Origin of the sequence: Brachyspira hampsonii 30446 (genome assembly GCF_000316195.1) — a bacterium.
GTDB lineage: Bacteria > Spirochaetota > Brachyspiria > Brachyspirales > Brachyspiraceae > Brachyspira > Brachyspira hampsonii_C.
Window position 1 is genome coordinate 1,247,470 of record NZ_JH994111.1, and the last position, 85,062, is coordinate 1,332,531.

General features: G+C 27.1%; 66 protein-coding genes. 38 read left to right on the top strand and 28 right to left on the bottom strand.

Annotated features, from left to right (window positions below; all coding sequences use genetic code 11):
- Positions 1–528 precede the first annotated feature (528 nt).
- The 8 genes from A966_RS13460 to A966_RS10195 all read right to left on the bottom strand — a co-directional run bounded on the left by A966_RS13460 (position 529) and on the right by A966_RS10195 (position 11,170).
- Entirely contained in the window at positions 529–696 is a 168-nt protein-coding gene (locus A966_RS13460) for a hypothetical protein (protein WP_155800030.1), read from the bottom strand.
- A gap of 215 nt (positions 697–911) precedes the next feature.
- Positions 912–2,012, bottom strand: coding sequence for a class I SAM-dependent methyltransferase (locus A966_RS13610; protein WP_008725221.1), 1,101 nt, complete (start codon positions 2,010–2,012; stop codon positions 912–914).
- A 414-nt stretch (positions 2,013–2,426) separates the two neighbouring features.
- Entirely contained in the window at positions 2,427–3,437 is a 1,011-nt protein-coding gene (locus A966_RS10170; protein ID WP_008725223.1) for a polysaccharide biosynthesis protein, read from the bottom strand.
- Positions 3,438–3,442: 5 nt separating this feature from the next.
- Positions 3,443–4,273 carry a sugar nucleotide-binding protein gene (locus A966_RS10175; protein ID WP_008725226.1) on the bottom strand — a complete coding sequence of 277 codons (831 nt, stop codon included), beginning with the start codon at positions 4,271–4,273 and terminating at the stop codon, positions 3,443–3,445.
- On the bottom strand, positions 4,270–7,704 hold the full coding sequence (locus tag A966_RS10180; protein ID WP_008725228.1) for a glycosyltransferase: 3,435 nt from the start codon (positions 7,702–7,704) through the stop codon (positions 4,270–4,272). Before A966_RS10180 ends, A966_RS10175 begins: the two co-directional genes overlap by 4 nt.
- Positions 7,701–8,822, bottom strand: a complete 1,122-nt coding sequence (gene wecB / locus A966_RS10185; RefSeq protein WP_008725237.1) for a non-hydrolyzing UDP-N-acetylglucosamine 2-epimerase — start codon at positions 8,820–8,822, stop codon at positions 7,701–7,703. Before wecB ends, A966_RS10180 begins: the two co-directional genes overlap by 4 nt.
- A gap of 28 nt (positions 8,823–8,850) precedes the next feature.
- Positions 8,851–10,524: a glycosyltransferase gene (locus tag A966_RS13160; RefSeq protein ID WP_008725239.1), complete on the bottom strand. Its 1,674-nt coding sequence runs from the start codon at positions 10,522–10,524 to the stop codon at positions 8,851–8,853.
- 4 nt (positions 10,525–10,528) lie between these two features.
- A complete protein-coding gene (locus A966_RS10195) occupies positions 10,529–11,170 on the bottom strand; it encodes a glycosyl transferase (protein WP_008725241.1) in 642 nt (213 codons plus the stop codon).
- A gap of 623 nt (positions 11,171–11,793) precedes the next feature.
- On the opposite strand from A966_RS10195, the gene A966_RS10200 reads away from it, so the two are divergent.
- Both A966_RS10200 and A966_RS10205 read left to right on the top strand, forming a co-directional pair.
- The gene (locus A966_RS10200; RefSeq protein ID WP_008725244.1) at positions 11,794–14,409 is read left to right on the top strand and encodes a homocysteine S-methyltransferase family protein; all 2,616 of its coding nucleotides are present in this window, start codon (positions 11,794–11,796) and stop codon (positions 14,407–14,409) included.
- A gap of 829 nt (positions 14,410–15,238) precedes the next feature.
- A complete protein-coding gene (locus A966_RS10205) occupies positions 15,239–16,051 on the top strand; it encodes a vitamin B12 dependent-methionine synthase activation domain-containing protein (protein ID WP_008725246.1) in 813 nt (270 codons plus the stop codon).
- Positions 16,052–16,065: 14 nt separating this feature from the next.
- On the opposite strand, the gene A966_RS10210 is transcribed toward A966_RS10205, so the two are convergent.
- Positions 16,066–16,989: a methylenetetrahydrofolate reductase gene (locus A966_RS10210; protein WP_008725247.1), complete on the bottom strand. Its 924-nt coding sequence runs from the start codon at positions 16,987–16,989 to the stop codon at positions 16,066–16,068.
- Between the two features lie 126 nt (positions 16,990–17,115).
- On the opposite strand from A966_RS10210, the gene A966_RS10215 reads away from it, so the two are divergent.
- The 6 genes from A966_RS10215 (at position 17,116) to A966_RS10240 (ending at position 24,608) form a co-directional block, all read left to right on the top strand.
- Positions 17,116–18,513 (top strand): MATE family efflux transporter, encoded by a 1,398-nt coding sequence (locus A966_RS10215; RefSeq protein ID WP_008725249.1) that lies wholly within the window; start codon positions 17,116–17,118, stop codon positions 18,511–18,513.
- Between the two features lie 859 nt (positions 18,514–19,372).
- A complete protein-coding gene (locus tag A966_RS10220; RefSeq protein ID WP_008725250.1) occupies positions 19,373–19,918 on the top strand; it encodes a hypothetical protein in 546 nt (181 codons plus the stop codon).
- A gap of 22 nt (positions 19,919–19,940) precedes the next feature.
- Positions 19,941–21,476 (top strand): NTP transferase domain-containing protein, encoded by a 1,536-nt coding sequence (locus tag A966_RS10225; protein ID WP_008725252.1) that lies wholly within the window; start codon positions 19,941–19,943, stop codon positions 21,474–21,476.
- On the top strand, positions 21,451–22,584 hold the full coding sequence (locus tag A966_RS10230) for a hypothetical protein (RefSeq protein WP_008725254.1): 1,134 nt from the start codon (positions 21,451–21,453) through the stop codon (positions 22,582–22,584). The genes A966_RS10225 and A966_RS10230 overlap by 26 nt, the downstream gene beginning before the upstream one ends.
- Before the next feature lie 67 nt (positions 22,585–22,651).
- Positions 22,652–23,533: a DUF2225 domain-containing protein gene (locus A966_RS10235; protein ID WP_008725256.1), complete on the top strand. Its 882-nt coding sequence runs from the start codon at positions 22,652–22,654 to the stop codon at positions 23,531–23,533.
- Positions 23,534–23,537: 4 nt separating this feature from the next.
- A complete protein-coding gene (locus A966_RS10240; protein ID WP_008725257.1) occupies positions 23,538–24,608 on the top strand; it encodes an LptF/LptG family permease in 1,071 nt (356 codons plus the stop codon).
- Positions 24,609–24,628: 20 nt separating this feature from the next.
- Here the strand turns inward: A966_RS10240 and A966_RS10245 are convergent, their stop codons facing one another.
- From A966_RS10245 to dxr, 3 genes are all read right to left on the bottom strand, one after another.
- Positions 24,629–25,069, bottom strand: a complete 441-nt coding sequence (locus tag A966_RS10245) for a GNAT family N-acetyltransferase (RefSeq protein ID WP_008725259.1) — start codon at positions 25,067–25,069, stop codon at positions 24,629–24,631.
- Between the two features lie 72 nt (positions 25,070–25,141).
- Positions 25,142–26,878 carry a proline--tRNA ligase gene (locus A966_RS10250; protein ID WP_008725262.1) on the bottom strand — a complete coding sequence of 579 codons (1,737 nt, stop codon included), beginning with the start codon at positions 26,876–26,878 and terminating at the stop codon, positions 25,142–25,144.
- Positions 26,879–26,991: 113 nt separating this feature from the next.
- Positions 26,992–28,146 carry a 1-deoxy-D-xylulose-5-phosphate reductoisomerase gene (gene dxr / locus A966_RS10255; RefSeq protein ID WP_008725265.1) on the bottom strand — a complete coding sequence of 385 codons (1,155 nt, stop codon included), beginning with the start codon at positions 28,144–28,146 and terminating at the stop codon, positions 26,992–26,994.
- Between the two features lie 228 nt (positions 28,147–28,374).
- Here dxr and A966_RS10260 point away from each other — a divergent pair, with 228 nt between their 5' ends.
- Positions 28,375–30,003, top strand: a complete 1,629-nt coding sequence (locus A966_RS10260; RefSeq protein ID WP_008725266.1) for a GldG family protein — start codon at positions 28,375–28,377, stop codon at positions 30,001–30,003.
- Between the two features lie 31 nt (positions 30,004–30,034).
- Positions 30,035–31,309 (top strand): lipopolysaccharide biosynthesis protein, encoded by a 1,275-nt coding sequence (locus A966_RS10265; protein ID WP_008725267.1) that lies wholly within the window; start codon positions 30,035–30,037, stop codon positions 31,307–31,309.
- A gap of 434 nt (positions 31,310–31,743) precedes the next feature.
- Here A966_RS10265 and A966_RS14025 read toward each other — a convergent pair whose 3' ends face one another.
- The 5 genes from A966_RS14025 to A966_RS10285 form a co-directional block, all read right to left on the bottom strand.
- On the bottom strand, positions 31,744–31,908 hold the full coding sequence (locus A966_RS14025) for an ankyrin repeat domain-containing protein (protein WP_232817768.1): 165 nt from the start codon (positions 31,906–31,908) through the stop codon (positions 31,744–31,746).
- A 60-nt stretch (positions 31,909–31,968) separates the two neighbouring features.
- Positions 31,969–32,100: a hypothetical protein gene (locus tag A966_RS14030; protein ID WP_256093396.1), complete on the bottom strand. Its 132-nt coding sequence runs from the start codon at positions 32,098–32,100 to the stop codon at positions 31,969–31,971.
- Between the two features lie 248 nt (positions 32,101–32,348).
- A complete protein-coding gene (locus A966_RS10275) occupies positions 32,349–32,984 on the bottom strand; it encodes a Crp/Fnr family transcriptional regulator (protein WP_008725269.1) in 636 nt (211 codons plus the stop codon).
- A 30-nt stretch (positions 32,985–33,014) separates the two neighbouring features.
- Complete coding sequence (locus tag A966_RS10280) at positions 33,015–34,001, bottom strand: cyclic nucleotide-binding domain-containing protein (protein WP_008725270.1); 987 nt, start codon at positions 33,999–34,001, stop codon at positions 33,015–33,017.
- Between the two features lie 113 nt (positions 34,002–34,114).
- The gene (locus A966_RS10285) at positions 34,115–34,702 is read right to left on the bottom strand and encodes a pyridoxamine 5'-phosphate oxidase family protein (RefSeq protein WP_008725271.1); all 588 of its coding nucleotides are present in this window, start codon (positions 34,700–34,702) and stop codon (positions 34,115–34,117) included.
- A 132-nt stretch (positions 34,703–34,834) separates the two neighbouring features.
- Here A966_RS10285 and nadE point away from each other — a divergent pair, with 132 nt between their 5' ends.
- The 11 genes from nadE to A966_RS10340 all read left to right on the top strand — a co-directional run bounded on the left by nadE (position 34,835) and on the right by A966_RS10340 (position 47,870).
- A complete protein-coding gene (gene nadE, locus A966_RS10290) occupies positions 34,835–36,727 on the top strand; it encodes an NAD(+) synthase (RefSeq protein WP_008725272.1) in 1,893 nt (630 codons plus the stop codon).
- Positions 36,728–36,858: 131 nt separating this feature from the next.
- Positions 36,859–38,790: a methyl-accepting chemotaxis protein gene (locus tag A966_RS10295; RefSeq protein WP_008725273.1), complete on the top strand. Its 1,932-nt coding sequence runs from the start codon at positions 36,859–36,861 to the stop codon at positions 38,788–38,790.
- A 24-nt stretch (positions 38,791–38,814) separates the two neighbouring features.
- On the top strand, positions 38,815–39,078 hold the full coding sequence (locus A966_RS10300) for a hypothetical protein (RefSeq protein WP_008725274.1): 264 nt from the start codon (positions 38,815–38,817) through the stop codon (positions 39,076–39,078).
- 19 nt (positions 39,079–39,097) lie between these two features.
- Positions 39,098–39,466 carry a response regulator gene (locus A966_RS10305; RefSeq protein WP_008725288.1) on the top strand — a complete coding sequence of 123 codons (369 nt, stop codon included), beginning with the start codon at positions 39,098–39,100 and terminating at the stop codon, positions 39,464–39,466.
- 62 nt (positions 39,467–39,528) lie between these two features.
- On the top strand, positions 39,529–41,673 hold the full coding sequence (locus A966_RS10310; protein ID WP_008725290.1) for a chemotaxis protein CheA: 2,145 nt from the start codon (positions 39,529–39,531) through the stop codon (positions 41,671–41,673).
- An 11-nt stretch (positions 41,674–41,684) separates the two neighbouring features.
- The gene (locus A966_RS10315; RefSeq protein ID WP_008725292.1) at positions 41,685–42,215 is read left to right on the top strand and encodes a chemotaxis protein CheW; all 531 of its coding nucleotides are present in this window, start codon (positions 41,685–41,687) and stop codon (positions 42,213–42,215) included.
- A gap of 18 nt (positions 42,216–42,233) precedes the next feature.
- On the top strand, positions 42,234–43,085 hold the full coding sequence (locus A966_RS10320) for a CheR family methyltransferase (RefSeq protein WP_008725294.1): 852 nt from the start codon (positions 42,234–42,236) through the stop codon (positions 43,083–43,085).
- Between the two features lie 15 nt (positions 43,086–43,100).
- Positions 43,101–43,694, top strand: a complete 594-nt coding sequence (locus tag A966_RS10325; protein ID WP_008725296.1) for a chemotaxis protein CheD — start codon at positions 43,101–43,103, stop codon at positions 43,692–43,694.
- A 24-nt stretch (positions 43,695–43,718) separates the two neighbouring features.
- Positions 43,719–44,852 (top strand): protein-glutamate methylesterase/protein-glutamine glutaminase, encoded by a 1,134-nt coding sequence (locus A966_RS10330; RefSeq protein WP_008725297.1) that lies wholly within the window; start codon positions 43,719–43,721, stop codon positions 44,850–44,852.
- A gap of 8 nt (positions 44,853–44,860) precedes the next feature.
- A complete protein-coding gene (locus A966_RS10335; protein WP_008725299.1) occupies positions 44,861–45,670 on the top strand; it encodes a hypothetical protein in 810 nt (269 codons plus the stop codon).
- 112 nt (positions 45,671–45,782) lie between these two features.
- The gene (locus A966_RS10340) at positions 45,783–47,870 is read left to right on the top strand and encodes a glutamine synthetase III family protein (RefSeq protein ID WP_008725301.1); all 2,088 of its coding nucleotides are present in this window, start codon (positions 45,783–45,785) and stop codon (positions 47,868–47,870) included.
- Between the two features lie 75 nt (positions 47,871–47,945).
- Here the strand turns inward: A966_RS10340 and A966_RS10345 are convergent, their stop codons facing one another.
- Genes A966_RS10345 through A966_RS10355 form a run of 3 tightly spaced genes read right to left on the bottom strand, consistent with a single transcriptional unit; the run spans position 47,946 to position 51,147 of the window.
- Positions 47,946–48,965, bottom strand: coding sequence for a WYL domain-containing protein (locus tag A966_RS10345; RefSeq protein WP_008725302.1), 1,020 nt, complete (start codon positions 48,963–48,965; stop codon positions 47,946–47,948).
- Between the two features lie 14 nt (positions 48,966–48,979).
- Positions 48,980–50,107 carry a hypothetical protein gene (locus A966_RS10350; RefSeq protein WP_008725304.1) on the bottom strand — a complete coding sequence of 376 codons (1,128 nt, stop codon included), beginning with the start codon at positions 50,105–50,107 and terminating at the stop codon, positions 48,980–48,982.
- Positions 50,098–51,147 (bottom strand): DUF1385 domain-containing protein, encoded by a 1,050-nt coding sequence (locus A966_RS10355; protein ID WP_008725306.1) that lies wholly within the window; start codon positions 51,145–51,147, stop codon positions 50,098–50,100. Before A966_RS10355 ends, A966_RS10350 begins: the two co-directional genes overlap by 10 nt.
- A gap of 118 nt (positions 51,148–51,265) precedes the next feature.
- Between A966_RS10355 and A966_RS10360 the strand changes: the two genes are divergently transcribed.
- The 3 genes from A966_RS10360 (at position 51,266) to A966_RS10370 (ending at position 54,185) form a co-directional block, all read left to right on the top strand.
- Complete coding sequence (locus A966_RS10360; RefSeq protein WP_008725308.1) at positions 51,266–51,673, top strand: hypothetical protein; 408 nt, start codon at positions 51,266–51,268, stop codon at positions 51,671–51,673.
- 191 nt (positions 51,674–51,864) lie between these two features.
- Entirely contained in the window at positions 51,865–53,154 is a 1,290-nt protein-coding gene (locus A966_RS10365) for an MFS transporter (RefSeq protein WP_008725309.1), read from the top strand.
- Positions 53,151–54,185: a sugar phosphate isomerase/epimerase family protein gene (locus A966_RS10370; RefSeq protein ID WP_008725311.1), complete on the top strand. Its 1,035-nt coding sequence runs from the start codon at positions 53,151–53,153 to the stop codon at positions 54,183–54,185. Before A966_RS10365 ends, A966_RS10370 begins: the two co-directional genes overlap by 4 nt.
- Positions 54,186–54,254: 69 nt before the next feature.
- Here A966_RS10370 and A966_RS10375 read toward each other — a convergent pair whose 3' ends face one another.
- Positions 54,255–55,256 carry an NAD(P)H-dependent glycerol-3-phosphate dehydrogenase gene (locus A966_RS10375; RefSeq protein WP_008725313.1) on the bottom strand — a complete coding sequence of 334 codons (1,002 nt, stop codon included), beginning with the start codon at positions 55,254–55,256 and terminating at the stop codon, positions 54,255–54,257.
- A 105-nt stretch (positions 55,257–55,361) separates the two neighbouring features.
- Positions 55,362–55,931 carry a TetR/AcrR family transcriptional regulator gene (locus A966_RS10380; RefSeq protein WP_008725315.1) on the bottom strand — a complete coding sequence of 190 codons (570 nt, stop codon included), beginning with the start codon at positions 55,929–55,931 and terminating at the stop codon, positions 55,362–55,364.
- Between the two features lie 362 nt (positions 55,932–56,293).
- On the opposite strand from A966_RS10380, the gene nikA reads away from it, so the two are divergent.
- From nikA to tsaD, 10 genes are all read left to right on the top strand, one after another.
- Entirely contained in the window at positions 56,294–57,886 is a 1,593-nt protein-coding gene (nikA, locus tag A966_RS10385) for a nickel ABC transporter substrate-binding protein (RefSeq protein ID WP_039955751.1), read from the top strand.
- 23 nt (positions 57,887–57,909) lie between these two features.
- Entirely contained in the window at positions 57,910–58,848 is a 939-nt protein-coding gene (gene opp1B, locus A966_RS10390; RefSeq protein ID WP_008725319.1) for a nickel/cobalt ABC transporter permease, read from the top strand.
- 5 nt (positions 58,849–58,853) lie between these two features.
- Positions 58,854–59,678: a nickel/cobalt ABC transporter permease gene (opp1C, locus tag A966_RS10395; RefSeq protein WP_008725320.1), complete on the top strand. Its 825-nt coding sequence runs from the start codon at positions 58,854–58,856 to the stop codon at positions 59,676–59,678.
- Between the two features lie 21 nt (positions 59,679–59,699).
- Complete coding sequence (locus A966_RS10400; RefSeq protein WP_008725321.1) at positions 59,700–60,527, top strand: ABC transporter ATP-binding protein; 828 nt, start codon at positions 59,700–59,702, stop codon at positions 60,525–60,527.
- Entirely contained in the window at positions 60,524–61,393 is an 870-nt protein-coding gene (locus tag A966_RS10405; RefSeq protein WP_008725322.1) for an ABC transporter ATP-binding protein, read from the top strand. The genes A966_RS10400 and A966_RS10405 overlap by 4 nt, the downstream gene beginning before the upstream one ends.
- A gap of 15 nt (positions 61,394–61,408) precedes the next feature.
- On the top strand, positions 61,409–62,731 hold the full coding sequence (locus A966_RS10410) for an MATE family efflux transporter (protein ID WP_008725323.1): 1,323 nt from the start codon (positions 61,409–61,411) through the stop codon (positions 62,729–62,731).
- A 15-nt stretch (positions 62,732–62,746) separates the two neighbouring features.
- The gene (locus A966_RS10415) at positions 62,747–63,706 is read left to right on the top strand and encodes a M14 family metallopeptidase (protein ID WP_008725324.1); all 960 of its coding nucleotides are present in this window, start codon (positions 62,747–62,749) and stop codon (positions 63,704–63,706) included.
- Positions 63,707–64,953: 1,247 nt separating this feature from the next.
- Positions 64,954–66,465, top strand: a complete 1,512-nt coding sequence (locus tag A966_RS10420; RefSeq protein ID WP_008725325.1) for a TolC family protein — start codon at positions 64,954–64,956, stop codon at positions 66,463–66,465.
- 61 nt (positions 66,466–66,526) lie between these two features.
- Complete coding sequence (locus A966_RS10425; protein WP_008725327.1) at positions 66,527–69,700, top strand: efflux RND transporter permease subunit; 3,174 nt, start codon at positions 66,527–66,529, stop codon at positions 69,698–69,700.
- A gap of 78 nt (positions 69,701–69,778) precedes the next feature.
- Positions 69,779–70,801 (top strand): tRNA (adenosine(37)-N6)-threonylcarbamoyltransferase complex transferase subunit TsaD, encoded by a 1,023-nt coding sequence (tsaD, locus tag A966_RS10430; RefSeq protein WP_008725329.1) that lies wholly within the window; start codon positions 69,779–69,781, stop codon positions 70,799–70,801.
- A gap of 420 nt (positions 70,802–71,221) precedes the next feature.
- On the opposite strand, the gene purB is transcribed toward tsaD, so the two are convergent.
- Positions 71,222–72,514 carry an adenylosuccinate lyase gene (gene purB / locus A966_RS10435; protein WP_008725332.1) on the bottom strand — a complete coding sequence of 431 codons (1,293 nt, stop codon included), beginning with the start codon at positions 72,512–72,514 and terminating at the stop codon, positions 71,222–71,224.
- A 152-nt stretch (positions 72,515–72,666) separates the two neighbouring features.
- On the opposite strand from purB, the gene A966_RS10440 reads away from it, so the two are divergent.
- Complete coding sequence (locus A966_RS10440; RefSeq protein ID WP_008725334.1) at positions 72,667–73,689, top strand: threonine aldolase family protein; 1,023 nt, start codon at positions 72,667–72,669, stop codon at positions 73,687–73,689.
- A 62-nt stretch (positions 73,690–73,751) separates the two neighbouring features.
- Here the strand turns inward: A966_RS10440 and A966_RS10445 are convergent, their stop codons facing one another.
- The 4 genes from A966_RS10445 to A966_RS10460 form a co-directional block, all read right to left on the bottom strand.
- A complete protein-coding gene (locus A966_RS10445) occupies positions 73,752–75,569 on the bottom strand; it encodes a methyl-accepting chemotaxis protein (protein WP_008725351.1) in 1,818 nt (605 codons plus the stop codon).
- 189 nt (positions 75,570–75,758) lie between these two features.
- A complete protein-coding gene (locus A966_RS10450) occupies positions 75,759–76,694 on the bottom strand; it encodes a class I SAM-dependent methyltransferase (RefSeq protein ID WP_008725353.1) in 936 nt (311 codons plus the stop codon).
- Between the two features lie 13 nt (positions 76,695–76,707).
- Positions 76,708–78,198: a transcription termination factor NusA gene (gene nusA / locus A966_RS10455; RefSeq protein WP_008725354.1), complete on the bottom strand. Its 1,491-nt coding sequence runs from the start codon at positions 78,196–78,198 to the stop codon at positions 76,708–76,710.
- Positions 78,199–78,253: 55 nt separating this feature from the next.
- Positions 78,254–78,817, bottom strand: coding sequence for a ribosome assembly cofactor RimP (locus A966_RS10460; RefSeq protein ID WP_008725356.1), 564 nt, complete (start codon positions 78,815–78,817; stop codon positions 78,254–78,256).
- Between the two features lie 235 nt (positions 78,818–79,052).
- Here A966_RS10460 and A966_RS10465 point away from each other — a divergent pair, with 235 nt between their 5' ends.
- Positions 79,053–80,579, top strand: a complete 1,527-nt coding sequence (locus A966_RS10465; protein ID WP_008725358.1) for a phospholipase D-like domain-containing protein — start codon at positions 79,053–79,055, stop codon at positions 80,577–80,579.
- A gap of 31 nt (positions 80,580–80,610) precedes the next feature.
- Positions 80,611–81,564, top strand: a complete 954-nt coding sequence (locus tag A966_RS10470; RefSeq protein WP_008725360.1) for a leucine-rich repeat domain-containing protein — start codon at positions 80,611–80,613, stop codon at positions 81,562–81,564.
- An 88-nt stretch (positions 81,565–81,652) separates the two neighbouring features.
- Here A966_RS10470 and A966_RS10475 read toward each other — a convergent pair whose 3' ends face one another.
- Positions 81,653–83,506, bottom strand: coding sequence for a methyl-accepting chemotaxis protein (locus tag A966_RS10475; RefSeq protein ID WP_008725361.1), 1,854 nt, complete (start codon positions 83,504–83,506; stop codon positions 81,653–81,655).
- A 250-nt stretch (positions 83,507–83,756) separates the two neighbouring features.
- Between A966_RS10475 and A966_RS10480 the strand changes: the two genes are divergently transcribed.
- Positions 83,757–85,040 carry a galactokinase gene (locus tag A966_RS10480; RefSeq protein WP_008725362.1) on the top strand — a complete coding sequence of 428 codons (1,284 nt, stop codon included), beginning with the start codon at positions 83,757–83,759 and terminating at the stop codon, positions 85,038–85,040.
- Positions 85,041–85,062 lie beyond the last annotated feature (22 nt).

Sequence of the window (85,062 nt, forward strand, 5' to 3'; positions counted from 1 at the left end):
TTGTGTTGTGTTGTGTTGTGTTGTGTTGTGTTGTGTTGTGTTGTGTTGTGTTGTGTTGTGTTGTGTTGTTAACATTTGAACCTCGTTAATTATAACATATATATAAATTTAAATCAAAAAAATTTATGTTACTATTTATAAAATAAATTTATAATATAATTCAAATTTTATATTATATATTATCTTTGTAGCATAGTTCTTGAAAAGCTTCATATTAATTATTTTGCCAATTATGATAAAGATATTCATCAAAAAATATAACTATAACAACTATAATTATATTCCACACATTATCAAAAATAGTTTTTGTATATGAATATAGATTACAATTTTATGTTTTTGTAAAAAACTATTGTATCATTATAATATCGCTTATTAATTTTGATAATTCTATTTCATATTCATTAATATATTTTAAACTGTCATATTTGTATTTATACAACTTTATTATTCTATTTATAAAATCAAATACAGTTATTTTATTATGTTTATCTAAATTATTAATTAATCATTGGCATATCCTAATAATTATTTTACATTAAACATATTTTCATTATAATATTTAATTTTATCATTTATATATTTTCTGTTATTAATATTCATATCAATAAAATATAAAATTAATTCTCTTACAGAATGTCTTAATTTTTTAAAAGGTATCCACCATACTATATCATCGATTATTTTTGTATTCATCTTTTAATCCTTTAAATTAAAATCATTTTAAACATTAAATATTTAATAGAAAGAATGTATTATTCATTTGATTTATAAATGTAGTGTATATTTTATTACATATAGTCATACTAAATATTTAAAATAAAAAAAACTATGCAACAATATAAAATTGGTGCATAGGTTGTAATTTCTTAATTATTATTATATTATTACAATAGTTATATATGTTTCTTTTACATATTATTTCTGGTCTGGTCTGTAATAAATTTATTCCTAAAGTTATCCCTCCATTTTTTTACAGGTATCCACCAAGCTATTTTAGTGATTTTAAGTGTTATTCTTATACCTAATATATAAACATATATATAATATTTATTATTATAAATTCCAAATAATCTTATCCAGTTTTTATTTTCTTTTATTTTGTTATTTATTTCTTCTATCTTATTATTTAATTGGGTATAATTTTTTTCTATATCCTTATTTAATTTATTTATTTTATTTTCTTTATCTTTCATTTTGAAAAATGATATAATACTGTTAAATAGTTCATTAACATTATAGTTATAATATTTACTAAAAATTTTTTTTATGTAAAAGAAATCTTCTTCTGTTGGCATATAACTCCAAGGATTTGTAAGTAGATAAAAATAATCAGTAACTCTATCAAGTATATCATCATCAAGTCTTACGGCCCCTATATTAGTTATGCCAGAAAATAAATTTCTAGCATTATCATATTCTATAGTATATTTTTCACCTTTTAATGAAGAAAATAGCATATTACAAGATGACATAGGATAATAAAAGGGATCAAAATGAGATAATATTACATCATGTATTATAACTGTAGCATTCTTTTTTAAAAACGGTAACACCATTAAAAAATCTAAAATCTCTCCTGGTAATAAATGCATTGTGTCCAATATGCATAAGTCTATATTTCCTCCTATCTTTTCTATAAATTTAGCTGCAACTCCACCTGTATATAATTTCCATTTATTTGTTAAGTTATTAAAATGCTCATAAACGAAATGTCCGCATTCTTTTGTACTATCAGCAAAATAATATTTTGAATAATCTATAGAATATAGTTTAGAATTATCAAAATCTTTAATAGAATTTAATATTAAAGCACTTCCTCCTCCAGCAGCAACTCCAATTTCTAAAATTTTTTTTGGTTTAATAGTTCTAATTATTCCATTTACAAATTTCCTTTCTGCATTAGTCATTAAATTAGCAGGTAATTTTCCAGTTGTTTCATAAGAAAGTTCTTTATTAATTTTTTCTACTATTTCACTTTCAAAATATTCAAATTTTTGTGTTTGATACATAGTTAATTTTCCTCCAATTTATGATTTCATATTATTAAACTGATTTTCATAACTTATGAACATTTATAATTACAATATTCAATTAAATATAAATTAATGTAAAATACTTTATTGTTTCACCAAAAAAATTGTATATTTTCAGAATAAAAATCTATCATCTAATTTCATTATTAAATCTTGTTATTTAATTTAGTATAGTTTTTATATCTCCTTAAATTAATTTAAAATAAAAAAGCCAGAGCATAAATTTATGCTCTGGCTATAAATATATTTATAAAGAAATATTTTATTTTGTGTTGTGTTGTGTTGTGTTGTGTTGTGTTGTGTTGTGTTGTGTTGTGTTGTGTTGTGTTGTGTTGTTAACATTTGAACCTCGTTAATTATAACATATATATAAATTTAAATCAAAAAATATTAAAGTTCATTTTTTACATAATCCAAAGATAAAAGCTTTTCTTTTACTTGTTCTTTATTTAAACGAGTGGTATTATCTGAATTATATTCTTCTCTAGATGCCACTTCTATATTACCATCTATAAAATATTTATCATAATTTAAATCCCTATTATCTGCTGGTATTTTATAAAAATTTACCATGTCAACAGATTTAATCATATCTTCTTTATTTATTAAAGTCTCATAAGTCTTTTCACCATGTCTAGTACCTATTATTTTTATTTCTACATTTGGATTAAATATTTCCTTAATAGCTAAGGCCAAATCCATGATAGTGCATGCTGGTGCTTTTTGAACGAAAATATCTCCATTTACAGCATTATTGAAAGCAAATAATACTAAGTCTACCGATTCATCTAATGACATTAAAAACCTTGTCATATTAGGGTCTGTTACAGTTATTGGTTTATTTTCTTTGCATTGTTTTATAAATAATGGAATAACTGAACCTCTAGAAGCCATAACATTACCATATCTAGTTGCACATAATGTTATATTATCATTATTTTGCAAAGTTCTTGATTTTGAAATCATTAATTTTTCCATAATTGCTTTGGTCATGCCCATTGCATTGATGGGATAAACCGCTTTATCTGTTGATAACATAACAAGTTTTTTTACTTTATTTTCAATACAAGCATCTATTACATTCCCTGAACCTATTATATTAGTTTGTACAGCCTGCATAGGATAAAACTCACAAGAAGGTACTTGTTTTAAAGCAGCAGCATGAAATACAAAATCAACATTTCTTAAAGCTTCATTTATACTTTTATAATCTCTAACATCACCTATATAATATTTTATTCTATCATCTTTTAATTCTGTACGCATTCTATCTTGTTTTTCTTCATCTCTGGAAAATACTCTTACTTCTTTTATGTTGGTATTATTTATAAAATATCTAAGCATTTTATTACCAAAAGATCCGGTACCTCCGGTTATTAATAAAATTTTATCCTTAAACATAACAATCACTCCAAATTATTTATTTGTTCTTTTATTGTAGGTATATCTAATTTAAAGCATAATTCCTTAATAGATGATAAACTTCTATCACATATAGGATTAGTTATATACGGTTTTATTTTTAAATTCAAATCATATTTTTCATTAAAATACTCTAACATTTGATATTTGCTTACTATATCTTTAGAATGTATATGAAATAAATCTTCTTGATAAAGATTATTTTCTATTATATTTTCACAAATTATTGCATATTGCTTTGTTGTAATACCATTCCAAAAATGATTTAAAAATCCATTTACAATTTTTCCTCTCTGAGATTTAGCCCAAGAAATTAAACTAGCATTTTTATGTATTTCTTCACCTATTATACTTGTACGCAATATCATACATTTTCCTCTAGGTTCACCCAAAGATTTTGATTTTCCATATTCATCTAATGCATTATGTTCATCAAGTTCATTGTATTTACCTTTAAGTCCATCAAATACACAGTCTGTAGTTATATGAATAAATTTAATATTATTGGTTTTACACCAATCAGCTGCATTCCAAGGAAAAATTGAATTTATTAAAATAGAATCTCTCATATTATTAAACATAAAAGGCTTTATAATACCAATACAATTTATAACATAATCAAAATCCGTATTTAAATTATTTATATCATCAGTAAGAGAATCAAATTTAATTGCTTTATTTTTATCAAAATTATCAAAAGCTACTTTTTCATTTCTATATGAAAAATAAACATCATAATTTTTATTTTTCATAAAATGCTTAACAACTGTATTGCCAAGCATTCCTGTTCCGCCTAATATTAGAATTTTTTTCATTTTTCTACCTTCTTCTTTTTAATAGTGATTTTTATACCCAAAATACCAATAATAAAATATTTCTCATCATTGCTAATATATATTCCAAATGTAAAATCTTTCTTAACCTTTTTGTCATCATCAGATTCATCATTAACATTTATAGTATTATAATATTTATTCAATTGTTCTAAAATTGGCTGATATTCAATATCAACTTTATGTTCCTTAATAACATTATTATATACATCTATAATTCTATTTACATATAGATTTTTATTGTAATTTTCTTCAGCAAATTTTAGAGAAAGTTCTCCTCTTCTTTTTGCTTCATCTAAATTATTTATAAAATACTGTAATTTATCAGCATATTCATTTTCTTTGCATACTATACCGCATTCAGGAGCATTGATAACATCAGTTAAAGCAGTTCCTTCTAAAGCTAGAACCATTTTTCCGCAGCTCATAGCTTCTATAGCCATCATTCCAAAAGCTTCCTGTTTTGACGGCATTAAAAATATATCGCAAGCTTGGTATAATTTAGCAAGCATTGAATCATCTTCTATCCAACCATATTCTAATATATTAAAATTATTTTTAAATTCTTCCAATAAACCTTTTTTAACAACTGTTATTAAAGTTATTTTATTTTTAGATTTTATTTTATTTAATGCTTCTTTTATAAGAGGTAAACATTTAAATATATTATTTTCAGCTCTAAACATTAAAACAATAGAATTTTCATCTATTTTAAGTTCTTTTTTTGCTTCTATAATATTTCTAGGTTTAAATATATTTTGATCTATTCCAAATGGAACTCTATATATTTTTTTCCCTTTCCAAATAGGTGATTCCTTTACTTTATCTTCCATCCATTTTGATGCCACGATAACTGATAAATTAGAATCCTGTATAAATTTCTTTCTTATTTCAAATTGAAATGCTGTATCATCTTTTTTTATAGCAAAAGGTTTATCCAAATATTCACAATCATGACAATGCTCATGCCATTTATTACAATCAAAATGATGTACACAATGACCTCCTAAGTAATAAGCATCATGCAAAGTAATGACAGCTGGTTTTAATCTAGTTATAATTGGTAAATATTTTATATCAAAGTTTGTATTATGTATTAAATGTAAGTGTAATATATCAGAATCTAAAAGCAATGAATTTTTAATTAAGTTTTCTGTAATATTATTATAATCATGGTTATATACATAATTAGAAGCATGATTATATACATAAGTATGTTCATCATCAGATTTTTTATCATTAACTATATGATTTGATTCTATTTTGTTTTCACGCAGATATATTCCTAAATTATGACCATTAAATTTATTTCCTATTAAATCATTATCACCTATTTGTAAACATGTAAATTTAATTAATCCTAACTCTTTTTTTAAATATCTTTTAATTTTATCTTTTATAGTTTTTGGAAAATTATAAAGTGTTAATAAAGATTCTGCATAGATTACTACTCTATTTGCAACTGTGTCTTTAAGATTAAAAACTTCATTAGGTATATTAGATTTATAAAAGTATTCTTTAAACCAATCTGTTATTTCATAAATGGAGTCTGGCCTATTTACTGAAATTTGTCCTTTGTGTTTTCTCCAGCTAACTAAATTTTTAGGAATATGTATAAAGTTTCCATATAAAGCCATATTCCAATACATTTCTATATCATTAATATATGAATATTTATCTGTTCTTATATTAGTCCAATTTACAAATTTCCTTCTTTTTATAAAAGTTCCGACCATAGCAGCATAACATGAAAAATTAGATAAAGCTTCTAAAAAATTCCAATCAGGGCTTTTTATAGATTCTATTATTTTATTCTTATCATTTATAATATTATAATCACAATAAGCAACAACAGCATTATCATCATTATCTAATACCTTAATCATTTCTTCAAATAAAGTTTTATCTACTATATCATCAGAATTTATTTGTGTAAAATATTCTCCTTTAGCTAAAGACCAACCCCAATTTACTGTTTCTGGTTCTCCAGAATTTTCATGGTATAAATATTTTACCCTATTATCTTTTAGATAAGGTTTTACCACTTCTTTAGTATTATCAGTAGAACCATCATCTAATATATAATATTCAAAATTAGTATAAGTTTGATTTAATATGCTTTCTATTGTTTTAGGTAAAAAATCAGCTCTATTATAAGTTGGAGTTATAACAGTAATTTTCACACTAAAATCAGGTATTTTTAATATATCAACAGGTATATAATCTTTTTCTATGAAATTACCATCCCAAGATAAAATACCTTTAGTCTGTTCAGCAGGTTTTACTACTTTTCTATTTAAGGGATTAAGACCATTACATATTTTACAAAATTCTGTATATCCTTTTTTGCAATATTTTAATCTAAATTCTATTAATTCTTTTTTATTTACATTTCCTTTTAAATCAAAAAGAGAATCTTCATCATAATCTACTATACCTGCCGTTTCAGCAAAACTATGATAGCAGCATCCTGATATAGTTCCATTTCTTATTTCAGAAAACATAGATCCACAATAATCATATCTTTTTATCATTTCATCATTATCTAATTTAGAATAGTCATATCTTGGAGGGTATGCCTGTGCCCAATTCCAAAATTCTCCTGCTGGTATAATATCTGCTTTTATATCATATTTTTCTATTTTTTCTAAGTTTTTTATATATATTTTTTCAAATTCAGGAACAGCTTCTAAATAATTATCTACTTGAATTGTCATATTTGCACTATTTATAGATTCTAGTAATTCATCAGATATTTCTCTTATTCCATTAGTAGGCATAACCAAATCTATAATTTTATGCCTATAATTTTTATTAATATACATTAATAATTTTATTATATCTGGGTATAGAGAAGGTTCTCCGCCCGTAATATGCATAAGACCAACCATATCTACATTTTTAAAATATAGATCTATATCATTTTTTAATCTTTCGAACTCATTATGTCTTTTATTTTTTATAAACGGATTAAAATTAAGACAAGATTTACAGTTTAAATTACAAACTGTTGTAGTAATTATATTATTGCTTGAAATATATACTTTATCATATGCATACAATGCAAATATTGATAAATATTTCATTATAAAATTACTTTCATAATTATAGAAATATTTAGAATAAAAATTATATATCACAAAATAATTAATATCTCTTATTAAATTTTTAGAAATAAGAAACTCCTCTATATTAGGATAATCACCAAATATTAGAATAGTTTTTCCTAAAACATCTATTTCTAGAGAATCCATAGCATCTTTTGTTGGAATTGAAATATCAGCATTTAAAAAACTTAAGCATTCTTTCATTTTTAATGCTTTATCTATATCTCCTAATAATAATAAATCTTTATTTTGTTTGAAAATGTTTCCTATTTCATCAAATTCATGCCCTTTATTTTGCCATTTCATATTTTCCTCCAAATGTTTTCATTAACATATTCTGTATATCCAAGTATTATTCTAACAACTTTCATAGATAAGTTATCAACATTATAATCTTCTACAGTTTTTGGTATCATATTATTTTTATATTGTTCTGTAACAACTTCAACAGCTTTTAATACTTTATCTTTTTTGTATCCGCACATTATTAATGTACCCTCGTCATTGCCTTCAGGTCTTTCATGAGCATTTCTTATAGTTACAGCAGGAAATTTTAATAATGAACTTTCTTCTGTTATTGTACCGCTGTCTGAAAGAGTACAGAAAGAATTTTTTTGTAATGCTATATAATCAAAAAATCCGAATGGTTTAGAAAAAATAATATTACTGTGAACCTTAATGTTTTCCAATTTATCTAGAAGCCTTCTAGTTCTAGGATGAGTTGAAAATATTATTTTATAATCATATTTTTCAGATAATGCATTTAATGATTCTATTAAAGATATTAAATTAGATTCTATATCAACAACTTCTTCTCTATGCGAACTAACTACAAAATATTTATTTTTCTCTAATGATAATTTATCCAATATATTTGAATTATTAATTTTATCTTTATATATTTCAAATATTTCTTTCATAGAAGAACCAATCTTTATAATTCTTTCAGAGGCTATACCTTCTCTTTGTAAATAGTGTCTGGCCTGTTCAGTAATTACTAAATTAATATCTGCTAAATGATCTACTATTTTTCTATTTATTTCCTCAGGAACTCTTTCATCAAAACATCTGTTTCCAGCTTCCATATGAAACACTGGTATTTTTCTTCTTTTTGCTGGTATTATAGAAAGACATGAGTTAGTATCACCATATAAAAGTAATGCATCAGGTTTTTCTTTATCCATAACTTCATCAGCATTTGCTATAATATTTCCTATAGTTTTTGATAATGTTGAATCAGCTACATTTAGGAAATAATCAGGTTTTCTTAATTCCAAATCATTGAAAAATACTTCATTAAGCTCATAATCAAAATTTTGTCCGGTATGAACTAATATATGCTCGGTATATTTATCTAATTCTTTTATAACCTGGGTAAGTTTTATTATTTCAGGTCTTGTACCAAGTATAGTCATTACTTTCATTTTTTACTTAATCCTTTTAGTATTTTTATTAATTATTGATACAGTTAGAAAAATGTAACAGTAATTTATAAAATATACTATTGCTCCTTTTTATAGTTATTTTTATTCCTAAAAATTTTATAATTAAATAGCTATAATTATTATATATATAAAATATTTTATTTGAAAGTTTATTATATTTTAAAGCTTCAAAATTTATATCTATTAATTTATTTTTAATATCAATTGATTCTAATTCCTTTTTATAAACTTTATCGTCTAAACTACAAGCTAAATATTCATCTATAAAGTTAAAATAATTATTATAAGCTAAATCAACAATAATTAAATAATCATTATTATAAATCATTTTTATATTTTTTAAAGCTTCTTTTTTTATTAATAAAGTATATAGCGGTATATAAATTTTCTCGTTCCATAAAAATACAATATTTTCAAATTGTTTCAAATTATCAAGTTTATATGTATTGTTATTTAAGTATTTCTTTTTATTATCCATTACTATATAATATTTACTATATGAAACATTAATATGAGGATTATTTTTAAAATCTTCTATTTGCATATTAAATTTATTTTCTAATAAAATATCTTTTGATCTTAGAAATTGTATAAAATCACCTTCAATAAAATTAAAAATATTTTCTTTTTCATTTGTAGGAATTATTTTGTATTTTATATTTTTTAATAGAGTATCAATTTGGTTTATTATACAATTATCATCTGTAATAAATAAAATTTCTATATTAATATAGTTCTGTTTTAAAACAGAATCAACGACATTTTCTAAATTACTTAAATCATTATCTATATAAATTACTATAGATATTTTATTATTATCATTGATATATTTTTTATTTTCTTCTAATAATATATTCTGTTCTTTATTTATGTAGTCTATTAAATTTGGAAAGTCTTTATGTATATTTTTCATAATTCTTAATACATTATATTTATTATAAAAAATATCTTTATAATCATTTTTATCAAAACTAGAAAGTGCATTTATAAATATTTTTTCAGCTTCTGATACCATATATGCTTTTCTTGTTGCACTGTCTTGTTGCTGATGTAATCTATACTGGGCTAAAACTTTTGGAATATATCTTATTTTATATTTATTCTTAAAAATTTTTAACCATAATTCATAATCTTGACAATATTTAAGTTCTTCATTAAAGAATGATACTTTATAAAAAATATCTTTTGGTATTAATAATGTACATCCATACAAATAGTACATTATAGCAGCATAAAGACCGTTATTTAGATATCTATATTCATTTTTTGAAGATATTTCAATTGCACTTATTAAATTATTATTTTCATCTATAAGCTCATATCCTGAATATATTATAGTATTCTTATCTTCAAGTTTATTTAATTCATTAATTTGTTCTTCTATCTTAGTATTAATATATAAATCATCATGAGAAAGCCAAGAAATGTATTTTCCATTTGATTTCTTTATACCAAGATTTAAAGCACTGGATACTCCTCCATTATCCTTATATATGTAAACAACTTTATTTGAAAAAGTTTTCACAATATTGGCAGTATTATCTGTGGAGCCATCATCAACTACTATTATTTCTATATTTTTATAAGTTTGATTAAGAGCACTATTTATAGAATCTTTTATAAAGTTTTCACCATTGTAAACAGGTATTATTATTGATATCAAGGGATTAAATTTTGTCATAATATTATACTCTTTTTTTTATCACAAAATTAAATTCTGAAGTATTCTTAGCATTTATATTAATAGAGAATATTATAATGTTTGTGTAAAATATATACAATATTATAGAGAAGAGATAAGTTAGTAGTTTATTATTTATATCTTTTAGTTTTTTTTCTGTTTTTAAATAATAATTATATAATTCATCATAAATATCTTTATATGTTTTAAGAAAATATAAAGATATTAGATATTTAATAATATTATTAGATAATATTATGTGTGTATAATATATATATATACTAGCTTTTTTTACTATATCTGATTTGAAAAAATTATCATATAAATTATGTTTAATTTTTTCATTTAATAGAGAATTATTATATATATTATTAGCTGCAATATAGAAAGAAACTTTTTTTTCTTCTAATCTTTCTGTTTTCCCTGTCAATAATGTACCTTTGTTTTGTTCATATCTATATATTATTTTATTATCATTATATAAATTTATGGTTTCTTTACAATTACTATTAGAATAATAATCGATTACTATAGTTTTAAATTTAGTAAATGTATGATTTATAATACTATTTATATACATTTTTAAATATTTTTCTACATTATTGACATGTATAGTTATTAAAAATAAACAATTAATTTTGCCCATATAAACCTTGAGTTAAATAATTATAATTAGTAGAACTATAATATTAAAAATTCAGCTAATTAAGTTAGTATAACTTATAAAAGATAAAAGTCAATAAGTAAACAATATATTTTATTTAATTATAAATATTTATAAAAATAAAATGATTCATGAGAAATTATTTTATTTTACTAATAATACTTCACATGAATACAGATTCTAATACTGCCACTCTATAGTAAAATTGAAATAATAGTCAATACAATATAGAGCATATTAAAACTGATTATTTATTATTAATATATTATAATAATATAGAAAATTAGATGAATAAGTAATATTATTATAAAAATAGCGGATTTTATTGCTTGATGCATACCAATAAAGAAATATAGTGATAATTTTATGTATAAATTTGCAAGACCAGACATAATTAATATATGTATATATTACATATATTTTTATGATAATCCAAAACATAAAAAATACAACCTATGTGTAAATATAAATAGCATAGGCTGTATTTTTTATATAATACTATTTTATTATCAATCAAAACTATAATATGGAAACTTGTTATATTTGACTTTTTATATTAAAATATACGAAATGTATTTTTTATATAAGATATTGGAGCATAAGTAATGAATAATATAAAAGAAAAATTAAGTGAGCTTATAAAAGAACGGTATTTGATAATAGACGGAGCTACAGGTACAGAACTTCAAAAAAAAGACATAAAAAAAGAAGATTGGATTATAAACGGCAATAATGTAGAAGGCTGTAATGAAATATTAAATATAACTGCTCCATATATAATGAAAGAAATACATACGGATTATTTAAATGCCAATGCCAATATAATAAAAACTAATAGTTTTGGGGCTATACCTTGGGTTTTAAGTGAATATGACATTGCAGATAAAACTTATGAATTAGCTAAAAAAGCTGCATTAATAGCTAATGAAGCTAGAGAAGAATATTTAAAAAATCCTAATTCTAAAGGGGATTTAAATAGAGATATTTTTATTGCTGGAAGTTTAGGACCTGGTGTAAAACTTCCTAGTTTAGGACAAATTACTTTTGATGAAATGTATAATGGATACATTGAAGCTGCAAGAGGATTAATAGAAGGAGGAGCAGACATAATACTTCTTGAAACTGCTCAAGATGTTTTGCAGTTAAAGTCAGCTATAATTGCAGTTAATGATACAGCAGAAAAATTGAATAAAGAAATACCAATAATGGTTTCTGTAACAATAGAAAAAGAAGGCACAATGCTTTTAGGTACTGATATAGAAACAGCATATACTATACTTTCTAATTTGGATATATTTTCTATAGGTATGAACTGCGGTACAGGTCCGGATATGGCATCAAGACATATAAAAAAACTTTCAGAAATATCATGTCTTCCTATATCAATACATACAAATGCAGGACTTCCAGAAAACAGAGATGGAAAAGCATATTATAGCATGACACCGGAAGAATTTGCAGATATTAATAGTAAGTTTTTTGAATTAGACGGACTTTCATTTATAGGAGGTTGCTGCGGTACTACTCCGCTCCATATAGAAGAGTTAGCAAAAAAAGTAAAAGGAGTAAAACCTAAAAAAACAGCATTGGAAAAACCAATACCTTATATCGCAAGTTTATTTAATACTGTAAGCATAAAACAAAATCCTGCACCTTTAATGATTGGTGAGAGAAGCAATGCTACAGGAAGTAAAATATTCAGAGAACTTATGATTGCAGGTGATATGGACGGTATGCTTGATGTTGGTATAAAACAGGTAAAAGCTGGAAGCCATGCTATAGATGTCAATGCTGCTTGGGCTGGCAGAGATGAAGTAGAAGATATTACAAAAATTATTTCATCTTATGTTAAGCAAATTTCTCTGCCATTAGTTATTGATGCTATTAAACCTAATGTAATAGAGGCAGCTTTAAAAGTATACGGAGGAAAACCAATAATAAACTCTGCCAATATGGAACAGGGTGAGGAAAAATTTGATGCGATATGTTCTCTTGCCAAAAAATACGGTGCTTCTATTATGCTTCTTACAATAGATGAAAAATCAATGGCTTTCACATGCGAAGATAAATTGAAAATGGCTGAGAGAATGTATGAACGTGCTGTTAATGTTCATAAAATACTTCCTCATGATATAATATTTGACCCTCTTACATTTACACTTGCAAGCGGTGATGAAAAAAGTTTTTTGGCTGGAGTTGAAACTCTTAATGCTATAAAAGAGTTATCAAAAAAATATCCTGAATGTTCTATAAGTTTGGGAGTATCTAATATATCTTTCGGGCTTAAAGAAGATGCTAGAAAAATAATGAACTCTGTATTTTTATATGAAGCTATTAATCATGGACTCACTACTGCAATAGTTAATGTAGCTCAAATACTTCCATTGTCGAAAATAGATGAAAAAGAAATAGAATTAGCAAGAGAATTAATATATAACAAAAGCAACAGTAAAGAGCCTCTTATAAATTATATAAATCATTTCTCTGACAAAAAGGAAAAGAAAGAATTAAATACTGAAGAAAATATAAAAAAACCTATAAGAGAAGCCATAAGAGATGCTATGCTTGACGGTGAGTGGAAAGATATGCAGGTTCTGCTTAATGAAGTAAAAGAAAACAGTGAAGAGTTCGGAGGAGAAAAGTTATTTGCTCAGGCTATAATAGATGAAATACTTCTTCCTACTATGGCGGATATTGGCGTAAAATTCGGAGAAGGTACTATACAGCTTCCTTTTGTTTTGGGTTCTGCTGAAGTTATGAAAAAGAGTGTTGACTTTTTATCAGAATTTTTGGAGAAAAAGAAACAGGAGAAAACAGCTAAAATAATACTTGGTACTGTTGCAGGAGATGTACATGATGTAGGTAAAAACTTAGTTGAAATCATTATAAAAAATAATGGATTTGAAACTGTTAATATTGGTACTAAAGTATCTATAGAAAAATTTTTAGAAGCCTATCATGAACATAATGCAGATTGTATAGGTATGTCTGGGCTTTTGGTAAAATCTACTGAAGTTATGAAAGATAATCTTGCATACATTAGAGATAAAGGATTAAAGATACCAATTCTGCTTGGAGGAGCTGCTTTAACTAAGGACTTTGTCGAAAATATTTGCAAAAAAGTTTATGGAGATACTGCTAAAATATTTTATTGTAAAGACGGATTTGATGATATATTAGCAATAAAAGAAATAATAGCTGACAGAGATAAGGAAAAATAATTTATTACTAGTTTACAGTTTTAAAAGTTAATTATATAATTAATATTTTATTAGTAATAATAAAAAAGAAAGTGAATATAGTTATTAATTTTATTTTTATTATACAAGCGGCAAACAATAAATAAAAGTGAGCCGAAGTCAGCTAGTGAGTTACTCGCTAGCTTATTATAGGCTGAGGAGACAAATTAGTAATAAGAATAAAAAAGTAAGAACGAGCCTTCAAGCAAATTTATTTACTTGAAACTTTCGGTGAGTTATACCAATTAGGTAATGACAATAGACTTGTTTCAAAACTAAATTTATAAATTTTTAATTTAATATTTTTAAATTATAGTTGGGGCTTTGCCCAAAACCCCACTTCTTTTGTGACGCTGTCCGCCTTCGGTGTGGCACAAAGAAGCAAAAAGACTGCATGTTTCCATACTAAAATACTAAATTATGCAACATGTAAAATATCATATTTATAATTTGAAAATTAAATAATTTTTATAATTAATATTGTCAAGTAGTTTTGAAACAAGTATAATAAATAAAAGTGAGCTGAAGCCAGCTAGTGAGTTTACTCGCTAGCCCTTTATAGTCTGAGGAGACAAATTAGTAATAAGAATAAAAAAGCGAGAACGAGCCTTGAAACTTTCGGCGAGTTTGAACAAGTATGCAAAATAACAAAAGTGAGCCGAAGCCAGCTAGTGAGTTTACTCGCTAGCTCTTTATAGGCTGAGGCGACAAATTAGCAATAATAATAAACAAAAGCGAGAACGAGCCTTCAAGCAAATTTATTTGCTTGAAACTTTCGGCAAGTTCGAGCATAGCAACAAAGGAAAGAATTATGCCAGAAATAAATCACAAAAATCATCAACATTATATAAATAAACCTCCTTTCTATGGAAGAAAAGTTTTTGAGTTTAATAAGGATATAGAAAAAGAAGCCTTTGATATGATTAATAAAATAAGGCTTTTTAGAGTTGGTTTCGGATATTCTGCTAGAAATCAGGATATGGAAAAATATAATGAGATGATTAAAACAAAAGTAGAACCTAAATACGAAGAGATGAAAAATAATATCATAGAAAATAATTTAATCGAACCTGTAATGATTTACGGATTTTATAAGACGATTACGGAAAATGATAAACTTTATATATATGATGTTGATGATGAAACTAATCAATTAAAAGATGAAAAAATAGAAATACCTTTAGAGCGTATGGAAAAAGAGCCGTATAACTCTATAGTTGATTTCTTTGACAAAGAAGAAGATACTATAGGCTTTACTCTTGTAAGTCTTGGTACTAAATATCATGAATTTTTAAAAGGACTTTATGATAATGATGATTATAAAGACTATTATTTTTATAATGCAATAGGAACAAATATTATAGAGAATTATGTTGATATACTTCAAACTAACATGGATAATTTACTTAATTTAAAAAATAATGGTAAAAGAAAACATGTAGGCTGCAGGTACTCTTTCGGATATAAAGCATTAACTAATATGTACGGCAACAGGATAATATTTAATCAGTTAAAACCTGAAGAGTTTAATGTTACTCTAACAGATAGCTATATGATGGATCCTGAAATAAGCACCGCTGCTATAGTTTCATTTTGTGAGGATTCTTATTATTTTGCTAATTAATAGTTATTTAATTTTTAAATATTTTTAAGAAGCTCAACAACAAAATCATAATTATTCATACTCATTATATGCATTTTTTTATGTTTTTTAATCATGCTGTTAAATAGGTTAGCTGATAATTCTACTGCAACTTTTTTCTCTTCTTCAGGAGATTTATCACTAGCCTCTTTTAATTTATTAAGCCAGATTTCTGGTATATAAGCACCAGCAAGTTTATAATATATAAAATATGCAGTTTTGTAGCTAAGTACAGGAAAAAATCCTGGCACTAGTATAGGCTTTTCTTTTAGAGGAAGTTCATCTATCCATTTTAAGAAAAGTTCTAATCTTTCAGCTTCATATATAGGCTGAGTAAATATAGCTTTAACTCCTGAATTTGCTTTTTTAGCAAGTCTTAATTTCAATGTATCATTATTTTTAGCATAACTATTTATTACACAAAACGGATATATATGTTTCAATGGCTCTTTAAAAGCAAACTCTCCAAGACTTTTTCCTTTATTTAAATCTTTTATTATATTTATTAATAATTGAGAATTACCTTCAAATACCGCTTTTGCCTGTTTTTGATTGCCGTTAGCTATAGCATCTCCCGTAACTGCAAGTACCATTCTTATATCAAAATAATTTGCACCTATTAAATCATTTTGTATAGCTATAGAGTTTCTGTCTCTCATAGTTTGAGTTGTTATGAATGGTTTATTATTATTTAATCTTTGCTGTAATTGCAATGCTGCTAGTATTGAAGATATTTTTAAATTAGCAAATGGTGAATCTGTTACAACAAATGCATCTATATAATTTGATATGTCTGCCTTATTTATTTTTTCTTCTATGTACCCTAAATCATATTTTGCCTGAGGTGATATTTCTAATGTGAATGTGTATTCATCTTTGTTTTCTAGCTTTTTTATAAAGTTTTCTACATTATTACTCATCATATATATCCTAAATATTATGTTAATATCCTACTAGAAAAACAAAAAAAGTCAAATAAAAAAATCATATTGAAATAATATAAAAAAGTTATATATTATTAAAAATTATAATTTTTAGGACATATTATGAATGCATGTGATGATGAGGCATCAAAAGAATCTGAAAGACAAAACAAAAAATTTAAAGAATTAACAGAATCAAAAATTGAATTTTTAGTTATAAAAATGGGTATACCTACAATTATGAGTATGCTTACAACATCATTTTATAATATGGCAGATACTTTTTTCGTGAGTAAGGTTAACACTCAGTCAACTGCAGCTGTCGGAATAGTATTTTCAATGATGGCAATAATACAGGCTATAGGATTTTTTTTCGGACATGGTTCAGGCAATTATATATCTATAAAATTAGGTGCTAAAGAAACAGATGAGGCTTCAAAGATGGCGGCAACAGGCTTTTTATCTGCTATGATAGTAGGGTTTATGATACTAATATTTGGCATAATATTTATTAAGCCTTTAGCATATTTATTAGGATCTACAGAAACTATACTTCCATATTCTATAAGCTATATGAAATATATTCTTATAGGTGCTCCTTATATGACAGCCTCTTTAGTTCTTAATAATCAATTAAGACTTCAGGGTAATGCTTTGTTTGCTATGATAGGTTTGATAACAGGTGCGATTTTAAATATAATATTAGATCCTATTTTAATATTTCATTTTTCTATGGGGGTAAAAGGTGCAGCTATTGGTACTATAATAAGTCAGTTTGTGGGTTTCTGTATACTTTTAATAGGTACTAATGTATGGGGTACTTTGCCTATAAAATTAAAAGATTTCTCCCCTAGCCTTCAAAAATATAAGGCGATTATAGTAGGCGGACTTCCAAGCCTTTGCAGACAGAGTATATCAAGTTTTTCAACTGCATTTTTAAATACATCAGCTTCAGCCTTTGGAGATGCTGCCATTGCTGCTATGTCTATAGTTAATAGGATTGCTATGTTTGCTAATTCTGCTATTATAGGTTTTGGTCAGGGGTTTCAGCCTGTATGCGGATTTAATTATGGAGCTAAAAAATATGACAGAGTTATAAAGGCTTTTTATTTCTGTGTAAAAATATCAACTCTTGTTCTTTTTGTACTTGCATTTATAATATTTATTAATTCAGCACAAATTGTACATTTATTTAATGATAAAGATGATGTATTACTTGAAACAGCATACAGAGCACTTCGTTATCAGGCGTTTAGTCTTCCTTTATGGGGATTTATAACATTATCTAGTATGATGCTTCAAACAACTAGAAAAACTATAAGAGCTTCTATATTGGCTGTAGCTAAGCAGGGAATATTTTTTATACCTATTATCTATATATTTCCTAAATTTTTTGGCTTAATCGGAATAGAAATAGCTCAGCCATTTTCCGATTTACTTACATTCATATTGGCAATACCTCTTGGATACAGTATAATAAGAGAAATGAAATATGAATTACAAAGTGAAAAAAGTTTATAGTTTATAATAAAAAAAATAAAAAAAAGGTAAAAATCAAAGTATTTGATATGTAAAAATGAAAAATTTTAAAAAAAATATGATTTTAAAGTGTGATAATTTTATACAAAAAAGAGGAATTACATAATAATAAATTATTATGTATAGAAATATTATTTAATTATTAATAAAAAAATATATTTTATGTATTGCAAAAAAATATAAAATATATTATATTAGTTATTGTTCTTTGACAGTTTTATGTAACTTACATATTAATGTGAAAAGAATATAAAGGCTCAAAAAAGCCAGTCTCGATACCCTACTCGCGCTGTGCGTACCTTCGGTAATATAGGAAAGCGGGATTTATATCGCTATACAAGAATAAATTTAAAGGTCTCGATACCCTACTACGCTCTGCGTACCTTCGGTAATGTAGGAAAGCGGGATTTCTTTCATTATGGTATATACTAGATAAAGTCTCGATACCCTACTCAATGTAGGAAAGCGGGATTCATCAAAAGAACAACCTATTGTTTTTCTGTCTCGATACCCTACTCAAGACTTTGTCTTGGCTGTAAAAAAATCGAGCCGCTGATAACTTCAGTTGTCAGCACCTTAAAGCGAGATTTTTTTATTAGCGATATAGGAAAGCGGGATTTCTTTTGTTATTTTTGATATATGGCTGTATAATGCTTACTTTATATTCAATAAAAAATTATATTCAAAAAATATTTATGTATGTAACATAAAACTTCAATGAAAAATAATTTCAATAATATTCATCATACTTTGTATAAATATAAAATATAACTTCATTTAACATAATATATTTATTAAATTAATACTTGCAGTTTTCTATTATAGGTATATAATGGAGAACATGGAAATAAAAGATTCTACAAGAAGTGCTTTAGTTAGAAAAGGTAATGAGCTTTTTAATCAGAAAGATATAGAAGGTGCTTACAGATGTTATCTTACAGCTTCTTATTATGGAGGCATAGAAAAAGTCGCTGATTATTATAATTTTGAGAAAAAAAATATAATAAAGGCTATGCAGCTTTATAAATTCATCATGAAAGAAGACTCTAATCTTGGAGGAAATGTAAGAGCTAAACAGAAGTTAGATAAATTGGCAGAATCTGTGGCTAAAGTGCTTAGAAAATGGCTGAAAGAAGATGAAACTTTCAATTCTTCTAATAAAAAAAATGATAAATTAGAATTAGATAGTAAAAATGCAGCTCTTGCAAATAATTATAAAAAAAATACTTTAGAAGATATTTTAAAAGCAAAAGAAAATATAGATTCTAAAAGTAATAATCCGCAAGTTAATAATAAAACTGTAAATTCCGATTTCTACTCTAAAAGTGCCAATATAAAAAAACCTGTATTTGAACAAATATATACAAATAAACAAAATAAAAAATAAATATTATAATTAGGAGTTACCTATGGAAAAAAATGTGGTTGAAATTGAGAATGCTCTTGCTTCATTATCATCTAAGTTTTCAAAAAATGACACATTGGTGATAATCTTAGCTGCTGGTCATGGTAAAAGAATAAGAAGCTCTACCTCTAAGATGCTTCATACTATATGGGGAATTCCTAGTATAGAAAGAGTTAGACTTGCTGTAAAAAATGGTATGCCTAAGAGTAATATCACAATAGTTGTTGGAATAAAAGCTCTTGATGTTGCTAATGCTGTTGGAAAGCAGGCTAATACAAATTTTGCTTATCAGGAAGAGCAAAGAGGTACAGGACATGCTGTAAAAGTTGGACTTGATAAGAGTGATTTAAAAAATATAAAATACTGTTATGTTATATATGCTGATATGGGACTTATTGACTCTGAAACTATGAAGGAATTCCATGAAGAATTTTTGAAATCTAAAACTGATATGATAGTTATGACTGCCAAGTATGACGGACCTAAGGGAAGCAACTATTATGGAAGAATACTTAGAAGCAGAGGTCTTACATACGATGGTAAAAAAAGTAAATACAGACAAGGTTCTCAAGGCAATGTTATAGGAGTTATTGAATATAAAGATATACTTGCGATGAGTGATGATGAAAAGCTTTATAAAGTTTATAAAGATGAAAAATTCTCTTATGAGAAAGATGAACTATTAGATAATTTTAATGAATATGTTGCCGGCATTTACGGATTTAAAATGAAGCCTTTAGAAGAGCTTATACAAAAATTAGAATCTAATAATGCACAAAATGAATTATATCTTACCGATTTAATAGAGATTTTTGTAAATAATAATTTGTCTATATCTACCTATATGCCTAAAGACAGCAGAGTCGTTTTAGGATTTAATGATAAAACTGTTCTTAAAGAGATGGAATCAATAGCCAGATCTAATGTTTATAATAAACTTAAAAATATAATCACTATATATGACGGAGAGGACTTTTTTATAGATGATACGGTAGTAGAACAGATACTTGAGAGAGATAAAGATGAAAAACCTTTAGATATATATATAGGAAAAGGTGCTTATATAGGAAAGAATGTTACACTTAATTATGGGGTTACTATATCACATGGTGCTAAAATAGAGGGAAATGTTCATTTAGGTGAAAATGCATACATTGGAGATAATGTTCTTTTATCATGTTTGGAAAATCAGAGACTTATATTAGATGATAATGTTAAAATATATTCAGGCAATCAGATTAAGGGTAATGTATATATTGGAAAGAATACCACATTGGAGAGAGGGGTTAATGTTACAGGAAGCGATAATCACCCTGTGAATATAGGCTCTAATGTTCTTATTAAAGGTGTTAGTTATCTTTACGGTTCTATTGTTGATGATAATGCATATATAGAACATTGTATATTCTATTATTCTCATATAAAAGCATTACTTGACGATAAAGGAAATGTTATAAAATGCAGATTTATAAGACCTAAAGAAGAAGGAATTGAAGCTGTAAGTAAAATAGAAGATGTTAAAAAATCTAAAAAGAAATAGTGCATTTATTGTATTAATTATTTTTATAATATTATTTACAAGTTTAAATGCACAATATCAAAAAGAAATAAAAAAAGATGCTCCTCCTCTTACAGAGCATTATGTAAGAATGAGCGGTTTTGAATCTTTATATACTTGGTCTGTAGCATCTTTAAGGGAAGAACCTTATATCAGCGAATTATTTATAGATGGACATAACAATGTGCATTTTGCATATTATGATAATATTCTAAATACAGCGGTATATGTTACAGGAAAAGACGGTAATTTTACAAGAACTATATTAGATAATAATAGAGAACTTGGTAATTTTATAAGTATAGCATTAAACAATAGAAATGTACATGTATCATATAATAAAGCAAATAAAATATTATATGCTAATAATAATTCCGGCACTTTCAATAATTATACTATGGATATAAGACAAAATAGAAAGATCAATGATTTAAAACTAGTCATGTCGGCATTCAATTATCCTACATTATTTTTTGTAGATAATAGAGGTATATTATCTGTATCTAGGTTTTATAGAGATAATTTCTTTTCGGATTTTATTTATACTAACAAAATAGTAGATAGTGTTTATCCTGTTGCTGAAAAAGACGGATATGCTCTTTATATGCATGAATATGAGACAGGTAATATATTATATGGTTCTAGGAAAACTAATACAGCTTTTCAATTTTTTGATGATATGGCAATAGTAACTAATTCTAGTATTTATTCTGTTTCTCATGAAGAGCATAATAGATTTAATATAGTTTATCTTACAAAAGATAATCCTAATACTATTAATTATACCAGATTTTATGACGGAGTATTTACTAATGGAATAATAGTTTCTGAAGATGAAAATATAATTTCATTAGATTCCACATTGGATTATGCTTCACAAATAATGGTTTTATACACAAAAGAGAATAGAAATAAATACTTATTTATAGATAATAGAGTGATAGATTTATCAGTTTTAGGAACAAGTATAGGTAATATAAGATTGAAGTCAGCACAATATCCATATTTTTATATATTATATTATAATGATATATTTAATGAACTTAGAATTACAAAGATTAATATAAGTGATATTGAAAAATTAAAATAAACCGATAATTGATTTAACATTTTTATATTATAAATGTTATAAAAATAAGTATATATTAGGATTTTTTATGAGTGATGAACAACCAAAAGTATCGTTTATAGAGAAAAACCCAAGAACATGTCCTGTATGTAATGGAGAATTTTATCATGAAATGCTTCTTACAGGCGGAGGAAGACTTATTGCCGGCAAATTAAGGAATGACTTAAGAAGAACTTATGAAAAAAGTAAAAAATATGGTACAGTTTATCCTTTAATATATGTTGTAGTAGTATGTCCGCATTGTTTATATGCTGCTTTTCAGGAAGATTTTAATTTAATAGATCATAAAAAAATAGATGAAGCTGCAGACACTTCAAGGCAAAGAGCTTCATATATGAAAGAATTTTTTGGAAATAGTATAGATTTTACAAAAAATAGAACACTTTTAGAAGGTGCCGCTAGTTATTTTTTAGCTTTAGACGGATATCGTTATATTGGAAAAGACAGTGCTCCTACTTTAAAAAAGGCTTTATGTTCTTTGAGATTAAGCTGGACTTTGGAAGATTTGGCAAACATATATCCTGATGAAAATTATGACAGACTTATTCCTTTCTTTCAATATAAAGCAAGCGAATTATATTCATCTGCAATAGAATGTATGCAAAATGGTAAGGAAAATTTTGAGAAAATAAAATCATTTGGTCCTGATATAGATAATAATTTCGGATATGAAGGTATGCTTTATATGGGAGCATTGCTTGGAATGGATGCTTCTAAATTTATACCAGATCCTAAAGTTAAAGCTGAAACTCTTGTACAGGCTAAGAGAAAAATAAGTAAGATATTCGGATCTGGAAAAAGCAGTAAGTCAAAACCTTCTGCTTTGCTTGAAAAAATAAAAGAGCTTCATGTCGCTATAACTGAAGAATTAAATCAAATTCATGAAGAATATGGCATAGATGTAAGTTAACATAATGAAGAAATTAAATGCTTATTTATTAAAAGAATTTCTATCTTTCTTTTTTGGTTCTTTGCTGCTGTTTGTCGTATTAGTTACAATAGCTGAATTAAGCGGTAAATTATCACATTATGTTCAGCACCCAGAGTTATTAAGATATATTATTATGTATCATGTACTAAGGATTCCTCATAATATATATTATATATTTCCAGTGGCATTAATGTTTTCATCTACTTATGTACTTGGTACTTTTGTAAAAAATAAAGAAATGCTTGCTATTGAAAATTCTGGAATAAGTTTATTTAAATTTTCTATGCCTGTATTTGTTATTGTAATAGGTCTATGTCTATTTTTAGTATTTTTTTGGCAGTTTGTAGCAGCTCCATCAAACAAAAAAGCTTTTATAGCAAATGATACTATAAATGGTTATGGACAAGCAACTAAAAGCGGTCCTTGGGAACTTTTCGGCGGAAATAATTATTTATATTTTATAGAAACTTATTTTTATAATGAACAATATATGAAAAATACTATTGTAATAAAATTGAATGATGACGGAGGCATTAGATTTAGAATATCAAGTCCTCATATACAATGGAATAATGGAGATAGAAAATGGTATGTTTTGGATGGTATATTAACCACATTCAGTGAAAATAAAGAAATAAAAGTAGAAAAAATAAATAATTATCCTTTAGAAGTTTTAGAAAGACCGGAACATTTTTATGGAAGACCTCTTTTAGATTCTATGAGTTTAACTGAAGAAGCTCGTATTATAAAATTACAAAAAGAAATTAATATGAATACTTCCAGATTAGAAACAGATTTGCATTATAGAATATCATATTGTTTTTCAGGCTTTATTATTGTTTTACTTGCTTCATTATTTTCTAAGTTTTCTACTCAAAGTGTACTAGTTATAAGTTTGGTAATGGTTATAATTGTTGCTTTAATGTATTATTCAATACTTATGGTATTTAGATCTATGGGGGAAGCTGGAAATATGAATCCTTTTATTGCAGCTTGGATGCCTAATATCATATTTGCTGTACTTTGTATATTGGCATTTAAGAAATTCCACTAATTCTATATTTCATTAAAAAATTAATTTAATTCTTTTTCCATAATTAAAGCATTAAATTTATTATCATAATATTTTTTTCTCAAAGCTATTTTTTTAAAACCATTTTTTATATAGAAGTTTTTAGCTATTATATTATTTTCATGTAAATCTAGTTTGATACTATTTACATTATTCGTCTTTGCATCATCAAATAGATATGATAATAATTTGCTGCCATATCCTTTATTATTTGGATAAACTGCTATAAATATTATATCTATTTCTGGTGCAAGCAAAAAATAAATTAAAAAACCTTTTATTTCATTATTATTTTTTATAATTATAACATTATGATATTTATCTTCTATATACTGTTTTAAATTATTTTCTGATAAGTTTATATATTCACTTTTTGAAGATATAAGGAGAATTGAATTAATTATATTATTATCAATATCATTTACAATTTCTATATTTTCCATATTAATAAAAAAAATAATGAATAAGAAAGTTTATAATAACTTCCCTATTCATTTATTCATAATTGAATTTCATTATAATTTACTGTTTATCTCATTGAATAATTCTTGTTTTTTTGTTTTTACATATTCAATTATTTCATCAACTTTAACTTCAATACTTTCTTGTGATTTTCTAAGTTTGAATTCAACTACACCTCTTTGAAGTGATTTTTTACCAACTATTATTCTCATAGGAATACCTATTAAATCGCAGTCATTAAGTTTAACTCCTAGTCTTTCTTTTCTGTCATCAAACATAGTTTCTATTTTAATATCATTAAGAGCATTATAAATTTCTTCTGCTTTTTTGAATGATTCTTCTCCCTCTTTATCTATAGCAACAACTATAGCCTCATAAGGAGCAACACTTATAGGAAATATTATCCCCTTATCATCATAATTTTGTTCAATAACAGAAGCCAAAGCCCTATTGACACCTATTCCGTAACATCCCATTATAGGAGTAATTTCTTTATTGTTTTCATCTAATACCTTAAAATTAAAGGCTTCAGTATATTTATCGCCTAGTTTAAAAATATGTCCTAATTCTAATCCTTTTTTCTGATATAAAGTCTCTCCGCACTCAGGACATTTATCACCCTCTTTTGCAGTTCTAAAATCACCCCATACATCAATATTAAAATCTCTTTGTATATTAACATTTTTTATATGAGTATCATCTTTATTACCTCCGACTATTGCATCAGATACTGATTTTATAGAATAGTCGGCAAATATTCTTATTTTCTTTTTTAATCCTATAGGAGAAGCAAAACCAACTCTAGCTCCTGTAACTTCTTTTACAGTATCTTCATCAGCAAGTTCTATATCAAGTCCCCCTAATGCATTAGAAAGTTTAGTTTCATTTATTTCTAAATCTCCTCTAATGGCAACTAGTATAATTTCTCCTTCTTCTGTTTTATAAATTATACTTTTTATAAAATTTTTTGAAGAAGTATTAAAAAACTTTTCCAAGTCATTTATAGTTTTTATATCTGGAGTATTTACTTCCTCTAATGGTTTATCAGTATAAAATTTAACTTTTTCATCTTCTTTTACATTAGCTTTTTCAACATTAGCCCTGTATCCGCATTTAGAACAGAAAATTATAGTTTCCTCACCTACTTCACTTAATACCATAAACTCTTCGCTTCCTTCTCCTCCCATAGCTCCGCTGTCTGCTTTTACACTTACTGTATCAAGTCCCATTCTTTTAAAAATTTTTGTGTATGCTTTGCTCATATCATTATAGGTTTTATCCAGACTTTCTTTAGTTATATGAAATGAATAAGCATCTTTCATTATAAACTCTTTAGATCTTATAACTCCGAATCTTGGTCTTATCTCATCTCTGAATTTTGTATGTATTTGATATAAAGTTAAAGGTAAATCCTTGTATGATTGTATTTCATTCTGTGCTGTTATAGTGAAAGCCTCTTCATGTGTAGGTCCCATAGCCATGTCAGCATTATTTCTATCTTTTAATCTGAATAATTCTTTTTTAAATCTTTCCCATCTTCCAGAAGGTGTTAATAATTCTTTAGAAACTAGTATCGGCATTATGCATTCATTAGAGCCTATAGCATCCATTTCTTCCCGTATTATATTAGATATCTTATTTAATACTCTCACTCCCAAAGGAAGATATGAATAAAGACCATTTGATATTTTTCTTGCAAGTGCTGCCCTTAACATTAATTTGTTTGAAGCTATTATTGCATCACTTGGTGCTTCTTTTAATGTAGGCATAAATAGTTTCGATAAACGCATAATATTTCCTTAAATAATTTTTTGATAATCATATATTATAAGATTAAAATTATCAACTATATAATAACTTAATAATATCATATAGTTATAAATATTGTACTTTCTAATAATTCTTATTTTGAAATAGAGTTAATCATCCAAGCCGTTTCTTTTCTTATTTCACTGTCCATATTTATAATATTATCTATTGTTGCTGGAACATTTATTTTTATTTCGCATACCTTTGATACTATATTAAATATATCAGTAAAACGAATTTTCTTTTGCAAAAATGAATATACACATACTTCATTAGCAGCATTTAAAACGCAAGGATAAAGTCCTCCTTTCTTTCCGCATTCATAAGCTAGTCTAAGCATTACAAATTTATCAAAGTCCATTTTATAAAAATTTATTTCTGAATGTTCATATAATCTTAATTTTTCAAAAGGAGTATTTCTAATTTCAGGATAAGTTAATGCATGCTGTATCGGAAGACGCATATCATTTTTACCAATTTGAGCATAAATTTCCCCGTCATTCATTTCTATCATAGAATGTATTAAACTTTGCGGGTGAATAATGGTTTCTATTTTATCATAATCCAAATTAAATAAATGATGTGCCTCTATCACTTCAAAGCCCTTATTTATCATAGTGGCACTGTCTATAGTTATTTTACTTCCCATAGCCCAAGTGGGGTGTTTTAAAGCCATTTCAACTGTTACATTTTTTAACTCTTCTTTTGGAGTTCTAAAGAAAGGACCGCCTGATGCTGTTATTATAACTTTTGAAAGAGATTCCTTAGGAAAATGCCTTAACATTTGAAATATTGCAGAATGCTCGCTGTCTATTGGTATTAATTTTGCATTATGCTCTTTCAATAATTGGTTTATTATATCTCCGCCTACAACTAATGTTTCTTTATTGGCTAATGCGATTGTTTTACCTTTTTTTATAGCCTCCACTGTAGGTAGAAATCCTGCATATCCGGTTAGAGCATTAACTAATATATCAAAATCAGTATGCTTTACAAAATCAGCAATAGTTCCTTCATGAATATTTATATTTTTTGCTAAGTCATAATCTTTAAAAATATTTTCTGCATTCTTATCAGCTATATTTACAGTTTTAGGCTTAAACTCTTCGCATAATGTTCTCAATATATCTATTTTACTGTTTGCAGACATTCCTACTATTTCAAAGTCATTATTAAACTCCCTCACAACTGAGCAAGTATTAGTACCAATAGAACCTGTGGCTCCTAACAAAAGAATTCTTTTTTTCATATTACTTCTAAATGCTCCCAAATATTTTTTTAATTAAAATATAATATATCAAAATCATAAATTAATAAATAGATATAAATTAAAAATATTGTTTTATGTATTTTTTTTAATAGCCGATAATATTTCGGAATAAGCATAACTAAACATAACTATTGAAATTTATCGTTATTTATATATAATACTTATTCAAATTAATTTAAAATTTTAAAAATAACGGATTTTTACTAAATGTCAAATAAGAAATTTAATTTAAAAATAGCTACATTAGCTTCATGGGTATTATTATTTTTTGCTTGGATTTTCTTTTATGCAGTAACTCAAAGACCTACTACAGTTTTTTGGATTGTACTTGCAATATCTGCTGTTATAACAATTATTACATTAATAGTAGATAGAAAACAAATAGTATCTTTTTTGAAGATGCGGTTTGTACATAAAGCTTTTTTCGGTATATTATCATTAATAATAATTCTTGCTATACTTGTAGGTCTATACATCATAAGTATAAATTTCCCTATAAGATTTGACTTGACACAAAATAAATCATATACAGTATCTCAGCAGACTACTGATGTATTATCTAGAATAGACAGTCCTCTTTCTATAGTTGTACTTAGAGCACCTAGTACTGATCCTACATCAGCAGATTGGAGAGCTGATTTATTATTAGAGCAATATAAAAGAATAAATAAACATATATCCGTAGAATATATTAACCCTATAGAAAAACCTTCTGCTAAAAGTAAATATCAAATGACTCAGGTTGGAGAAATAGTATTTACTTACGGACAAGGTAAACAAGTTAGGGTATATAGAAAAGATTTAACAACTCAGTCTAAAGTAACTTCAGATCCTCTATTTGTAGGAGAAGAAAAATTTACTCAGGCAATATATACTTTACTTGATACAGAATCTTATACAGTATACTTCACAGTAGGGCATGGAGAAAGACAAATACAAGACAGAGGCGGAGAAGGTTTGTCTTATGTAAAAACTTATTTAGAAAATGAAAATTATAAAGTAAAAGAATTGAATATTATACTTGAAAATATTCCTACAGATGCATCATTAATAGTAATAGCGGCACCGGTTGAAACATTCAGTGATTTTGAAATAGATAAATTAAATAATTATGTAAAAACAGGAGGAAAACTTCTTGTTTTATATGACAGCTTTATGGATAGAAGTAAATTTAATTGCAATTTGGGTACTTTCTTATCTGATTGGGGATTTAAAACTAAAAATGATTATATAATAGATACTGCTTCAAGTGTTGTTATACCTGTTAATATAGTACCTCAATATACTTCACACCCTATTACTCAAACATTAAAAGAAGGAAATGTATTTGCATGCTTAGTTGTTGCAAGAAGCATATTAAGCGGAGAAAATAAATATAACGGCAGCTTTGAAGATATAATTACAACTACACCTCAGGGATATGGAAAAGAAGAAGCTACTTTTGATTTATCAAGAGCAAGATTCAATCCTAGAACGGATATACAAGGTCCTGTGCCTTTGGCTATAAGCGGTACTTATGAAATAGAGGGCAGAAAAGAACCGGCAAGAATAGTTGTTTTCGGTGATGCTACATTTGCTTTGAATGCATATATTAATCCGGAACAAGGTCAGTCTGTGGACATAGCATTTGCTGGAAATAAAGATTTATTTATGAATACTGTTGCATATCTTTTGGAAGCCAGACAGAAAATTACTATAAGACCAAAAGAAGCAAGCATAAAAAATCTTACTCTTACTACTACTCAAACTAATTTTATAAGATATGTTGCTCAAATAGGTTTGCCTTGCTTATTTGGTATATTAGGCATATTAATATGGTTCCTAAGAAGAAGATAAAAAAATTATATACAATGAAAGTTAATATAATATGAACAAAATAAAAATATTATACAAAAAATATTCATATTATATTAACTATGCTTTATTAGTATTAATAAACGGTATTGCAAGTGTATTAAATTATGTATCTTCAATATATGTCAATAGAAGTTTATCAATATCGGATTTTGCTCATTATAATGGTATTACAAATATATATTCTATAATAGTTTTAACAGTTTCAAGCTTTAGTTATTATATAATGCATAATTATAAAGATGATGAAGATGCATATACTTATTGGGCTTACGGATACACTATTGCAATTATAATATCTGTTCTTTATATATTATCTATACCATTAATTAATATACTTTTTAATATAAATAGTTATAGCTCTCTTTTAATTATGTCTATTGCAATATTTGCTACTATACTATTTATAGTTTCTCAATCTATATTAAGAATTAATAATTATATAGGCTATGATTATACTGCAAATCTAATAGCAGCATTCATATCAAAAATAGTTTTACTAGTTTATTTCATCATAACAGGTCTTACTTTAGAAAAAGCAGTTATCACTGTAACAGCATTTGCTTTACTATATTTTATTATAAATATAATAGAATTAAAAAAACTTAATCTCCCCTACTTTACAATATTAAATAAAATAAAAACATATTTCTCAAAGCAAAAAATTTATATATTCTTTAGTTATATAATTCATATAGCTATAATAAATTTTATATTTAATTGGATATCATTAAGCGATGTGTTAATGGCTAATAGATATTTAGATAAAACAAGTGCAGGATACTACTCTACTATATCATTAATAATAAAAATGTTTTTTTATATAGGAACTCCAATAGCTTCAGTTATGTTTTCTTATATTTTAATAGCCAAAAAAGATAATAATAAAAACAAAGAAACAAAAATACTCTATTATTCTATTGCACTTTTTATATTTGCTTCTATTTGTCTGTCAGCGTTTTTAATTGTATTTGCAAAACAAATAGTATTAATACAATTTACAAACAGATATGAAGCTATTATTCCATTGATTCCTCAGGCAGTAATTTTTGGATTTTCTTTAGGCTTTACAGTCATTGCATTTAACTATGGGCTTGCTTATAAATTATTTACCCCATTTTACGGATACTTAATTATATTTGCTTATGTATATTTTTCATTAAGAAATGGGCTTAGAACTTTTGAAAATTTCATGTTAATAATGAAAATATTTTTTATAGCTTTGCTTATATACAATATTCTAATCATATTAATACATAGAATAATATTAGGAACTAATGAAAAATAAAAATAGTAATTAAAAAATATTATAAAGTTAGTTATAAAAATTATTTTTAGAATCTACCGCCTTTTTCATAAATCAACTTAGTTATTTTACTGTTATTTTTAGTTATTGCATAATAGACTTGTTTCAAAACTACTTGACAAGATTGTATATTAAATTTTTATAATTTATCAATTATAAAAATAATGTTTTACATGTTGTATAAAATATAGTCTTAGTATATAAATATGCAGTCTTTTTGCTTCTCGCCGCAGGCGGGCTGTGCCTGGGTCACCAAAAGAAGTGGGGGTGTGGGGGCTAGTCCCCACAAAATTATAAAAAATTAGTTTTGAAACAAGTCTAATATAATGCTGTGTTTCCATCTTTATCTTTAGCATTAAGATCGGTTCCAGCTTCTATCAATTATACTCCATTTTCATTTAATGATATTTTGGTATTTACATCAGCTTTTTTTCTATAAAGATTTTGGATATTTCTGCTCTATTATACATTATAGAATGTATTAGAGCGGTAAATCCAGACTTGTCTTTTACATTGATATTAGCACATTTTTCTATGAGTATTTTAGATATTTCATCTTGTTTATAAATGATATAAAACATTAATGGGGTTAGACCATCTTCTATTCTGGCACTTATATCAACTTTTTTATCATTTATAAGCTATAAAACCACTTCAGTATCACCAGCTACTATATACGATAATAATTGTGCTGCATTTTCAGCTTTTCCAGAATATAAAGCATTAAAACTAAATAAAGTATACAGTACTACCATTAATACAATTTTTTTCATATAAACCTCTTTAATAAAAATATTTTATATATGATACATTAATTATATTATTTTGTAAATATAAATATTTTATTATAGATGATAAAAAGAATTATTATATATTTTAATATAATTATATTGTAAATTATTATATTATTAATATATGTTTTTAGTGAATATATTTAAATAATTAATAAAAATAAATATAAAATAAAAGCTGATAACTGCAATAATCAGTCATCAGCTAACTTATTTAAAATTATTTACTATTATGATTTCTTTCTCTTTAAATCGATTTGTCTTTGAATCTCTTTTAAGTTTTTAACATAAATTGTATTAGTTCTAATATCTATTTTACCTGTTTTTACCAATGTATTTAAAACTTTCTGTACTTCAACCACCTTTACACCGCACCAATTAGCTATATCATTTATAGTGGCATTCAATTCCTGAGGCTCATAATAATGATCTCTAGGTATATTCTGAAGTTCTGCTAGAAGTAAAAGACAGTCATATACTCTCAAATCAGTTTCATTTAACTGAAGTATTAAAAGTCTTCTTTTGGCATCAAATATTCTTTTAGCAAAAGTCTTTGACAGCTTCAAAGCCATAACTGTATTGTTAGCCAATATATTTTGGAAATTTTCTTTTCTTAATTCCAAAAGCACTGTAGGCTCATTTGCTATAGCTGATGCACTTCTTGTGGTATCTTCTAATATAGCCATTTCTCCGAAAAATTCACCGGGATAAACTATGTCTAATAATTTTTCAACATCTTTTATAACTTTGGTAATTTTTACAGATCCGCTTTGAACTAAATAGAATTTATCTCCTCTTTCATATTCCAGAAATATAACATCGTCAGTATTGTATTTTTTTGTATGAGAACTTAAATTATTATCCATATTTGTTCCTTACTTTCTTTTTATATAAAATTACAGTCTTGAAATACTTGCATTTGCTTCTTTTGAGAAATTATCCATAGGAGGCATTGAAATAACTTTTTGATAATATGCTTTTGCTTTAGTTTTATTTCCGCTGCCCTCACAGCTCTTAGCTAAAAATAGTATAGCCTCTTTAACATTTGAAGATTTAGGATATTTTTTTATCGCTGATAATAATACAGTTGAAGCATTATCATACTTATTTATATTATAATAGCATTTACCCATATAAAATATAGAATTCTCAGCAACAGCAGTATCAGGGCTTTTAATTAAATTATTAAATGCTTTTAATGAATTAATATAATCATTATTGTTATATAATTCAACAGCCTTATTATATGCAGGATCATTAATTGCTGCTTTAGCCTGAGTTTTAGGAGCTGAAACAGGAGCATTTGAAACAGGCGGTGCTATATCGCTATCATCTGTAATATCTAATTCTTCTTTACATTCTTCAATTTTTTCTTTTACAGTATTATAAAAAGCAGAATCTTCATCAGCATATTGTATATATCTTTTATAAGCATAAAGGGCATTTCTATACTTTTTATTTTTAAAGTAAAACTCCCCTATTCCGTATAATCCCTCTAAAGGATCCTGACCTTCCTCACTTATATCATTTTCTACAAGTTCTCTTACTCTTTTATTAATTCTTCTAAGCTGATTTGAAAATACCTTTAACATTTTTATTATTATAGGTTTATTCTTTTCAATCAAACTTTCAAATTCTTCATAAGTAATGATAATAACAACACAATCGGTTAAGCACTGAACAGTATCTTCCTGCGGATAAGTACCTAGTATACTTTTTACCCCAAAAAACTCTCCTATATTAATAAGCTCCCTAGTTTCATATCCTGTTTCTTCCGATAAAAATATACTTTGAGCCTGACCTTGTTTTAATATATAAACTCTATCTGAGGTATCGCCTGTGAAATATACTATGGAACCTGCTTTATATACTCTTGTTTGCATTAAATTTTTTCCTTAACTAATAATTTAATTATATCTAAAGTTTTTTAGAATAAAAAAAGATTATTTTATTATATTATTCTATCACTTATAATACTTTTTTCAAGTTATTTTTTTCATTTTCTTAGTTTATTTATCATATCTATAGTTTCAATATCAATGTCTTTAGATCTTGTATTTAGTTCATCTATTATAATTTTTATCTCCTCATCTGATATATTTTGCCCAAATTTAGCTTTTGCAGTAATATTTTTAATTTTTATAACGCCTACAAGCATATTTTTTTGTGCATAATCAAATATTTTATTGTCTATAGATAAATTATTATTATTGGGTTCATATTTTCTTACTATTTTGTATAAAATTTCTTTTCTTCTTGATATATCATCTATAGTTTGAAATTCACCTTCTATAAAAACTGAAAAGAAAAACTGTGTCGGTATCATTTTACCATTTAAAAATTCAGATGGTATATATGAATATGGTTTTGAAGCACTAAAAGATACTTTAGGATTATTTTTCAAAATTTCATATTTCCTTCCAGCCATAGCTCCATGAAAATATATTTCATAATTTTCATAGCAAAAACTTATAGGTACAGCATAAGGTATATTATCAGGTAAAGCCATAACTCCGAATTCTATACTATTAAGCATATTATATATTTCTTCTCTGTCTTCAAATATAAAATCTTTTCTTCTCATACACCAAATATAACTATTTAAATTGTATTATAGTTGTAGACTAAATTAATAATTTTTATTATAATATATATAACGGTTTATTATATTTTTTCTTTATAAATTAATTATTTAAATTATTTGGAGTTACTTGATATGAAAATAGCTGTTTCTCAATTAGAAATAATACCATCTATGCCTTGTGATAATGCAGCAAGAATAATAAGTTTTATAAGTAAAGCAAAAAAAGAAAATGCAGATATGGTAATATTTCCAGAATTATGTGTTTCAGGATATATGATTGGGGATATGTGGGAAAGTGAGTCATTTATAAGAGAATGTGAGGAACTTGGAAAAGAAATAATAAAATCTTCAAATGGAATATATGTAATTTTTGGAAATGTTGCATCTGATAAAAATAAAAAGAATTTTGACGGAAGACTTAGAAAATATAATGCCATGTTTGTATCTAAAGACGGCAAATTAATACATAATAATACTACTGAATATCCTTTTATAATAAAATCTTTGCTTCCTAATTATAAAGAATTTGAAGATCCTAGACATTTTTTTAGTTTAAAGGATTTAGCTTTTGAAAACAATAAAGATATAAAAGAATATTTAAAGCCATTAGATATAGAATGTAATGGAGAAAAAATAAAATTAGGTTTGACTATATGTGAAGATGCATGGAGTAAGAATTATTTATTTTCACCTATGGACATTATAAATTCCAATAATGATGTAGATTTATTTATTAATATATCAAGTTCTCCATATACTTTGGTAAAAGACATTAAAAGACATAGCATGTACGGAGAAATAGCAAGTAAACATAATACTCCTCTTATATATGTTAATAATGTAGGAATACAAAATAATGGTAAAACAGTATATACATTTGATGGCAGAAGTTCTATTTACGATAATAAAGGCAATTTATTATTAACAGGAAAAAGATACGAAGAAGATTTATACTTCATTGATATTGATGTAAAAAATAAATCATTTGGTAAATCCATAGAAATAAAGGAAGAAAATGAATACAAATTAATATATGATACTGTTATTTACGGAATTAGAAAATTTATGAAATCTATTGGAATTAACAAAGTAGTTATAGGTGTATCAGGAGGTATTGATTCTGCCTTATCATCTGCAATGTATGTAAATGCAATAGGAAAAGATAATGTTCTTTTAGTGAATATGCCTAGTAAATTTAATTCTGATACAACTAAAAATCTTGCTAAAAGCTTATCTGATAATTTAGGCTGTGCTTATATGGTGGTTCCTATACAGGAGTCTGTAGATTATACTGTCAAACAATTAGAAAGCTCCCCTATTATAAAAGACGGAAAAGAAGATCATTTAAAAGTATCATCATTTGTTATAGAAAATATACAGGCAAGAGACAGATCCTCAAGAGTATTATCTGCTATAGCTGCTAGTTTTGACGGTGTATTTACATGCAATGCCAATAAAACTGAAACTATGGTAGGATATTCAACTATGTATGGAGACGGAGCAGGATTTTTTGCATGTTTAGCAGATTTATGGAAGTATCAGATATACGGTCTGGCTAATTATGTTAACAAAGAAGTATTTAAAAAGGAAATTATACCTGAAGGCACTATAAATATTGTACCTAGTGCGGAACTTTCAACTGCTCAGGCTGTTGATGAAGGCAAGGGCGATCCAATAAAATATGATTATCATGATTATTTGTTTAAATTTTTAATGGAATCTTGGAACAGGGCAATATTGGAAGATATACTAGAATTTTATATATCAGGAAAGCTGGAGGAAAAAATAGGATGCCAAAAAGGAATATTAAAAAAATATTTTAATAGCGGAGCAGACTTTGTAGATGATTTAGAAAGATGGTGGAAGCAATATATGGGTATGGCTATCTCTAAGAGAATACAGGCTCCTCCAATACTTGCAGTAAGCAGAAGAACTTTTGGATTTGGTAACAGAGAATCACAAAATAGGATTTATTACACTTCCAAATATCTATACCTGAAAAATAAAATTTTTGAACAATATTAAAAAGCTTTAATTAAATATAATTTTACTGTAAAATTATTGTGTAATTAAAATTTTACTTGCAAAAAGCAATAATAAATGTTATATTTATATTGTAATATATAATTTTTTAGAATGTTAGGAAATAATGTAAAGTGGCAGCAACTAGTATTATAGACAATAATATAAAGCAGGATATCCTTGACTATTCTGCAATATTAGAAACAACCGTAAAAGATATTAACTCTTTTCTTGAAGAAGTAGGAAGAGTATATAGTTTTATAGGTGAAAAGTTTCCTATGATAGAACAGGAAATGAAAAATGAAAATGAAAAAGCTAATAATTTGCTTTCATATTTTACTAACAAAGAAAAAGGTGAAAAAAACTTTTCAAATGATTTGGACGAAAATCAGGAAGACTTCTTTAGATCATTCGATAGAATGCAGAATTTTATATCACAGGATAATGAGCTTTCAGATTCCTTAGTTGAAGATGTAGGCAAAACAAGCAATATTATGGATTCTATAGAACAAATTAGAATGCTTGCTGATCAAATTAAAGTTTATTCATTGAATGCAATTATTATATCATCTAAATATGGTGCCGGCGGTAAGGCTTTCGGAGAAATATCTAAAAACATAATAAAAATGTCTGAAACATCAAATGAACAGGCAGATCAAATGAATAGAATCGGTAAGGAATTATTTGTAAGGTTTGAATCATTTAAAACTGAAATACTAAAAACTAATGAGCTGCAAAGACAAAATTTCACAATCATGAGAGAACAGCTTGATAAAGAACATAATAACATGGTTAATTCTTTTGCAGTATTTTCTAATGTAATATCAGATATAATATCAAGAGTCGATAACACTTATGACTTTATATTTGAAGTAATGATGGTTCTTCCTCGTGAGGATATAGTTAGGCAGCAGACTGAACACATAGTTGAATCAATAAATTCTATAGTTTATGAAAATAGAAATTTTATAGATTATTATGGTTCTCAAGTTGAAACTATGGGTGCTGAAGATTTAGAGAAAACAGAAAATCAGACTTTAGAGCATAGATTATTAGATTTGCTTACATTTGATGATGTTGTTTTAACTTTAATAATAGAAAATTTCAAATCAATACATGAAGAAATAGATCTTACTAACTCAGATATTTATAAAAGTTTAAAAGGATTAAAAGATGCTTTAACTGATATTACATCAGATAGAACCACTATAGTGGAATATATGATAGGCGGAGAAACAGGTAAATCGGAATTTCCTTTTACAGTTTCTGAATCCCTATTTAATGAATATATGGGCTTTATTAAACTTTATTTAGAAAATTTTAAATTATTTTTAACTAATAAATACAGAATATCTGACAGTAATATAGCTATAATAGATTCAATAGAAGAATTAGAAAGTATGTTCTTAGAAACAAAAAATATTGCTAAAACTTTTAACTCAATTAACTTTTTAGCTAAAATAGAACTTGAAAAAAATAGTAATATATTTAATAATTCTAAGACTTTTTCTATAGAAAGCGTTGAATCAATAGCTACTAACATTACAGAAACAGTAGACGGATGTTTGGAGCAGTTCCATAATATTAAATCTGCTATTTTCAGTTCAATCAATAAATTTAAATCAAATATTAATCAGCAGTCAAGCGAGCATTCTTTTATAGAATCTATGACAGAAAGTGTAAGCAAACGTTTAGATGAGTCAAAATATATCATTAATAATAATATAAAAAGATTAGATAGCTATGCTGATGAATTATTTGGACTTATAGATAAAACTTTAGTAGATTTAAGTTCTTTAAGTACATTACTAACTAAAATTAATGAAATAATAGAAATTTTTAATAGCATGAGAAATGTTATAAGAAATAAAAAAACTGAATATTATCAATCATTAGGTATAGATAATTGGAAAATAGAAAGCGATAAATATTTGGATATAGTTAATTCTTATACAATAAAAAAAGAAAGAGCTATTGCTAATAGTATTTTATCTGGAGAAGATGCACCAAATGTCGATATAAGTATAGATGTGGGTGCCGATAGCGGCGATTTTACTATGTTTTAATAAAAGTAATGGAGGTATTTATTTATGTCAGTTATAGAAATAAGTGATAATCTTAATATACGAACTATGGGTAAATATTTTAAGAATGTCATAAAAAGTGCTAATTATAACGAAGATATAACTGTAAAATTTAATTGTGAAGGTCCTGCCCATGTGGATTTAGCAGGTTTGCAAATATTGTATGCTATGAAAAAAGAGCTTGCGAAAAATCAAAAAAACCTTATAGTAGAAGGCATGGATAATTTATTTGTAGAATATTTAAATATAATTAACGATAAAAATAATTAATGATATAAGAGGTTAAAGTATGGCTAAAACAATACTAATTGTAGACGATTCAAATACAGCTAGAGCATCTGTTGAATATACCTTGAAAAAGGGCAGTTATACTGTAGTGTCTGCAGATGATGGTACTACAGGTTTAGAGGTTCTAGGTAAAACTCCAAATGTTGATATGATAATAACAGACCTTAATATGCCAAAAATGGATGGTATAGAATTTATTAAGCATGTAAGAAAGGTAGATCAGCATAAATATACCCCTATTCTAATGCTTACAACAGAATCTCAAGATGAGAAAAAAATGGAGGGTAAAGCCGCAGGTGCAAGTGGTTGGCTAGTAAAGCCATTTAACCCGACTCAACTTTTGGACGTTGTTAAACGTTTTTTAAATTAATGTCCAACCATCTTATTATTATTTTTTTAATAAGAATTTTATCAAAGGTAGAGGTGTAATACATGTTTGATAGTGATGAATTTATTTCGATATTCTTAAGCGAAGCTAAAGAGATTGTAGAAGGTTTAGAAAATGATTTAGTTTTGTTAGAGGATAATAAAAGTGACGAAGACCTTTTAAATAAAATCTTCAGAAGTGCTCATACTCTTAAATCTTCAGCGGGTACTGTTGGTTTCACTACTATGAGTGAGTTAAACCATGTTGCAGAAAATTTATTAGAAAAGGTAAGAAGCGGTAAATTGGATGTAACTCCGCAAATGATAACAGTACTTCTTGAGTTTTTAGATACTGTTAAACTTATGCTGCAAAATATTGTAGACGGTAAGGGTGAAACAGATGGTGTTACTAATATAGATTCATTAAAGGCTAAGATTAAAGCCATAGCCGATGGGAATGATCCTGCTGCAGTAGCTCCTGCTCCAAAACCGGCAGAAGCTCCTAAAGTTGAAGAAGCTAAACCAGCAGAAACTCCTAAAGCTGAAGAAGCCAAACCATCAGAAGCAGCAGCATCTAGCGGAGGCTCTAATTCTTTCCATATTGATATGGGATTTAAAGCTACTATTTTTGATAATGGTATAGACCCTCTTATGTTCTTGAATGACCTTAGAGCTATTGGTACTATTAATAATTTAAAAATAGAATGTAATAATTTACCAACTATTTTAAATCTTGAAGATCCTTATGTTTGCTACACTCAGTTTTCTTTGGATTTTGATACTAATGCTCCAGATGAACAGGTGCAAAATATTTTCTTGTTTGTAATAGATGACAATGATATTAATATTGTAAATACAAAAGCGGATATTAAAGATGATGATGAAGTAAAACCTGCTGCAGAAGCTCCTAAAGCTGAAGAAGCTAAACCGGCAGAGGCTCCTAAGGCTGAAGAAAAGCCTGCCGAAAATGCTCCTGCTAATAATGCTCAGGCTCAGCCGGCAGTACATAAAGCTAAAGTTCAGGCTCCTTCAACAGTTAGGGTTGATACAAGAAAATTAGACAGTTTAATGAACTTAATTGGAGAACTTGTTATAGCTCAGTCAAGAATAATGCAGCTTACTCAAAGTTTAGATATTGATAATGGACTTAAAGAAGCTGTAAGTTCAATGGATAGAACTTCAAGACAAATACAAGAAGAAGTTATGAATATTAGGATGATGCCTATAGGTCCTATATTCAACCAGTTCCATAGATATGTTAGAGACTTAAACTTAGAATTACATAAAGAGGTTAAACTAGTTCTTAAGGGTGAAACTACTGAGATAGATAAGAACATGCTTGAACAGTTATCTGATCCTCTCAAACACATGATAAGAAATTCCATGGACCATGGTATAGAAAAAACTAAAGAAGAGAGAATAGCTAGAGGAAAACCAGAGTATGGTACTATAACAATGTCAGCAGCACACCAAGAAGGACATGTTGTTATAGAGGTAGCTGATGATGGAAATGGATTAAATAAAGAAAAAATATTAAGTAAAGCCATTGAAAAAGGACTGCTTTCAAAAGACGGTAAATATTCTGATGTAGAAATATACAGAACTATATTCTACCCTGGAGTTTCAACTGCTGATAAAATAACTGACATATCCGGAAGAGGTGTTGGTATGGATGTTGTTAGAGCAAATGTTGAAAAAATGAAAGGTAAAATAGAAATTAAATCTGTAGAAGGTAAAGGCAGTACCTTTATAGTTAAACTTCCTTTGACTTTGGCTATTATTGAAGGTATTACTTTTGCTTTAGGTAAGCAAATATATATTATGCCTCTAATTTCTATCATAGAACAAATAAAAGTAAAAAATGAGCAGGTAAAACCTTTTGAAGGCAAAGGTGAAATGATAAAAATTAGAGATGAATATCTGCCTTTAATAAGACTCCATAAAGTATTTGAAATAGAAACACAAGTAGATAACATAGATGATGGTATAGTAGTAGTTGTTGAAGCTGGATATAGAAAATGTGCTATTTTTGTTGATGAACTTTTAGATCAGCAGCAGGTAGTTATTAAATCTTTAGACTCAGCATTCAGTAAACATGCAGGAATAGCCGGAGGTACTATACTTGGAGACGGAAGAATAGCTCTCATTATAGATATACAAGGACTAGTAAATATGTCTCTACAAGGAAAAATAAATAACGGCGTAAAATAAAGGATTGTAATATGTTAGATAATCAAAAAATAAATGCAGCTAATATACCTCAGGTTGGAGGTACATCTTTAGAACATGATGAAAATATTTCTATTGAACCTAGCCAGCAATTTTTAGTATTTAAAATAGACAATGAAGAATATGCTCTTGATGTATTGAGTATTGAAGGTATTGTAGGTGTAACTAATATAACTCCTGTTCCAGGCAGTCCTAAATTTATGAGAGGACTTATGAATTTGAGAGGTAATATTCTTCATATAGTTGATATAAGAATAAGATTCGGATTAGATAGAAGAGATGATCATTCTATTGAAGATGATGTTATTATAGTAATATCAACTACTAATAGAAAATTTGGTATATTGGCTGATATGGTAAGCGATGTTATTACAGTTTATGAAAGTCAGATGACAGAAACCCCTATTGATAATATGAGAGGACTTCAAATTTCTAATGTTATTAGATTAGAAAATAAGATTATTATGGTTCTTCCTATAGAAGAAATTATAAAATCTAATGATGCCAATAATCAAACAGTATAATATCATTGAGGTATAAAAATGGAAGATATAAATGAGCATATGCCTGCTTTAAGCGATGCTGAGTTTAATGAATTAGTTAAAATTATTTATGATAAAACTAGAATACAAATGACTAGTCATAAAAGAGCTTTAGTAACTTCGAGATTAAGTAAGAGACTAAGAGCTTTAAAAATGAACTCTTTCAGAGAATATATAGATTTTGTTAAAAATGCTAAAGATGAGGAACTTACAAATTTTGTTAATGCTGTTACTACTAATAAAACTGATTTCTTTAGAGAAAATAAGCATTTTGAATATATGAAAAGTACATTTCTTCCAGAATGGGAAAAAAATTTTAAAGCAGGAAAAGTTAAAAATCTTAGAATATGGTCAGCAGCTTGCTCAACTGGAGAAGAGCCCTACACTATTCAAATGACTTTGCATGAGTATTTTGGTTCCAACTATGATAAATATGATATAAAAGTCTTGGCTAGTGATATAGATACTAATGTATTAGCTCATGGAAGGGCTGGTATTTATAAAGATGAATCTGTTGATCCAATACAGGATAACATATTAAGAAAATACTTTTTAAGAGGTACAGGCGATAAAGAAGGATTATATAAAGTAAAGGATATTCTAAAAAAGAATTTATTTTTTAGACAATTAAATTTTAAAGATGAAGATTTTGATATTCATACTCAATTTGATTTAATATTTTGTAGGAATGTTATTATTTATTTTGATAAAGAGTTCCAAAAGGAATTATTTAATAAATTTCATAGATATTTGAAAGATGACGGTTTAGTATTTATAGGACACTCGGAAACTTTATTCGGTGTATCTGATAAATTTAAATATGTAGCAAGCAATATCTACAAAAAGATTTAATTATGGGAGATAATAATGATTGATTTTCCGGCAGCAGCCAATAGCAATTTTAAAAGAATCACAATATATATAGGTGGTTACTATGCTTCGAAAGAACCTGCTGTAATAAAAACAGTTCTGGGCAGTTGTATATCTGTATGCCTGTTTGAGAATAAATTAAAATTCGGAGGTATGAATCACTTTATGCTTCCTGAAATGAGAGAATGGGAAAATCCGGCTGACGATTATAATAATACTAGATATGGTGTTTTTGCTATGGAGGTTCTTATAAACGAAATTATCAAATTAGGAGGAAAAAAGGAAAATCTTACAGCTAAAATATTCGGAGGCGGACATGTACTTTCAGGTATGACTAGTAATATACTTCAAGTACCTGATAAGAATATACAATTTGCTAAAAAATTCTTGGCAGATGAAAAAATACCTATAGTAAGTGAAGATATAGGCGGTAATTGGCCTAGAAAAGTATTCTTCTTCAATACAGAAAATAGAGTGCTTATGAAAAAATTAGAAGGTAAGACAAAAGAATTTTCAGCTGAACAAGAAATTAAATACTCTAAAAATTTACAGCATAAACTTGAAGAAAAATCAGATATTACATTGTTTTAATATATTAATAATTAAGGATTTTATATGGCTACAAAAATTAAAGTATTAGCTATTGATGATAGCGCACTAATTAGACAGTTACTTACTAAAATTGTAAACTCAGATCCTGCTTTAGAAATGGTGGGAACTGCTGCAAATCCAATTCTAGCTGAAAATAAGGTAAAAAATCTTAAACCGGACATTATTACTTTGGATATAGAAATGCCTGAAATGGACGGTATTACTTATCTTAAAAAACTTATGCTTAATAACCCTATCCCTGTAATAATGTTTAGTTCGCTTTTGGATAAACATAGAGAATTGGCTTTAGATGCATTAAATATAGGTGCTTTTGATTATGTTATAAAACCATCTGCTAATGTTAGAGATGGTGTTGAAGAACTAGCTACAGATTTAGTTGAAAAAATTAAAAATGCTTATGCAAACAGAGCTAAATTCTATAGAAAACATGGTGTTACTATGCCTACTGATACGACTCCTACAGTAGAAAGAACACCTATCAGCTTGGAAGCTCCTAAAACCGCTGGATTTAAAGTTTATCAAAAAAATACTGCTGATATTATTCTTCCTCTTACACCTTCAAGAGAAACTCCTATGGATAAAATTATTCTTATAGGTTCTTCTACAGGGGGTACAGAAGCTTTAATAGAATGCTTAAAAAATGTTACTCCATCTGCTCCGCCTATAGTTATTGCTCAGCATATGCCTGAACATTTTACTACTTCTTTTGCTAAGAGATTAAATAGTATTCTAAAAATTGATGTTGCTGAATCTGAAGACGGTATGAGTATAGGAAGAGGTCAGGCTGTACTTGCAAGAGGTGCTAAACATACTATGATTAAGGTTAAAGGCGGTAAATATTATATAGAAGTTAGAGACGGAGAGCCTGTTACGAGACATAAACCTTCTGTAGATGTACTTTTCAGAAGCGGTGCTGTTTATGCTAAAAACAAAGCTATAGGAATTATACTTACTGGTATGGGTGATGACGGTGCTAATGGTATGAAAGAAATGAAAGATGCCGGTGCTTATAATATAGCTCAAAATGAAGAAACTTGTACTGTATTTGGTATGCCTAGAGAAGCAATAGCTAGAGGCGGTGTTGATGAAGTGCTTCCTTTAGATAAAATATTGGCTGCGGCTTTGAAAAGAGTATAAATTAAAAAATGAAAGAATATATAGATTTATATGATTATATAAATAAATGGGTAAGCAGTTCTACAGCTTACCCATACTATAAAATAGAAAAAAAGTTGGATTTTATATCTAAATTAATATCATCTCATAAGCAGTTTAACAATATTTCTATTATTCCAACTGGTTCAAAACGAAATAGAACAGATGTAACTTACATGGAATATCTTAATGTTTTTTTAATATTAGATGATAATGCATCTGATACTAGAAAATTCAAATCTTCTATTTTGGAATTAATTAAAAATGATGACTTATATTCAAATAAAGTTAATGACACATCATCATCTTTGATTCTAGAATATGAAAATGAAAAAATTGTATTAATACCATCATTTAAAAATTTGGATAATAATGTTGAAGGTGCTTTGGTTACAGATAGTAATGAAAAAAATGAAATTTTCTATCCAAAATTAGATAATAAAAATTTTGATAAAAAAGAACATAACTGCGGATCCAATTTTATTAATTTAATAAAAATATTTAAACATATATTCCTTACTTTCTCTTCTGAAATTAAACATATTAATGAACTTACTCCGCCTATAATAGAAGCACTTATATGGAATTTGCCTGATGAATACTTTAACTTCAATAATTATGATGATGCTATATTAAAGACTATTGAATATATTTATGAAAGAATTGCAAGCAGTGATTATATGTCGCTTTCTGAAATTAATGATATAAAAGTTTTGTTTTCAGCTAGAAATAATATAGATAGAAAAGAATTATTAAAAGCATTATACAAATTAAAACAATTAATACATGAAAACTTGTAAAATTCTTATTTTTTTCTTATAACTCTTAATAGTAATATTGAATTAATTTAAAGTAATGATATAATATTGTATTATAATTTTTATAATAAATTTCTTAGGAGAAATATATAAAATGAAAAAAATACCAGAAATTTTTGGTAGTATGGTTTTTAATGATAATGTTATGAAGGATAAACTCCCTAAAGACATTTACAAAAAACTTATAAAAACCATAAAAAATGGAGAGCGTTTAAATTTAGAAGTTGCTAATGTAGTAGCTCATGCTATGAAAGAATGGGCTATAGAAAAAGGGGCTACTCATTTTACTCATTGGTTTCAGCCTATGACCGGTGTAACTGCAGAAAAACATACCAGCTTTATAGCTCAAACAGATGACGGTGCAACTCGTATGGAGTTTACCGGTAAAGAATTAGTTCAAAGCGAGCCAGATGCTTCTAGTTTTCCTTCAGGAGGATTAAGAGCTACATTTGAGGCTAGAGGATATACAGCATGGGATCCTACTTCTTATGCTTTCATTAAAGATGATACTTTATGCATACCTAGTGCTTTTTGTTCTTACAGCGGAGAATCATTAGATAAAAAGACTCCCCTACTTCGTTCAATGCAGGTTATAGAAAAGGAAGCAAAAAGAATATTAAAATTATTCGGTCATAATAATGTTAATAGAGTATTTACTACTGTTGGTGCTGAACAGGAATATTTTTTAATAGACAGAGAACTATATTTACAAAGACCTGATTTAAGATACTGTAAAAGAACATTGTTTGGTGCCTGTCCTCCTAAAGGTCAGGAATTAGAAGATCATTATTTCGGTGCTATTAAACCTAGAGTGCTTGCCTTTATGAAGGAACTTGATATTGAGCTTTGGAAACTAGGTATAGTTGCTAAAACAGAGCATAATGAGGTAGCTCCTGGCCAATATGAATTAGCTCCGGAGTTTACTATTACAAATATGGCAACAGATCAAAACCAAATTACAATGGAGCTTATGAAAGTAATAGCTGAAAAACATAATTTAGCTTGTATACTTCATGAAAAACCTTTTTCAGGTGTAAATGGAAGTGGTAAACATAATAATTGGTCTATAGCAACAGATACAGGAATGAATCTATTAGATCCTACAGACAATCCTGCTAAAAATAAACAGTTTTTGCTATTTTTAGTAGCAATAATTAAAGCCATTGATGAATATCAGGACTTGCTTAGAGTTACAACTGCAAGTGCAAGCAATGATCATAGACTTGGTGCTTCTGAGGCTCCGCCTGCTATCATATCAATGTTCCTTGGCGATGAATTAACTGAAGTGCTTGAATCTATGGAACATTCTAAAGATTATGAGGGAAAGGGAAAGGTTGAAATGGAAATGGGAGTTAATTCTTTAGCAAGACTCACTAAAGATTCTACTGACAGAAACAGAACTTCTCCTTTAGCATTTACAGGAAACAAATTTGAATTTAGAATGGTAGGCTCAAGTCTCTCAGTATCAGGACCTAATATAATATTAAATACTATAGTTGCCGAAGCTTTATCACAGTTTGCTGATATATTAGAAAAGTCTTCAAATTTTGAAAAAGATTTAGATGAACTTATAAGAGATACTATTAAAAAACATAAAAGAATAATTTATAATGGAAATAATTATTCTGATGAATGGGTAAAAGAAGCTGAAAAAAGAGGATTATTTAATCTAAAAACAACTCCAGAAGCATTACCTCATTTTATATCTCAAAAAAATATAGATGTATTAACAAAACATAAAGTACTAACAGAAGCTGAAATACATTCAAGATATGAAATAGGAATGGAAGAGTATGTTAAAGAAATTAATATAGAAGCTCTTACATTAATAGATATGGTCTATAAGCATATACTCCCTTCTTCTATAGAATACAGCGGAGAACTTGCGAATATTGCTGATAAGAAAAATAATTTAAAAGTAAATTTTGATGTTGAAAGCGATTTAATTAATAAACTTAATAAACTTATTTCAGATTTATACGGTAAATTGGCAAAATTAGAAGAATACATTGCAGAAGGTAAAAAAATTACAGATGTTTCAAAATATGCTAATTTTTCAAGAGATAAAATATTTGCATGTTTAGAAGATATGAGAGTTACAATAGATGAATTAGAAAGAACGGTTTCTAAAAAATATTGGAAACTTCCAACTTACGGAGATATGCTTTATAGTTTATCATAAATAGTAAGTTAAATAATAAAAGCAGGTATAAATTATTTACCTGCTTTTATTATATTTTTGTAATATAAATTCTTTTTATTCACTTTGCATTACAGATAAAGCATTATTCAAATGTTCTATAAACTCTTTATTAAATTTTTCTGGTGATATTATTTTAAAAGAACCTAACCAAGGACTTAAAAATATTCTTAGTTCTGTAAAAGATGAAAAATCAAAATTAACTATTATAGAACCATCTTCTAATGTCTTTTTTATTTTTTGATTGAATCCGTAATCTCTATTTTTAAAATAATGAGCAACATCCGAATTAAAACAAATAGTAGTTTTTGTTAATTCATTATCACTCCAATATATACTTCTTTTTTTCTCTATTAATTTTATCAATTTTTCTCTATTATTAATTCTGTTTTTATATTCTTTATAATATTCTTCTTTTTCTTTATTGCTATTAAATTTTAATTTCTGCATTACTTCTATATTAGATATGCTAGTTATAGAATAAGTTTTTATCTTTTTATATTTCTTATCATAAGCAACTAAATACCATATACCCTGAAAATAATAAATAAGATATGCTATAGCCTTAACTTTATAATTAATATTACTGCTTTGAATATAATAATCAAAACTTATATCATTTAAATCTTTAACACATGAAAGTAATTTTTCTATACTTTCACTATCCCCTGATATATTATTTATCTCATTATTTGAAATTACAATAACATCATAATAATCATCATCTATATTTTGAGGTAATAATTTAGATATTGTTGAATGAGGTATAAAAGATAAATTTGAACTTACCTTTTTTATAAATACAGAAAATAGTATATCTACATTTTTTTTAAGATTATCATTATCAAAATTAAAGCCTCTTTTTAATTTCTTTAAATCTTCCTTTTTTAAAGTATATCTATCATTTTCTAAAATAAGCTCTATTTGTAAATATAGCTGTATTTCTTCTATATCCCTTTGAAATGTTCTTAAAGAAATTTTATTCTGATACATAAATTTATTTTTATCTACTAACCCATCTAACATCAATGAAGTATATAATTCAAATAACCTTTCAAATTTCTTTTTATCTGACATATATAATACCCTTTTTAAAATACACTATGTACAAATTCTTTAACGGCATTACCATTAATATTAAACTGTTCATTATTTATAGTAAAATATCCGTCCAATACTCCTTTAGCAGTTTCCATATCTATCTTATTGAAACCACCAAAAGAATCGTATAAATAATTTCCTGTAACTGTAAATACAAAACTGAATCCTTCTTCTTTAGAATAATAATCTATAACATCTTTATATTCATGCGATTCAAAATTTTTATATACATACCATTTTTTATTAAATAGAAATTTAATAATTTTTGAATTCTGTGATTCAGGTTTAGAATCATAAATAAATACCGGAATAGGCTCTGTGTTATAAGAAGTATAAACTAAAGCAGCTGTAATATTATGAGTGTATCTCGAAGGATTTCTTCCAACTGTATTAATAGCTATAACTGAACTCGTATCGGTTATAGCATTTTCACTTCCCGGAACAACTAAATATCCTCTAGGAATACCATAATAAAATGCTGTATATAATGCTCTATTATATTTCCAATTTACCATAGAGGCTGTAAAATTAGTAAACTTAAATGAATACTCAGAATTAATCAAATTGCTTATAAAGGATTTTACATTTATCTTAGTATTATAAAAACTTGGAATTTCAATATTGAATTCGCCGACATTTTTTCTAAATTGAGCTCTTACAAAATTATCATAAAAATCTAAAAAATCTTTTTCCTTTTCTTTTATAATAAAAGACTGAGAATCTCCATCAAGTATATTAAAAGCATAGTAAGAAAAATATCTCTTTAGTCCATATTTATAAAGTTTCCAAAATATTATATGATTATCATGAAATAAATATAAATATAAATTTTCTACCATATCCTCATTTATATGTATAGATTTTGGAATACTAGTAAAATCTCCTGTATAATATATCCCATTATTATTAGTAATAGAGACTGTATTAGCATCAAGTAAAGGAGTGTCATTTCTCATATATGATTTTGAAGGAACTATCCTATAATTAATATGCACAAAAATAATTACAAATAATAAAATGAATATAAGAGCTGCTATAATAAAAATATATTTTTTTATATAGCTAGAAGAATATTCATAATAATTATCGTTTGCTATAAGCCTCTTTTTTATACGCATAATCTTTCTTCTGCTGTGTTATCATTATTTTCCAAGACTTTTTTCATATCAGCCTGTACTTCTTCTTCAGTTCTTTTTTCGATTGATGTATCTAAAAGTTTAGATAAAGCAAATAATGCTACTTCTATTTCATCATCTTGAGGTCTTCTAGTAGTTATTTTTTGAAGAGCTAAACCCGGAAGTATAGCAAGTCTCATAAGAGGAAAATTATAAAATTTAAATCCTAATTTTAGTATTTCATAAGATATACCAGAAACTATAGGAAGTAAAATTATATTGATAGCAAGCACAGTTAAATTTCCAACTATTTTAAGCGGAGTATATGAAGCATATATATATGTATATACAAAATAGCTTGTAAACATATAAAGCAGAATTGAAACTGTTAATACTAAAAACATAAATGTAGTACCGCATCTAGGGTGTATAGTAGTATAATCTCTTATATTTCCTGAATCAGGATCTAATCCATGTTCATAAGCATTAACAACCATGTGTTCTGCACCATGATATTCAAACACTCTTTTTATATCTTTAAAAAATGATATTACAAGAAGATATAAAACAAATATAGATAATTTTATGCATCCTCTCACTAGATTAAATACAATAAAATTACTTTTTTCATCTATTCCTATAAACGTAGTTATAAAATAAGGCAAAGCGATAAAAAGCCCCACTGCAAATGCCAAAGATACTAACATACTCAAAGTCATAGCTATGCTTTCACTTTTTTCTGATTTAGGCTTATTATCTTTTTTATTGTTTTCTTCTTCAATACCTGCAGTATTTGCAGAAAATACCAAAGTTTTATATCCCAATTTCATCATATCTACAAAATTAACTACTCCTCTTATAAAAGGCATTTTAGTTAATTTATTCTTATTTTCAGGAATAGCAGCTTTAATAAAATCTATTTGTTTATCGGGCTTTCTAACAGCAACCACATAATGGCTTTTATTTCTAAGCATTATACCTTCGATAACCGCCTGCCCGCCTACTCCTTCCTTAATTCTATTTTCATCTAATTTTTTACTCAAAATATGTATCCTCATTTATTTTTAATATTAAAGTAAAGTATATAATATACTAAATGCAATATTCTTTCAAGTATAAAAAAATCTTGAATTTATCAAAATAATTCATATATTGTATAGTATGAAATATATATTAATTGTTTTATCTATATTAATTTTTATATCATGTAAAAGCACAAATACTCAAATGGCAGCTATACCAGAAGAAATACATAATAAGGAAACAACTTCTTTACCTAAAGCCATTACATTGAGAGATAGGGCTGGATATTATAAGAGCAAAAGTCCTTATTTTACATTTAATGTGGATTTAAAAGAAAATGGATATGCTAATGTAGTATTAAAAGGCTGGATGGTTTATAGGGGCATTGTAAAGGTTGGAGACCCTAATTCTGAAGCTAAAAAATTTAGATTAGATATAGACAATATAACTTATGTAATACTAGAGTTTAAAGATTTAGAAAATGCTAAAGCCTCTGTTATATTAAAAAATGTTGTTCAGCAAGTTCTTGATATGGATAAAATTTAATATTTTATATTTTTCTAATAAATAAATTTGACAAACTAATAATTTTAACTATATTAAATAATATAGGATTATTATTTATGTTCAACAGTCAACAGTCAACAGTCAACAGTCAACAGTCAACAGTCAACAGTCATACAAAATCAAATATTATTTCAGATAAATACAATTTATCATAAAAATAAGGAGTACTTATGTCAAAAGAAGAAAAAGCTGTAAAAAATAGTTTTAAGAAATGGTTCACATTTTGTGTTCTAGTTTTTGGAGGCGGAACGGTATTTAAATTGTCATCGTTAAAAGATGCATTTTATGTACCTATGCAGGAATTTATGAATTTAACTCATACACAAATAGGATTTGCTTTATCTGTTTACGGACTCGTACAAACCATAGGTAATTTCTTTTCTATTTACATATCTGATAGATTTTCAAAAAGAATATTAATACCTATTGGACTTATTGGTGTTGGTTTGGTAGGATTATATATGTCCACATTTCCGCCATATTACGGCATATTGATTTCTTGGGGATTATTATCATTATTTGGTGAAGTTATATATTGGCCTGTATTATTAAAATCTGTAAGATTATTGGGTGATAGCAGCGAACAAGGAAGATTATTTAGCTTCTTAGAAGCTGGAAGAGGTATTGTGGATGTAGTTATTGCTTATAGTGCTTTAGGTGTATTTACATTGTTAGGTTCTGGTTCTGCAGGATTAAGAGGCGGTATAATATTCTTCTCTGCTGCTGTTATACTAGCTGGTATATTGTCATATATATTATTAGAAGATGATGTTGTAAAATTAGAAGATGAAAGCGGAAATAAAGTTTCAAGAGATAAAGTAGCTATGCAAGGTGTTATAAAAGCAGTAAAAAGTTTAGAAATTTGGGTAGTTTCATTAACAATATTTAGTGTATATTCTGTATATTGCGGTTTAACTTATTTTATACCTTTCCTTAAAGATATATACAGCATACCTGTGGCTTTAGTTGGTGCTTATGGTGTAATAAATCAATATGGATTAAAAATTGTAGGAGGCCCTATAGGCGGTGTATTATCAGATAAAGTGTTCCACTCACCTACTAAATATTTAAGATTTGCATTTTTATTATCTGCTATTGCAATAATAGGTTTTACATTTATTCCTCATGGACAATTTAATCCTTACATAGGTATGGTTCTTACATTAAGTTATGGTGCTATAATATTTTCTATGAGAGCAGTATTTTTTGCCCCTATTGATGAAGTAAAAGTACCTAAAGAAATATCAGGTGCTGCTATGTCTATAGCTTGTATATTTGGATATTCTCCTCAAATGTTTGCTTTTACATTGTACGGTAATATATTAGATAATAATCCGGGATTTGCTGGATATAGAATAGTATTTTTTATAATGGCAGGTTTTTCAGTACTTGGAATATTAATATCTAGTTTACTTTTGTCAATGATTAAAAGAAAAGAAAAATTAGGAGTTCAAGAATGAAATTAGGTTTAGAAACAGAAAGTTATCATTTATTCTTTCAAAATAAAAGAATGAATATATTTGATTTTATTAATAAGACAAGTGAGCTTGGTCTAGATGGTGTTCAAATTAATATTATAAAAGATTATAATTTAGATCCTAATTGGGGAACTTTAGAGACAGATGAAATTAATCATTTGAAGAAAGTTAGAGCATTATGTGACAAATTAGGGTTATATATAGAAGTAGATACAAAAGGCATAGATTTTGAGCATCTAGAAAAAGTTCTGAAAGTGGCTCATATATTAGATGCAGAAGTTGTAAGAACATATATTCCAACGAAGGATCCTGTAATATCTGAAGAATCTGGTGCAGGCGGTAAATATGATCCTGCCAAGGTTAGACAATATTTTGATACTTCAATATACGAAGAAGCAATACCTAAGTTAGAAAAAATTATACCTATTTTAAAAAAATATAGAATCAAAATAGCTTTAGAAAATCATGAATATGAAACTTCTAAAGAATTAGTTTGGGTTATTGAAAAATTATCAAGTCCTTGGATAGGTTTATTATTTGATTTTGGTAATTCTATGATGGCTTGGGAAGATCCAATAGAAGCTGCTAATAATATGGCTCCATATACATTCTCAACACATGCTAAAGATCATATTATAATAGAAGATCCAGAAGATGTTTATAAATATGTTGTATGCGGAATACCTATAGGTGAAGGTAATTTAGATATAAAAAAAATATATGATATTTTATATAATAAATCTCCTCTAAAAAGAATTAATATAGAATCATGCCACCCATATTGTGCACAGTTTAAAAGAGCTCCCGGTGTAGGCGGAGTAGATAAAGTAGGAGAAAATGCATTTAAAATACATCCTCAGCCTTATCCATACAATGAAATAAAGCCTTTAGAATACTATTATCCTCAAGAAATTTCTAATGAATATTTGGAAAAACTTCTTAAGGATCAGGATGAAGGGTTAAAAAGATCTGTAAAATATCTTAAAGACATAAGAGATTCGTATTTAAACTAATACTGTATTTCTAATTAAGATAATGGGAGATGCTATCATAGTATCTCCTTATTTTTTATAATATATTAATTAGAAAAATCCTTCGCTTTTAGCTTCTTTACTCATAAGTTCTTTTACAGTATTTTTTATATCAGCATTATTAAAAAGTATATTGTATATTGCTTCTGTTATAGGCATATAAATATTATTTTTCTTGGCGTATTCATAAGCTGCAGTAGTAGCATATACTCCCTCAGCAACCTGTCCATGATTTTCTGCTATTACATCTTCATATTTTTTTCCTTTAGCTAAAGCCCGTCCAAGTCTGTTATTTCTGCTTAAACCGCTGGAACAAGTAACTATTAAATCCCCTATTCCAGAAAGTCCGTACATTGTATCTATTCTAGCACCTTTACTTAAAGCAAATCTCACTATTTCATGAAGTCCTCTTGTTATGAGTGCTGCTTTTGTGTTATCACCTAGATGAAGACCGTCTACTATACCTCCTGCAATGGCTATAATATTTTTTAAAGCTCCTCCTATTTCAACGCCTTTCTGATCCGTAGAATTGTATATTCTAAACTTTGGCGGGACAGTTAAAGTATCTCTAACATATTCAGAAACTCCTTTTTCACCTCCTACAACTACAGCAGTAGGCACTCCCTTAGCAGTTTCTTCTGCATGAGAAGGTCCTGAAAGTGTAAGTATAGATAAATCTCCAGATATTATACTCCTTGCAACTTCACTCATAGTTTTACCTGTTTTTCTATCAAGTCCTTTAGTTGCAGATACTAGTATTTGTTCATTACTTATATAAGGTTCTATATTGGTACAAGCCTCTGCAAATGCAAAAGACGGTGTTACTATTATAATTATTTCATTATCATTAACAGCTTCTCCAATATCCATTGTGAAATTTATATTTTTATTTAATTCTATATTCTCTAGATAATTATCATTTCTATGAGCTGTGCTTAATATTTTATAGCTTTCTTCACTATGAACCCAAACATTAATATTATGTTTTTCCGAAAAAATATTTGCAAGTGCTAATCCCCAACCGCCTGCACCTATAATACCTACATTTGCCATATAATAAAAATCCGATTTTAGTTTTATAATAATAGTATATATTAGTATACATAAAAAATAATTATTATCAATATAGAATTGTAAAAATATTATGTAAACTATATTTTATTTAAGAGATTTATCCAATAATGCACATATATTATTTAGTAAATCCTCTTTTTTTATTTTTTTATTATTGTCATCTTTTACCCAGCAAAGTATCACAGAAACTAAAGCGCCAGAAAAGAACTGAGACATTATTTTTGTATTTTCAGCATTTTTACTTTTCATAGTTTCACCTAAATATTCTAAAAATATTTTATAAAGTGATGAAACAAATAACAGTGTATTATTAGAATCTATTAATGATACATTAAAATACTGTCTGTTATCATCAAAATAATTAAGAACTTTTTCTAATATTTTTCTATGATTCTTTTTAAAATCATATATAGAATTATCTTTTTTTAATTCCTTTATAATATCCTCTTTTATATCATCTATAATTGAGTTTAAAAGTTCTTCTTTGTTATTAAAATGATCATAAAATGTAACTCTGTTTACCATTGCTTTTTCACATATTTCTGTTACGCTTATATCCTTTAATGAACTATTTTTCAAAAGCTCAAGGAGAGAATCTTTTATAAGTTTTTGTGTTTTTATTATTCTTAAATCTTTTTTTTCTTCTTTTTCCATATATATATGATAATTGCTAGAATTGTTTCAAAAATATTTTTATAATTAATAAATTTATATATATAATCTTGTAAAGTAGTTTTGAAACAAATCTACTATATTTTTTATAAAACAATATTACAATAAAAATATAGTTTGTCAAAGAAAATTTATTTTTAACATTAAAATATTAATAGTTTTTTTATATATAAAAAATTTAATTATATACAAAAATGTAGAATATGTATTATATAGCTTGCTATATAATTTAGTAAACACAATATTTAGTTAGTATAGACTAACAAAATATTGACATAACAAAACAATATGTTAGAATATACTAACAAAAAATAATAAAATAATGGAGATTTAAAGTGAAAGTTATGAAAAAATATTTATTACACAAAATTTTTTTGATGATGCTATTTTCAATAGTATTTCTAAACTGTTCCGGCAGCTCAGATAATAAAGAAGCTGACAGAAAAGCAAATAATGAAGAATTAATATTTGTAAATTATAGGGATATAAGAGATTTAAATCCTCATTTGTATGCTGGAGAAATGTATGCTCAGGAAATGCTTTATGAAACATTAGTTAATATAGGTGAAAACGGATATGAACCTTGTCTAGCAGAAAGTTGGAATATAAGTGATGACGGTAAAGTTTATACATTCAATATAAGAAAAAATGTTTATTTCTCTGACGGAGAGATATGTGATGCTAATGCTATAAAAGCTAATTTTGATGCCATCATAGAAAATAAGGACAGACATACTTGGCTTGAGATGATGCATATATTGGATAAAGTTGAAGCAGTTGATGATTATACATTTAGGATTACTTTGACATCACCTTACTACCCTATGCTTACAGAATTAGGAGTTACAAGACCATTTGCTATGATATCTCCAAAGGCTATGAAAAACGGTTCTACCAAAAATGGTGTTACTGAATATATAGGTACTGGTCCTTATGTTTTAGCAGAATATGAAACAGATAAATATGCTGTTTTTGAAGCAAACACTAATTATTGGGGAGAAAAGCCAAAAATTAAAAGAATAAGAGTAAAAGTTATACCTGATAATCAGACTAGATTATTGGCTTTGGATAAAGGAGAAATAGATTTAATATTCGGCAAAAACATGATAGATTCTGATGCCATTAACAAATATAAGAATAATTCTAAATTTGTATCATCTTTATCAGCACCTACATCTACAAGACAAATAGTATTAAATACGACTCATGCAATACTATCCAATAATAATGTAAGAAAAGCATTACAGCATGCCACAGATAAAAAAGCTATATCAGATGGAATATTCTACGGATTAGAACCTCCTGCAGATACATTATTTTCAAAAACAGTTCCATACTGTGATGTAAATCTTATACCATATGAATATAATATTGAAAAGGCAAAACAATTATTAGAAGAGGAAGGCTGGATTGAAGGAAGCGATGGCATAAGAGAAAAAAACGGACAAAAATTAAGTTTGAATATTTTATATAACAGCGACAGTGTAACAGAAAAAACTATATCTGAGTATTTGCAAGCTGAATATAAAAAGATAGGTGTTGATATTAATATCACAGGTGAAGAAGAACAATCTTACAGAGATAATATGAAAGCAGGTAATTTTGATATGGTATTTAATATTTGCTGGGGTTCTCCTTATGATCCTCAGTCATCATTAGCTGCTATGCGTCAAAGGGTATATGGTGATTACGCTGCTCAGCAAGGTCTTCATGATAAAAAAGAAATAGATGAGGCTATAACTAAAATTCTTTTAAGTGTAGATGATGATGAGAGAAAGAAACTGTATAACTTTGTTTTAAGCAGGCTTCATGAGGATGCAGTTTATATACCATTAACATACGAATGTAATAAAGCTGTTTATACTTCTGATTTAAAAAATGTACAATTTGCACAAACACAATATGAAGTACCTTTTTGGCTTATGTATTTTAATTAATATATCTTATAGGATTTAGTATTATGAAAGCATATATTATAAAAAGAATATTAGTTACAATACCGCTTTTATTCGGCATTACATTATTAAGTTTTTTCTTTATTAATTTAATACCTTCAGATCCTGCTGAGGTAGTTTTAAGAGTACAGCAGGTCCCTATTATTTCAGAAGAAGCTATAGAGCAAATGCGTGAGGAATTAGGTTTAAATGACCCTTTCTTTGTTAGATACTTTAGATGGATATTAGATTTTTTAAAATTGGATTTAGGTGTAAGTTATACAAATCCTTCAAGAACAGTTGTTGGAGAAATAGCAAGGTCGTTACCTGCAACTTTGCAGCTTGCATTTCTATCACTTGTGTTTGTTATAGTTTTAAGTCTGCCAATAGGTTTTTTTAGTGCGGTTTATAAAGACAGTATATTTGACAGACTAATAAGATTTATAGTATTTTCTACAACGGCAATGCCGGCTTATTGGATAGGTCTTCTTTTAATATGGTTTGTAAGTATAAAGTTAGACTTACTTCCTACAAGCGGTAATGGTACTTGGGCTCATGCTATACTCCCTGCAATAACAATATCAATAACATATATATCTACATATATAAGGCTTATAAGAAATAATATGCTTGAAAATATGAAAGAAGATTATGTATTGTATGCAAATGCAAGAGGATTAAAACAGAGAATAATATTAGTAAAACATATATTAAAAAATTCTCTTCAGTCTTGCATAACCGCAATAGGTATGAGCATACCTCAGTTAATATCTGGTACTATAGTTGTTGAAAATGTATTTGCCTGGCCTGGTGTAGGAAGATTATGTATAGCATCCATATTTAATAGAGATTATCCTGTTATACAAGCATATATATTAATGACAGGTATTTTATTTGTATTCTTCAATTTAATTTTTGATATTGTACAAAGAATAGCTGACCCTAGACTTAGAATAGGAGAATAATAAAGATGTTAAAAAGATTTTTAGATAATAAAATTGCTTTTGGATGTACAGTATTTATATTGCTTATAGCTTTAATCGGAATATTAGCTCCATTAATTGCTCCTAATGATCCTTATGCCAATAATATATTAAATAAATTTGCTGGTATATCAAAAGAATATCCTCTTGGTACAGATCAGCTTGGAAGATGCATATTATCAAGAATGATATATGGAATAAGATATACTTTATTTTTATCTTTATTAACAATGCTTGGTACTATAGCACTAGGTACTTTAATGGGTATACTTGCTGGTTATTTTAAGGGAGCTGTTGATGAAGTGATAATGAGAATAGTAGATGTAATGCTTTCATTTCCAAGTCAGATAATGATACTTGCTGTTGTAGCTTTGCTTGGAGTTGATATTGCAAATGTTATTATAGCGAATGTATTTATTAAATGGGCTTGGTATTCAAGAATGATAAGAACTAATGTATTAAAATATAGAGAAAAGAATTTCGTTTTATTTTCAAAAACGGTAGGTTCTCCTTCCAGATTTATATTATTTAATCATATGGTTCCTTCAATATCATCTGAAATGATAGTGCTTGCCACTTTGGATACAGGATGGGCTATATTAAATATATCTACATTATCATTTTTAGGCTTAGGAGTTCAGGCACCTATACCAGAATGGGGAGCTATGCTTAATGAAGCAAAAAATGTAATGACTACTAATCCTAAGCAAATGATAGTACCTGGTATTGCAATAGTATTTTTGGTAGCTTCATTTAATATGCTTGGAGATGCTTTAAGAGATGTTCTTGATCCTAAAGAAAGCAGAGCGTAATTTTATTTAATAGGACTCAATATGAATGAAAATATTTTAGAAATAAAAAATCTCAATGTTTATTTTAGAGAAAAAAATAATAATATAAAAATAATAGATAATGTTTCTTTTTCTATTAAAGAAGGAGAATGTTTAGGTATATTGGGAGAAAGTGGAAGCGGTAAAAGTATGACTATAAAATCTATACTTCGTCTGCTTGATAATAATTTTCATGTAGAAGGAAAAGCTTTTTTTAATGATATAGATTTAATAAAAGAAAGTGCAGGCAATATAAGAAAATTAAGAGGTAACGATATATGCATGATACTTCAAAATCCTATGACATGTTTTGACCCGCTTTATAGAATATATAATCAAATGGAAGAAACTTTTGCAGAACATACTAATTTAAATAAAGAAGAAATATATAAAAAATGCATAGACACTTTAAATATAATGAAAATAAGAAATCCTGAAGACACAATAAAAAAATATCCGCATCAGCTTAGCGGCGGTATGCTTCAGAGAATAATGATAGGACTAGCATTATCATTAAATCCAAAACTTCTTATAGCAGATGAGCCAACTACTGCGATAGATTCTATTAGTCAAAATGCTATTATGAATGAGTTTATAAGAATAAAAAAAGAAAATAAAGTTTCTATGCTATTTATATCGCATGATCTAGGGATATTATCAAAGATATCGGATAAGATGATAGTAATGAAAAAAGGAAAAATATTAGAAAATGCTTCTGTAGCAGATATAATATTCAATAGTAAAGATGATTATACAAACTCTTTAGTATCAAAGAGAATGTCTGTTATGAAAAAATTTAATGAAATAGTTTACGGAGATAAAATATCATGATAAATAATGAAATAATATTAGAGGCTAAAAATATTAAAGTAAGTTTTAGAAAAGAAAATCAAAAAAAAGTTTTTGGAAAGGAAAGACAGACTGTATTAAATAATGTTTCCTTTTATTTAAAAAAAGGAGAATGTCTTGGAATTATAGGAGAAAGCGGCAGCGGTAAAAGCACTTTAGGAAAGGTAGTATTGGGGCTTCAAAGACCTGAAAATGGAACAATCACTATAGACGGTACAGATCTCTATAAATATAAAAATAAAAGAAATAAAAAAATAAGATATGATATCAGTGTTGTTTTTCAAGATTATGTCTCTTCTGTCAATCCTAGATTTACAGTTATGAGAGCTTTAGATGAGGCTATTAATGTCCATACCATAAATACAGGAGAAGAACTTGACAAAATAAATAGAAGAAATATGGCTATAGAACTTCTAAATAATGTAGGATTAGATGAAAGTTTTTTGAATAGATATCCGCATGAATTAAGCGGAGGACAGCTTCAAAGAATTTGCATAGCAAGGGCGGTAGCGGTTCACCCAAAAATAATTTTATTAGATGAAGCAGTAAGTTCATTAGATGTTTCTACTCAAACTCAGATTATGGATTATTTAATGAATTTAAGAAATATATATAGCTTTTCTTATATATTCATAACGCATGATTTATCTACGATAACATATTTATGCGATAGGGTATTATTCTTTAATAGCGGAAATATTGTAGAAGAAGTAGATGATATAAAAGAACTTAATAATGTAAAAACAGAATATGCAATTGAACTGCTTAATTCGGTAAAAGCATTTGATATAGTAAATATATCCAAAGATTTGAAAAAAGAAGAAAAATATATACAAAAGGCAGTATAATTTTATAATAAAAAGATGCATAACAATATAAAAAATTTAATAAAAGATTCTGATTATATAAAAATATTAATACCTTTTGTAATATCTACAATGACTCAGCCTCTTTTGGGAGCAGTAGACACAGCAGTTGCAGGAAGATTAGGTAATCCAGCATATATAGCAGGAGTATCAGTTGGAAGTGTTATTTTTAATACTATATATTGGGTGTTTGGATTTCTTAGAGTAAATACTACTTCATTTAGTGCTATGGCTTTGGGTACAGGAAAAACTGAAGATAGAGCTTTTGCTTTTTTTCAGCCATTGTATATAGCATTATTTATATCATTTCTAATACTGATATTTCAGAAGGTTATTACTTTTTATACGGAAATAACTTTTGATTTAGAAACAGAAGCCTTCAATGCATTTAATATATATTATAATGTGCTTATATGGGGAGCACCATTTTTACTGTCTAACTATGTAATGCTAGGATGGCTTATGGGACAGAGAAAAATAAAGGCTTCCCTAACAATGCAGATAAGCGGAAATGTATTAAATATGACATTAGATGTATTTTTTGCTATAACATTATCTATGGGAGTATTTGGAATAGCAGCTGCTACTCTAATATCTCAAATATCTTCTTTTTTAATTGGAATATTTTTTATTATTAAATATGGTAATTTTGGAAAAATTCATTTAAAAGATTTTACTAATCTATCTAAAATGAAAAAATCTTTAATTTCAAATCTATATTTAATGCTTAGAACTATATGTCTGATAGCACAAATAAATATTTTTACCTCAAAAAGTGCATCTTTAGGTACTATATTAATTTCATCGAACTCTATACTTCTTCAGATACAATCTATAATATCATATATGTTTGATGGAATAGCTAATACTTCAAGCGTTTATAGCGGAAAAGCTTTTGGGGCTAAAGATCAATATTTATTAAAGGCAGCAATAATAAAAAATATAAAATATAGTATTATATTTGTAATATTATTAACTGCTTTATATTTAATTTTTAATAAAACTTTTATCAATTTATTTACCAATAATATTGAAGTTTTAAGTTACTCTTATAAATATTATTTCTGGGTAGCATTATACCCTATTGTATCAGCAATAGGACTTACTTTTTACGGTATATTTACAGGGGCTTCTTTTAATAAAGCTGTGTTTATATCGACTTTCTTAAGTTTATTATTATTTTTATTTGTACTTTTTGCGAGTTTTGATTATCTAAATAATAATGGGCTTTGGATTGCATTACTAGCTTTTTATTTTGGCAGAAGTATTTTTATACTGCCTTTTATAAAAAGTTTATTTAAAAAAATAAATAATAATTAAAAATGGAGTAAAATAATGAATAAAATAAAAAAAGAAATTAAAAAATTTATATGTAAAAGTACAGGAGAAGAGATAATATTTCCTATTGCGTATGTTGAAGGAAATACAAACAATAATAATAAAACTTTGGCTGTTATAGGAGGAATGCATGGAAGTGAATTTACAGGAATAGAAGCCGCAATAAAACTATTAAATGATTTAGAAACAAATAAATTAGAAATAAACGGCAGATTGATAATAACTACAATATTTAATATTCCTGCTTTTATGGAAAACAGAGCTTTCATTGTTCCAAATGATAATAAAAATCCATTAAGACTTTTTCCAGGTGAAGAAGATGGCAGCTATACTGAAGCTATGAATTATTATTTTTGGAATGAAGTTTTAAATGATGTTGATTACTGCATAGAACTTCATGGCGGAGACATACCAGAATCAATAGCTAACTGTATTTATGTTCCTATAGTAGAAAATGAAATAACAGACGGTATATCTAGAAAAATGGCTGAAGTATATAATATAAAATACATAATAGATACGAAAATGAACAAAGATAATAAATACGGCGGAGCTTATAGCAGATTAGCTTTTAAAGGTATTCCTTCTATACTTACTGAAACAGGCGGAAATGGAATATTAGATGAATACAATACACAAGTTCATTATGACGGTATAAAAAATATTATGATTTATCTTGATATGCTTTCTAATGAAAAAATAAAAAATACAGAAGAAAAAGTTATATTGAATTATACAGGCTCAATAAAAGCTGACTGCAATGGAATGTGGTATCCTTTCGTAAAAACAGGAGATACTATTAAAAAAGGTGATAAAGTGGGAGAAATAAGAGATTATTTTGGAAGCAAAATAAAAGATATAATATCTGACTATAATGGCATAGTATGTATATTAAAATCTAGCCCGTCTTTAAAAATAGATGATAGTTTAATAGAAATCAATGAAATAAAAGACTGATTTAAAAACTAATTTCATTTATTAATTTTGTGTATTATGCATTCATTAACCCAGATTATTTTCTATGTATTAAGTATGCCATATATTATAATAAAAATAAAGTTTTTTATCTATAAAAATGAGATGATTTTTATAGATAAAAAATAAAAAAAAGTAAAAATCGAAGTATTTAATATATAAAAATGAAAAATTTTAAAAAAATATGATTTTAAAGTGTGATAATTTTATACAAAAAAAGTAATTATATAATAATAAATTATTATATATAGAAATATTATTTAATTATTAATAAAAAAATATATTTTATGTATTGCAAAAAATATAAAATATATTATATTATTTAATGTTCTTTGACAGTTTTATGTAACTTACATATTAATGTGAAAAGAATATAAAGGCTCAAAAAAGCCGGTCTCGATACCCTACTACGCTCTGCGTGCCTTCGGCAATGTAGGAAAGCGGGATCTAACTCTTGCATTAAATGAATAGGTTTGGTCTCGATACCCTACTCGCGCTGTGCGTACCTTCGGTAATGTAGGAAAGCGGGATTATAAAGTGAGCCACTAACCCCCCAAACGTCTCGATACCCTACTCAAGACATTTGTCTTGGCTGTAAAAAAAATCGAGCCGCTGATAACTTCAGTTGTCAGCACCTTAAAGCGAGATTTTTTTATTAGCGATATAGGAAAGAGGGATTTAATTTTTGACAGGGAGATGCAATTTCGTCTCGATACCCTACTGTGAAAAAGTTTTGAGCGTCTGCAAGTTTACTTGACAGAGCATTTAGGCGAAAAACTTTTGAGCTTAATATATAGGAAAGCGGGATTATTTTTTATTGATCCATATTTTTCTTCAGTCTCGATACCCTATTCGCACTCTGAGTGCCTCGATAAAAAATTGCGAGTGCCTGACATTCGAGAGAATGGAAGTGTATTATAACAAACAATTTTTTATTAATTATATACAAGTGGATTTCTATCTTTAATTAATAAGTAGTTACATATATTCATTTATTCATTTTGAATTCATAAGTTAAGAATAATAGACTTGTTTCAAAAGTAATTGAAATGCAAATTATAGATAAAGTTAGTTTTGAGACAAGTTTTATCAAATGGATGAACTTTACATAAATCTAATTTACAAAAACTTAAAAATGTAGTTTATCATACAATAGTAATTTTATTGTCCTTGATAAAAAACTCAAAAATAATAAAATGTATATAGTATTTTTTAATAGGTGTTGGAAAGTGTTAAGAAAAATTATATGCATTATATTTTTAAATTCAGTTTTTTTTAATTTTTTTATTTTTGCACAAACTAATAATACAAACACTATAATACTTCCATATACTCAATATATGGAGAGAATAAAAATCTTAATACCAGAGATGAAATTAACAGCATCTCAGGAGAGTAATGCATATAATAATTTAACTAAAGCAAAAAGTTCAGGAGATGTAAAGTTTGATTTGCAGGCAGGAGCTATAGGAAAGCAAAGTCATTTTGATGAATATAGTTTTATACCAACATCAGATTTTAGTTATAACGGCTTTAGAATAGGTGCAGGATTCAGCGGACTTATACCCTACTCTGGAACAAGATGGTCTGTGGAGATTAAGCATGACAGTTTCTTTGGAGATTTCAAAACAGGAGATATTTCTCTCCCTGTAGATACTCCATTCGGTACAGTAAACGGAAAATTACCGAATATGAGTACGAATGATTTTAAATATTATTCTCCAAGTATAAAAATACAAATTGCCCAGCCAATATTAAGAGACTTTTTCGGAAAACTAGACAGATATCCAATTAAAGATGCAGAGTATCAGCTTACTATAGCCAAATTAAAAAGAATGATAGATGACAAGAGCGTATTAACCTCTTACCAGAAAATATATTATCAATGGATAATGGCTAGAAAATTAATATCTCTGTATGATGCTATGATTAGAGAAGCTAGAAGTTTTGAAAATCAAGTATACAGAAGATATTCAAGCGGAGTTATAGATAATGACTCTTATCAGAATGCAAGAAGACAAACTTTAAAATATATAGAAGCAAAAGATAAATCAGAGTTGATGCTTAAAAAAATTATAAGAAATATAAAGTTCTTCATACCAGAAGAAAATATCATACCTAATGAAGATGATTGGACTCAGACACTTGAAACTTCTATTAATGCCAAAGTGGATATAGTTCCATTTTTAGAAAGTGCTCAGGGGCAAATGGCTTATCAATTAAAATTAAGAAGCGAATATGCACTCTCTATAATGAAAAATAATGCCTTGCCAGACTTGTCTATAGTAGGAAGCGTATCATTATCTAGTTTGGACGACAGCGGATATTTTAAATCTTTTTCTACTATGACGAATGTTGATTATTTTGTAGGGCTTATGTTTTCTTATCCTATAGGCGGACGAGATGCCAAAGCTAAAATGGAAGATGCTTATGCTGCTTTGAATGCTGTTGCTGCTGATTTTGACAGAGTTAATAGGGATTTTGATGTGCAGATAGGTACTTATTATGATGAGTTTGAAGCGTATAAAAAAATGCTTGAAAATAAAAAGCTAGAAGTTAATGCTATAGTATCAAGGATAAATACTCAAAATGCCAAATTCAGACAGGGGCGTCTTCCTATAGATGAGATAATAAATGCTAGGCTTGATTTAGCACAGGCAAGGGCGGAGCTTTTAAATCTTGAATACATGATAATAAGTACGGTAATGGACTATAATTCTCTGGTGCTTCTTAGTAATTAGAGAATTATTATTTTTATTGAAAATAATTTTAATAAATTAATTTTGTATTGGAAAATAATATATGAACAAAATTATAGAACTATTTGCAAAAAACAGATTATTAGTTAATGTAATCATTTTAATAACTTTAGCAGTTGGAATATACTCTTATCTTAATATAAAAAAAGAGGCATTCCCATCTACAAACTTTGATGTTATGATAGTGCAGGTTATATACCCTGGTGCTTCTCCAGAAGATGTTGAACAATATGCTATGATACCAATAGAAGATGAGCTTCAGACTATAGCTGGTATTGATGAGTTTTATTCTATAATAATAGAAAATGCAGGCATACTTACTATAAGAATAGATATGAATTTAAAAGATTCAAGACCTGTAAAAGATGAAATATTTAGAAGACTTCAGAATGCTCCTAATGTATCAAAAGATGTTTCAGAGATAAAAATTTTTGAAGCAAATGCAAACAGAATGCCTATATACAATTTAGGTATAAGATTTAAAGAAGGACAGGAAGGAAGCGAAAAAGAACTTTATGACATATCCAAAAGGTTTGAGAAAGAATTAAAATATGTAGACGGAGTTGCAAATATTGAGGTATATGGAAGAACGGATCCAGAAATACAAATACTAGCAGACCCTTACAAATTAAGAGAATACTATACTTCATTAACAGAAATCATACAGGCATTATCTTTAAGAAATATACGCTCTACAAGCGGAAGTATGAAGCCTTCAGAAAGTGATAAGTTAGAAGATAAAAATAAACTGCTTGTTACTACAGGGCAATTTCAAGACCCTTTATCTATTACAAATGTTATAGTGCGTTCTATATTTAATGGACAGCCCGTAAGAATAGGAGATATTGCAAGAGTTGAAGAATTATTCGTCGATAAAAGTGTATATATGAGAGTTAATAGCAAACATGGATACTCTATAAACATAATAAAAAAAGAAGATGCTGATATATTAAAAACTATTGATAATGTTAATAAATATTTTGAAAAAAATAAATCTACTATTCCAAGCAATATAGAAATAGTTCCTATGGCAGATAACTCAAGAACTATTACAGACTTGCTTAATGCAGTTTCTTCAAATATTATAACAGGTTTTATCATCATATTTATAATACTTATAATATTTTTGGATTTTAAGAGTGCAATATTTACATCTCTTGGTATGCTTATAGTTATATCTGTTTCACTTATTTATATGACATACTCTGGAATAACTTTTAATATAATATCTCTTGGAGGAATCATAACTGTACTTGGTATGATAGTGGACAATTCCATAGTAGTATCAGAGAATATTTTTAACTATCATCAAAGAGGTATAAAAGGTCTTGAAGCTACAAAAAATGCTGTAGGAGAAGTATTTATGCCTATGCTTGTTTCTACTCTTACAACAGTTGCATCATTTGCTCCTATAATATTTGTTACAGGTACTATGGGAAGATTAATCAATCAGTATCCTAGAGTTGTTATTGTAGCATTAGTGGTGAGTATTTTTCAGGCTGTTTTGCTTCTTCCTAATAACCTAATTACTAAAGAAGAACTTACTGGAGAACATAAAAGAAAAAGATTTAATTTTAAAAATCCGCTTGATTTTGATAAGGATAAATTATTTGATAAATTAAAAATTCCTTTTATTAAGTTTTTAAGATTTACATTAAAGTTTAGATATATTGTTCTTATATTTTTTATAGTTACACTTTTCATCACTCTTTTAATAGCCAAATCAATATTTTCAAAGTTTACTTTAGTTTATGATACAAGTGCTGATGTTATAGTTGTTAATATTGATACAGGTATTGGAAGTTCCATATACAAAACAGAAAAATATCTTCAGAAAGTTGAAAATATTATATATGAAACAATAAATACAAATGATATAGTAGCAGTTTATAGTTTACTTGGAAAGCAATTAGATAAAAATACTGTAGAGATATCAGAAGAGATGGACAATATTGCGGGTACTATGATATATTTAGTTCCAGCCAATAACAGAGAAAAAATAGCTTATGATATAGTTGATGATTTGAATGCGGCTATAGAAAGAAGCGGAATAAAAGATGAATTAGAGCTTATCACAGTTAATACGAAACTTCCAATAAACCCCGGAAAAGCAGTTGATATAAAAATAATAGGTAATGATACTGCTATGGTTAAAGAAGTAAAAGATAAAATGAAAGAACATCTTTTAAGTTTGGACGGAGTAGTCAATTACGATGATGACGATAAAATAGGACAGGAAGAATTGAGAGTAATATTTGATTATGACAGAATGTCTGAGCTTGGAGTTAATGTAGCTTATGCAGCTAGAGAATTAAGAGCAGCTTATTCTGGAATAGTAGCTACTTCAATACAGGAATTTGAAAATAAATTGGACTTTAGAGTAAGACTAGATAAAAAATATACTTATGATACTAATGTACTGAATAATCTTTTAATACCAAATACATATTACAGACTTATACAATTAAAAGATATAGCAGACATATACATTACAAACAATCAGTCAAGCATAAGACACTATAACGGAAAAAAATCTATAACTATGACTGCGGATATAGAACAGGGAAAAAATACAGCCATACAAGTAACTTATGCAATGCAGGATTATTTTAATTCTATAGCTAAAGATTATCCTAATATAAACGTAGAGTTTGCAGGTGAAGTTAAAGAAACAAGAGGCTCTATAATAGGTATTGCTTGGGGATATTTAATTGCCATAATAGCTATATATGTAATACTTCTTCTTCAGTTTAATAAATTCGTTCAGCCTTTTATGATACTTGGTATAATACCTTTTGGAATAATCGGCGTTATACTTGGGTTTGCAGCTCATAGAATGCCTATGTCATTTGTAGGTGCTGTTGGTATAGTAGGACTTGCAGGTGTTGTTGTAAATAATGGTATTATAATGGTTGATTTAATAAACAGAATACTTGAAGGAGGAAATATACATAATAAACAAGATGTATTAAATGCCGTTGTGGAAGGGGCTGGAGACAGATTCAGAGCAATATTTCTTACGACTATAACTACAATATTCGGACTTCTTCCAACTGTTTATGGTATAGGGGGACGTGCCGATTTGATAGTACCTATGGTTATGTCTATGGCTTACGGACTTTTATTTGCAGCACTTTTAACTTTAATACTGCTTCCTTCTCTATTTATGATATCTGCCGATTTGAAGCTTATAAAAATAAATTATAAAGATAATTAAAAAATATGCTATTTACAAATAATATAAAAAAATATATATTATATAAATATTTTCTTATTTTATCGGAGAAAGCTGTTTATGAAGATATTAGGTATAGATACTTCCTGTGATGATACTTCAGTTTCAATAGTTGAAAATGGAAATAATGTATTATCTTCAGTATTGAGTTCATCAATAGATGCTCATAAGGATTTTCAGGGGGTTGTTCCTGAAATTGCTGCAAGAAAACATTTAGAGGCTATTCTTTATGTAATAGATAAGTCATTAAAAGATGCATCTTTGTCTTTAAACGATATAGATTTATTTGCAGTAACAAACAGACCAGGGCTATTAGGCTCTCTTTTAGTTGGGGTAAGCAGTGCAAAGGCATTAGCTTTTTCTTTAAATAAGCCATTACTAGCATTGGATCATATAGCAGCTCATATTTACTCTCCTCATCTTACAAACAATATAGCATTTCCATATATAGCGTTGGTAGTATCTGGAGGACATACTATAATAACAGAAGTTCATGATTACGGAGAATATAAAGTTATAGGTACTACATTAGATGATGCTGTTGGGGAGGCTTATGATAAGGTTGCAAAATTTCTTAATTTAGGGTATCCGGGCGGTCCTATAATAGACCGATTAGCTAAAGAAGGAAACAAAGAGGCGATAAAATATCCTATTGTATTATTAAACGGCATAGATGAATTTAATTTCTCATACAGCGGACTTAAAACTGCATGCGTTTACTCTACAAAAAAATATCTTAAAGAAGGTTATGAGGCAACTAATGAAAATATAGCAGCAGCTTTTCAAATAAGTGCAATAGAACCTTTATATATTAAGACTTTAAAATATGTTGAAAAAAGCGGTATTAAAAGAGTTACATTATCCGGAGGAGTGGCATGCAATAGTTATTTGAGAGATAGATTTGGTAACTCTAAAGACTTTGAATGTTATCTTCCTGCTTTAAAATACACAACTGATAATGCCGCAATGGTTGCAGGTCTTGCATATCACATGAAAGACAAGCAGGATTTTGCTGATTATAGTTTAGATTGTTCTTCCAGAGTTTTAAATAAAAAGTATAATAAAAATAAAAGTGCAAAATAAAATCATAATTAACTAAATATATAATGTTGAAATTTTGTTCTTGTATACGGCTGTATTATCATAATTAATTATGAAACAAGTATAATAGACTTGTTTCAAAACTAAATTTATTAATATTTATAAATTTTTATTTAATATTTTTAAATTATAGTTGGGGCTTTGCCCCAAACCCCAGTTCTTTTATTGCTATAAAAGAACCAAAAGAACTGCATTTTGTAGCTTAAATATATAATTTATACAACATGTAAAACATTTAATTAAATCATAATTAATATTATTTAATTTAGCATAAAATAATAAACTTATAAAGTTATTTGTCAAGTAGTTTTGAAACAAGTCTAATCATTAAAATTAATGCAATAAAAAAGAATGATAACCAATTATTTTATAATCAATTATCATTCTTTTATTTAATTAAAATTATATTCCAAACCTTTTCATTATAACATCAATATTTCTTAGATAGTATGCATAATCAAAGCAGTCATCAATTTCATGAGAGCTTAAATATTTTGTAATATCTTCATCTTTGTGAACATTCTCTCTGAAGTCTTCATTGTTGAGCCATCTTTTCATTGCATTTCTCTGCACCCATCTGTAGGCATTATCTCTGTCGATACCTTTATTAACTAAACTTATCAATATTCTCTGACTGAATATTAAACCGCCTGTTTTTTCAATATTTGCTTTCATAGCCTCTGGATATATTAAAAGTTTATCTACTATATCAATAAATTTATTAATAGCATAATCAACTGCAATAGTAGAATCTGGAAGTATAACTCTCTCTACAGATGAATGGCTTATATCTCTTTCATGCCAAAGTGTAATGTCTTCCATAGAAGCTAATGCATTACCTCTTACAATTCTTGCTAAACCTGATATTCTTTCGCAAGTGATAGGATTTCTTTTATGAGGCATAGCTGATGAACCTTTTTGTTTTTCGCTGAAATATTCTTCTGCTTCTCTTATATCTGTTCTCTGTAAATTTCTAATTTCTGTAGCAAACTTTTCTAATGAGCTAGCCACTATTGCCAAAGTTGTAAGATACTGAGCATGCCTGTCTCTTTGTATTATTTGAGTAGAAACTTTATCAGCTTCTATTCCTAGCTTTTTACAAACAATCTCTTCTATTCTAGGGTCGATATTGCTATAAGTACCAACTGCTCCTGAAATTTTACCTACAGAAACCTGTTTTTTAGCTTCCTCTACCCTTTTTATATTTCTTTCGTTTTCATCATACCATAATATGAATTTTAATCCTAATGTCATAGGCTCAGCATGTATACCATGTGTTCTTCCTATACAAGGAGTATATTTATGTTCTTTTGCTCTTCTTAATAAAACCTCTGATAATCTTTTTAAATCATCAAGTATTATTTCAGCAGATCTTTTCATCATCACAGCCAATGCGGTATCTTTAACATCGCTTGAAGTTAAGCCCTTATGTATATACTGTCCGCCCTCGCCTACATTTTCCTGAACAGCTGTTACGAATGAAATTATATCATGATTAGTTTCTTTTTCTATTTCAGCAATTCTCTCTACTGTAAAAGTAGCTTTTTCTTTAATATTTTTTACTGCCTCATGAGGAATCTCTCCTATTTCAGCCATAGCCTCACAAGCAGCAATTTCAACATCAAGCATAACCTGAAACTCATTTTGCAAGCTCCAAAGTTCTCCCATTTCTTTTCTAGTATATCTCTTTATCATAGATTATTTATCCTTAATATAAAAAATTATAAAATACTAAATTATTATAGATAAAATTATAAATTATTTCAATTATTTTTTAATAGTTGTAATTTACAAAAAAAGAATTAGAATTATTGCATTAAAATTTTTTCATATACGGAGCAATTAAAATGAAAATCTATGACTTAAGAAGCGATACTATTACAAAACCAAGCGAAGAAATGCGTAAAGCAATATACAATGCAGAATGCGGAGATGATGTTTATATGGAAGACCCTACAGTAAATAAACTTCAGGAAATGGCTTGTGATATAACAGGAAAAGAAAAAGCGATATTCGTTTCAAGCGGCACTATGGGTAATTTAATACCTATGATGATATTAGGAAGAAAAACTAGACAGCTACTTTTAGAAGAAGAGTCTCATATAATACATTATGAGCTTGGAGGAGTTGCATCTTTGGCTGGTATTATACCTCTTCCTGTAAAAGCTGACAGAGGAATAATAACAAAAGATATTGTAAAAAACTATATTAAAGAGCAGCCTTACTATATGTCATCTGTCAATATAGTAGAAGTAGAAAATACTCATAACAGACATGGCGGTTCTGTCTATCCTATAAAAATATTAAAAGAATTATATGACTTCACTAAATCAAAAAATATTCATCTTCATATGGACGGAGCAAGAGTTTTCAATGCCTCTATAGCAAGCAAAGTTTCAGTAAAAGAAATATCTTCAAATACTGATTCAATAACTTTCTGCTTGTCTAAGGGCTTAGGTTCTCCTATGGGGGCTATGATATGCGGAAATAAAGATTTTATTGATGAAGCATTTAGAATAAGAAAATTAATAGGAGGAGGAATGAGACAAATCGGACTTATGGCTGCTGCAGGAATATATGCTTTAGAAAATAATATACCGTCATTAGAAGAAGATCATCAAAAAGCAAAAAAAATAGCAAAAGCAATACTTGAGTCTGGAATTGGAACTCTTAATTTAGACAATGTAGAAACTAATATTGTAATAGCAGATACTAAAGAGCCTTCATCAAATATATTATCTAAATTATCAGAACAAGGAATCAAAGCAAGTTCTTTTGGAGATTATAAAATAAGATTTGTTACTCATAAAGATATAAGCCTGAATGAAATAGATAAAGTTTGCGGAATCATCAAAAGTTTAAAAATATAATCAATAAATAATCTAATAAAAAGAGTATGATTAGTATAAAAATCATACTCTTTTTATTTTATTTATTTAAAATTATTGTCTAATTTAAAATATTCTAATTCAGAATATAGATTATTAGTTCCGTTAACAACATCTTTTCCAAGCAATGAACTGTTATTAACTAATTCAGCATTTTCCTGAGTAATTTTATTTAATTCATTCATAGATGTATTAATCTGTCTTACACTCTCCTCTTCTTCGGATGTAGATTCATATATATTGACTAGTATATCAGAAACTTCTTTGGCGGAATTTTCTATTTCCACAAGTATATCTAAAGATTTTTTTACGGATTCATCACCAATTTCTATTTTAGATACGGTATTTTCTATAATATTTGTAATATTTCCTGCAGCTTCATTAACATTCTGAGCTAAACTTCTTATTTCTGAAGCTACTACAGCAAATCCTCTTCCCTGTTCACCAGCACGAGCCGCCTCTACTGCTGCATTAAGTGCTAATATATTAGTTTGAAAAGCTATTGATTGTATTAATTTTGTAATATTTGATATTTCCTTACTAGATTCTGAAATTTCAGTCATATTATTTGATATTTCATTAACTGCCGCTACTCCATTCTGAGTAGATTCAGTAACTTTAGAACTCATATTCTTAGCATTATAAGAATTTTTTGAAGTATTAGAAATGGCTGAAAGCAGATTTTCTATAGAACTAGTTATTTCTTCAACAGCTGCTGCCTGAGAAGATGTTCTGTCTGATAAGTTATCTATACCCATTGATATTTTTTCTGATGAATTATTAATTAATGATATATTTTCTTTTAACTCAGAAACAATATTATGCATTATATGCTGCATATCATTGATTGAATTTGCCAAAACGCCTGAAACATCTTTTCTTTTTAAATCTTTATCATCAAATCGGCTGTCGAATCTTCCATCTTGCATTAATGTCATTACTGTAATAGCATGGTATAGATTATTTGATAATGGTATTACTATTCTAGCAACCAAAAGAAATTCTAAAATTATAAGAAATAATATACATAAAAACAAACTTATCATAAGAAATCTAAATTGAGAATAAAACATTTCAGCACTTCCTTTGAATACTAATATCCAAGGAGCATTATCTGTTTTTTTAATAGAATACCATTCATTATCTATGATATCTAAATCCCCTATATGCGATGATAAATTATTTTTAAAATCAGCAAATATAGGATATGTAAATAAATTATTAGTTTCATTTAGTATATAATCTTTATTATCATGAGTCATAAAAATACCATTATCTGAAACTATATAAATTTCATCTTCAAAAATTTTCTTTATACTTTCAGATATAGTATTTATATTTGCAAAATCTATAGCACATACTCCTTTCAAAGACCCATTAGTATAAACAGCCTTTGCAAATGTAATAGTAAGTTTATTTACTGCAAAATCTATATAAGGATCGCTAATCATTATATTATTAGTTGCAACAGAATCTTTATACCAATCTCTTGAAGTTTGATCATAAGTAAGCGGATAAACTTCTAATGTATTAATAAAAACCCCGCCTTGAGGATATGGAGTAGTATTACCAAAATATACATTCAAATACCCTTCATTAAGTTTCTGAACATTAGTTATAAAATTACCAAACTCCACCCAATTAGGATTAGATGATAAATATGAATCCATAACATAAATAGTATTTTTCAAAACTTCAACATAACCTTCTGTTCTAGTCTTTGCCTCTAATGCTTGAAGATTCTTTTCTCTTAAAAATCTGGATTTATATAAAGGCTTATAAAAAATATATATACCTATGAATAAAATCAAAAGAAATATTATGAAAGGAGCCAAAAATTTAATCATTAATTTATTTTTCATTATAATAACCTTTATAAAATTATAATCTTCTTTATAAATAATAATATAGAAAATTATATTTACAAAGTCAAAGATAATGATGAATTTTTATATGATTTTTTAAATTTTTTAATATAATATTTATCTTTTATAATCAATAAATACAGACTATAATAATAGATTTTTAAATTTGGTAATTATAATACAAAATTAACAAATATTTCTTGCTATAAGCCTAATATTTTCTCCATAACTCCATTTAGTATTTTCACAGTCATAATTAATAAATGATAAACTAGGAAAAATGAATGTCTTTATACCAAATACAGCAAATGGTATAATATTTTTTAAATTTGGTATATTGCCTTTTAATATATCAGCTTTTAAGCTAATATTATTTTTATTAACATTATAATTGCTGTATTTTATATCTATAATTTCAAAATTAACACTTTCTAATAACATTTTTAAATTATATGGATTAAAATTAACAGTATGTTCAGTAGTCAAACAATCAATTAATATATTATTATCAACATCTTCCAACATAGGAGAATTGGGAACTTCTATATAGAGATACCCATTATCATTAAGCATAGATTTTATTTTTAATAATATATCTCTTGGACTAACAAAATGCTCTAAAACATGCGAAAGCATTATAATATCATATTTTTCATTGCTGCTCAAAAAATCTGATTCTAATTTTATATTATATTTATTTTCAGCATAGTTTCTAGCATAATCATTAAGTTCATATCCATAGACACTAAAACCATTATCTTTAAATATCTTCAATAAAAGTCCATCAAAAGCACCTATTTCACATACCTTAATATTATGCTTATCTTTAATGTCATTAAATAAATAATTTACAAATTTAAATTGAGACAAACTTCTTGAATAACGAATTCTAAATTTGGCATATTCAAATATTTTATTTTTTATTTTATTATTTCCATTATGATACAGCCAATATTTATGATATTCATTTTTATATAAATTATTCATTTCATCTTCAGTCGGCGGCTCAATATAATATAATTTGCAGTCATTACACTGATAAACTTTTTTATCACTATACCATATATTTTTTATAATACCTATTTCAGTATAATTATTACTATAGCAAACACTGCATTTCATATAAATAACTCAATTATTCAAAAGAAAGCTCAATTCCGCATTTAGGACATTTAGTCATATCTTCTGTAATACTTGATCCGCAATTAGGGCATTCATAAACTTCAATTTCCTCAACAACCTCTTCAGAAGTAGTTTCATATTCATCATCTGAAGCCTCTACAACCTCAACAACATCTTTCATTACAAGCATTAAATTATCAACAATTTCTTTTTCAAGATTAGTTTTTTCTATAATGTCTTCAGCCGACATATTATATAATTCTTCTATAGAATTGATATTATTATCTATAAGCGTTTTTATAATTGCTTCATCAATACCCTGCAATGAATACAAATTACTTTCAAATACTTCAGTATTTTCTAATTCTTCATCAGTAGACTCAGTTTCTTCTGTATTATCTGAGAATATTTGATTCAAAGGAACTATATCTTTTAATAATTCCGGATTTTCTTTTATATCTGTTTCAGTTTTTATATCAAAATAATATCCTGTAAGCTGAGAGGCTAATTTTACATTATAACCGCTTTTTCCCAATGCTAAAGTAAGCTGCTCATCTGGTATAATAATCATAGCCTCTTTTTTCTCAGGATCCGTAATAATAATTCTTATTGGCTTAGCAGGAGTTATAGCCTCAGCAATATACTCTCTTATGTCTTTAGACCATTTTACAACATCTATTTTTTCGCCTTCTATTTCTTTAATAATGGATTGTATACGAATACCTTTCTGACCTATACAAGCTCCTATAGGATCCACTTCAGGCTTATTAGAAGAAACAGCAACTTTTATTTTTAAGCCCGGCTGCCTTACTACATTTTTAATTTCTATAGTACCGTCTGCTATTTCAGGTATTTCAAGTTCAAATAACTTTTTTATAAAATCAGCCTTTGTTCTAGTAAGAAGTATTTTAGTAGGTATTTCCTTACCTTTTTCATCTTTACCGCCTTGTACTTTATATATATAGGCTCTTATTCTATCACCTGATGTATAATGTTCTCTAGGAGACTGATCCTTTTTCTGCAATTCGCCTTCTGTTTTTCCTAAATTTATATAAATAGTTCCTCTATGCTCTCTCTGAAAATATCCGTTTACAAGCTGATTTTCTCTTCTTTTGAATTCATTGTATATAATATTTTTTTCTAATTCAGAAATTTTTTGGAAAAATGCTGTTCTAGCTACTGTACTCTCTATTCTTCCAAATGCTTCAACCTGATCTACAAGTATTAATACTTCATCGCCCAAATTAATATCCTGATCCAATTTCTTAGCATCTTCCAAAGATATTTCTTTATTTTTATTCCTAACTTCTTCTACAACGCTGGCACCTTTATATACAGTAGGATTATTTTTATTGTCAAAATGAATATGAAATTTTATATCATCGCCATATTTCTTCTTTAAAGCTAATTCCATAGTAGATGCTATAACTTCTTTCAAAAGATCTACACTAATATCTTTTTCATCAGAAAGCTGCTGTAAATAAGTTCCAACATTTTCAAACATTTTGACTCTCCATTTTTTTATTTTTATTATTAAACATGTTTATAGTATATCAATATTAACAATTTAATCTTGCTTTTATGATATCTTTTTTTAATATTTTTATATTTTTTTCATTAATAACATTATCTTCATCAGTTACAGTTACTATAATATAGTCATCTTCAGCCTTTTTCAGCATTGCATAAGCAGTAATAAACTCATCGCCGCTTTTATATTTTATTTTTATAGGCATATCTTCAAATAATTCATATCTGTCATTAAACTTCCATCTGAACCCCGCAGAAGAAACTGTTATAGTATAATCTCCCTCATCATAACCATTAGCCTTTATACAATCCTGAATCCTTCTTGTAGTTTCTATACAATGAGTATGAGATACACTTTCTTTCTTTTTAAAGATAACAGCATATACTTTCTTATTATCAGAAATAGCTCTTACCTTCAAATCAAGAAGATATATATTATTTTCCTCTAAAACATCTTTTATACCATTAAACAATACAGCTTCATCTATTATATTATTATCTATTTTCTTAATTGGTTTATCTTTTTTAAATTTCTTTTTTTTAGGTTCTCTGCCGTATTCTTTTTGTTTCTGAGGTTTAGTTTTTTTATTCATATAAATACTTTTTTATTATTTTCCTATTAAATAAAAAAAAGAGTGTCAGTTTTTGCTGCCAAAAACCAACGCCCTTCATTACAAATATTTTCGGAAGTGATTTTATTTTAACTTACTAATGATTTTTGTCAAGTACTTTAATAAAATTTATTATTATGTTAATATTAATCAATTGACTTTTATCATTTTCTATTTTATTATTAATAGTAATAAACTGAAAATAGTATTGGTCAATATGGTATTTTATACATTAACTATTATATTTTTCTTGTATGTGGTCTCTATAGCTATAAAAATGCTTCTTGAAAACAGACCTCCATACTCATTTATAGCTTGGCTAACCGTTTTAGTATTTCTGCCTTATATTGGAGTAATATTCTATATATTTCTTGGTATGGATTGGAAAAAATCAAAAAAGAAAATTTCTGCTAAACTCCCGGAAGATATGATAAAAAATTATTTTTCTTCGCTTCTGAAAGAACAAATAAAAATACTTGATAATATGCAGGGCAATTACAGCAAAAATATCAATTTAGTTAAGCTTGCAATAAAAAGCGGCTACTCTCCTATAACAGTTCAAAATGAAGTTTATGTCTTTGATGAAGGAGATAAACTTTTTGATGCTATAATTCAGGATTTGAAATTGGCAGAAAAAACTATACATATGGAATATTTCATATGGAGAAGTGATAGGCTTGGAAATAGGATAAAAGATGTTCTAATAAAAAAAGCAAAAGAGGGAGTTGAAATCAGGCTTATATTTGACGGTGTAGGATCACTAAAAAGAATAAGCAGAAAATATAGAAGAGAGCTAAAAGCAAATGGTATAAAATTTTTATATTATCATGATCCTTTTTCTATATTATGGACTAGATTTGTTAATTATAGAAATCACAGAAAAATCGTTGTAGTTGATGGTGTTGTAGCATATATGGGTGGAATGAATCTAGGACAGGAATATATAGACGGAGGGAAACATTTTAATTCTTGGAAAGATGTGCATATGAGAATAGTAGGAGATTCATGTAATCTTATACAGAATGTTTTTGTATGTGATTGGTATAATGCAGGAGGAAGGGATTTAGAAATCTTTAATATAGAAGAACATAAGCATAAGCATTTCAAAAAAATAAAATATGCAGATAAGGATTTAAACGAAGAAAAAGTTTCAATTATAAGAAAAGATCTATTTCCGCAATCCTTCACTGATAAATTTCTTCCGGTTCAAATAATAACTTCAGGAGCAGACTCAAAGTGGGACAGCATACAGAAAGTATATTCAAAAATGATAGAAGAGGCTAAAGAAAGCATTTATATAGAAAGTCCTTATTTTGTGCCTGATGACGGTTTTTTAAGAACTTTAGAAAATGCTGCATTATCTGAAGTAGATGTAAACCTTATGATAACAGGAAAGCCTGATAAATTAGTTCCTTGGTGGGTAGCTCAGACATATTTTGAACCTTTACTTAATGCCGGAGTAAACATTTATTTATATGAAAAAGGTTTTCTGCATAGCAAATTCTGTGTTATGGATGGAAGAATAGTATCATGCGGTACTTGTAATATGGATATAAGAAGTTTTTATTTACATTATGAAATGAATGCAGTTATATATGACATTGATATTGCTAAAAAATTTGAGGATATATTTAAAAAAGATATTCTCAATTCTCATAAAGTAACTATAGAGGAGTATTCTAAACAGCCAATGCTTGTAAGACTTAGAAATTCAGCTTGCAGAATTATAGCTCCTGTATTATAATGGTTTATATTTTTGAATACGGTAAATAATTATGATGAAAAAAATAAAAATATCAGAATTAGATAGTCAAGCTATTTTTGATTTAGGGCTTTCAAAAGAAAAGCATATTCTTTTTATAGATGATATAGGAATAAAAAAAGAAAATATCCCTACTCTAAATGAACTTTTAAAAACTAGAGAAGATTTCTTTGTGAATATATCATCAGAAAAAAATGAAAGTAACAAAAATAATATAAGCGGTAATGATTTGCTTACAGCCTTGCCTGAAATGAGAAATCTTATATATCATGCATCACTTAAATATCCGCTAAAAAATATATCAATATTTTCTAAACTTATCAATTTAAGAAGTCTGCATCTATACGGTGATTTACCAAAAGATATGGAATTGAAGCCTCTTGATAATATAGAAAATTTGGAAAGTATGTATATAGAAAACGGACTTACTTTAAAACAAGATGTTTATTTATCTATGAGAAGCACTATAAGAGAAATAGGTGCCGGTATATTTAGAATGGAATCTTTTGATAAAAATCCTAATTTGAAAAAAATAGCTATTCTTACAGGGGTTTCTCATGAAGAAGAAATGCCTAAAAAACTTCCTGAATTAGAAGAGCTTTATATTGAAAAAGGAAAAAATATAAGATCATTTAATTTTATATCTGAAATGAAAACACTTAAAACATTGGAATTAAATAATATCCCATCATTAAAAGAAATCCCTAATTTAAGTAATTTAGAAAATTTAACAAAAGTTATTTTAACTAATCTAAGAAGTCTCGAAAATATGGACTCTATATTAAATCATACTAGAATAAGAACTCTAATATTAGAAAATATAAAATGCTTTAATATAGATATGCTTTCAAAGGAAACAGCTCCTAGATTAAAATATGTATCTGTTATAAGCGATGATAAAAATTGGGATAAAAGAACAAAAAAATTATTGGAAGAAAGAGGATACAGAGATTATAATGAAAATTAATTCATTTAAATTAATAATATTTGTTAAATAAAAAATGAGCCTGATTACTCAAGCCCATTTCAGAATATAATTTTAATATTATAGAGTTTTACAATTTGAAATAACTCACAGCATCTATCAATTTCTGTGCTTCGCTGCTTAAAGTTATACTAGCTTCTTTTGACTGCTCTACTAAACTAGCATTTTCCTGTGTGCTTGCATCCATTTTTAGTACCGCCTGATTAACCTGTTCAACTCCGCTTTGCTGTTCTACTGCTGTTGTAGATATGTCTCTCATTATATTTGCTGTATTTTCTATTTTATCTTTTATATCAGTAAATATTTCCTGAGATTTTCTAGCCGCTTCTGCAGCTATCTTTATCTTCTCATCGGAATCTGCTATCAAAGAAGTAATGTCTTTAACAGAAGTTTGTGTGTTTTGAGCCAATGTTCTAACCTCAGAAGCTACAACAGAGAAACCTCTGCCCTGCTCTCCGGCACGGGCTGCTTCTACTGATGCATTAAGTGCCAATATATTAGTTTGAAAAGCAATATCTTCTATTAATTTTGTTATATTAGTTATTTTTCTGCTTGCTTCAAAAACCATTTCCATACTTTTTGTGGTGCTGTCTATTATAAGTCCTGCTTCTTCTACAGATTTTTTTGAATCATTCATCATATTATTTCCTATTACTGATTTTTCAGCAGAATTTTTTATTGTTGATGCCATTTGCTCCATAGAACTTGCAGTCTGTTCTAATGATGAAGACTGAGATTGAGTTCTTAAAGCTAAATCATTATTTCCGCTTTCTAATTCTTTTGAAGTTAATTCTATATTATTAGAAGAATCCATTATATCGCTTACTATATGTTTTAATTTTTCTATAGTATTATTAAAGCCATTAGCTATTATTCCAAACTCATGATTTTTATATTTATTAGTTAGGAATTTACTTGGTGCAGATACGGTTAAATCTCCATTTCCAAGTCTATTTAAATCATTTGCTATTCTTGATAGAACTCCTGATATATTTTTATTAACATACACTACTACTATAAGCGATGTAATAAAAAGAAGTAATATGCTTAACGCTATAGTTATTTTTATTAAAGTATTTTTGTTAGCAAAAAATTCATTATCAAGCATAGTAACGCACATTATCCAATCTATATTTTCTAGTCTTGAAAAAGCCATTATTTTTTCGCCTTCATCTTCATAATGTAAAGAACCTTTTCTTTGAGAAGCTGCAGCAGACAAAGCGTTTTTAGAACCTATTGATATAGTATTAACTTTATCTATTTCTTTATGCGCTACTCTTCTTCCATCTTCATTAACTATATATATATTGCCTGTTTTTCCTATAGTTATTTCAGAAAAATATTTTTGAACAAAAGAATCCCATCTTAATTCAGCGTATAAAACCCCAGCAGGTTTGGAATCTGCATCAAATACTCCAGCTAAAACACCTATAACATAATTTCCTGTTACTGATGATAAATAAATCTCATCTTCAATAGAATATTTATAATTATTATCTTGAAGCTCTTTCCATATAGTTTTTTGACTTACAGTATTTAAATGTTCATTAGAAGCCGTGTCCAAAACAACTTTTCCATTCAAATCTATTAAAGCAAAAGCTGAAAAATGAGATTCCAATTCTTTTAAAAGTTCATTAAATTCACTGTTTGCTATAGATAAAGTATCTTGATTTGGATTTTGAAAATAATCTAAAAACTCAGATTCTTTTGATATAACAGAAGTCAAATCAGCCTGATCTTCAATCCATATAGAAACTAAATCTCTATATCCATCAGCAGTTTCCATAAATCCGTTTATAGCAGTTCTTTCCATAAATATTGCCGAAGCAGATATTATTACTATCATAAGAATCAAAAGCATTACAGCTACAGATGATATGATAGTAAAAGGCATTTTAAACTTCAAAGTTTGCATAAATTTCATAAATGACCCCCATAAATAACTCAATTATTATAATAATATTATATGACATTTCTTTTAAAAAGTCTATATATTTGTAAATATTTTTTACTAAAAATATTAAAAAATATTATTTTTTTACATAAAAAGTAAATATTTAGTAAATTTATAAAAATATTGTAAATTATTTTTGTTTTTTATTTTTTATATTTTTCTTTGACAAAATCAATATAATTGTATATCATAATATCATCACAAAAACTAAGGATTTAATATGTATAATATCAGCCAATTAAAAGAACTATTAAAAGAAAGGAATATGAATGATAAATTTTCTTTAATTTACGGAGATGATGCATATACTATGTCCGAAGCATATACTAGATTAATCGATACAATAAAGCATTTTGAAAGTATAGAAAATACTCAGGAAATATATGTTTTTAGTGCTTCTGGAAGAACTGAGCTATCCGGTAATCATACAGATCATAATAATGGATGCGTATTAACAGCATCTATAAATTTAGATAAGCTTGCTGTAGTTTCAAAAAGAGATGATAATAAAATAATAGTTTATACTGATTATTCTAATACTCCTGACATTATAGATATTAATGATTTAGAAATTAATAAAGAAGAATACGGTAAATCTAATGCTTTAACAAGAGGAGTTTGTGCAGGAATAAAAAATAAAGGCGGCAATATAGGAGGATGCACAGTAACTTTAAATAATAAAGTTCTTATAGGAAGCGGATTAAGCAGTTCAGCTAGCTTTGAATCTTTGATTGGTGAGATACAGAATGCATTATATAATGATGATAAAATAAGTAAAGTTGATATAGCAAAAATAGGTCAGTATGCTGAAAATGTTTATTTTGGAAAGCCTTGCGGACTTATGGATCAAATGGGCTGTTCTGTAGGCGGTATTATGTCTATAGATTTCAAAGATAATGAAAAGCCTATAATAGAAAAAGTTGAATATGATTTTGAAAGTAAAGGTTATGCTCTTATGATAGTTGATGCTAAGGGAGATCATAGCGGTCTTACAAATGAATATGCTGCTATAAGAGAAGAAATGAATGCTGTGGCTAATTATTTTGGAAAAAAAGTATGCCGGGAGATAACTAAAAAAGAATTGATTGATAATGCTTCTAAATTAAGAGCTGAAGTTGGAGACAGAGCCATAATGAGAGCTTATCACTTCTTAGAGGAAAATGAAAGGGTAATTAATCAAATAAATGCACTTAAAAAAGATGATATAAATACATATATAAAACTTATGAATGAATCCGGACTTTCAAGCTTTATGTACTTACAAAACTGTTATTCTGTTACAAGCTCAAAAAATATGGGAGTTGCTTTAGGTCTTGCACTTACAAAAGATTTCTTAGAAGGCGAAGGAGCATGCCGCGTACATGGAGGAGGATTTGCAGGAACTATACAGGCTTTAATTCCTGTAAATAGAGTCGAAGAATATAAAAAATATATGAACTCAATATTTGGTGAAGGAAGTGCAGTAAAAATAAGAGTGAGACAATCACCTGTTTGTTCAATATAAAAAATTATATATTATAAAAAAA

What these genes read in the sequence shown, in the direction of transcription:
- A966_RS10350 (WP_008725304.1), bottom strand. Translation starts at nt 50,107, where the DNA reads ATGCGTATAAAAAAGAGGCTTATAGCAAACGATAATTATTATGAATAT.
- A966_RS10365 (WP_008725309.1), top strand. Translation starts at nt 51,865, where the DNA reads ATGTCAAAAGAAGAAAAAGCTGTAAAAAATAGTTTTAAGAAATGGTTC.
- A966_RS10285 (WP_008725271.1), bottom strand. Translation starts at nt 34,702, where the DNA reads ATGAGAAGAAAAGATTTTATATTTGAAGACAGAGAAGAAATATATAAT.
- A966_RS10180 (WP_008725228.1), bottom strand. Translation starts at nt 7,704, where the DNA reads ATGAAATGGCAAAATAAAGGGCATGAATTTGATGAAATAGGAAACATT.
- A966_RS10470 (WP_008725360.1), top strand. Translation starts at nt 80,611, where the DNA reads ATGATGAAAAAAATAAAAATATCAGAATTAGATAGTCAAGCTATTTTT.
- purB (WP_008725332.1), bottom strand. Translation starts at nt 72,514, where the DNA reads ATGATAAAGAGATATACTAGAAAAGAAATGGGAGAACTTTGGAGCTTG.
- A966_RS10210 (WP_008725247.1), bottom strand. Translation starts at nt 16,989, where the DNA reads ATGAGTAATAATGTAGAAAACTTTATAAAAAAGCTAGAAAACAAAGAT.
- dxr (WP_008725265.1), bottom strand. Translation starts at nt 28,146, where the DNA reads ATGAAAAAAAGAATTCTTTTGTTAGGAGCCACAGGTTCTATTGGTACT.
- A966_RS10480 (WP_008725362.1), top strand. Translation starts at nt 83,757, where the DNA reads ATGTATAATATCAGCCAATTAAAAGAACTATTAAAAGAAAGGAATATG.
- A966_RS10175 (WP_008725226.1), bottom strand. Translation starts at nt 4,273, where the DNA reads ATGAAAAAAATTCTAATATTAGGCGGAACAGGAATGCTTGGCAATACA.
- A966_RS10325 (WP_008725296.1), top strand. Translation starts at nt 43,101, where the DNA reads ATGATTGATTTTCCGGCAGCAGCCAATAGCAATTTTAAAAGAATCACA.
- A966_RS10330 (WP_008725297.1), top strand. Translation starts at nt 43,719, where the DNA reads ATGGCTACAAAAATTAAAGTATTAGCTATTGATGATAGCGCACTAATT.
- A966_RS10310 (WP_008725290.1), top strand. Translation starts at nt 39,529, where the DNA reads ATGTTTGATAGTGATGAATTTATTTCGATATTCTTAAGCGAAGCTAAA.
- A966_RS10260 (WP_008725266.1), top strand. Translation starts at nt 28,375, where the DNA reads ATGTCAAATAAGAAATTTAATTTAAAAATAGCTACATTAGCTTCATGG.
- A966_RS10410 (WP_008725323.1), top strand. Translation starts at nt 61,409, where the DNA reads ATGCATAACAATATAAAAAATTTAATAAAAGATTCTGATTATATAAAA.
- A966_RS10415 (WP_008725324.1), top strand. Translation starts at nt 62,747, where the DNA reads ATGAATAAAATAAAAAAAGAAATTAAAAAATTTATATGTAAAAGTACA.
- A966_RS10375 (WP_008725313.1), bottom strand. Translation starts at nt 55,256, where the DNA reads ATGGCAAATGTAGGTATTATAGGTGCAGGCGGTTGGGGATTAGCACTT.
- opp1B (WP_008725319.1), top strand. Translation starts at nt 57,910, where the DNA reads ATGAAAGCATATATTATAAAAAGAATATTAGTTACAATACCGCTTTTA.
- A966_RS10475 (WP_008725361.1), bottom strand. Translation starts at nt 83,506, where the DNA reads ATGAAATTTATGCAAACTTTGAAGTTTAAAATGCCTTTTACTATCATA.
- A966_RS10360 (WP_008725308.1), top strand. Translation starts at nt 51,266, where the DNA reads ATGAAATATATATTAATTGTTTTATCTATATTAATTTTTATATCATGT.
- A966_RS10380 (WP_008725315.1), bottom strand. Translation starts at nt 55,931, where the DNA reads ATGGAAAAAGAAGAAAAAAAAGATTTAAGAATAATAAAAACACAAAAA.
- A966_RS10245 (WP_008725259.1), bottom strand. Translation starts at nt 25,069, where the DNA reads ATGGAAAATATAGAAATTGTAAATGATATTGATAATAATATAATTAAT.
- A966_RS10170 (WP_008725223.1), bottom strand. Translation starts at nt 3,437, where the DNA reads ATGTTTAAGGATAAAATTTTATTAATAACCGGAGGTACCGGATCTTTT.
- A966_RS10275 (WP_008725269.1), bottom strand. Translation starts at nt 32,984, where the DNA reads ATGGATAATAATTTAAGTTCTCATACAAAAAAATACAATACTGACGAT.
- nikA (WP_039955751.1), top strand. Translation starts at nt 56,294, where the DNA reads ATGAAAAAATATTTATTACACAAAATTTTTTTGATGATGCTATTTTCA.
- A966_RS10335 (WP_008725299.1), top strand. Translation starts at nt 44,861, where the DNA reads ATGAAAGAATATATAGATTTATATGATTATATAAATAAATGGGTAAGC.
- opp1C (WP_008725320.1), top strand. Translation starts at nt 58,854, where the DNA reads ATGTTAAAAAGATTTTTAGATAATAAAATTGCTTTTGGATGTACAGTA.
- A966_RS10370 (WP_008725311.1), top strand. Translation starts at nt 53,151, where the DNA reads ATGAAATTAGGTTTAGAAACAGAAAGTTATCATTTATTCTTTCAAAAT.
- A966_RS10240 (WP_008725257.1), top strand. Translation starts at nt 23,538, where the DNA reads ATGAAGAAATTAAATGCTTATTTATTAAAAGAATTTCTATCTTTCTTT.
- A966_RS10265 (WP_008725267.1), top strand. Translation starts at nt 30,035, where the DNA reads ATGAACAAAATAAAAATATTATACAAAAAATATTCATATTATATTAAC.
- A966_RS13610 (WP_008725221.1), bottom strand. Translation starts at nt 2,012, where the DNA reads ATGTATCAAACACAAAAATTTGAATATTTTGAAAGTGAAATAGTAGAA.
- A966_RS10445 (WP_008725351.1), bottom strand. Translation starts at nt 75,569, where the DNA reads ATGAAAAATAAATTAATGATTAAATTTTTGGCTCCTTTCATAATATTT.
- A966_RS10460 (WP_008725356.1), bottom strand. Translation starts at nt 78,817, where the DNA reads ATGAATAAAAAAACTAAACCTCAGAAACAAAAAGAATACGGCAGAGAA.
- A966_RS10305 (WP_008725288.1), top strand. Translation starts at nt 39,098, where the DNA reads ATGGCTAAAACAATACTAATTGTAGACGATTCAAATACAGCTAGAGCA.
- A966_RS10235 (WP_008725256.1), top strand. Translation starts at nt 22,652, where the DNA reads ATGAGTGATGAACAACCAAAAGTATCGTTTATAGAGAAAAACCCAAGA.
- A966_RS10225 (WP_008725252.1), top strand. Translation starts at nt 19,941, where the DNA reads ATGGAAAAAAATGTGGTTGAAATTGAGAATGCTCTTGCTTCATTATCA.
- A966_RS14030 (WP_256093396.1), bottom strand. Translation starts at nt 32,100, where the DNA reads ATGAAAAAAATTGTATTAATGGTAGTACTGTATACTTTATTTAGTTTT.
- wecB (WP_008725237.1), bottom strand. Translation starts at nt 8,822, where the DNA reads ATGAAAGTAATGACTATACTTGGTACAAGACCTGAAATAATAAAACTT.
- nusA (WP_008725354.1), bottom strand. Translation starts at nt 78,198, where the DNA reads ATGTTTGAAAATGTTGGAACTTATTTACAGCAGCTTTCTGATGAAAAA.
- A966_RS13160 (WP_008725239.1), bottom strand. Translation starts at nt 10,524, where the DNA reads ATGACAAAATTTAATCCCTTGATATCAATAATAATACCTGTTTACAAT.
- A966_RS10465 (WP_008725358.1), top strand. Translation starts at nt 79,053, where the DNA reads ATGGTATTTTATACATTAACTATTATATTTTTCTTGTATGTGGTCTCT.
- nadE (WP_008725272.1), top strand. Translation starts at nt 34,835, where the DNA reads ATGAAAATAGCTGTTTCTCAATTAGAAATAATACCATCTATGCCTTGT.
- A966_RS10440 (WP_008725334.1), top strand. Translation starts at nt 72,667, where the DNA reads ATGAAAATCTATGACTTAAGAAGCGATACTATTACAAAACCAAGCGAA.
- A966_RS10345 (WP_008725302.1), bottom strand. Translation starts at nt 48,965, where the DNA reads ATGTCAGATAAAAAGAAATTTGAAAGGTTATTTGAATTATATACTTCA.
- A966_RS10320 (WP_008725294.1), top strand. Translation starts at nt 42,234, where the DNA reads ATGGAAGATATAAATGAGCATATGCCTGCTTTAAGCGATGCTGAGTTT.
- A966_RS10400 (WP_008725321.1), top strand. Translation starts at nt 59,700, where the DNA reads ATGAATGAAAATATTTTAGAAATAAAAAATCTCAATGTTTATTTTAGA.
- A966_RS10340 (WP_008725301.1), top strand. Translation starts at nt 45,783, where the DNA reads ATGAAAAAAATACCAGAAATTTTTGGTAGTATGGTTTTTAATGATAAT.
- A966_RS10200 (WP_008725244.1), top strand. Translation starts at nt 11,794, where the DNA reads ATGAATAATATAAAAGAAAAATTAAGTGAGCTTATAAAAGAACGGTAT.
- A966_RS13460 (WP_155800030.1), bottom strand. Translation starts at nt 696, where the DNA reads ATGAATACAAAAATAATCGATGATATAGTATGGTGGATACCTTTTAAA.
- tsaD (WP_008725329.1), top strand. Translation starts at nt 69,779, where the DNA reads ATGAAGATATTAGGTATAGATACTTCCTGTGATGATACTTCAGTTTCA.
- A966_RS10205 (WP_008725246.1), top strand. Translation starts at nt 15,239, where the DNA reads ATGCCAGAAATAAATCACAAAAATCATCAACATTATATAAATAAACCT.
- A966_RS14025 (WP_232817768.1), bottom strand. Translation starts at nt 31,908, where the DNA reads ATGTTTTATATCATTTATAAACAAGATGAAATATCTAAAATACTCATA.
- A966_RS10315 (WP_008725292.1), top strand. Translation starts at nt 41,685, where the DNA reads ATGTTAGATAATCAAAAAATAAATGCAGCTAATATACCTCAGGTTGGA.
- A966_RS10250 (WP_008725262.1), bottom strand. Translation starts at nt 26,878, where the DNA reads ATGCGTTTATCGAAACTATTTATGCCTACATTAAAAGAAGCACCAAGT.
- A966_RS10300 (WP_008725274.1), top strand. Translation starts at nt 38,815, where the DNA reads ATGTCAGTTATAGAAATAAGTGATAATCTTAATATACGAACTATGGGT.
- A966_RS10405 (WP_008725322.1), top strand. Translation starts at nt 60,524, where the DNA reads ATGATAAATAATGAAATAATATTAGAGGCTAAAAATATTAAAGTAAGT.
- A966_RS10220 (WP_008725250.1), top strand. Translation starts at nt 19,373, where the DNA reads ATGGAAATAAAAGATTCTACAAGAAGTGCTTTAGTTAGAAAAGGTAAT.
- A966_RS10195 (WP_008725241.1), bottom strand. Translation starts at nt 11,170, where the DNA reads ATGGGCAAAATTAATTGTTTATTTTTAATAACTATACATGTCAATAAT.
- A966_RS10280 (WP_008725270.1), bottom strand. Translation starts at nt 34,001, where the DNA reads ATGCAAACAAGAGTATATAAAGCAGGTTCCATAGTATATTTCACAGGC.
- A966_RS10450 (WP_008725353.1), bottom strand. Translation starts at nt 76,694, where the DNA reads ATGAAATGCAGTGTTTGCTATAGTAATAATTATACTGAAATAGGTATT.
- A966_RS10230 (WP_008725254.1), top strand. Translation starts at nt 21,451, where the DNA reads ATGTTAAAAAATCTAAAAAGAAATAGTGCATTTATTGTATTAATTATT.
- A966_RS10425 (WP_008725327.1), top strand. Translation starts at nt 66,527, where the DNA reads ATGAACAAAATTATAGAACTATTTGCAAAAAACAGATTATTAGTTAAT.
- A966_RS10215 (WP_008725249.1), top strand. Translation starts at nt 17,116, where the DNA reads ATGAATGCATGTGATGATGAGGCATCAAAAGAATCTGAAAGACAAAAC.